At 64.0% G+C, this 108280-nt stretch carries 126 protein-coding genes and 1 riboswitch (1 of these 127 cut by a window edge); of the genes, 63 read left to right on the top strand and 63 right to left on the bottom strand.

Going from position 1 to position 108280, the window contains the following annotated elements; all coding sequences use genetic code 11:
• A protein-coding gene (locus tag AC1RRT_RS10185) for a GlxA family transcriptional regulator (RefSeq protein ID WP_493013682.1) crosses the window boundary here: on the top strand, positions 1-26 show its final stretch. Its footprint begins 937 nt before the window's first position; only the last 26 of its 963 coding nucleotides appear in the window; the start codon falls outside the window, past its left edge; its stop codon occupies positions 24-26.
• Here the strand turns inward: AC1RRT_RS10185 and AC1RRT_RS10180 are convergent.
• Positions 12-1202 carry an acyltransferase family protein gene (locus tag AC1RRT_RS10180; protein WP_493013681.1) on the bottom strand — a complete coding sequence of 397 codons (1191 nt, stop codon included), beginning with the start codon at positions 1200-1202 and terminating at the stop codon, positions 12-14. The genes AC1RRT_RS10185 and AC1RRT_RS10180 overlap by 15 nt on opposite strands.
• A 151-nt stretch (positions 1203-1353) precedes the next feature.
• Between AC1RRT_RS10180 and AC1RRT_RS10175 the strand changes: the two genes are divergently transcribed.
• Positions 1354-2388 carry a methionine synthase gene (locus AC1RRT_RS10175; protein WP_493013680.1) on the top strand — a complete coding sequence of 345 codons (1035 nt, stop codon included), beginning with the start codon at positions 1354-1356 and terminating at the stop codon, positions 2386-2388.
• 61 nt (positions 2389-2449) lie between these two features.
• Entirely contained in the window at positions 2450-2746 is a 297-nt protein-coding gene (locus AC1RRT_RS10170; RefSeq protein ID WP_493013679.1) for a SemiSWEET family sugar transporter, read from the top strand.
• 123 nt (positions 2747-2869) lie between these two features.
• Here the strand turns inward: AC1RRT_RS10170 and AC1RRT_RS10165 are convergent, their stop codons facing one another.
• On the bottom strand, positions 2870-3868 hold the full coding sequence (locus tag AC1RRT_RS10165; protein ID WP_493013678.1) for a hypothetical protein: 999 nt from the start codon (positions 3866-3868) through the stop codon (positions 2870-2872).
• Positions 3869-4102: 234 nt separating this feature from the next.
• Here AC1RRT_RS10165 and AC1RRT_RS10160 point away from each other — a divergent pair, with 234 nt between their 5' ends.
• Positions 4103-4717 (top strand): glycoside hydrolase family 25 protein, encoded by a 615-nt coding sequence (locus tag AC1RRT_RS10160; RefSeq protein WP_493013677.1) that lies wholly within the window; start codon positions 4103-4105, stop codon positions 4715-4717.
• A gap of 130 nt (positions 4718-4847) precedes the next feature.
• Here AC1RRT_RS10160 and AC1RRT_RS10155 read toward each other — a convergent pair whose 3' ends face one another.
• Complete coding sequence (locus tag AC1RRT_RS10155) at positions 4848-5342, bottom strand: hypothetical protein (protein ID WP_493013676.1); 495 nt, start codon at positions 5340-5342, stop codon at positions 4848-4850.
• Positions 5343-5361: 19 nt separating this feature from the next.
• A complete protein-coding gene (locus AC1RRT_RS10150; protein WP_493013675.1) occupies positions 5362-6186 on the bottom strand; it encodes a MipA/OmpV family protein in 825 nt (274 codons plus the stop codon).
• 171 nt (positions 6187-6357) lie between these two features.
• Here AC1RRT_RS10150 and AC1RRT_RS10145 point away from each other — a divergent pair, with 171 nt between their 5' ends.
• Both AC1RRT_RS10145 and AC1RRT_RS10140 read left to right on the top strand, forming a co-directional pair.
• Positions 6358-7101 carry a response regulator gene (locus AC1RRT_RS10145; protein WP_493013674.1) on the top strand — a complete coding sequence of 248 codons (744 nt, stop codon included), beginning with the start codon at positions 6358-6360 and terminating at the stop codon, positions 7099-7101.
• Complete coding sequence (locus AC1RRT_RS10140; protein WP_493013673.1) at positions 7098-8516, top strand: ATP-binding protein; 1419 nt, start codon at positions 7098-7100, stop codon at positions 8514-8516. Before AC1RRT_RS10145 ends, AC1RRT_RS10140 begins: the two co-directional genes overlap by 4 nt.
• Positions 8517-8591: 75 nt before the next feature.
• Here the strand turns inward: AC1RRT_RS10140 and AC1RRT_RS10135 are convergent, their stop codons facing one another.
• From AC1RRT_RS10135 to groES, 6 genes are all read right to left on the bottom strand, one after another.
• On the bottom strand, positions 8592-9251 hold the full coding sequence (locus tag AC1RRT_RS10135) for a peroxiredoxin (protein ID WP_493013672.1): 660 nt from the start codon (positions 9249-9251) through the stop codon (positions 8592-8594).
• 104 nt (positions 9252-9355) lie between these two features.
• Positions 9356-9766, bottom strand: a complete 411-nt coding sequence (locus AC1RRT_RS10130; RefSeq protein WP_493013671.1) for a DUF2177 family protein — start codon at positions 9764-9766, stop codon at positions 9356-9358.
• A 75-nt stretch (positions 9767-9841) separates the two neighbouring features.
• Positions 9842-10342, bottom strand: coding sequence for a PAS domain-containing protein (locus AC1RRT_RS10125; RefSeq protein ID WP_493013670.1), 501 nt, complete (start codon positions 10340-10342; stop codon positions 9842-9844).
• A 102-nt stretch (positions 10343-10444) separates the two neighbouring features.
• The gene (locus AC1RRT_RS10120; RefSeq protein ID WP_493013669.1) at positions 10445-10978 is read right to left on the bottom strand and encodes a PAS domain-containing protein; all 534 of its coding nucleotides are present in this window, start codon (positions 10976-10978) and stop codon (positions 10445-10447) included.
• A gap of 190 nt (positions 10979-11168) precedes the next feature.
• A complete protein-coding gene (groL, locus tag AC1RRT_RS10115; RefSeq protein ID WP_493013668.1) occupies positions 11169-12827 on the bottom strand; it encodes a chaperonin GroEL in 1659 nt (552 codons plus the stop codon).
• 42 nt (positions 12828-12869) lie between these two features.
• Entirely contained in the window at positions 12870-13187 is a 318-nt protein-coding gene (groES, locus tag AC1RRT_RS10110; RefSeq protein ID WP_493013667.1) for a co-chaperone GroES, read from the bottom strand.
• A 270-nt stretch (positions 13188-13457) separates the two neighbouring features.
• On the opposite strand from groES, the gene AC1RRT_RS10105 reads away from it, so the two are divergent.
• The 6 genes from AC1RRT_RS10105 to AC1RRT_RS10080 all read left to right on the top strand — a co-directional run bounded on the left by AC1RRT_RS10105 (position 13458) and on the right by AC1RRT_RS10080 (position 19333).
• Positions 13458-14306, top strand: a complete 849-nt coding sequence (locus tag AC1RRT_RS10105; protein WP_493013666.1) for a MerR family transcriptional regulator — start codon at positions 13458-13460, stop codon at positions 14304-14306.
• Positions 14307-14418: 112 nt separating this feature from the next.
• On the top strand, positions 14419-15102 hold the full coding sequence (locus tag AC1RRT_RS10100) for a glutathione S-transferase family protein (RefSeq protein ID WP_493013665.1): 684 nt from the start codon (positions 14419-14421) through the stop codon (positions 15100-15102).
• Between the two features lie 133 nt (positions 15103-15235).
• Positions 15236-15919, top strand: coding sequence for a glutathione S-transferase family protein (locus AC1RRT_RS10095; protein ID WP_493013664.1), 684 nt, complete (start codon positions 15236-15238; stop codon positions 15917-15919).
• 17 nt (positions 15920-15936) lie between these two features.
• A complete protein-coding gene (locus tag AC1RRT_RS10090) occupies positions 15937-16329 on the top strand; it encodes a PaaI family thioesterase (RefSeq protein ID WP_493013663.1) in 393 nt (130 codons plus the stop codon).
• 12 nt (positions 16330-16341) lie between these two features.
• A complete protein-coding gene (locus AC1RRT_RS10085; protein ID WP_493013662.1) occupies positions 16342-17475 on the top strand; it encodes an alanine racemase in 1134 nt (377 codons plus the stop codon).
• Positions 17476-17539: 64 nt separating this feature from the next.
• On the top strand, positions 17540-19333 hold the full coding sequence (locus AC1RRT_RS10080; RefSeq protein WP_493013661.1) for a sensor histidine kinase: 1794 nt from the start codon (positions 17540-17542) through the stop codon (positions 19331-19333).
• A 12-nt stretch (positions 19334-19345) separates the two neighbouring features.
• Here AC1RRT_RS10080 and AC1RRT_RS10075 read toward each other — a convergent pair whose 3' ends face one another.
• The 7 genes from AC1RRT_RS10075 to rsmI all read right to left on the bottom strand — a co-directional run bounded on the left by AC1RRT_RS10075 (position 19346) and on the right by rsmI (position 24698).
• On the bottom strand, positions 19346-20461 hold the full coding sequence (locus AC1RRT_RS10075; RefSeq protein WP_493013660.1) for a DUF2336 domain-containing protein: 1116 nt from the start codon (positions 20459-20461) through the stop codon (positions 19346-19348).
• Between the two features lie 239 nt (positions 20462-20700).
• The gene (locus tag AC1RRT_RS10070; protein ID WP_493013659.1) at positions 20701-20898 is read right to left on the bottom strand and encodes a hypothetical protein; all 198 of its coding nucleotides are present in this window, start codon (positions 20896-20898) and stop codon (positions 20701-20703) included.
• A gap of 70 nt (positions 20899-20968) precedes the next feature.
• Positions 20969-21925: a glutathione synthase gene (gshB, locus tag AC1RRT_RS10065; protein WP_493013658.1), complete on the bottom strand. Its 957-nt coding sequence runs from the start codon at positions 21923-21925 to the stop codon at positions 20969-20971.
• A 25-nt stretch (positions 21926-21950) separates the two neighbouring features.
• The gene (locus tag AC1RRT_RS10060; RefSeq protein WP_493013657.1) at positions 21951-22775 is read right to left on the bottom strand and encodes a SirB1 family protein; all 825 of its coding nucleotides are present in this window, start codon (positions 22773-22775) and stop codon (positions 21951-21953) included.
• Positions 22776-22783: 8 nt separating this feature from the next.
• Positions 22784-23401 (bottom strand): BON domain-containing protein, encoded by a 618-nt coding sequence (locus AC1RRT_RS10055; protein WP_493013656.1) that lies wholly within the window; start codon positions 23399-23401, stop codon positions 22784-22786.
• Between the two features lie 42 nt (positions 23402-23443).
• On the bottom strand, positions 23444-23800 hold the full coding sequence (locus tag AC1RRT_RS10050; RefSeq protein ID WP_493013655.1) for a YraN family protein: 357 nt from the start codon (positions 23798-23800) through the stop codon (positions 23444-23446).
• Entirely contained in the window at positions 23784-24698 is a 915-nt protein-coding gene (rsmI, locus tag AC1RRT_RS10045; RefSeq protein ID WP_493013654.1) for a 16S rRNA (cytidine(1402)-2'-O)-methyltransferase, read from the bottom strand. Before rsmI ends, AC1RRT_RS10050 begins: the two co-directional genes overlap by 17 nt.
• A 67-nt stretch (positions 24699-24765) precedes the next feature.
• Here rsmI and AC1RRT_RS10040 point away from each other — a divergent pair, with 67 nt between their 5' ends.
• The 3 genes from AC1RRT_RS10040 to AC1RRT_RS10030 all read left to right on the top strand — a co-directional run bounded on the left by AC1RRT_RS10040 (position 24766) and on the right by AC1RRT_RS10030 (position 27377).
• Positions 24766-26121: a penicillin-binding protein activator gene (locus AC1RRT_RS10040; RefSeq protein ID WP_493013653.1), complete on the top strand. Its 1356-nt coding sequence runs from the start codon at positions 24766-24768 to the stop codon at positions 26119-26121.
• 211 nt (positions 26122-26332) lie between these two features.
• Positions 26333-26866 (top strand): response regulator, encoded by a 534-nt coding sequence (locus AC1RRT_RS10035; protein WP_493013652.1) that lies wholly within the window; start codon positions 26333-26335, stop codon positions 26864-26866.
• A gap of 22 nt (positions 26867-26888) precedes the next feature.
• Positions 26889-27377, top strand: a complete 489-nt coding sequence (locus tag AC1RRT_RS10030) for a hypothetical protein (RefSeq protein ID WP_493013651.1) — start codon at positions 26889-26891, stop codon at positions 27375-27377.
• 3 nt (positions 27378-27380) lie between these two features.
• Here AC1RRT_RS10030 and AC1RRT_RS10025 read toward each other — a convergent pair whose 3' ends face one another.
• Together AC1RRT_RS10025 and AC1RRT_RS10020 are read right to left on the bottom strand one after the other, a co-directional pair.
• Positions 27381-28148, bottom strand: coding sequence for a sulfite exporter TauE/SafE family protein (locus tag AC1RRT_RS10025; RefSeq protein WP_493013650.1), 768 nt, complete (start codon positions 28146-28148; stop codon positions 27381-27383).
• Positions 28141-28767, bottom strand: a complete 627-nt coding sequence (locus AC1RRT_RS10020; RefSeq protein WP_493013649.1) for a HupE/UreJ family protein — start codon at positions 28765-28767, stop codon at positions 28141-28143. Before AC1RRT_RS10020 ends, AC1RRT_RS10025 begins: the two co-directional genes overlap by 8 nt.
• 119 nt (positions 28768-28886) lie before the next feature.
• Positions 28887-29129, top strand: a riboswitch (cobalamin riboswitch).
• A gap of 112 nt (positions 29130-29241) precedes the next feature.
• Here AC1RRT_RS10020 and cobW point away from each other — a divergent pair.
• The 10 genes from cobW to cobM are packed head-to-tail and all read left to right on the top strand — an operon-like array spanning position 29242 to position 41292.
• The gene (gene cobW, locus AC1RRT_RS10015) at positions 29242-30294 is read left to right on the top strand and encodes a cobalamin biosynthesis protein CobW (RefSeq protein ID WP_493013648.1); all 1053 of its coding nucleotides are present in this window, start codon (positions 29242-29244) and stop codon (positions 30292-30294) included.
• 17 nt (positions 30295-30311) lie between these two features.
• The gene (cobN, locus tag AC1RRT_RS10010; protein ID WP_493013647.1) at positions 30312-34109 is read left to right on the top strand and encodes a cobaltochelatase subunit CobN; all 3798 of its coding nucleotides are present in this window, start codon (positions 30312-30314) and stop codon (positions 34107-34109) included.
• Positions 34106-34735: a cob(I)yrinic acid a,c-diamide adenosyltransferase gene (gene cobO, locus AC1RRT_RS10005; RefSeq protein ID WP_493013646.1), complete on the top strand. Its 630-nt coding sequence runs from the start codon at positions 34106-34108 to the stop codon at positions 34733-34735. Before cobN ends, cobO begins: the two co-directional genes overlap by 4 nt.
• A gap of 1 nt (position 34736) precedes the next feature.
• Complete coding sequence (locus tag AC1RRT_RS10000; protein ID WP_493013645.1) at positions 34737-35120, top strand: RidA family protein; 384 nt, start codon at positions 34737-34739, stop codon at positions 35118-35120.
• Between the two features lie 22 nt (positions 35121-35142).
• Positions 35143-36159: a sirohydrochlorin chelatase gene (locus tag AC1RRT_RS09995; protein ID WP_493013644.1), complete on the top strand. Its 1017-nt coding sequence runs from the start codon at positions 35143-35145 to the stop codon at positions 36157-36159.
• A complete protein-coding gene (locus tag AC1RRT_RS09990) occupies positions 36156-36791 on the top strand; it encodes a precorrin-8X methylmutase (RefSeq protein ID WP_493013643.1) in 636 nt (211 codons plus the stop codon). The genes AC1RRT_RS09995 and AC1RRT_RS09990 overlap by 4 nt, the downstream gene beginning before the upstream one ends.
• A 4-nt stretch (positions 36792-36795) precedes the next feature.
• On the top strand, positions 36796-37998 hold the full coding sequence (gene cbiE, locus AC1RRT_RS09985; RefSeq protein WP_493013642.1) for a precorrin-6y C5,15-methyltransferase (decarboxylating) subunit CbiE: 1203 nt from the start codon (positions 36796-36798) through the stop codon (positions 37996-37998).
• Positions 37995-38717 carry a precorrin-2 C(20)-methyltransferase gene (cobI, locus tag AC1RRT_RS09980; protein WP_493013641.1) on the top strand — a complete coding sequence of 241 codons (723 nt, stop codon included), beginning with the start codon at positions 37995-37997 and terminating at the stop codon, positions 38715-38717. The genes cbiE and cobI overlap by 4 nt, the downstream gene beginning before the upstream one ends.
• Entirely contained in the window at positions 38714-40516 is a 1803-nt protein-coding gene (gene cobJ, locus AC1RRT_RS09975) for a precorrin-3B C(17)-methyltransferase (RefSeq protein ID WP_493013640.1), read from the top strand. Before cobI ends, cobJ begins: the two co-directional genes overlap by 4 nt.
• Complete coding sequence (gene cobM, locus AC1RRT_RS09970) at positions 40513-41292, top strand: precorrin-4 C(11)-methyltransferase (RefSeq protein ID WP_493013639.1); 780 nt, start codon at positions 40513-40515, stop codon at positions 41290-41292. The genes cobJ and cobM overlap by 4 nt, the downstream gene beginning before the upstream one ends.
• Here cobM and AC1RRT_RS09965 read toward each other — a convergent pair.
• Positions 41289-42044, bottom strand: coding sequence for a cobalt-precorrin-6A reductase (locus AC1RRT_RS09965; protein WP_493013638.1), 756 nt, complete (start codon positions 42042-42044; stop codon positions 41289-41291). The two genes, cobM and AC1RRT_RS09965, sit on opposite strands and share 4 nt — an antisense overlap.
• 107 nt (positions 42045-42151) lie before the next feature.
• Between AC1RRT_RS09965 and cobA the strand changes: the two genes are divergently transcribed.
• The 6 genes from cobA to AC1RRT_RS09935 all read left to right on the top strand — a co-directional run bounded on the left by cobA (position 42152) and on the right by AC1RRT_RS09935 (position 46848).
• On the top strand, positions 42152-42952 hold the full coding sequence (gene cobA, locus AC1RRT_RS09960) for a uroporphyrinogen-III C-methyltransferase (RefSeq protein WP_493013637.1): 801 nt from the start codon (positions 42152-42154) through the stop codon (positions 42950-42952).
• A complete protein-coding gene (locus tag AC1RRT_RS09955) occupies positions 42934-44244 on the top strand; it encodes a cobyrinic acid a,c-diamide synthase CobB (RefSeq protein WP_493013636.1) in 1311 nt (436 codons plus the stop codon). Before cobA ends, AC1RRT_RS09955 begins: the two co-directional genes overlap by 19 nt.
• Positions 44241-44792, top strand: a complete 552-nt coding sequence (locus AC1RRT_RS09950) for a hypothetical protein (protein ID WP_493013635.1) — start codon at positions 44241-44243, stop codon at positions 44790-44792. The genes AC1RRT_RS09955 and AC1RRT_RS09950 overlap by 4 nt, the downstream gene beginning before the upstream one ends.
• Positions 44789-45589 carry a GAF domain-containing protein gene (locus AC1RRT_RS09945; protein WP_493013634.1) on the top strand — a complete coding sequence of 267 codons (801 nt, stop codon included), beginning with the start codon at positions 44789-44791 and terminating at the stop codon, positions 45587-45589. Before AC1RRT_RS09950 ends, AC1RRT_RS09945 begins: the two co-directional genes overlap by 4 nt.
• A 128-nt stretch (positions 45590-45717) precedes the next feature.
• Complete coding sequence (locus AC1RRT_RS09940) at positions 45718-46269, top strand: SH3 domain-containing protein (protein ID WP_493013633.1); 552 nt, start codon at positions 45718-45720, stop codon at positions 46267-46269.
• Positions 46270-46323: 54 nt separating this feature from the next.
• A complete protein-coding gene (locus AC1RRT_RS09935) occupies positions 46324-46848 on the top strand; it encodes a group III truncated hemoglobin (protein WP_493013632.1) in 525 nt (174 codons plus the stop codon).
• A gap of 1 nt (position 46849) precedes the next feature.
• On the opposite strand, the gene AC1RRT_RS09930 is transcribed toward AC1RRT_RS09935, so the two are convergent.
• The 7 genes from AC1RRT_RS09930 to irrA all read right to left on the bottom strand — a co-directional run bounded on the left by AC1RRT_RS09930 (position 46850) and on the right by irrA (position 51834).
• On the bottom strand, positions 46850-47503 hold the full coding sequence (locus AC1RRT_RS09930; RefSeq protein WP_493013631.1) for a glutathione S-transferase family protein: 654 nt from the start codon (positions 47501-47503) through the stop codon (positions 46850-46852).
• A gap of 11 nt (positions 47504-47514) precedes the next feature.
• Positions 47515-48123 (bottom strand): pyridoxamine 5'-phosphate oxidase family protein, encoded by a 609-nt coding sequence (locus AC1RRT_RS09925; RefSeq protein WP_493013630.1) that lies wholly within the window; start codon positions 48121-48123, stop codon positions 47515-47517.
• 62 nt (positions 48124-48185) lie between these two features.
• The gene (locus AC1RRT_RS09920; RefSeq protein ID WP_493013629.1) at positions 48186-48620 is read right to left on the bottom strand and encodes a VOC family protein; all 435 of its coding nucleotides are present in this window, start codon (positions 48618-48620) and stop codon (positions 48186-48188) included.
• A 74-nt stretch (positions 48621-48694) separates the two neighbouring features.
• Positions 48695-49285, bottom strand: a complete 591-nt coding sequence (locus tag AC1RRT_RS09915) for a DUF3501 family protein (protein ID WP_493013628.1) — start codon at positions 49283-49285, stop codon at positions 48695-48697.
• A gap of 14 nt (positions 49286-49299) precedes the next feature.
• Positions 49300-50664: a (Fe-S)-binding protein gene (locus AC1RRT_RS09910; protein ID WP_493013627.1), complete on the bottom strand. Its 1365-nt coding sequence runs from the start codon at positions 50662-50664 to the stop codon at positions 49300-49302.
• A 105-nt stretch (positions 50665-50769) separates the two neighbouring features.
• Positions 50770-51189 (bottom strand): rubrerythrin family protein, encoded by a 420-nt coding sequence (locus tag AC1RRT_RS09905; protein WP_492973622.1) that lies wholly within the window; start codon positions 51187-51189, stop codon positions 50770-50772.
• A gap of 228 nt (positions 51190-51417) precedes the next feature.
• Positions 51418-51834: an iron response transcriptional regulator IrrA gene (gene irrA / locus AC1RRT_RS09900; RefSeq protein WP_493013626.1), complete on the bottom strand. Its 417-nt coding sequence runs from the start codon at positions 51832-51834 to the stop codon at positions 51418-51420.
• Positions 51835-52103: 269 nt separating this feature from the next.
• Here irrA and fabA point away from each other — a divergent pair, with 269 nt between their 5' ends.
• From fabA to AC1RRT_RS09865, 7 genes are all read left to right on the top strand, one after another.
• Positions 52104-52673 carry a bifunctional 3-hydroxydecanoyl-ACP dehydratase/trans-2-decenoyl-ACP isomerase gene (gene fabA, locus AC1RRT_RS09895; protein WP_493013625.1) on the top strand — a complete coding sequence of 190 codons (570 nt, stop codon included), beginning with the start codon at positions 52104-52106 and terminating at the stop codon, positions 52671-52673.
• 123 nt (positions 52674-52796) lie between these two features.
• On the top strand, positions 52797-54035 hold the full coding sequence (gene fabB, locus AC1RRT_RS09890) for a beta-ketoacyl-ACP synthase I (protein WP_493013624.1): 1239 nt from the start codon (positions 52797-52799) through the stop codon (positions 54033-54035).
• 46 nt (positions 54036-54081) lie between these two features.
• Positions 54082-54900, top strand: coding sequence for an enoyl-ACP reductase FabI (locus tag AC1RRT_RS09885; protein ID WP_493013623.1), 819 nt, complete (start codon positions 54082-54084; stop codon positions 54898-54900).
• A 269-nt stretch (positions 54901-55169) separates the two neighbouring features.
• Positions 55170-56060 carry an MBL fold metallo-hydrolase gene (locus AC1RRT_RS09880; protein ID WP_493013622.1) on the top strand — a complete coding sequence of 297 codons (891 nt, stop codon included), beginning with the start codon at positions 55170-55172 and terminating at the stop codon, positions 56058-56060.
• Positions 56061-56164: 104 nt separating this feature from the next.
• Entirely contained in the window at positions 56165-56680 is a 516-nt protein-coding gene (locus AC1RRT_RS09875) for a PAS domain-containing protein (protein ID WP_493013621.1), read from the top strand.
• 27 nt (positions 56681-56707) lie between these two features.
• Complete coding sequence (locus tag AC1RRT_RS09870) at positions 56708-57343, top strand: glutathione S-transferase family protein (RefSeq protein WP_493013620.1); 636 nt, start codon at positions 56708-56710, stop codon at positions 57341-57343.
• A 71-nt stretch (positions 57344-57414) separates the two neighbouring features.
• A complete protein-coding gene (locus AC1RRT_RS09865; RefSeq protein WP_493013619.1) occupies positions 57415-57990 on the top strand; it encodes a PAS domain-containing protein in 576 nt (191 codons plus the stop codon).
• Positions 57991-57992: 2 nt separating this feature from the next.
• On the opposite strand, the gene AC1RRT_RS09860 is transcribed toward AC1RRT_RS09865, so the two are convergent.
• Positions 57993-59141, bottom strand: coding sequence for an aminotransferase class V-fold PLP-dependent enzyme (locus tag AC1RRT_RS09860; RefSeq protein ID WP_493013618.1), 1149 nt, complete (start codon positions 59139-59141; stop codon positions 57993-57995).
• 220 nt (positions 59142-59361) lie between these two features.
• On the opposite strand from AC1RRT_RS09860, the gene AC1RRT_RS09855 reads away from it, so the two are divergent.
• On the top strand, positions 59362-60246 hold the full coding sequence (locus tag AC1RRT_RS09855) for an EamA family transporter (protein ID WP_493013617.1): 885 nt from the start codon (positions 59362-59364) through the stop codon (positions 60244-60246).
• A gap of 10 nt (positions 60247-60256) precedes the next feature.
• Here the strand turns inward: AC1RRT_RS09855 and AC1RRT_RS09850 are convergent, their stop codons facing one another.
• From AC1RRT_RS09850 to AC1RRT_RS09835, 4 genes are all read right to left on the bottom strand, one after another.
• Positions 60257-60409: a hypothetical protein gene (locus AC1RRT_RS09850; RefSeq protein WP_492979605.1), complete on the bottom strand. Its 153-nt coding sequence runs from the start codon at positions 60407-60409 to the stop codon at positions 60257-60259.
• 112 nt (positions 60410-60521) lie between these two features.
• On the bottom strand, positions 60522-61118 hold the full coding sequence (locus AC1RRT_RS09845) for a hypothetical protein (protein WP_493013616.1): 597 nt from the start codon (positions 61116-61118) through the stop codon (positions 60522-60524).
• A 159-nt stretch (positions 61119-61277) separates the two neighbouring features.
• Entirely contained in the window at positions 61278-61607 is a 330-nt protein-coding gene (locus AC1RRT_RS09840; protein ID WP_493013615.1) for a hypothetical protein, read from the bottom strand.
• A 112-nt stretch (positions 61608-61719) separates the two neighbouring features.
• The gene (locus AC1RRT_RS09835) at positions 61720-62010 is read right to left on the bottom strand and encodes a hypothetical protein (protein WP_493013614.1); all 291 of its coding nucleotides are present in this window, start codon (positions 62008-62010) and stop codon (positions 61720-61722) included.
• Positions 62011-62232: 222 nt separating this feature from the next.
• Here AC1RRT_RS09835 and AC1RRT_RS09830 point away from each other — a divergent pair, with 222 nt between their 5' ends.
• On the top strand, positions 62233-62469 hold the full coding sequence (locus AC1RRT_RS09830; protein WP_493013613.1) for a hypothetical protein: 237 nt from the start codon (positions 62233-62235) through the stop codon (positions 62467-62469).
• Positions 62470-62491: 22 nt separating this feature from the next.
• Here AC1RRT_RS09830 and pssA read toward each other — a convergent pair whose 3' ends face one another.
• On the bottom strand, positions 62492-63340 hold the full coding sequence (gene pssA / locus AC1RRT_RS09825) for a CDP-diacylglycerol--serine O-phosphatidyltransferase (RefSeq protein WP_493013612.1): 849 nt from the start codon (positions 63338-63340) through the stop codon (positions 62492-62494).
• Between the two features lie 48 nt (positions 63341-63388).
• A complete protein-coding gene (locus AC1RRT_RS09820) occupies positions 63389-64081 on the bottom strand; it encodes a phosphatidylserine decarboxylase (RefSeq protein WP_493013611.1) in 693 nt (230 codons plus the stop codon).
• A 194-nt stretch (positions 64082-64275) separates the two neighbouring features.
• On the opposite strand from AC1RRT_RS09820, the gene AC1RRT_RS09815 reads away from it, so the two are divergent.
• The gene (locus tag AC1RRT_RS09815; protein WP_493013610.1) at positions 64276-65253 is read left to right on the top strand and encodes a Bug family tripartite tricarboxylate transporter substrate binding protein; all 978 of its coding nucleotides are present in this window, start codon (positions 64276-64278) and stop codon (positions 65251-65253) included.
• A gap of 68 nt (positions 65254-65321) precedes the next feature.
• Here the strand turns inward: AC1RRT_RS09815 and AC1RRT_RS09810 are convergent, their stop codons facing one another.
• A complete protein-coding gene (locus AC1RRT_RS09810) occupies positions 65322-67151 on the bottom strand; it encodes an ABCB family ABC transporter ATP-binding protein/permease (protein ID WP_493013609.1) in 1830 nt (609 codons plus the stop codon).
• A 152-nt stretch (positions 67152-67303) separates the two neighbouring features.
• Between AC1RRT_RS09810 and AC1RRT_RS09805 the strand changes: the two genes are divergently transcribed.
• On the top strand, positions 67304-68152 hold the full coding sequence (locus AC1RRT_RS09805) for a fumarylacetoacetate hydrolase family protein (protein WP_493013608.1): 849 nt from the start codon (positions 67304-67306) through the stop codon (positions 68150-68152).
• Positions 68153-68246: 94 nt separating this feature from the next.
• Here the strand turns inward: AC1RRT_RS09805 and AC1RRT_RS09800 are convergent, their stop codons facing one another.
• From AC1RRT_RS09800 to AC1RRT_RS09765, 8 genes are read right to left on the bottom strand one after another with little or no spacing between them, the layout of a single operon-like run.
• Positions 68247-69290 carry a quinone-dependent dihydroorotate dehydrogenase gene (locus AC1RRT_RS09800; RefSeq protein WP_493013607.1) on the bottom strand — a complete coding sequence of 348 codons (1044 nt, stop codon included), beginning with the start codon at positions 69288-69290 and terminating at the stop codon, positions 68247-68249.
• Positions 69287-69913 carry a hypothetical protein gene (locus tag AC1RRT_RS09795; RefSeq protein WP_493013606.1) on the bottom strand — a complete coding sequence of 209 codons (627 nt, stop codon included), beginning with the start codon at positions 69911-69913 and terminating at the stop codon, positions 69287-69289. The genes AC1RRT_RS09800 and AC1RRT_RS09795 overlap by 4 nt, the downstream gene beginning before the upstream one ends.
• Positions 69910-70254: a DUF952 domain-containing protein gene (locus AC1RRT_RS09790; RefSeq protein ID WP_493013605.1), complete on the bottom strand. Its 345-nt coding sequence runs from the start codon at positions 70252-70254 to the stop codon at positions 69910-69912. Before AC1RRT_RS09790 ends, AC1RRT_RS09795 begins: the two co-directional genes overlap by 4 nt.
• A 1-nt stretch (position 70255) precedes the next feature.
• A complete protein-coding gene (locus tag AC1RRT_RS09785; protein ID WP_493013604.1) occupies positions 70256-70651 on the bottom strand; it encodes a 3TM-type holin in 396 nt (131 codons plus the stop codon).
• Positions 70652-70660: 9 nt separating this feature from the next.
• Positions 70661-70849 carry a cell wall hydrolase gene (locus AC1RRT_RS09780; RefSeq protein ID WP_493013603.1) on the bottom strand — a complete coding sequence of 63 codons (189 nt, stop codon included), beginning with the start codon at positions 70847-70849 and terminating at the stop codon, positions 70661-70663.
• The gene (locus tag AC1RRT_RS09775; RefSeq protein WP_493013602.1) at positions 70846-71286 is read right to left on the bottom strand and encodes a portal protein; all 441 of its coding nucleotides are present in this window, start codon (positions 71284-71286) and stop codon (positions 70846-70848) included. Before AC1RRT_RS09775 ends, AC1RRT_RS09780 begins: the two co-directional genes overlap by 4 nt.
• A 5-nt stretch (positions 71287-71291) precedes the next feature.
• Positions 71292-71513, bottom strand: coding sequence for a hypothetical protein (locus tag AC1RRT_RS09770; protein ID WP_493013601.1), 222 nt, complete (start codon positions 71511-71513; stop codon positions 71292-71294).
• 37 nt (positions 71514-71550) lie between these two features.
• Positions 71551-72039 carry a hypothetical protein gene (locus AC1RRT_RS09765; protein WP_493013600.1) on the bottom strand — a complete coding sequence of 163 codons (489 nt, stop codon included), beginning with the start codon at positions 72037-72039 and terminating at the stop codon, positions 71551-71553.
• A 140-nt stretch (positions 72040-72179) separates the two neighbouring features.
• Here AC1RRT_RS09765 and AC1RRT_RS09760 point away from each other — a divergent pair, with 140 nt between their 5' ends.
• The 4 genes from AC1RRT_RS09760 (at position 72180) to AC1RRT_RS09745 (ending at position 76878) form a co-directional block, all read left to right on the top strand.
• The gene (locus AC1RRT_RS09760) at positions 72180-72815 is read left to right on the top strand and encodes a S24 family peptidase (protein ID WP_493013599.1); all 636 of its coding nucleotides are present in this window, start codon (positions 72180-72182) and stop codon (positions 72813-72815) included.
• 11 nt (positions 72816-72826) lie between these two features.
• On the top strand, positions 72827-73618 hold the full coding sequence (locus tag AC1RRT_RS09755) for a cupin domain-containing protein (protein ID WP_493013598.1): 792 nt from the start codon (positions 72827-72829) through the stop codon (positions 73616-73618).
• Entirely contained in the window at positions 73615-76389 is a 2775-nt protein-coding gene (locus tag AC1RRT_RS09750) for an ATP-dependent DNA helicase (protein ID WP_493013597.1), read from the top strand. The genes AC1RRT_RS09755 and AC1RRT_RS09750 overlap by 4 nt, the downstream gene beginning before the upstream one ends.
• 66 nt (positions 76390-76455) lie before the next feature.
• On the top strand, positions 76456-76878 hold the full coding sequence (locus AC1RRT_RS09745) for a tellurite resistance TerB family protein (RefSeq protein ID WP_493013596.1): 423 nt from the start codon (positions 76456-76458) through the stop codon (positions 76876-76878).
• 9 nt (positions 76879-76887) lie between these two features.
• Here the strand turns inward: AC1RRT_RS09745 and AC1RRT_RS09740 are convergent, their stop codons facing one another.
• Entirely contained in the window at positions 76888-77250 is a 363-nt protein-coding gene (locus AC1RRT_RS09740) for an antibiotic biosynthesis monooxygenase family protein (protein WP_493013595.1), read from the bottom strand.
• 24 nt (positions 77251-77274) lie between these two features.
• Positions 77275-78216, bottom strand: a complete 942-nt coding sequence (locus AC1RRT_RS09735; protein ID WP_493013594.1) for a diacylglycerol/lipid kinase family protein — start codon at positions 78214-78216, stop codon at positions 77275-77277.
• A 135-nt stretch (positions 78217-78351) separates the two neighbouring features.
• Between AC1RRT_RS09735 and AC1RRT_RS09730 the strand changes: the two genes are divergently transcribed.
• The 8 genes from AC1RRT_RS09730 to AC1RRT_RS09695 all read left to right on the top strand — a co-directional run bounded on the left by AC1RRT_RS09730 (position 78352) and on the right by AC1RRT_RS09695 (position 83952).
• Entirely contained in the window at positions 78352-78828 is a 477-nt protein-coding gene (locus tag AC1RRT_RS09730) for a thermonuclease family protein (RefSeq protein WP_493013593.1), read from the top strand.
• A gap of 87 nt (positions 78829-78915) precedes the next feature.
• Complete coding sequence (gene rplU, locus AC1RRT_RS09725; protein WP_493013592.1) at positions 78916-79224, top strand: 50S ribosomal protein L21; 309 nt, start codon at positions 78916-78918, stop codon at positions 79222-79224.
• Positions 79225-79256: 32 nt separating this feature from the next.
• Entirely contained in the window at positions 79257-79517 is a 261-nt protein-coding gene (gene rpmA, locus AC1RRT_RS09720; RefSeq protein WP_493013591.1) for a 50S ribosomal protein L27, read from the top strand.
• 119 nt (positions 79518-79636) lie between these two features.
• Positions 79637-80686 carry a GTPase ObgE gene (gene obgE / locus AC1RRT_RS09715; RefSeq protein ID WP_493013590.1) on the top strand — a complete coding sequence of 350 codons (1050 nt, stop codon included), beginning with the start codon at positions 79637-79639 and terminating at the stop codon, positions 80684-80686.
• Complete coding sequence (proB, locus tag AC1RRT_RS09710) at positions 80679-81794, top strand: glutamate 5-kinase (protein WP_493013589.1); 1116 nt, start codon at positions 80679-80681, stop codon at positions 81792-81794. The genes obgE and proB overlap by 8 nt, the downstream gene beginning before the upstream one ends.
• 14 nt (positions 81795-81808) lie before the next feature.
• Positions 81809-83089, top strand: a complete 1281-nt coding sequence (locus AC1RRT_RS09705; RefSeq protein ID WP_493013588.1) for a glutamate-5-semialdehyde dehydrogenase — start codon at positions 81809-81811, stop codon at positions 83087-83089.
• 24 nt (positions 83090-83113) lie between these two features.
• Positions 83114-83737 carry a nicotinate-nucleotide adenylyltransferase gene (locus AC1RRT_RS09700; RefSeq protein ID WP_493013587.1) on the top strand — a complete coding sequence of 208 codons (624 nt, stop codon included), beginning with the start codon at positions 83114-83116 and terminating at the stop codon, positions 83735-83737.
• Positions 83734-83952: a hypothetical protein gene (locus AC1RRT_RS09695; RefSeq protein WP_493013586.1), complete on the top strand. Its 219-nt coding sequence runs from the start codon at positions 83734-83736 to the stop codon at positions 83950-83952. The genes AC1RRT_RS09700 and AC1RRT_RS09695 overlap by 4 nt, the downstream gene beginning before the upstream one ends.
• On the opposite strand, the gene AC1RRT_RS09690 is transcribed toward AC1RRT_RS09695, so the two are convergent.
• The 4 genes from AC1RRT_RS09690 to thrS form a co-directional block, all read right to left on the bottom strand.
• Positions 83949-85163, bottom strand: a complete 1215-nt coding sequence (locus tag AC1RRT_RS09690; RefSeq protein WP_493013585.1) for a class I SAM-dependent methyltransferase — start codon at positions 85161-85163, stop codon at positions 83949-83951. The genes AC1RRT_RS09695 and AC1RRT_RS09690 overlap by 4 nt on opposite strands.
• Complete coding sequence (locus AC1RRT_RS09685) at positions 85160-86155, bottom strand: NADPH:quinone oxidoreductase family protein (protein WP_493013584.1); 996 nt, start codon at positions 86153-86155, stop codon at positions 85160-85162. The genes AC1RRT_RS09690 and AC1RRT_RS09685 overlap by 4 nt, the downstream gene beginning before the upstream one ends.
• A gap of 85 nt (positions 86156-86240) precedes the next feature.
• Entirely contained in the window at positions 86241-86783 is a 543-nt protein-coding gene (gene infC, locus AC1RRT_RS09680; protein WP_493015164.1) for a translation initiation factor IF-3, read from the bottom strand.
• A gap of 69 nt (positions 86784-86852) precedes the next feature.
• A complete protein-coding gene (thrS, locus tag AC1RRT_RS09675; RefSeq protein ID WP_493013583.1) occupies positions 86853-88841 on the bottom strand; it encodes a threonine--tRNA ligase in 1989 nt (662 codons plus the stop codon).
• 242 nt (positions 88842-89083) lie between these two features.
• Between thrS and AC1RRT_RS09670 the strand changes: the two genes are divergently transcribed.
• Positions 89084-90112, top strand: a complete 1029-nt coding sequence (locus AC1RRT_RS09670) for an amino acid ABC transporter substrate-binding protein (RefSeq protein ID WP_493013582.1) — start codon at positions 89084-89086, stop codon at positions 90110-90112.
• A gap of 58 nt (positions 90113-90170) precedes the next feature.
• On the opposite strand, the gene AC1RRT_RS09665 is transcribed toward AC1RRT_RS09670, so the two are convergent.
• Complete coding sequence (locus AC1RRT_RS09665) at positions 90171-91301, bottom strand: glycosyltransferase family 4 protein (protein ID WP_493013581.1); 1131 nt, start codon at positions 91299-91301, stop codon at positions 90171-90173.
• Between the two features lie 128 nt (positions 91302-91429).
• On the opposite strand from AC1RRT_RS09665, the gene AC1RRT_RS09660 reads away from it, so the two are divergent.
• Entirely contained in the window at positions 91430-92686 is a 1257-nt protein-coding gene (locus tag AC1RRT_RS09660) for a DUF2927 domain-containing protein (protein ID WP_493013580.1), read from the top strand.
• 6 nt (positions 92687-92692) lie between these two features.
• Positions 92693-93463 (top strand): alpha/beta hydrolase, encoded by a 771-nt coding sequence (locus tag AC1RRT_RS09655; protein ID WP_493013579.1) that lies wholly within the window; start codon positions 92693-92695, stop codon positions 93461-93463.
• 78 nt (positions 93464-93541) lie between these two features.
• Here AC1RRT_RS09655 and AC1RRT_RS09650 read toward each other — a convergent pair whose 3' ends face one another.
• The 3 genes from AC1RRT_RS09650 to AC1RRT_RS09640 all read right to left on the bottom strand — a co-directional run bounded on the left by AC1RRT_RS09650 (position 93542) and on the right by AC1RRT_RS09640 (position 96921).
• On the bottom strand, positions 93542-95425 hold the full coding sequence (locus AC1RRT_RS09650) for a methyl-accepting chemotaxis protein (RefSeq protein ID WP_493013578.1): 1884 nt from the start codon (positions 95423-95425) through the stop codon (positions 93542-93544).
• Between the two features lie 207 nt (positions 95426-95632).
• Positions 95633-96499: an SDR family oxidoreductase gene (locus AC1RRT_RS09645; protein WP_493013577.1), complete on the bottom strand. Its 867-nt coding sequence runs from the start codon at positions 96497-96499 to the stop codon at positions 95633-95635.
• Positions 96496-96921 carry a RidA family protein gene (locus AC1RRT_RS09640; protein WP_493013576.1) on the bottom strand — a complete coding sequence of 142 codons (426 nt, stop codon included), beginning with the start codon at positions 96919-96921 and terminating at the stop codon, positions 96496-96498. Before AC1RRT_RS09640 ends, AC1RRT_RS09645 begins: the two co-directional genes overlap by 4 nt.
• 63 nt (positions 96922-96984) lie before the next feature.
• Between AC1RRT_RS09640 and AC1RRT_RS09635 the strand changes: the two genes are divergently transcribed.
• The gene (locus AC1RRT_RS09635; RefSeq protein ID WP_493013575.1) at positions 96985-97773 is read left to right on the top strand and encodes a tetratricopeptide repeat protein; all 789 of its coding nucleotides are present in this window, start codon (positions 96985-96987) and stop codon (positions 97771-97773) included.
• Here AC1RRT_RS09635 and queG read toward each other — a convergent pair.
• The 3 genes from queG to AC1RRT_RS09620 all read right to left on the bottom strand — a co-directional run bounded on the left by queG (position 97760) and on the right by AC1RRT_RS09620 (position 99925).
• Complete coding sequence (queG, locus tag AC1RRT_RS09630) at positions 97760-98818, bottom strand: tRNA epoxyqueuosine(34) reductase QueG (protein WP_493013574.1); 1059 nt, start codon at positions 98816-98818, stop codon at positions 97760-97762. The genes AC1RRT_RS09635 and queG overlap by 14 nt on opposite strands.
• On the bottom strand, positions 98799-99152 hold the full coding sequence (locus tag AC1RRT_RS09625) for a RidA family protein (protein ID WP_493013573.1): 354 nt from the start codon (positions 99150-99152) through the stop codon (positions 98799-98801). Before AC1RRT_RS09625 ends, queG begins: the two co-directional genes overlap by 20 nt.
• 104 nt (positions 99153-99256) lie before the next feature.
• Positions 99257-99925 (bottom strand): glutathione S-transferase family protein, encoded by a 669-nt coding sequence (locus AC1RRT_RS09620; protein WP_493013572.1) that lies wholly within the window; start codon positions 99923-99925, stop codon positions 99257-99259.
• Between the two features lie 71 nt (positions 99926-99996).
• Between AC1RRT_RS09620 and AC1RRT_RS09615 the strand changes: the two genes are divergently transcribed.
• Both AC1RRT_RS09615 and AC1RRT_RS09610 read left to right on the top strand, forming a co-directional pair.
• Positions 99997-100653, top strand: coding sequence for a glutathione S-transferase family protein (locus AC1RRT_RS09615; RefSeq protein WP_493013571.1), 657 nt, complete (start codon positions 99997-99999; stop codon positions 100651-100653).
• Between the two features lie 491 nt (positions 100654-101144).
• Positions 101145-101621, top strand: coding sequence for a YchJ family protein (locus AC1RRT_RS09610; RefSeq protein WP_493013570.1), 477 nt, complete (start codon positions 101145-101147; stop codon positions 101619-101621).
• A 52-nt stretch (positions 101622-101673) separates the two neighbouring features.
• On the opposite strand, the gene AC1RRT_RS09605 is transcribed toward AC1RRT_RS09610, so the two are convergent.
• Positions 101674-102465: an SDR family NAD(P)-dependent oxidoreductase gene (locus AC1RRT_RS09605; protein ID WP_493013569.1), complete on the bottom strand. Its 792-nt coding sequence runs from the start codon at positions 102463-102465 to the stop codon at positions 101674-101676.
• A 239-nt stretch (positions 102466-102704) separates the two neighbouring features.
• Between AC1RRT_RS09605 and AC1RRT_RS09600 the strand changes: the two genes are divergently transcribed.
• Complete coding sequence (locus AC1RRT_RS09600) at positions 102705-103058, top strand: DUF6481 family protein (RefSeq protein ID WP_493013568.1); 354 nt, start codon at positions 102705-102707, stop codon at positions 103056-103058.
• Positions 103059-103120: 62 nt separating this feature from the next.
• Here AC1RRT_RS09600 and AC1RRT_RS09595 read toward each other — a convergent pair whose 3' ends face one another.
• From AC1RRT_RS09595 to AC1RRT_RS09580, 4 genes are read right to left on the bottom strand one after another with little or no spacing between them, the layout of a single operon-like run.
• The gene (locus tag AC1RRT_RS09595) at positions 103121-103435 is read right to left on the bottom strand and encodes a putative quinol monooxygenase (protein WP_493013567.1); all 315 of its coding nucleotides are present in this window, start codon (positions 103433-103435) and stop codon (positions 103121-103123) included.
• A gap of 13 nt (positions 103436-103448) precedes the next feature.
• Complete coding sequence (locus tag AC1RRT_RS09590; RefSeq protein WP_493013566.1) at positions 103449-104138, bottom strand: glutathione S-transferase family protein; 690 nt, start codon at positions 104136-104138, stop codon at positions 103449-103451.
• Positions 104138-104707, bottom strand: coding sequence for a hypothetical protein (locus AC1RRT_RS09585; protein WP_493013565.1), 570 nt, complete (start codon positions 104705-104707; stop codon positions 104138-104140). Before AC1RRT_RS09585 ends, AC1RRT_RS09590 begins: the two co-directional genes overlap by 1 nt.
• An 11-nt stretch (positions 104708-104718) precedes the next feature.
• Positions 104719-105231, bottom strand: a complete 513-nt coding sequence (locus AC1RRT_RS09580; protein ID WP_493013564.1) for a nuclear transport factor 2 family protein — start codon at positions 105229-105231, stop codon at positions 104719-104721.
• Positions 105232-105279: 48 nt separating this feature from the next.
• Here AC1RRT_RS09580 and AC1RRT_RS09575 point away from each other — a divergent pair, with 48 nt between their 5' ends.
• Complete coding sequence (locus AC1RRT_RS09575; protein ID WP_493013563.1) at positions 105280-106335, top strand: helix-turn-helix transcriptional regulator; 1056 nt, start codon at positions 105280-105282, stop codon at positions 106333-106335.
• A gap of 107 nt (positions 106336-106442) precedes the next feature.
• Here AC1RRT_RS09575 and AC1RRT_RS09570 read toward each other — a convergent pair whose 3' ends face one another.
• A complete protein-coding gene (locus AC1RRT_RS09570; protein WP_493013562.1) occupies positions 106443-106706 on the bottom strand; it encodes a hypothetical protein in 264 nt (87 codons plus the stop codon).
• Between the two features lie 89 nt (positions 106707-106795).
• Positions 106796-107674 (bottom strand): phenylalanine 4-monooxygenase, encoded by an 879-nt coding sequence (gene phhA / locus AC1RRT_RS09565; protein ID WP_493013561.1) that lies wholly within the window; start codon positions 107672-107674, stop codon positions 106796-106798.
• A gap of 130 nt (positions 107675-107804) precedes the next feature.
• On the opposite strand from phhA, the gene AC1RRT_RS09560 reads away from it, so the two are divergent.
• The gene (locus AC1RRT_RS09560) at positions 107805-108269 is read left to right on the top strand and encodes an Lrp/AsnC family transcriptional regulator (protein ID WP_493013560.1); all 465 of its coding nucleotides are present in this window, start codon (positions 107805-107807) and stop codon (positions 108267-108269) included.
• Positions 108270-108280: the final 11 nt, after the last annotated feature.

Below are 108280 nucleotides of genomic sequence, written 5' to 3'. Positions count from 1 at the left end.
ATATAAAAAGCCTAGGCAGTCCGTAGTCGTCGCGGCGGCGGCGTCACCCATGCCGCGACGCGCGCCGAGATCGTCATCGCCGGCTGCTCCACCACATGATGCAGCAGCCAGGCGGCCGCGATCGCCAGCGCGCCAACTGCCAGGGATGCGATGATCGAAGCTGGTACATGGCCCAGATGTGGCGCTAGCGGCAGATAGGCCATGCCGCCGAACGACCAGATCAGCGGCGCGTGCAGCAGATACAGGCCGAACGAGATTCGCCCCAGGAATGCCGATAGGCGGTTGGCGAGGAAATGCTGCAGTACGGGCGCCAGCATCACACCGAAGACGATCAGGGCGGCGCGCATCTGACTGGTGCCGAGGATCGCCTGCCCGGCCGGATCGGGCGGCGTGGAGGCCGGATCGTAGACGCTGATGCCGAACAGCGGGAACAGGCACAGGCCGAGGATCACCAGCGTGACACCGGCCGGGCCACGCCAGGCGCCCGCATCGGTGTTGCGCTTCGCATCCAGCGCCGCCAATTCGTAGAACACGACGCCCAGCGCAAACAGCGAACAGTAATTGGCGATCCAGCCCGCTGGCCAGGCTTGCGGCAGCAGCGCCAGGCCGCTGCCGACCAGCAGGGCCGCGACCAGACGCGGCAGGCCGCCCGGCACATAGAGCGCCAGCAGGAAAACCAGGATCGACCCCGGGAATTCGATGCGGATGGTCCACAGCACCGGATCATGCACCGGCGTATCGGGACCGACGAAAGCCGTAACGAAGGCCTCGCGCAAGATGTCCCACCCTGAAGGATCATAGGCCGGGGGGAAGAACTTGCGCATCCAGCTCGACTCAGATGCCCAGCCGATGGCGATGCTGCGGTCGGCATTCATCTGCAGAAGCGCCAGCACGACCAGTCCGGCCGCGAAGATCGGCAGGCCCAGCCGCAACCAGCGCTTGAGCGTCAATGCCGGCAGACCGAGCGCCACACCCTTTTCGCGCGCAATGCTGACCGCAGCCGCCAGCACGATCCCGGACAGGATGAAAAAGATCGACACCGCCAGCGGGCCGTCAGTGAGGAAACTGAGCGGCGCCGCCGCCGGCGAGGCCTTGATTTCGGCCTCATGGCCGTCGGGAGCAAAGGCCAGCAACAGATGATGGAACAGCACGAACAGCGCGGCCCAGCCGCGCAAGCCGTCGAGATACAGAATCCGGCGCATAGCTCATCCCGCCCCTAACCGTCAGACGGCGGATTCAACGCTGCAGCGCAGCAGATTTCACTAGACCGTGAGGCTATGTCTCATCTTGGTCACAGGTGATATCGTGCGGGCCGATTCACGCCAGCCATGATTCATGGAGAAATCACGCACCATGTCCGCCAAGCACCTGTTCCCCACTGCCGTCGCCGGCAGCCTGCCCAAGCCCGCCTGGCTGGCAGAAACCCACAAGCTGTGGCCGCAGTGGAAAGCGGAAGGCAAGGACCTTGAGGACGCCAAGCGCGACGCAACCCTGCTATGGATCAAGTCGCAGGAAGATGCCGGCCTGACCACGGTGGGCGATGGCGAGATGTCGCGCCAGCATTTCGTGCATGGCTTCGTTGAGCATATCGCCGGTATCGACCGCCAGAACAAGGTGGAGATGGGCATCCGCGACAACCGCTACAAGGCAATGGTGCCGCGCGTGGTGGGCAAGCTGGAACAGAAACAGCGCGCCCATCCCTGGGAAGGCGCCTTCTGCCGCGCCCATACCAAGCACACCCTGAAATTCACCCTGCCCGGCCCGATGACCATCATCGACACGATTGCCGATGAGTATTACGGCGACCGCGTCAAGATGGCGATGGCCTTCGCCGATCTGCTGAATGCCGAGGCCAAGGCGCTGGAGGCCGATGGTGTCGACATCATCCAGTTCGATGAACCTGCCTTCAACGCCTATACCAAGCAGGCCGGCGAATGGGGCATCGAGGCGCTGCACCGCGCCGCCGATGGCCTGAAATGCAAGACCGCCGTGCATATCTGCTACGGCTACGGCATCAAAGCCAATATCGACTGGAAGAATTCGCTCGGCCAGGAGTGGCGCCAGTATGAGGATTTCTTCCCGGGCCTGGCCAAGAGCAAGATCGACCAGGTGTCGCTGGAATGTTTCCATTCCAAGGTGCCGCCGCACCTGATGTCCATGCTGGAAGGCAAGGAAGTCATGGTCGGTGTGATCGACGTGGCATCCGACACCATCGAGACGCCGCAGGAGATCGCCGAGACAATCAAGATCGCCATGCAGTATGTGCCCAAGGACAAGATCATTCCTTGCACAAACTGCGGCCTCGCGCCGCTGGATACCGCGGTGGCCCAGGCCAAGCTGAAGGCGCTGGGCGATGGCGCGGCGCTTGCGCGGGAGCAGTTCGCCTAAGGAACGGTTCGCCTTGTAGAACCGTTGGGGTCCCGGTCGTCACAAACCGGGACCCTTTTTCATGGATATTGCCACAATACTAGGGACGGGCGCCGCCATCGCCTCGACGGTCAGCTTCACGCCGCAGGCCTGGAAAGTGATCCGATCGCGTCACACGCATGACATCTCGGCGGTGATGTATAGCATCACCGTGGTGGGCTTCGCGCTCTGGCTGTCTTACGGGATTGTCCTGATGCAGTGGCCAATCATCCTGTGCAATGGCATCTGCCTGCTGCTCTCGGGCTTCATCCTCTTCATGAAGCTGGCGCCCCAGCCAGTGAAGGAGGTGGTGGCGGATACAATCGATCCCACCACCTGACTCAGGCAATCTTCCTACGGCCGTCAGCGCTGCGCTATCATGTCGATCTGGCGCAGCGCGGCACGCACATGAGGCTGGAGACTGAGGGATGGTAACCCGGAACAGACCACCACCCCGCGGCCTTCATTCAGGTAATGTGATAGTCACGTTCTTCTGCATGAGTTCGGCAGTCAGAATATGCTGCGCCGACCGGCGTACTGAAACCTCTATCAGCGTTTTGGCCAGTTGCATCAGGGTTTGATTACTACCGATCGCAAAGTTAGGCAGGACCACAAAACCCACATCGATAGACTGCAGACTCTGCAGCAACAGGGCTGACCGCTTGGTCACCTGATCAGCCGCCTTGTTCGACAGAACGCGAATTAGCTTGGCTTCGTTCTGCGTTATGCCGCATCCATTATCTGCAACGACCGCAGTCTCCAATCCCACGAGGCCAGGAATGTTTTTCTCTCCGGCGGCGATAACCGTCGGAACCTCCTTGGTGCCCGGATACACTTTTTTCCCGCCATCGGCGATGTAGATGGCCGGAGTCTGCAGGTACAGGTCAGCCGCAAGCTCCAGCAACACCAGAAAGGCATGATTGAGTGCCGTATCATCAATGCCCGAATCGAATTTCGGCTTGCCCAGTTTGTCTCCAAATCGAGTGGCAAACTTTCCTTCATAATAAGCAGATTCATAAAACAGGATTCTTGTCACCGCATCGGACTTCACCAGCTTGTCGTGCAGGTCCTTGATTTTTCGATATGTCAGCTTCTTCTTTTCACCGCTGACGGTGGCGCCGAATGTCGCCACGTTCAACGATGCAGTCTGGGAGAATAATTCTTCCACGATCTGCATGGCTTCGGTCTTCATGACCGGATCCAACCCCATGCTTGTAAACGCCGCCGACTGAACTGCCCGCATTGCCGCCGCATTGGTGCAGGTGGCCACAGACAGCGGACTGAGAGCTTGGATATTATTTGCTTTGATGGCGGCCAGACTGTCTTGTGTAAACGCATAAAGATCGACGGTGGATATTTTATCCGCTTCAACATAACTGTCTTCCGATACGCTCCAGGACGTGCAGCCGGACAGCGCGCCGGCTACGACAATGGCAACGACAATGCGCGTTATATTTTTCATCTTTACCCCCCGTGAAGGCCTCACCCACCCGCGCCGACGATATGCCCGCTACCTTCGCTGTCAATTGAACACTGCCGTGCGGTTACTCGTGCATGCAGAGAAAATGAATACCGACACCATACGACGTACCAAGATGGATATATGCGTATGCACCACGTGGCTAAATAGCACCTCCCCGATATCCGACACATCGCGCTAACGTTCACGCGGGAATCACGAAACCAGGAGGGTGGCATGCCGATAGAAGGCATTGACGTTTATGAAGAGAATGGAGAGATAGACTGGGCAGCGATAAAGGCGGCAGGGAAAAGTTTTGTTTTCGTCCGCGCGGCATTTGGCGACAGGCCGGACACCCGCATGGTCCGCTATCTGTCGGATGCCAAGACTGCCGGCCTGACCTGCGGCATCTATCACTTCCTGCTGCCCGCCAACGACTACAAGCAGCAATGCGATCTCATGCTCAGCCTGATCGATCAGGTCCTGCAACCCGGCGACCTTGTTCCTGTCCTCGACGTGGAGAATTACAAAACCTGGAAACCGAAGAACACCGCGGGCTACATTGCCGGCCTGAAAGATTGGGTGACGCGTGTGGAGGCACAGATCGGGCGGCGGCCGATGATCTATACCCGCGCCAGCTTCTGGCATGAAATCGGCAATCCACCCGGCTTCACCGACTGCCCGTTATGGGTTGCGCATTACGGAGCGGCAAAGCCGAGGCTTCCGACCGGCTGGGATCGCTACGATTTCTGGCAGTACACCGAAACAGGCCGCGTCGCCGGGCAAGCCGGCGACGCAGATTTAAATGCTGCGCATCCCGATCTGCAGGATCTGAACAGCCTATGCCTGTAGAAAAAGGGCGTACCACACAATACCACCGGCCCTAGCTCGACTGCGGCACGGTCCGCAGGATCTCATCGAAGTTGCGGCCCCTGATTATTGGGTAATGCAGCTGCGCCTTGATGGTCCTCCCAGGTGCGAACTACTCCACCTTTAGAAACCGTTCCTCCCGCAGGCTGTAGCGATGCGCTACGCGGCCGATATGGCGCAGCTCGGCATGCACATAGGGCCATAGCACGACCAGGAAGGCGATAGTCACCACATCCATCATCAGGATGGCCAGATCTTGCGCCGTCAGCGGTGCCGACACCGTCACCAGCGCCTGGAACAACGCCATGCTGGTACTGCCGGCAACGAACAGCAGCACGCCGACCAGATGCAGGCGATAGGTGGACAGCAGCAGGATCACGACGGCCATCGCCAGCTGCAATCCGGCCGCCACCACATCCTGCTCCAGCCGGATGCTGCTGAGCAGCGTCGCTGTGCAGGCGCCGAGGTACAGCACCACGGCGAGCAGGTTTATCATGCACCAGAAGCCCGAGAGCCGCCGGCCCAAAACGGTGACCAGTACGCCAGCCATCAGGCTGGTCAGCACCACGCCCCAAGCCACCCAATGCCATGGCCCCATCATCAACATGGCTCCATCATCAGCATGATCAGAACTTGTAGCTCAAGAACAGGCCGGTGGTGAGCTGGTCGGCCGAGCCACGATCCTGCACCAGCGGGCTGTCGGCGACGTCTCCCAACAGGCGCTTGTAACCGAGACGGCCGGTGATGCCCCAGTGTTCGGTCAGGCTGTAGTCGAGATCGAGCGTCAGACCCGCATCCTTGAAGCCGCCCTCGGGCTGATAGCGGCGCATGCCGCTGCGTGCTACCTGTGCCGCCGTCACACCGAAATAGGTCTCGGTGTAATTCTCATCGGCCCAGGTGGCGTAGAGCTCACTGCGCAGGCGCAGCTTCGGAGAGAAGCTGTAGCGATAGCCACCCGACAGTTTCGCTGTCAGGCCGTCATGGGCGCCGCTGACATCCTGGAAGACGGTGGCGCCCAGTGACCAGGCGCCGATGCCATAAGTGATGAAGCCGCCGACTTCCATGCCGCCGTCGATATCGCCCATGCCGCGCAGATCGTCGCTGTCGTCTTCATCGCGGCCGAACTGGTAGCGCACCAGCGGCCCGACCTGCAGCTTATCGCTGTCGCGCGGGCCCTGCCAGGTGAAGGCATTGGCGCCCAGCGTGGTTCCGCGCAGGAAGATCAGATCCTTGTATTTCACCATCAGCAGCGGCGCGGGCGAAACCTCGTAATCGTCGCTGCCCTCGTAATCGGGCTGGAACAGCGCACCGGCGCCGAGCCGGATGTCCCAGTCCTTCTTGGGTGAGGCCGCCTGTTGCTGCGCGGGCTGCTGCTGGGCTGCGGCGGCTAGCGGCAGTGCCAGGATGACAGCGGCCATGAGAACGCGGGTAGCGGCAGTCGTGCAGGTCATCGGGGGAATGCTCGTTTTCGTGGAGAATCAGGGGGGAGGAAGCCGGGACACCCTAGCCCGGCTGGTCCGCCGGCCCGTGTCAGCCCTGTATCGATATGTTTCAGAATGTTGCTGGGCGGCGGCAATGCCGCGCCGGCCTGTTATATTGGCGGCCAACGGAGACCCAAGACTGTGACGACCCCCGCCGCCTTCCACGTCCTGATCGTCGACGACGACCATCGCATCCGCGCCATGCTGGCCCGCTTCCTGACCGACCACGGCATGAAGGTGAGCCAGGCCGGCGATGGCAAGCAGATGTTCGCCATTTGCGACAGCGCCCGCATCGACGTGATCGTACTGGACATCATGATGCCGGGCGAAGATGGCCTGTCGTTGTGCCGCCGCATGCGGGCGCAGAGCGCGGTGCCGATCATCCTGTTGACCGCCATGACCGGCGATACAGACCGCATCATCGGCCTGGAGATCGGCGCCGACGACTATGTGGTCAAGCCGTTCAATCCACGCGAGCTGCTGGCTCGGATTCGCGCCGTCACACGCCGGTTGGGCGCCACCAGCATCAACGCCGAGCGGCCGGCGACGGGGACCGCCTATGAATTCGGCGGCTGGCAGCTCAACGCCAGCCGGCGCACGCTGACCTCGCCGGCCGGCGCGTTGACCGATCTGACCAGCGGCGAATTCGACCTGCTGCTGGCCTTCCTGGAGCATCCGCAGCGCGTGCTGACTCGCGACCAGCTGCTCGACCTGGCGCATGGCCGTATAAGCCAGGCCTATGACCGCAGCATCGACGTACAGATCAGCCGCCTGCGCCGCAAGATCGAGACTGATCCGCAGGATCCGGCTTTCATCAAGACGATCCGCAACGAGGGTTATTTCTTCACTGCCGCCGTGGCCATTGTGCAGGATGCGGCGGCGTGAGGATTCCGCTCTGGTCAAAGCTGCGCCTGGCGCCGCGCATCGCGCTGGTCATCATCGGTGGCCTGCTGGCCGTGAAGGCGGTCGACGAACTCATGCCGCTGGTGATCCGCCCGCCTGAGATCATGTTCTTCGACCGCGACTGGCTGCTCGCCAACCTGCAGGACATGCGCGACCGCAGCAGTGCCGTGCCAGCGGCCGATCGGCCGGTCCTGCTGCAGTCGCTGCCGGCGGCGCACTGGCTGGATATGGCGCCGCTGTCCGCGAAACCGGAGTTCCGCCACACCGCGCGCAGCGGCGCCTTTGCCGACCTGCGCCTGCAGATTGCCGCCACGCTGGGCCTGGCACAGCAGGACGTGCTGTTGATGGCAGACGATCTGGACGATCCGGAATATTCGCCGCGCCCGTTGGTGATCATCCTGCCGCCGCTGCCCACCGTGATGCGGGACGTGCTCGACGAGCGCCGCGAAAACATGCTGAGCAGCGACCTGCGTATCGCCTTCCGCATCGGCCCCGAGGAGTGGCTGCTGGTAATGCCGAAAAGCGACGGCCAGGAAACTGTGCGCATGATCCGCAATGTTGCCCTGCCGCTGTTCGCCGTGGTGATAATCGCCCTGCTTTCGGTCTGGGTGGCACGCGGTGTGGTCAAGCCGCTGGACGACCTGGCGGCGGCGGCCGAGAAGCTCGGCCGCGACCGCGAACTCAGCCTGGTGGGGGATTTCAACGCGCCGGAGCTGCAGGCGATCGGCAATTCCTTCAATGCCATGCAGCAGCGCCTGAAACGCTTTGTCGACGACAGACTGCAGATGGTCGCCGCAATCAGCCATGATCTGCGCACGCCCCTCACCCGGTTGAGACTGTTTGCCGAATACGTGCCCGACCAGGACCAGCGCCGCCAGGTTCTGTCCGACATCAACGACATGGAAGCGATGGTGAGCACGACGCTGACCTTCGCCAGCAACCGGCTCAAGGACGAGCCCCATGGCGCCGTCGACCTTGCCTCGCTGCTGATCAGCCTCTGCGATACCGCCGCTGATGCCGGCAGCGCCGTGCGTTATGACGGCCCGGACCATGCCGACCTGACCTGCCGTCCCATCGCGATCCGCCGCGCCTTCGCCAATCTGGTCGACAACGGCTGTAAATTCGGCACCAGTGTGCAGGTGAATCTGCGCGATGCCGGCGATGCCATCCTCGTCACCGTGGCCGATGACGGGCCGGGTATTCCGACTGACCAGCACGAAGCGGCCTTTCGGCCCTTCACGCGACTGGAAAGTTCGCGCAACCGCGAAACTGGCGGCACCGGACTGGGACTGACGATCGCGCAGGATGTAATCCAGGCCCATCACGGCACGATCAGTCTGGACCAGTCCGCAGCCGGCGGACTACTGGTGACGGTGATGCTGCCGAAGACGACATAAGCAAGAAGGCGCCGTTTCCGGCGCCCTCTGCAATGTCGCGACGAGTGTCGCTATTATTTCGGCTGCGGCCCAGCCCTACTTAGGTTGAGGGACTATGCGCAAGTAAGGCTTCGGCGCCTTCCAGCCGCCCGGGTATTTCTGCTTGGCTTCATCGTCGCTCACCGAGCCGGCAATGATGACGTCCTCGCCCGGCTGCCAGTCGGCCGGCGTAGCCACCTTGTGCTTGGCCGTCAGTTGCAGACTGTCGACGATGCGCAGGATCTCGTCGAAGTTGCGGCCCGTGGTCATCGGGTAATGCAGCTGCGCCTTGATGGTCTTGTCCGGCCCGACGATATAGACCGTGCGCACGGTGGCGTTGTCGGCGGCCGTGCGGCCCTTCGATGAGTCGCCAGCTTCCTCGGGCAGCATGTTGTAAAGCTTGGCCACCTTCAGATCGTGGTCGCCAATGAGCGGGTAGTCCGGCAGGAAGCCGGTGACGTCCTTGATGTCGCCGACCCAGCGCTTGTGATCCTCGACCGGATCGATGCTGAGGCCCGCCACCTTCACGTTGCGTTTGTCGAATTCGGATTTCAGTTTCGCTACCGCGCCGAGCTCGGTGGTGCAGACCGGTGTGAAATCCTTGGGATGGCTGAACAGGATGCCCCAGCCATCGCCGATGAAGTCATGGAATTTCAGCCTGCCGACCGTGCTGTCGGCCTCGAAATCGGGCGCCTTGGCGCCAATGCGCAAACTCATGATGTCCTCCCTCCAAGTCTATGGAAAAGACATAAGCTAGGGCGGCGCATAGGGTTCCGGAAACGAAGATTTTTTGTCGGATCGGCGCAGGATTTTGTGTGGAATCAGGCGCCGAACTTGCGCGCCGCCCAGACGCCCATGGTCGAGGCCAAGCCAGTGACGATGGCGCCCCAGGCCATGTCGACAATGGTGACGCTCAAAGGCCAGTTCGGAATGGTGGCATGGTTGGTCAGGTCATAGGCGCCATAAGCGACCAGGCCGAAGAAGGCGCCGCAGAGCAGAACCGTGGGCAGACTGTCCCCATCACTGAGCGCCGGCCGCAACACGAAGAAGGCTACCCCCAGGCCATGCAGCACATAGAACAGGATGGCCGGGACCCAGACGATTTCTTCGCTCAGCAGCGCACCGAGTTTGGGCCGGTAGAACAGTTTGGTCGCGGTCCCGAGCCAGAAAAAGTCCAGCGTGGCCAGGGTGGCCCACATGGCGGCGGCGGCGATGGCAAGGGTTTTGGTCATGAACAACGCTCCTCTGCTGCCCATCATGTAGATCGAATCGCAGCTTGAAAAGGGTGCACTTCCGGCCAAAAACCCTCAACTGTGGAAGAGTCCACCCAGCAGCATGTCGATCCTCCGGCCATCACTGGCCAGCGGCAGCAGGAGACGCACGAATTTCCAGACCCTGTAATCCCGCCCGAGAATATGGACGGGGCCGCAGCGGGGCGTACGGTCTGCAAGCACCTCTCGGATCTGGCCTTCGAAGGTGGATACCATCTCCGGGTCATCAATAGCGGACGGCGATTTCCCATTCATGCTCTGCCGGTAAATCTCGTCGACTTTGGTGCCGGCAAGGCGGAACTGGAAGTATGGCGACGCGGGAAGAATATCGATCAGGAAAATATGCGGCAGCAGACCGCGCATCTCGATCGGATCAATGTCCCGGCGAGCGGGGAACTCTCGTAGCCCGCATTTTTCCAGCCAGTACTCATACATCCATTGCACCTGGGCCTTGGTGTCGCAGGCCCTGCTTTTGGAAGGACAGGATGTGCAAGGGCTAACCGCAGGCAAGGGGGGAACAGGTATCATGGCGGTCATATCCCAAACATCCGATCGTTGACGGGACTGCTCGATGCTCGGACGAGCCCAGGCTGCCTCAATCTGCTGGCATGCCTTGCCGTGACACCGCGCATCCATGATTCAGTTGCTTCTCGCGGCCAGGCCAAGGACGAATTCGTCGTAGCCCTGCCCCCGTTCTTGGAGAATGCTTTCCAGGAGCGCGAGCGAGGCCTGCACGCCATGGGCGCGATCGGAATGCCTGGATTCTTCCGCCAGGAGGCGGGCATAGAGCGGCTCGATCTGGGCGATCGCATCACGATCCGATGCACGGCGGTTGCAATGATAACCATCGACGCGGCCGTTCAGATCCTCATTCGGCGTAACATGAGCGAGAACCCAGTAGTAGTCGCCGTTCTTGGCCAGGTTCTTCACATAAGCAAAGATTTCATGGCCGCGTTGGATGCGTTCCCACAGCAGGCGAAAAACAGCACACGGCATATCTGGATGGCGCAGGATGCTTTGCGGCTGACCCAGAACATCTTTTTCATGATACAGCCCAACCTTGCAAAACACGTCATTGACGTAGGTGATACGCCCTTTCGTGTCGGTCTTGCTGACGATGATTTCGCTTTCGGGGAAGCTGCGTTCGGTTTTGGTCGGTGACGGTCTTTGCATGGGGTTACCCGCTGTGGATCAATGCGGGATATTTCGCTCCGAACCGGTGAATCAGCCAGTCACCAGTCACTGACTGAAGGGCGGGTCACCATCCGGTGACCCATCGGCGCTGCCAAAATGGACAGCAATGAAAAAGGCCCGGTCTTGCGACCGGGCCTTTCCGTAAGCTCTGAACGAAAGAGCGTTGGACTTAGAAGTCCATGCCACCCATGCCGCCCATACCGCCCATGCCGCCGCCGCCCGGCATGCCGCCGCCGGCCGACTTCGGCTCCGGCTTGTCGGCAACCATGGCCTCGGTGGTGATCAGCAGGCCGGCCACCGAAGCAGCGCCCTGCAGCGCGACGCGCACGACCTTCGCGGGGTCGATGACGCCGGCCTTCACCAGGTCGGTGTATTCTTCGGTCTGGGCGTTGAAGCCCCAGCTGGTGTCCTTGGACTCCAGCAGCTTGCCGGCAACCACGGCACCGTCAACGCCGGCATTCTCGGCGATCTGACGAACCGGGGCCTGCAGAGCGCGGCGGATGATTTCCACGCCGTGCTTCTGGTCGGCATTGTCGACCTTGACCTTGTCGATGGCGCGGATGGAATAGAGCAGAGCGGTACCACCGCCCGGCACGATGCCTTCCTCAACCGCGGCGCGGGTCGCATGCAGCGCGTCATCAACGCGATCCTTGCGCTCCTTCACCTCGATCTCGCTGGCGCCGCCAACCTTGATCACGGCAACGCCACCGGCCAGCTTGGCCAGACGCTCCTGCAGCTTCTCACGGTCGTAGTCCGAGGTGGTTTCCTCGATCTGCGCCTTGATCTGGGCCACGCGAGCCTGGATATCCTTGTTCTTGCCGGCGCCGGCGACGAGGGTGGTGTTCTCCTTGTCGATCGACACCTTCTTGGCGGTGCCCAGCATCTGCAGGGTGACGCTTTCCAGCTTGATGCCGATGTCTTCCGAGATCAGCTGACCACCGGTCAGGATCGCGATGTCTTCCAGCATGGCCTTGCGGCGATCGCCGAAGCCCGGCGCCTTGACGGCGGCAACCTTCAGACCACCGCGCAGCTTGTTCACCACCAGGGTCGCCAGGGCTTCGCCCTCGACGTCTTCGGCGATGATCAGCAGCGGACGGCCGGTCTGCACGACGGCTTCCAGCACCGGCAGCATGGCCTGCAGACCCGACAGCTTCTTCTCATGAAGAAGGATGTAGGGGTTCTCCATCTCGCAGAGCATCTTCTCGGCATTGGTGATGAAGTACGGCGACAGGTAACCGCGGTCGAACTGCATGCCCTCGACGACATCCAGCTCGGTCTCCAGGCTCTTCGCCTCTTCAACCGTGATGACGCCCTCGTTGCCGACCTTTTCCATGGCCTTGGCAATCATGTTGCCGATTTCGGAATCGCCATTGGCCGAGATGGTGCCGACCTGGGCGATTTCCTTGGTGCCGGAAATCTTCTTGGCGCGGGCCTTCACGTCCTCGACGATCTTTTCCACAGCGAGGTCGATGCCGCGCTTCAGATCCATCGGGTTCATGCCGGCGGCAACGGCCTTGGCGCCTTCGCGCACGATGGCCTGGGCCAGCACGGTGGCGGTGGTGGTGCCGTCACCGGCCTGGTCATTCGCCTTCGAGGCCACTTCGCGCACCATCTGGGCGCCCATGTTCTCGAACTTGTCAGCCAGCTCGATTTCCTTCGCAACCGTCACACCGTCCTTGGTGATGCGCGGCGCGCCGAAGGACTTGTCGAGAACGACGTTACGGCCCTTCGGGCCCAGCGTCACCTTGACGGCATCGGCGAGGATGTCGACGCCGCGCAGCATCTTGCCACGCGCGTCAGCGCCGAAACGAACGTCTTTAGCAGCCATGTGAATGTCTCCTTAGAATTTATGCAGGTTGTACGGCGCTGATTAAGCGGCCTTGGACTTCTTGGCAGCGGTGCCTTCGATGATGCCCATGATGTCGGATTCCTTCATGATCAGGAGATCCGTGCCATCGAGCTTCACTTCGGTGCCCGACCACTTGCCGAACAGCACGCGGTCGCCGACCTTGACGTCGAGCGGCTGCACCTTGCCGTTTTCATCGCGAGCGCCAGCGCCGACGGCGATGATCTCGCCCTGCATCGGCTTTTCCTTGGCGCTGTCCGGGATGATGATGCCACCAGCCGTACGCTCTTCCTCGGCCACGCGCTTAACGACCACCCGGTCATGCAGCGGACGAAACTTCATGCGATCCTCCATTATCTGTCGCATCGATAAATTCTGAAATCATCAGAAATCGCAGTTTTCCGCGAAAATCTTCAGATTGTTAGCACTCTCCCTAGGAGAGCGCCAGACACTTAAGCAGGCCCCGCCTCACCGTCAAGGGAGCCTGCCCGGATTCCGCCATATTTTTTGGACTAGGCCCCTATTCCATCTAAATCTTCAAAAAACCGCCTTGACCTTGACGCAGCGTCAAAGCGGAGGCTGCGGTTATCGGCACCATCACGGAGACGGCTTTTGTACAGGATCGGGGAATTCGCCCAGCTCGCCCAGGTATCGGGTCGCCTGCTGCGCTACTACGACAGCATCGGCCTGCTGAGCCCGCAGCGGATCGATCCCGCCACCGGCTATCGCTACTACACGGCGCAGCAGCTGGTGGCACTGAACCGCATCCTGGCACTGAAGGAGCTTGGCCTCACGCTGGACCAGGTGGCGCGCCTGCTGCAGGACGGAGTCTCGGCCGAAGAGATCCGCGGTATGCTGGCTCTGCGCAAGGCGGAGTTGGAACAATCGCTGAGCGAGGAGGCGATCCGCCTGCGCCAGGTGGAATCGCGGCTGCGCCAGATCGACGAGCAAGGCGGCATCGCAGATTACGACGTGGTGGTGAAATCGGCACGCGCCCAGCCCTGGCTATCGCTGCGCCGCGACTTCGCCAGCATGGACGAAGCCGTGACTGCCCTGCGCGATATTGTGCAGGCGGCGCGCGCCCGCATCCCCGACACTGCGCGCGACGCCCTGGTGGTGGTGGCGCATTCCGCCTTCGAACATGAACATCTGGACCTGGAGATCGGCTTTGCCCTGCATCGCGAGATCAGCAAGCCGGTCCCGGTGCCGGGTGGCATGAATTTGCAGCCGGCGGAACTGCCGGCCCTGCCCGCACTGGCGACGCTGGTGCGGCGCGGCCCGAATTATCAGAGCCATCTCGCCTTCGGCGCACTCGGCCTGTGGATGGAAGCCAACGGCTATGCCATCGCCGGCCCGAGCCGCGAGGTGTTTCTCGAACTGCCCTTCATCCGGCCGGATGAAGACGAGTCGGTGGTGGAAATCCAGTTCCCGGTGAGCAGCGCGGTGACCGCACCGGCATAACCGACAGCAAACAGAAAAAATCTTGAACCGGCGATCCCGCATCGCCGGGCAGGAAGCCTTGTGCTTTTTTCAACGGCGATCGCCGATCGCCATCACCCAGAGGAGACGTGTAATGCTGAAGATTTATGGCGTGCCGATTTCGGTTCATACCCGCAAGGCCATCCTGGCGGCGCTGGAAAAAGGCATCGCCTATCAGAACGAAGTGGTGATCCCCTTCACCCCGCCCCCAGGCTGGGATCGCCTGAGCCCAACCGGCAAGATTCCAGTGATGACCGCCGGTGACCTGCACCTGCATGATTCATCCGTGATCTGCGCCTATCTGGAGCGGACCCATCCCAACCCGCCGCTCTATCCGCAGGATACCAACAGCTATGTGCAAGCGCTGTGGTTCGAGGAATTCGCCGATGGCACGATTTTCCGCGACGTGATCCATGGCCTGTTCTTCCAGAAGGTGATCCGGCCTGGCATCCTGAAGCAGGAGACCGACCAGAGCGTGATCGATACGATCCTGCAGGCCGCCATGCCGAAACATTTCGGCTATCTGGAAAGCGTGCTGGATGGCCCGTATCTGGCCGGTGGGCAATTCGGGATCGCCGACATCGCCACGGTATCGAATCTGATCAACTACCACTATCTCGGCTATCGCATCGATGCCGCCCGTTTCCCCAAGCTGGCGCAGTATCTGGCGACGCATCTGCGACGGCCGTCAATCCGCACGGCTCTGGCAGCCGAGCAGATGGCGGCACAAGGCATGGGACTGGACCGCAGCTTCGCGGCCGACCTGCAACTGGCATAAGCAAACGGCCGGCCCCTCTTTGTTATCCAGGGGCCGGCCGCATTCCCGCAGACGGGTGCTATCCGGCTCTGTGCGCCGATGGTAGATTGACGGCCCTCTATCGACAGTCAGGCCAACAATCAGGACCGCCGCCATGATCACCGTCCATCACCTGAACAACTCCCGCTCGCAGCGTGTGCTCTGGCTGCTGGAAGAACTGGGTGTGCCCTATCAGGTGGTGCATTACCAGCGCGGCCCTGACATGCGCGCGCCGGCCGAGCTGCGAAAGATCCATCCGCTCGGCAAGTCGCCGGTGATCGCCGATCCCGCGATCACCAGCGGCGACCAGACCATCGCCGAGACCGGCGCCATCGTCGAATACCTGCTCGAAACCTATGGCAACGGCCGCCTGGCGCCGGCGGCCGGCACGGCAGAGAAGCGCCGATTCACCTACTGGCTGCATTACGCCGAAGGCTCGGCCATGCCGCTGCTGCTGCTCAAGCTGATCTTCCTGCGACTGCCCAGGAATGTGCCCGGCCTGCTGCGGCCGATCATCAACATCGTGGCCGGCAAGGCGCAGGCAACGCTGATTGACCCGCAGCTGTCCCAGCATGCCCAGTACTGGAGCAGCGAACTGGCCAAGAATGGCGGCTGGTTCGCCGGCAGCGACTTCACCGCCGCCGACATCATGATGAGCTTCCCGCTCGAAGCTGCGGTCTCGCGCGCCAATCTGGGCGACGGCCACAAACCGATCCACGATTTCCTCGCCCGCATCCATGCGCGGCCGGCCTACCAGCGCGCGCTCAAGTCCGGCGGGCCCTACGAACTGATGAAGTGAATCCGGAGTCGCAGGGCATGTCCGACCTGACCAACCTGCCGTTTTCCGACCTGATGGGCCTGCGCATCGTCAGCGTGGCGCCCGAGAAGGTGATCGCCGAACTGCCGGTGCGGCCCGATCTGTGCACACGACCGGCCGTGCTTCATGGCGGCGCGGTGATGGCCTTTGCCGATACGCTGGGCGCCGTGGCCACCGTCGCCAATCTGGGCGAGGGCTTCAGCACCACGACGATCGAAAGCAAGACCAACTTCTTCGCCGCCATTCCCGCTGGCGACACGGCGAAAGCAGAATGCACGCCACTGCATCGCGGCAAGACCACCATGGTCTGGCAGACCCGCATCACCCGCAACGACGGCAAGCTGGCCGCCGTGGTGACCCAGACCCAGCTCATTCTCGCACCCCGCTCATAAGCAGTCATGCCCATGACCCTCGACGACTTGCCCACGCCCGTCCTGCTGCTGGATCGCCAGCGCCTGCTGCGTAATATCGCCCGCATGCGGACGCGCGCCGAGGTGCTGAAGGTGACGCTGCGGCCACATCTGAAGACCGCGAAATCCGTGAAGGTAGCCGAGCTGTGCCATGGCGGCGCAAAGGGGCCGCTCACCGTCTCTACGTTGGCCGAGGCCGCCTATTTCGCCAAGGCCGGCTTCCGCGACATCACCTATGCCGTGCCCATCGCGCCGCAAAAGCTGGTGCAGGTGGCTGCCATCATGAAGGATGGCGTCGACCTCAAGATCATCACCGACAATCTCGCGATCGCCGGGGCGGTCGCCGCCAAGGGTCGCGAGTTGGGCATCGTCTTTCGCACCCTGATCAAGATCGACTGCGGCCTGGGCCGCGCCGGCATCCTGCCGAATGCGCCGGAGCTGCTGCCGCTGGCAACCGCATTGTCCCAGCCGGGCACGCAGCTTGCCGGCGTGCTGACCCATGCCGGCCATTCCTATGGTGCGAAAAGCATTCCTGAGATCGAGCGCATCGCCGAAGAAGAGCGCACCGCCGCCGTGCTGGCCGCGACGCGGCTGCGCGAGGCGGGATTCACTTGTGGGATCGTCTCGGTGGGCTCGACGCCGACAGCGCTGTTCGCCAGGCATCTGGATGGCATCACCGAGATGCGCCCGGGCAATTTTGTATTCTTCGATCTGTTCCAGGCTGGCTTGGGCAGCTGCAAGATGGATGACATCGCTGTATCGGTGCTGGCCTCGGTGGTCAGCCATCATCCGCAGCGCAATCATGTGCTGATCGATGCTGGCGGCCTGGCCCTGTCAAAGGATACCGGTGCCAACCAGCACAGCCCCGGCACCGGCTACGGCCGCGTCTGTCGTCCCGCAGAAGGAATGCCTCTGCCGGGCCTCAGCATCCATGACGTGCATCAGGAACATGGCCTTGTCGGCGGACCGCAGGTTGCGCCGCTTGATTTCTCAGCCTTTCCGCCTGGCAGCCGCCTACGTGTGCTGACCAACCACATCTGCATGACCGGTGCGATGTATGATCGCTATTATGTCACCGATGGCGGCACCACCGTCGTCGACGAATGGGATCGCGTGAACGGCTGGTAAGTCAAACCGGTTGCGCTCTCACTATATTTCCGGTTGAGTAACGGCGAGGGGAAAACTCGCCGGCATGTCCGAGACTGTCAAACCCGATACAACCATGGCCGTTCCGCCGCCTGCGCGGGACGAGCAGTGGTCGCGGGAACAGGACAGCGCCCAACAGAGCCGCAGCCGCGCCAACGCTCCGATCAGTTTCCGCCAGGTGGTGCCGATCAACGCGGGCGTCACCCTCATCAATGTCACCGCCATCGCGTTGCTGCTGCATGGCGAGATCGAACTGCGCTGGCTGATCGCCTGGTGGCTGCTGCATGCCATCACTTTTGCCGCGATGATGTATCGCTGGCTTGGCGAAAGCGGCAAGCCGCGCAATCCCGAACGCTCCCAGCGCCTGCGCCGGTTCGACATCGTCAGCGCAGCCTTTTCCGGCGCCTCGTGGGGCGCTTCGGCGCTGTTCCTGCCCTATCTCGCGCAGGAATATCAGTTGCTCGTGGTGATGGTGGCCGCTGGCATGATTGCTGGTTCTGCCGCGACGCTAGCCGTGGTGCCGCGCGCCGCGCTGGTCTTCATGCTGACCATTGCCGGGCCTTTCATCACGCATTTCCTGCTGCAGGGAACGCCGGTGACGGTTGCCATGGCAGTGGCTTCGACGCTGTTCACGGCCGCGATGATCATGACCAACCGCATCGTCAACGGCGTGATCCGGCGCAATCGCCGCCTGCATGAAGAAAATACCGCGCTCTACGAACGCATCCGCAGCGCTCAAGCCGAGCTGCTCGACATCGCCGAAAGCACCGAGGCCTTCGCCTTCCTCGACCCGCAGGGCCGGCTGCAGTTGTGGAACAGCCGCCTGCCGCGCATCCTGGGCCTGGACGAAGCGCAGCTGCAGCGCGGCGTCAGCCTCGATGCACTGCTGCGCAACGCCGGCCTGCCCGATGCGCTGCTGACCAGCCAGATTGCCGGCGGCACGCTCCAGCTGCCGAACGGGCGCTGGGTGCAGATCAGCCGTCGCATCACGCCACATAACGATCAAGCACTGATCGTCATCGACACCACCGAACAGCAACAGGCCTCCGCCCAGCTGCAGCAGCAGAATACCCGGCTGGAGGATCTGTTCCGTCAGGTGTCGGATGCGCGCGACGCGGCCCAGCGCGCCAGCCAGGCCAAATCGACTTTCCTGGCCAATATGAGCCACGAGCTGCGCACGCCGCTGAACGCCATCATCGGCTTTTCCGACATCGTGCAGAAAAAGCTGTTCGGCAATGCACCGGAGAAATACGACGAGTATCTGGTCGACATCAACGGCAGCGCCCGGCATCTGCTGGGCGTGATCGACGACATCCTGGATCTGGCGCGCATCGAGGCCAACCAGATCGTTCTGAATGAACAGCCGGTGATGCTGGATGAAGAACTGCAGATCTCAGCACGGCTGGCCACCTCGCATTACGGCCGCGATGTGCATGCCACCCGCCTCGACGTGCCCGACGACCTGCCACCGCTGCATGCCGACCCGCGGCTGGTGCGACAGATCATGATTAACCTGATCGGCAACGCACTGAAATTCTCGCCGTCAGGCGTGCCGGTGCAGGTCTCGGCCTGCTACGACGCCGACAGCCGCGAACTGTCGCTGGCGGTGCGCGACCGTGGCATCGGCATTGCGCCTGGAGACCACAAGCGCATCTTCGATGCCTTCGAACAGGCCGACAGCCAGCTCAGCCGCAATTACGGCGGCGTTGGTCTGGGGCTGTCACTGGTGCGGGCCTTCGTGCTGGCCCATCAGGGCCGCATTGCCATCGACAGCGCGCCTGGTCGCGGCACGCTGATCACCGTCACCTTCCCGTCCAGCCGGACCGGGGCCTCATTCTAGAAAACGATTTCTTTAAGCGGCGGCAGCGGCCATGCGCTGGGCCGCCTGCGCGCGGCTGCGCCTGCGCGTGAGCCAGCGCTGCTCCTGCGGGTCCCACAGGATGGCGTAATCGGCCAGCATCATACCGATCACCACATCGGCGAATTCGGCGCGCTCGACCGTGCCGCGCAGGAAGTCGAAGCCGCGCGCCAGATCGATGATCGCTTCGGTCATGCGGAAATAGTCGCTGGGCAGGCCGATGCGCTGATACAGCGCGGTCAGGCCGCGGCGGCCCGGATCATAGATCAGTAGGCGCACATTTTGCAGCGAGATGCCGGCGCTTTGCGCCATCGCCTGTTCGAAGAAGGCAAGATCGCCACCGGCCAGAGCGCGCAGGATCAGGGTGGCCGTGAGCTGGCCGCGCTTCTGCAGATCGGCGACCAGGTCGGCCAGGGCCAGCGGTTCGGCGCCATCACCGGTCAGGCCCAGCAGGCTGCGCTCGCGCAACTGCATCATCAGGTCGGCGGCCATGGCGGGTGGAATCTGGTACCGCGTCACCAGGGCATCGCGCAGCGCAACCGACACCTGCGCGATCAGGCGGGCGGCGAATTTCGGCGGCAACTGCGGATGCCGGGCCAGCGCATCGCCCACGCCGCGGCTGTCGGGGAAGCGATCAAGCGCGCGCTCCATCATCATCGCGCTGACCTGGGCGCCGCGATTGGACAGCAGGATCGCCACGGCGGGTTCGGCGCCATGGCAGACCAGCGCATCGGACAGCGCCGGCGAGATGGTGCGGCGGCCGGCGATGGCGCCCTGGTGCAGCGGCGACACGGCCTGCACCAGCTCGATCAGGTCGGCATCGGTGAAGACGGGGGAGAATTGCAGCAGCGGGGTGGCGACTGCCGCCACGTCACGCGCCAGCTTCAGCGCGATGCCGCGGGGCAGGGCCGCATGGTCTTTCAGATGCTCGGAAAGAGTCTGCCGCACCGTGGCTTCGGCATCCCGCGCCAGGGCCGTGACGATGGCTTCGGCGAGCTGGCGTTCGGTCGGCGTCAGGGCCGGCTGCGACCAAGCAAGCGCCACTTTCGCAGCCGTGTCGCGGCGTGCCGCCGGCGATGGATCCGCCAGCAGACGCTCAACGTCCTGCAATGAAAGGAACGCCCCTGACGCCACCGGTCTTTGTCCCCCAACCCGCTTGGCCTTGTCCGGCCGAGCCGGTATTGGCGGCGGACAATAGCAAAGCATCGGGGAATGTCACGGCCAAAATCCTCACCACATCTGCCCGCCCAATCTGATGGTGAGGACCGGTGTCGCCGCCGCCCGTTTTAAGGGCAGCGGCGTTGGTTTCTATGCAGTCCCGACGCCTATGTATTCAGACGCCAGACCGTTTAGCAGGTGGTGTAACCCGGCGGGCAGGTGCGGACCGTGCTGCCCGGCGGCACGACCACGGCCTGACCCGGCTGCACGATGGCTCGCTGCGGCGGCGGATCGACGATCACTGTCTGGGGCTGCGGGGCCGGGCTGGCACAGGCGGCCAGCATGAGGGGAGCCGCGATGACGACAGCGGCAGTCAGGAATTTGCGCATGGTGCTTCCTCCTTTGCGTAGAAGGAAAACCCCAACCGCCCAACCTGGGTTCCTGTGACTTTAACGTGGCTTACGCCATCACCCGACGGCTAAGCGCATCCTCAATGGCGTCCCAGATCTCTGCTTCCAGCTTCACACCATCGAAACGGTTGATCTGCTGCAGGCCGGTGGGGGATGTCACGTTGATTTCCGTGAGATAATCGCCAATCACATCGATGCCGACAAAGATCAGGCCCTCGCGCTTCAGATGCGGACCGATGATGTCGCAGATCTCGCGCTCGCGCGCCGTCAGGCCGATCTTTTCCGGACGCCCGCCGACATGCATGTTGGAGCGCGCCTCGCCCGCCGCCGGCACACGGTTGACCGCGCCGACCGGACGGCCGTCGATCAGGATGATGCGCTTGTCACCCTGGCGCACCTCAGGCAGGTATTTCTGCACGATCACGGGCTCGCGGCTGAGCTTGGTGAACATCTCGAGCAGCGAACCGAGATTCTCGTCATCGGGCTTGAGATGAAACACGCCGGCGCCGCCATTGCCAAATAGCGGCTTGAGGATGATGTCCTTGTGCTCGTCGCGGAAGGCCTTGATGGTTTCCATGTCCGACGAGATCAGGGTCGGCGGCATCACGCCATCGAAATGCGTGACATACAGCTTCTCGGGCGCGTTGCGCACGGCGACCGGATTGTTCACCACGAGCGTCTTGGGGTGAATATGCTGCAGGATATGCGTCGCCGTGATGTAGGACATGTCAAACGGCGGATCCTGACGCATCAGCACCACGTCCATATCGGCCAGGTCGATCAGCGCCGGTTCCCCCAAGGTGAAATGGTTGCCGCGCTCGTGCCGCAGCTTCATCGGGCGCGCGCGCGCCAGCACCTTGCCGTCACGAAAGCTCAGGTCCTTGGCCAGGTAATGCACCAGAGTATAGCCGCGCGCCTCGGCCTCGAGGCCCAGCACGAAAGTGCTGTCGCCATCGAAATCGATACTTTCGATGGGGTCCATCTGGATCGCCACCTTGAGGGCCATGGCACAGTCCTTTTTTGTAAAAACCTTAATTCAGCTGCAGCCGAATGTGGCGCAGGAAGGCCTCGGCCTCAAGGCTCGCCGCCTCATCCCCGGCCAGCATGAGAAAACGCTCGGTGGCGGCAATGGACTGGCGGATGCGGCCGAGCTTGCCCTCGACCACGCCCAGCTCGCGCCAGGCCGGCGCGAAATTCGGCGCCACCAGCAGCATGCGCTGCAGTATTTCCGCCGTGCGCTCGACATCGCCCGCGCGCCAGGCCCTGCCCTTGATATTGTTCTGCAGGCGCAGAAGTACCTCGCGCCCCGTCATGACACGGACATGTTCGGGCCGCACTTCCTCGCCGCCGCCCACGCGGCGCAGCAGATCGGTCATTTCCGGTGGTGCCGCGATGCGCCCGCCATGGAAAGGATCGAGCACCAGCATGCCGTCCTCGCCCTCCAGCCGGATGAGGAAATGGCCAGGAAAATCAATACCGGCTACCGGCCAGGACTGCGCGCGCGCCGCGAAGATGTAGAGAACGCCTAGACTGACCGGCAGGCCCATGCGGCGGTCGATCACACGGATCAGATCGGCATTCTGTGGATCGTCATAGGACTCGGTGTCGCCGCGGTAACCGAATTCCAGACTCAGCACGCCGGCCAGCGCCATGGCGCGCGGCGCCGCTTCCGTATCGGCATCCATGCGGCTGAGCGCGGCAGCGATATCGGCGAGATGACGACGATAGGGTGTCAGGTCGAGACCCGGACGATCCAGCGCCGCCAGCAGCAGCGCCGCCTCGGCAATGTCGATGCCGTCGTCAGGCGCGGCCCCGAGCGCCTTCAAAGCCATCTCGATTGCCGCGCGATCAGTCATCTTCTCTCCTAGACCGGACGACGACGGGTATCGGTTTTCAGCCAGACATGGCTGACGACGCGCTTCACGCCCTTCAGCGTGCGCGCATGATCGGTGACGCGCGTGATCTCCTCGTCGGACTGGCCGATGCCGATCAGATAGACCGTGCCGTTCACCGTCTCGATCGAATAGTTGATATCAACGATCTGCTTGTCAGTGGCGATCTTGGTGCGCAGCTGCGTGGTGATCCAGGCGTCGCTGGCAAAATCGAAGAAATCGCCGGACGGATTGACCTGCAGCTCGTTGATCACCTCGTTGACGCGATCGGTGGCGGCCCAGGCCAGACGGGTCGCCTCGTCGCGCGAATATTCGGTGCCGACCACGCCGGTCAGCAGCACGCGGCCTTCGTAGACGGTGATCGAGAGCTTGCGCCAGAGATACTGGTTTTCTTTGAGCAGCCGGTCGTTGATCGCGATCTGGATGCCCTTGTCATTGCCGGCATTCTTGATGCCGCGCTCTTCGGCGGCAGCCACGCCGGTGGCCGCGCCCGCGCCGATGGCGGCGCCGATGCATCCCGAGAGCATAGGAGCGGTAAGGGCCAGCAGGGCGGCGTAAAGAACGAAACGGCTAGCAGTCTTCAAACGCACGGGTATCTCCCAGTCTAAGTCGGTCGTCACTCGCTCAAACCATCATGGCCGCCACGCATCGCGGATATGATGGGGCCAGCGCCGTGGCACCAGCAGCATGGCGTCGAACCGCAGCGACAGAATCGCCGCATCCGCCTGCTGCGCCAAGAATACCGCAGCCGCATTGGCAATGCGATGGCGCTGCTGCAGGCGTACCGCCTCGGCCGCCTGCATGAAAGTGTCACGGGCCTTCACTTCCACGGCAACCAGCAGCCGGCCGCGCCGGGCCAGGATGTCGATTTCACCCAGCGGATGCCGCCAGTTGCGCGCCAGGATGCGATAGCCCTGCAGGCGCAGCCACCAGACCGCCCAGGCCTCGCCCCGCCGCCCACGCCGGTGCCTGCTATCCGTCGTCGCCATCCCGCAATTCCCCGCCCTTCAATTCGAGGGCGCGCGCATAAACTGGCTTACGTGCGAGGTTGAGCACCGTGGCGACCTCATCGACGGCCTGACGAAGCGGCAGACGTGCCATCGCGGCACGCAGCGCGCTGTCCATATCGTCGGCGGTGGCCTCCGCGCCATCCTCCGGCGGCGGACCGATCACCAGGGTGATCTCGCCCTTGGGCGGCCCATGCTCGGCATAATGCGCGGCCAGTTCGGCCAGCGGGCCGCGCCGCACTTCCTCGAATTTCTTGGTCAACTCGCGCGCCACGGCGGCCTCGCGCTGGGGCCCGAAAACACTGGCCATGCTGGCCAGGCTGTCGGCCAGGCGCTGGGGACCCTCGAGCAGCACCAGGGTGGCACGGACGGATTTCAGTTCGGCCAGCCATTTGAGGCGGGCGGCCTCCTTGGGCGGCGGGAAGCCGGCAAACAAAAAACGGTCGCTGGGCAGACCGGACAGACTGAGGCCGGTCAGCACGGCCGAGGCGCCCGGCAGGGCGGTGACGGCCACACCGGCCGCGATGCAGTCGCGCACCAGCTTGTAGCCCGGATCGTTGATCAGCGGCGTGCCGGCATCGGAAATCAGCGCCACCACGGCGCCGGCCTGCAGTTTCCCCAGCAGCTGGGGTCGCACTTTCGCCGCATTATGCTCATGATATGGGAAGAGCGGGGTGCCAATGCCGTATCGTTTCAGCAGCGGCCCGCTGACACGGCTGTCTTCGCAGGCCACCAGATCGGCGTGGCGGAGCAGAGCCAAGGCGCGCAACGTGATGTCGGCGGCGTTGCCGATGGGGGTAGCCACCAGATATAAGCCGGGAGTGAATTGCGCCGCATCGACCCCAAGATTGTCGGGCAGCGGCTGGATCGGGTCTGTCATGAGCGTTGCAATGAGCTGCGTGCGTTACCTTAGGGCGGGGCTTTCGCCCCTGTCTATCATGCCGGCGGTGGCGATCCTGCTGCTTCTGACCGCCTGTCAGAGCGGCAGCGGCAGCCAGGGCGGCCTGCCCGGCCTGATCGAGCGCGTGGTACCTGGGTCTGGCACGCCGCAACGCGTGGCGCCCTCGCCCGGCGCGCCCGTGCAGACCCAAGCGAATACCGTTCCTGCCGGTTCGGCGCAACCAGCCCCCTTGCCCGCCGCCATCCCGTCGGTGGCAATCGAGACCCTGCCACTACCCTCCGCCCCGGCCCTGCGTCCGCCCAGCGTCGACGCCATCCGGATCGGCTTCCTGGTGCCGCTTAGCGGACCGAATGCCGCCCTGGGCCGCGCCCTGTTCGATGCCGCCCAGCTGGCGCTGTTCGACCTCGCCGACGACCGCCTGCTGCTGGTGCCGCGCGATACCGAAGGCCAGCCCGAGAAGGCGGCGATCGCCGCCAATCAGGTGATCGCCGAAGGCGCACAGGTCATCGTCGGCCCGCTCTTCGGCAATGAAACTGCGGCTGTGGCGAATGTCGCCCGCCTGCGCAATGTGAAGGTTCTCAGCTTCTCCACCGACCGCAGCGTGGCCGGCGGCGGCGTCTTCCTGCTCGGCTTCACGCCGGACCAGCAGATCGAGCGCGTGGTCGCCTATGCGCGTGGCAAGGGCATGACGCGGCTGGCGCTGCTGGCTCCGGATTCCGCCTATGGCACCGCCGTGGCGCAGGCCGCCGAAAGCGCCGCCAGCCAGAGCGGCGCGCAATTGCTGAAGCAGGAGCGCTATCCCGGCGACACCCCGGACCTCACTCCCATCGTGCGGCGTTTCGCCACTTCGCTGCGCGCCCTGCCGGCGCGCAGCCTGGAAGACCCGCCGGTAGAGGGTGTCGACCCCAACCTGCCGCGCCCGGTGGACGCCCTGCTGCTGCCCGAGGGCGGTGCGCGCCTGCGGGCACTGGCGCCGCTGCTGCCTTTCTTCGACATCGATCCCCGCGCCACGCGCTTCCTCGGCACCGGCCTGTGGGACGACCCGGCGCTGGGCAGCGAACCCGCCCTGGTGGGCGGCTGGTATGCAGGCCCGGCCCCCGAAGGGTTCGCCGAATTCGGCCGCCGCTTCGAGCAGGGCTTCGGCCGCCGGCCCCCGCGCCTGGCTAGCCTGTCCTATGACGCGACCGCCCTGGTCGGCATCCTGGCCCGCGGCCCGACCGGCACCGATATGTTCAGCGATGCCGCGATGACCAACCCCGACGGCTTTGCCGGTTATGACGGGATTTTCCGTTTCCGCAGCGACGGGCTGGTGCAGCGCGGCCTGGCCGTGCTGGAAATCCAGCGCCGCGGCAGCCGCGTGATCGACAAGGCTCCCGCCAGCTTCCAGCCGCCCGCAAATTAACCGGTTAATCATCGGCAGGCCGCCTGAAGGTTGAACTTCGCGTTACTTGGCCAGAGATCGGTTGGCGATTCTCCGATTACCAATAAATAATCCCGCGCCTGCCAAGGCCCCGTGCTACGACCCCCTAATACTCTAATACTACTGTAACGCGCTTTTGCTCGGGGTTTGTTTCTAGTACTGTTTTTGCGCGGCCCTAGGCAGGGGGATCCAAATGGTGAGCGACGACAGCATGGTTGACCATGAGCGTATCGATTTTTCGAAGATCAGTTTCCTGGTCGTCGAGCCGAACCGTTTAATGGGTCAGATGGTGCGCGATGTGCTGATGATGCTGGATGCCCAGTATATTGACCGCGCCCGCGACTTCGACACCGCCACCAATATCCTGCGGCTCGGCCGCACCGATATGATGATCACCGAATGGGCGCTCGGCCAGGAAAAGCTCGGCCGCACCGGCATGGACATCGTGCAGTGGGTGCGCAATGACGCCGGCTCGCCCAACCGCATGATGCCGATCGTGATGATGACGGCCAATTCGGAAGAAGAGTACGTCTGCCGCGCGCGCGACTGCGGCGTCTCGGAATTCGTCGCCAAGCCCTACACTGTGAACGGCTTCTACACACGCTTGGTCGCCGCCATCGCGCGGCCGCGCCAGTTCGTGCGCGTGGGCGAGTATTACGGCCCCGATCGTCGCCGTCGCAAGATCGCCGAATATGGCGGTCCCGAACGCCGCATCGACATGAACTGATCCGGACGCGGCCTTCCGAACAATGGCAAAGAAGCCGGTCTTCACGCCGCCGCAGCAGGATCTGCGTCGCAAGGCGGTCAACTTCAAGAAAGGCTTCCGCCTGAAGCTGGAGCCTGCCGAACTGCGCCGGCTGGAAGAGGTGGTGGAAAAAGCCACCGACAGCTTCAGCGTCGAGGTTGCCGACAAGCTGCGCCTACTGCGCGCCGCCCTCGAAGACGTGGCGATGAACCACGCTGTTGATCAGGCGATGCAGGCGATCCGCTCGTTATCCCTGGATATCAAGGGCATGGGCGGCATGTTCAAGTATCCGCTGCTGACGGCCTTCGCCAAGTCGTTGAACGACTTCACCAGGGATATGGGCGCGCCCAGCCCGATCCAGCTCGACATCATCGCGGCGCAGATCGATGCGCTATATGTGGTGCTGGGCCAGCAGATTCAGGGCTATGGCAGCAAGGTCGAGGCCGACCTGCTGCAGGCCCTGCGTCAGGCGATGGAAGCCCACAAGAACTGAAGATTACGCCGCGAATAGCATGCGCCACAGCGGCAGGCCGCTGAGCGCGGCAAAGGCGCAGAGCAGCAGCGCGATCATGCGGAACTGCCGTTCGCTGGAGCGCGCGAACAGTCGGCTGCCCAGTTGCAGCGGCAACAGATAGGCCGGGATCAGCGGCAGCGACATCAGCAGGCTTTCCATGGTGAACAGGCCGTTCCACCAGTAGGCCAGGCCTGAGGCCACCGCCGTGAAACCGAAGAAAACCACCAGATTGGCGCGCACCGTTGCTGCCTCGCTCTGGCCACCGAGCCAGAGCAGCACCACCGGCGGACCGGGCAAAGCCGCCGCGCCGCCACTTAATCCTGCCAGCGCGCCGGTGGCCACAGTGGCCGGCAGGCTGAGATGGCCGCGATAGCGCCAGCCGGCTGCCATCATGCCCACCGCCAGAAGAATCAGGATACAGATCGTCCAGCGCATCACATCCGCATCGGCGATCACCAGCAGCGCCACGCCAAATGGCACGGCGACTACGGCGCTCAGCCCCAGTGGCAGCACCTCGCGCCACAGACAACGGCGCAACGCATCAGGCAGCAGGGCGAGTGCGGCCAGATCATCGGCGATAAAGAGCAGGATGGCGGCGAGCTTGGGCTCATAGAGCAGCCCGGCGATCGGCATGAACATCATGGCGCCGCCAAAGCCGGAAAACCCGCGTACCAGGCCCGCCAACGCCGCCGCGCCGGCGACGGCCCAGTAGCGTGGCTCGGTCAGGAAACCAAAAAGAGGATCAGCCAATCAGGATGACGATGCCGGCCAGCGCCACGGCGGCACCGGCGGCGCGGGTCAGCGATGGCAGATTGAGCTGCTGGGCCAGGCGCGCGGCCACCAAGCCGAAGCCATGCAGCAGCGCAGTGGCCAGCAGCATACCGCCGGCATAGACCAGCGCCTGCGAGGGATCGCCCATCTCGGTGCCATGGGCATGGCCGTGGAACAGCGCGAAGAGCGCAGTGACGGCCATGGCGGCAACCAGCGGCGGACGCGCGGCAAAGGCGACGATCAGGCCGAGCAGCAGCACCGACAGCGCGATGCCAGCCTCGACGCCGGGCAGCGCCACGCCGGCAAGGCCCAGACCGAAACCGGCGGCCATCGCGGTGACAAAACTGGCCGGCAGCAGCCAGAGCGCGCGTGGCTGCTTCGCGGATTGCTGCCAGGAATACTGCACGGCCCACAGACCGACGGCCAGCATGGCCATGAGATGATCAAAGCCGCCAAAGGGATGCGCGAAGCCAGCCGCGAAACCGCTCGCCTCCGGCTCGCCGCCGGGATGGCCCGGATGGGCCAAGGCAGGAACGGCGATGCTCGCCAGAAGAAGGACCGGCAGAGCGACCTGACCGAGCTTGGACTTGAACGACATGGCGACCTCTTTATATATGCGCGCCCTCAAGATGCGCGTGCGAACCACCCATTCCTTTGTGCCCCAAGCCGGCGGCGTTTGACAAGCATGGACCCGGTTTGACAAGACAAGACACTGGGCTTACGGTCCGCCGCGATGGTTCGCCAAGCCGCCTGTGACGGGCGGTATGGCGATGAAAAGGGAACGCGGTGCCGGATTCCTGTGCAGGCTTCTGTACAACTCCGAAAACCGCGGCAGCCCCCGCTACGGTAGGCGGCGAGCGGCGCGCAACAAGCCACTGGACCATACGATAACGGTCCGGGAAGGAGCGCTGACCGCGATAACCCGCGAGCCCGGAGACCTGCCATCAGCTTCAGTCGAAGCGGACGTGTCGGACGGGGTGTGCCGACAGCCGGCCTGTGCCATTCTGTCCTCCGCGACGGGATCGGCGGAAGCTTGGTCCGCGTCGGCGTCACAGGATCAGGACGCTAGCACATGCAGACGATTTCCAAGGGCAGTACCGCCAAAATTCCCGCCACCGTAGTCACCGGCTTTCTCGGCGCCGGCAAGACCACGCTGATCCGTCATCTCATCACCAATGCCAGGGGCCGGCGCATCGCGCTGATCGTCAATGAATTCGGCGAGGTTGGGATCGACGGCGACCTGCTGAAAAGCTGCGGCGCGCCCGATTGCACCGAAGACGACATCGTCGAACTGGCCAATGGCTGCCTGTGCTGCACGGTCGCGGACGATTTTCTGCCCACGCTGCAGAAACTGCTCGACCGCCCGAATCCACCGACCCATATCGTGATCGAGACTTCCGGCCTCGCCTTGCCGAAACCCCTCGTTCAGGCCTTTGCCTGGCCCGGCATCAAGAACCGCACCACCGTCGACGGCGTGGTGACGGTGGTGGACGCCGCCGCCGTGGCCGAGGGGCGTTTTGCCGATGACGAGGAGGCGCTGGCGCAGCAGCGCGCCGCCGACCCCAACCTGGATCACGACAATCCGCTGGAAGAACTGTTCGAGGACCAGCTCGGCTGCGCCGACCTGGTGCTGCTGAACAAGACCGATCTTCTGGATGAGGGTGCACTGGAGAATGTCCGGGCCGAAATTGGCGCGCATCTGCGTAGCGGCGTGAAGACGCTCGCGATCTCCAAGGGCGAGATCGCGGCCGACATCCTGCTTGGTCTGCATGCCGCCGCCGAGGACGACATTACTACGCGCAAGTCGCATCACGACAATGAAGACGACCACGACCATGAGGATTTCTTCAGCTTCGCGCTCACCCTGCCCGAACAGGACGCCCCCGATATGCTGCTGGACCGTCTGCTGCCCGTGATCATCGAGCACGACATCCTGCGCGTGAAGGGCTTTGTCGGCATCGCCGGCAAGCCCATGCGGCTTGTGCTGCAGGGTGTCGGCACGCGGCTGTCGCATTATTACGACCGCGACTGGGTTGGCAATGAAAGCCGCGCCACGCGTCTGGTCGTCATTGGTCGTGCCGGCCTGGATGAAGCGGCCATCCGCACCGCGCTCCTCGCCGCCTGACCGGATAAAGGCACCCCTTGCATCTGCTCAATGCCATACCCGGCGGCACGACGACAGCGGATGGCGCTGTCGACCTGCGGCAGTCCCCGGGCGAGATCGTGGTGCTGAGCGCTGCCGATTCCGAACTGGCGGCGCTCAGTGCCGCCTGCGCCGGACTGAACGACGACTTCCCTGCCTTGCGTCTGGCCAACCTGCTGCAGCTGAGCCATCCCTACGCTGTCGACCTCTATGTCGAGAACGTGATCGCACAGGCCAAGCTGGTGATCGTGCGGCTGCTGGGTGGTCAGAGCTACTGGGCCTATGGCGTCGAGCGCCTGAGCGATGTCTGCCGTGCGCGCGGCATCGCGCTGGCCTTCCTGCCCGGTGATCGTCAGGCCGATCCGGGCCTCGACGGGTTCTCCACCGTCACCGACGAAACCCGCGCCGAGCTGTTCAGCTATTTCCGCGAAGGCGGCGTCGAGAATCTGGGCAACGCACTGCGCTATGCCGCCTCCATTATCGGCCGCGCTGAGGATCCGCCGCCGGCGCGGCCACTATCCGCTGCCGGTCTCTACTGGCCCGGCCTGCACAACCCCGACCTGGATTCGCTGCGCCATGTCTGGGCCGAGACGCATCGCGGCATACCCCATCCGATCTGCGCCATCGTCTTCTATCGCGCGCTGATGCAAGCCGGTGACATCGCCGCCATCAACGCACTGATCGACAGCTTAAGCCGCGAAGGCCTGCATCCGCTGCCCATCTATGTCACCAGCCTGAAGGATGGCCTGTCGGCCGACCTGGTCGGTGCGCTGCTGGATCAGGCCCTGCCCGACGTCATCCTCAACACCACCAGCTTCGCCATCGGCAATCCGAATGGCAGCAGTCCGAACGGCGGGCCGCAGAATGAAGATCCACTCGGGCAGTGCGACTGCCCGGTGCTACAGGTGGTGTTTGCTTCCGGCCCGCGCGAGGACTGGGAAGGCGGCACGCGCGGCCTGAATGCACGCGATCTTGCCATTGCCGTGGCGCTGCCCGAGATCGACGGCCGCATCATGACGCGTGCGGTTGCCTTCAAGGCTGAAGCCATTTTCGATACCCGTACCGAATGCAGCATTGTGCGCATGCAGCCGGTGCCTGAGCGCTGCCTCTATGTGGCAAAGCTGGCCTGCGCCTGGTCGCGGCTGGCACGGCTGGCCCCGGCCGAGCGCAAGGTGGCGCTGGTGCTGGCCAACTATCCAAACCGTGACGGCCGCATCGGCAATGGCGTCGGCCTCGACACGCCGCAGAGCGCAGTGGAAATATTGCGCGCCATGAAAGACGCCGGCTACGAGCTGAACGCTCTGCCGGTCAGTGGCAACCGCCTGATCGAGGCGCTGCAGGAAGGTGTCACCAACGATTTCGCCCGTGCCGCCGGGCGCCGCATCCGCGCCACCTATCCGCTGGCGCTGTATCGCCGCTTCTTCGAAACCCTGCCGGCATCCGTGCAACAGGCCGTGCTGGCACGCTGGGGCGATGCCGAGGCCGATCCTTTGCTGCATGACAGCCCTGATGGCAGCGGCTTTACCCTGCCCGTGCTGCCGCTGGGCAATGTCGCGGTGATGATCCAGCCGGCGCGCGGCTACAACATCGATCCCTCGCGCAGCTATCACGATCCCGATCTGGTGCCGCCGCACAACTACCTCGCCGCCTATGCCTGGCTGCGCGAAAGTTTCGGCGCCGATGCCGTGATCCATTGCGGCAAGCACGGCAATCTGGAATGGCTGCCCGGCAAGGCACTGGCCCTGAGCGATGGCTGCTTCCCCGAAGTGGTATTCGGGCCTTTGCCGCAGCTCTATCCTTTCATCGTCAATGACCCGGGTGAAGGGACACAGGCCAAGCGCCGCACCTCTGCGGTGATCCTGTCGCATCTGACGCCACCTCTGACGCGCGCGGAAATCTATGGCGACCTCTCGGCGCTGGAGCAGCTGATCGACGAATATTACGAGGCCGCCGGACTTGATCGTCGCCGCCTACCGCTGCTGGCCGAGCGCATCATCGACGAGGCGCGCCGGCTCGGCCTCGATGCCGACTGCGACATCCAGCCGGGCGAACCGACCGATCAGGCGCTGTTGAAACTCGACAACCATCTCTGCGACCTGAAGGAACTGCAGATTCGCGACGGCCTCCATGTCTATGGCGTGAAGCCCCAGGGCGACCAGTTGATCGACCTGCTGGTGGCGCTGGTACGGCTACCGCGCGGCAACGGTAAGGACGGCCAGGCCTCTATCCTGCGCGCCTTGAGCGCCGATCTCGGCCTCGATTTCGATCCGCTCGCCACCGATTACGTCTCCGAATGGACAGGGCCGCGCCCCGCCGTGCTGGAGGAGATCGTTTCTGACGGCTATTGGCGCAGCCATGGCGACACAATCGAACGGCTGGAGATGCTGGCTAAGCAACTGGTCGGCGACCGCCGCCTGCCGGAAGACAGCTGGACCGCGACCCAGGCCGTACTGAACGAGATCGACTATCGCCTGCGGCCAGCCGTTCTCGCCTGCGGGCGCGCCGAGATCGAGAACCTGCTGCTCGGCCTGGATGGCCGCTTCGTACCGCCGGGCCCGAGCGGCGCGCCGACGCGCGGCCGGCCTGAAGTGCTGCCCACAGGCCGCAACTTCTTCTCTCTCGATGCGCGCAGCCTGCCGACACCGACCGCCTGGACGCTGGGCTGGCAGTCGGCGGATGCGTTGCTGCAGCGTCACCGCCAGGATCACGGCGAATGGCCACGCGCCATCCTGCTCAACGCCTGGGGCACCGCCAACATGCGCACCGGCGGCGATGACATCGCGCAGGCGCTCGCCCTTATTGGAGCGCGCCCGACATGGGAAACCGCATCAGGCCGCGTCACCGGTTTCGAGATCGTGCCGCTCGACCTGCTGGATCGCCCGCGCATCGACGTGACGCTCAAGGTCAGCGGCTTTTTCCGCGATGCCTTCCCGGCGCAACTCACGCTGTTCGACGCCGCCATCCGCGCCGTGCAGATGCTGGATGAACCGCCCGAACTCAATCCGCTGGCCGCCCGCTTCCGCGACGAGGTGGAAGCCCTGATGGCGCACGGCCTGGCCGAAGATCAGGCCAAACGCCGCGCCGGCTATCGCATCTTCGGCGCCAAGCCGGGCGCCTATGGCGCCGGCCTGCAGGCCCTGATCGACCAGGGCGGCTGGAACGAGGCAGCCGATCTGGCCAAGGCCTATATCGCCTGGGGCGCCTATGCCTATGGCGGCGACGCCCAAGGGAATGAAAGCTGGGGCGTAGAGGCCAAGGACGGCTTCACCCAGCGGCTTGGCGTCATCGACACCGTGGTGCAGAACCAGGACAACCGCGAGCACGACCTGCTGGATTCCGACGACTATTACCAGTTCGAGGGCGGCGCGGTGGCCGCCGTGCAGTTCGTCTCAGGCTCTGCACCGACTGCCTATCACAACGACCACTCCCGCCCCGAGGCGCCGCGAATTCGCCGGCTGGAGGAAGAGATCGCGCGCGTGGTGCGCGGCCGCGCTGCCAACCCGAAATGGATCGACGGCGTGAAGCGCCATGGCTACAAGGGCGCCTTCGAGATTGCCGCCACCGTGGACTACCTCTTCGCCTTCGCCGCCACCACCGGGCTGGTGCGCAACCATCAATTCGATGCGCTGTACGATGCCTATCTGGCCGATCCCGACACGCGGCATTTTATCGAGATCAACAACCCGGCTGCCGCGCGCGAGATCGCCGATCGTTTTGCCGAGGCGATCCGCCGCGGGCTGTGGCGGCCACAGGCCAATTCCGCCACCGATCTGCTGGAAAGGATGCGGGCTGCATGAGCACCGATGACACCGCCATCAATGAACGCGCCAACGAGAAGGCGAAGAAACGCCAGGAGGTCAAGACGCGCGTGCTAGCCGAGAAGACCATCGAGAAGGGTCTTCTCATGGTCCATACCGGCAAGGGCAAGGGTAAGTCCACTGCCGCCTTCGGTCTGGCGATGCGCGCCATCGGCAACGGCTTCCGTGTCGGTATCGTGCAGTTCGTCAAGGGCAAGTGGCAGACCGGCGAACGCCCGGTGCTGGAAAAGTTTCCCGACCAGGTCGAGATCAAGGCGATGGGCGAGGGCTTCACCTGGGATACCCAGGACCGCGCCCGCGACATCCGCGCCGCTGAAGCCGCCTGGGCCGAGGCCAGACGCATGATCGAGGCCGCGCGCAAGACACCGCCCGACTTCGACCTGCTGGTGTTCGACGAGCTGAATATCGTGCTGCGCTACGACTATCTGGATGCGGCCGATGTCGTGCAGGTCTTGCGTGACCGACCGCCCAACCTGCATATCGTGGTGACGGGACGCAACGCCAAGCCCGAGCTGATCGAGGCCGCTGATCTTGTGACGGAAATGACCGAGATCAAGCATCCCTTCCAGGCCGGCGTGAAAGCACAAAAGGGAATCGAGTTCTAGGATGGAAAAGACGCTGATCAATCCCGCCACCATTGCGCCACCCGTGGGTAACTACGCCCATGGCGTTCTGGTCACTGGCGGCCAGCGCATTTTGTTCATCAGCGGGCAGATTCCGGCCGATGCCGACGGCACCATCCCAAAGGATTTCGAGAGCCAGGCGCGCAACTGCTGGTGCAATATCGAGAATATCCTGAAGGAGGGCGGCATGACTTTTGACAACCTGGTCAAGACCACCATCTTCCTCAGTGACCACAAGTACCTGCAGGCCAACCGTCAGGTCCGCAATGAAATGATCGGCGATCGCAAATTCGCCTCCAGCGCCATCGTGGCCTCGACGCTCCTGCCGGAATGGCTATTGGAGATCGAAGCCATCGCCATGGCCTGACCAACAGAGAAACCAGCGCCCCATGTTTTCACTTGAGAAATCCGCCTTCGAGAAAACCGCCGTTATGCTCTGCGGCCATGGCAGCCGCGACGAGCGCGCAGTAGCCGAGTTCAAGGCGCTGGCCGAGCATTTGAAGCGGCGCCTGCCGCAATACGACGTCGATTACGGCTTCCTGGAATTCGCCACACCGATCATCCGCGACGGCCTCGATGCCTTGCGCGCCAAGGGCAACACGCGGATTCTGGCGCTGCCCGGCATGCTGTTCGCGGCCGGCCACGCCAAGAACGACATTCCGAGCGTACTCAACAGGTATCAAGCTGAACATCCCGATATCACTATTAGCTATGGCCGTGACCTCGGCATCGACCTGAAGATGCTGCGCGCCGCCGGCGATCGGGTTCAGCAGGCGCTGGATGCGGCCGGCAACGATGTGGCGCGGCACGAAACCTGCCTGGTGGTGGTGGGCCGCGGCACGTCCGATCCCGACGCCAATTCCAATGTGGCCAAGGTCATGCGGCTCCTGTGGGAAGGCTTCGGTTTCGGTTGGGGCGAGACCGCCTATTCGGGCGTGACTTTCCCGCTGGTGCAGCCTTCGCTCGAGCATGTAGCCAAACTCGGCTACAAGCGCGTCATCGTCTTTCCCTATTTCCTGTTCACCGGCATCCTGGTCGAGCGCATCTACAGCGCCGTCGACGAGGCCGCCGCCCGGCATCCCGGCATCGCATTCGTCAAGGCCGGCTACCTGAACGACCATCCTTTGGTGCTTGAGGTCTTCGAGGATCGCCTTCAGGAAATCCTTGGCGGCACCAACAACATGAACTGCCAGATGTGCAAATACCGCGCCCAGGTGCTCGGCTTCGAGGATGAAGTCGGCCTGGCGCAGGAAAGCCATCACCATCATGTCGAGGGCATCGGCACGGGTCACGATCACGACCACCATCATCACGATCACAACCATGACCACGCCCACCATGATCATGGCCATCACCCCTATCCCCATGCCGACCATCCGCATGGTCCGAAGACGCTGGTAAAATGACCTACGATTATCTGCGAGATCCCGATGCGATCTACCGCCTCAGCTTCGACCTGATCCGCAAAGAGGTCGATCTGAGCCATCTGCCGGCCGGCATCGACGAGCTGGCGCTGCGGCTGATCCATGCCTCCGCCATGCCGGAGATCCTGCCCGACCTGGTCTGGACAGATGGTTTGCCGCTGGCCGTCCATGGCGCGTTGCGGTCCGGCAAACCGATCCTGAGCGATGTCGACATGGTGGCTTATGGCGTGATCCGTTCACGCCTGCCGGCCGAAAACCCTGTGCTGAGTTTCCTCAACACGCCCGAGGCGCGCGCGATCGGCCAGCAGAAGCAGATCACCCGCTCGGCCGCCGCGGTCGAACTCTGGGTGCCTCATCTGGACGGCGCCGTGGTGGTGATCGGCAACGCGCCGACCGCGCTGTTCCGCCTGCTGGAACTGCTGCAGGACCCGGCGGTGCCGCGTCCGGCCGCCATCCTGGGCTTCCCGGTCGGCTTTGTCGGCGCGGCGGAATCCAAGCAGGCCCTGATCGAAGCGTCGCCCAGGGGCGTGGCTTATGCGACACTGAAGGGACGGCGCGGCGGCAGCGCCATGGCGGCAGCCGCCATCAATGCCCTGGCCGCATGGGAGCCCTGAGAGAATGATGCAGCCGTGGCTATCGGTGGTAGGGATCGGCGAGGATGGCCTGACGGGCCTGACCCCGGCGGCCCGCACGCTGGTGGAGACGGCCGATCTGCTGATCGGCGGCGAGCGTCATCTGGCCATGGTGCCATCCCGAGACGGCCAGCAGCGCATCGCCTGGGCCTCGCCGCTGCTGGATCAGGCCGACCGCATCATGGAGCATAAAGGTCGCCGCACCTGCGTGCTAGCCAGCGGTGATCCGATGTGGTTCGGCATCGGCGCCACGCTTGCCAAACGCATCCCGGCCGGTGAGATGATCGCGATCAGTCATCCCGGCGCGTTTTCGCTGGCAGCGGCGAAGCTGCTCTGGCCGCTCGATGCAGTCCATTGCATCACGTTGCATGGCCGCCCGCTCGACCTGCTGGCCGTGCATCTGCATCCGCAGGCCCGGCTGCTGATCCTGAGTGAGAATGGCGCGATGCCGGCCAAGCTTGCTGCCTGGCTCGACAAGCGCGGCTTCGGGTCCGCCGAGATCACCGTGCTCGAACATCTCGGCGGCGAGAAGGAAAACCTGCTCACCGGCCGCGCCAAGGGCTGGCCGCATGGCGCCTGCGCCGATCTCAATACCATCGCGCTGCAGCTCCATGACGGCCCAGGCTTAAGCCGCCTCGCTGGATTGGAAGACGATCTTTACTTACATGACGGCAACATCACCAAGCGCGAGATCCGCGCCATGACACTGGCCCGCCTGTCGCCCTTCCCCGGCGACCTGCTCTGGGATGTCGGTGCCGGCTCTGGCTCGATCTCGATCGAATGGATGCGGGCCGACAGTCGCAACCGCGCCATCGCCATCGAGGACAAGGGGTCTCGCCGCAGCATGATCGCGCAGAATGCCATACAGCTCGGCGTGCCGACTCTCGACATCCGCGAAGGCCGCGCACCGGGCGTGTTCGACGGCCTGTCCGCACCCGATGCCGTCTTCATCGGCGGCGGCGTTACTGCCGAAGGTGTGATCGCGCGCTGCTGGGAGGCGCTCAAGCCCGGCGGGCGCATCGTCGCCAATGTCGTGACGCTGGAAGGCGAAGGCATTCTGGTCCAGGCGCGACAGACCTACGGTGGTGACCTCGCCCGCTTTTCCGTACAGCGCGCCGAACCCGTCGGTCGCTTCCATGGCTGGCACGCGATGATGCCGGTCACCCAGTGGAGCGCCCAGAAAGAATGAGTAACGGCACTGTCTATGGTCTCGGCATCGGCCCGGGTGACCCCGAGCTGATCACGCTGAAGGCACTGCGGCTGCTTCAGTCGGCGGATATTGTTGCCTATCCAGCACCGGAAACCGGCGACAGCCTGGCCCGCCGCATCATCGCGCCGCACCTGAAAGGCGGCCAGACCGAGCTGGCGATCCGTATGCCGCTGACCGTAGCGCGTTTCCCCGCTCAAAACGTCTACGATCAGGCCGCCAGTGATCTGGCCACGCATCTAGAGCAGGGCCGGAACATTGCCGTGCTCTGCGAAGGCGATCCCTTTCTCTATGGCTCCTTCATGTATCTATTCGGCCGACTGGCCGAACGCTTCCCCGTGGAGGTCGTGCCCGGCGTGTCGTCGCTGACCGCCTGCGCCGCAGCGCTGAAGCATCCACTGGTATCGCGCAACGACGTTCTGACGATCATTCCTGCGCCGCTAGACGATGAAGTGATTGCGCAGAAGCTGCTGCATACCGATGCCGCCGCCATTCTCAAGCTCGGCCGGCATGGCCCGCGCGTCGTGGCGCTGCTGCGGCAGCTTGGCCTGATCGATCGGGCGCACTATATCGAACGCGCCACCATGACCGAGCAACGTATCCTGCCGCTGAAAAACGTCGATCCGCAGAGCATTCCGTATTTCGCCATGATCCTGATTCACAAGAAGGGCGACCAACACTTTATGGAATTCCAGTCTTGAGCGGTAAACCCGCCATGGTGCTGCTGACGCCCAATGCCCGCGGCGTGGCGCAGGCCCTGATGACGGCCTTTCCGGCCTGGGATGTCTATGCGCCCGATGATGCGGCGCTGGTGCATGCTCTGCCTATTGGAAAACCGACCGATACCATCGCGCAGCTCTTCACGGCCGGTCGACCGGTGATCGGCATCTGCGCCGCCGGCATCCTGATTCGCGCCGTGGCCAAAACGATCGGTGACAAGCAGACCGAGCCACCGCTGATCGCGGTGGCCGCTGACGGCTCTTCCGTCGTGCCGCTGCTGGGCGGCCATCACGGCGCCAATCTTCTCTCGCGCCGCATCGCATCCGTCCTGCAGGGCATCGCCGCCATCACCACGGCTGGCGACCTCGCCTTTGGCCTCGGGCTCGATGAGCCGCCCGAAGGCTACACCCTAGCCAATCCCGATGACGCGAAAGGCCTGATGGCCAACCTGCTGCGCGGCAACGGCATCCGCATCCTCGGCGATGCGCCCTGGCTGGAAAGCAGCAGCCTGCCGATCCGCGACGATGGCAGCCTGGTGATCGAGGTCACGCACAAGGCCATTGAAGGCGGTCCCAATCACCTGATCTATCATCCGCGTACCGTGGCTATCGGTGTTGGCTGCGAACGCAATGCCAAGCCGGTCGAATTGATCCGTCTGGTGCAGTCGACACTGGATCGCGAAGGGATCGCCCGCGACAGCATCGCCGGCATCTATTCGCTGGACCTGAAAGCCGATGAACCGGCCATGCATGAACTGGCCAAATGGTTTGGCGTACCCTTCCGTGTCTTCGATGCCACCACGCTGGAGGCTGAGGCGCCGCGTCTGGCCAATCCATCCGAGACCGTCTTCGCCGAGGTCGGCGCCCATGGCGTCTCCGAAGGCGCGGCCTTGGCCGCCGCCGGGCCGGATGCAACCCTGATCGTGCCGAAGCAGAAATCCGAACGCGCCACCTGTGCCTTTGCCCTTGCCCCTGCGCCTTTCGATGGCGCCTCACGTGGTGCAATGCGCGGTGAACTGCACGTCGTGGGCACCGGGCCAGGCGATGCGCAATGGCTGACGCCGGAAGCGCGCATCGCCCTCACTGAGGCCACCGACTGGATCGGTTACGGCCTCTATCTCGATCTCTACCCGGAGCTCAGCATCGGCAAGGTGCTGCACCGCTACGAGCTGGGCGAGGAAGAGCTGCGCGTGCGTGCCGCCTTTGATCTGGCCGCGCAAGGCAAGCGTGTGGCGCTGGTCTGCTCGGGCGACCCCGGCATCTATGCCATGGCGACGCTAGTCTTTGCGTTGCTGGAAAAGGAACCCGGGCGCAAGGACTGGCAGCGGCTGGCGGTGCAGGTCGCGCCTGGCATCTCGGCACTGCAAGCTGCGGCGGCAAAATCAGGCGCGCTGCTCGGCCATGATTTCTGCACGATTTCGCTGTCCGACCTGCTGACGCCGCTGGAAGCCATCCTCCAGCGCATCAAGAGCGCGGCCGAGGCCGATTTCGTCATTGCCTTCTACAATCCGGTATCGCAACGCCGCCGCACCCAGTTGGCCATGGCGAAGGACATCCTGCTGCAGCATCGTCTGCAGGACACACCGGTGGTGCTGGCGCGCAACCTGGGGCGCGAAGGCGAGCGCATCACCTTGACGACTCTGGCTGCGCTTGATATCGAAACGGTCGACATGCTGACCGTGGTGCTGGTCGGCAGCACGGCAAGCCGCGCGATCGCGCTGCCGGACGGCCGTCGCTTCGCCTATACGCCGCGCGGCTATGAGAAGAAGTTCGAAGAATGACTGTGCACTTCATCGGCGCCGGGCCTGGCGCACCCGACCTGATCACCCTGCGTGGCGCAGCCCTGATCAAGGCCTGCAAGGTCTGCCTGTATGCCGGCTCGCTGGTGCCGCCGGAGATCGTGGCGCTGGCGCCCAAGAAGGCCCGCGTGATCGACACCGCGCCATTGAACCTGGACGAGATCATGGCCGAGATCGTCGCCGCGCATGACAAAGGCCTGGACGTGGCACGCGTGCATTCGGGTGACCCGTCCTTGTATGGCGCCATCGCGGAGCAGATCCGCCGCCTTAAACGCCTGGATATTCCCTATACCATCACGCCGGGCGTGCCGGCCTTTGCCGCCGCGGCCGCCATCCTGCAGACCGAGCTGACCCTGCCAGACGTGGCGCAGAGTGTGATCCTGACCCGCACGGCGATGAAATCCTCCGACATGCCGGCGGGCGAGACACTGGCCAATTTCGGCAGGACGAAAGCCACGCTGGCAATCCATCTGTCCATTCGCAACATGAAGCATGTGATCGAGGAACTGACCCCACATTACGGCGCCGACTGCCCCGTCGCCGTGGTGGTGCGCGCCACATGGCCGGATCAGGAGATCATCCGCGGCAGCTTGAAAGACATTGCGGCGAAGGTGCGCGCGGCCAAGATCACCCGCACGGCGCTGATTCTGGTTGGTCGCGTGTTGGATGAGCAGGCCGAGTTCAGCGACAGCGCGCTGTATGATCCCAAGCACGCACATGTGCTGCGGCCGGGCAAGAAGGCGAAGAAAAAAGCTTAAACCGCATTGATGTTGATCCAGGCCAGCGCGGCACCGACCGAGTCCAGATTCTCGCCCGGCGGCAGCGGCGGGCGCTCGATCATCAGCACCGGAATATGCAGCTCGGCGGCGGCGGCGATCTTGCCGGCCGCACCGCCGGCATTCTTGGTCACCAGCAGATCGATGCCGTGTGTCTGCAGCAGCGCTTTTTCGTCATCGGGCGTGAACGGTCCGCGCCCCAGCACCACCTGACCGGCCGGTAGCGCGACATCGGCCGGCGGCGGATCGACCATGCGCATCAGGAACCACTGATGCGTCTCGGTGAGCGGCACAAAAGGCGCCAGATCCTGGCGGCCCAGCGTGAGGAAGATGCGGCGCGCCGGATGGACGCGCAGATGCGCCACCGCCGCCGCGATATCAGGGACCATGGTCCAGCGGTCGCCGGGCGATGCTGCCCAGGGTGGTCGCACCAGCTTGGCGCGTGGCACACGCAGCACGGCGCAGGCCTCGTGAGCATGGCGCGCCATCTGGCCGGCGAAGGGATGGGTGGCATCCAGCACCAGGTCGATCTTCTCGTTCGCCAGATAATCGATCAGGCCCTGCACGCCGCCGAAGCCGCCGATACGGCAGTCGCCCGGTGGCAGTTCGGGATTCTCGGTCCGGCCGGCCAAGGAAGAGATGCAGCGGATTTTTGCATGCCCCTCCAGCTCGCGCGCCAGCCGCCGCCCTTCGGTGGTACCGCCGAGCAGCAGCAGGTTACGCCGGCGCGCCATTGGATCGTCCTGACCGGTTGTCGTATGAAATCATCGTCATTCGGCGCCAAGTATACACCGGCTGCCGCGCGGTGTACCCTGTGGCCATGCATTTGCCCGCGTTCGACATGCCCGTTTTTCCGCCCGGCCAAGTCTGGCTCGCCGGGGCCGGACCCGGCGATCCCGGGCTGCTGACGCTGCATGCGGTGAACGCGCTGAACCAGGCCGACGTGGTGGTTTATGACGCGCTGGTCGGAGAGGCCATCCTGCGTTGCGCCCGCCCCAACACCATTCTTGAATACGCGGGAAAACGTGGCGGCAAACCCTCGCTGAAACAGCGCGACATTTCCGAACGACTGGTCGAACTGGCGCATCAAGGCAAGCGCGTGCTGCGGCTGAAGGGCGGCGATCCCTTTGTTTTCGGCCGCGGCGCGGAAGAGGCGCTGTCCCTGCGCGACGCCGGCATTCCCTTCCGCATCATCCCGGGCGTTTCGGCCGGCATCGGCGGGCTCGCCTATGCCGGCATTCCGCTCACCCATCGCGACACCAACTCCTGCGTCACCTTCCTCACCGGCCATAACGCCAGCGGCGAAGTGCCGGACAGCGTCGACTGGGCCGCCATGGTGCGGGCCTCGCCGGTGCTGGTGATCTACATGGCGATGAAGCATCTGGATATCCTGGTGGCCAAGCTGCGCCATGCCGGCCTGCCCGAGGATCGCCCGGCTGCGCTGGTCAGTCACGCCACCCTGCCGCAGATGCGCATCCTCACCACCACACTTGGCCGTGTGGTGCAGGATGCAGCCGATGCGCAGTTCGAACCGCCGGCGCTGTTCGTAGTGGGCGAGGTCGTCAGCCTGCACACACTGTTCGGCCGCAGCGACCTGCAGGCCATGCTCCCCGCGGCAGACTCATGCCAGGCGGCGTCGTAATCGCCGCGCCCGCATCGGGCAGCGGCAAGACGACCGTCACGCTGGCGCTGCTGCGCCTGTTGAACCGCGAAGGCCGCGCCGTCACGGCTTTCAAGACCGGGCCGGACTATATCGACGGCGCCTTCCATCGCGCCGCCGGCGCCGGCCGCCCCTGCTACAACCTCGATCCCTACGCGATGCGGCGCGACAGCATAGCCGGCGTGATCCGAGCCGGCGCCGAAGCCACCGAGTTGGCCGTGATCGAAGGCGTGATGGGTTTGTTCGACGGCGCCGCCAATAGCGAGGGCTCGACCGCCGACCTGGCCGCGCAACTGAAGCTGCCGGTGATCCTGGTGGTGGATACGGCGCGCCAGAGCCAATCGGCCGCAGCGCTGGTGCATGGCTTCCGCAGTTTCCGCAGCGACGTCACTGTCGCCGGTGTCATTCTCAATCGCGTTGCATCGGTTCGCCACGAAACCTTGCTGCGCAACGCGCTGGCCAAGATTGGCGTGCCGGTGCTGGCCGCACTGCCGACGCAGGACAACCTCGCGCTGCCCAGCCGCCATCTCGGCCTGGTGCAGGCGGGCGAGCACAGAGACCTCGACCTGTTCCTCGACCGCGCCGCCGACTGGCTGCATCGCGATCTGGACCGCGCCGCTTTCGAGGCTGTGCTACAGCCACTGACCATCGATACCAGCGCCACGTTGCGGCCGCTGCCGCCGCTGGGCCAGCATATCGCGATTGCCCGCGACGAGGCTTTTGCCTTTGCCTATCCGCATCTGCTCCAGGGCTGGCGCGAACAGGGCGCGACGTTGAGCTTCTTCGCACCGCTGCATGATGGCGCGCCGGTGGCCGCGGCGGACGCGATCTTTCTGCCCGGCGGTTATCCTGAGCTGCATGCCGCAAAACTGGCGGCGAATGCCGGCCTGATGCAGGGCCTGCGCGCAGCGGCCGGGCGCAAGGCCGCCATCTATGGCGAATGCGGTGGCTTCATGCTGCTGGGCCAGGGTCTGACAGATGCCGCCGGCGGCAACCATGCCATGGCCGGCCTGCTGCCGGTGACCACCAGCTTCAAGATCCGCAAGCGCCAGCTCGGCTATCGCCGCATCGCCACGCTGGCCGATACCGTGCTGGGGCCGAAGGGCAGCTGCTTCCGTGGCCATGAATTCCATTATTCCGTCCAGATGGGGCCGACTGCGCCGGCCAGTGCCCTGTTCCAGGCGCAGGATGCCACCGGCGCTGATCTCGGCCCCACAGGCTGCCGTGCCGGCAGCGTATTTGGCAGTTATCTGCATCTGATCGACCGGGAGTGACCGGCAGGCTGATCGTCTTGCCCGAGCGGGCGAATGCGATAGTATTCCAGTCAGTCTCATTCTCGCCCGACCCCATGATCAACTGGATCGACATCCTTTCCCCAAAGCTACGACAGCTGCATCAGGACTGGATTCACTATCGCGGCAATTTCCTGATGCCGAGCGTGGCGCATTACAACAGCTTCGCCGCCGCCCCCACCGTGGAAGAAGCCGACCGCTTCACCGTCGCGGTGATCCTGCCGGCCGAGGGCGCGCCGGTGTTCAAGCATATCGGCCAAGCCCTGGTGAACCTGCTGCCCGACTGCCATGCCGGCATGAAGTTCACCGATCTGAAGTCGCCGGTCGTACGTGCCGCCGTGACTCAACCCTTTCATCGCATCGCCAGCAGCCGGCAACCCGAGGCACGGCGCGGTCGCCAAGACACCACCAGAGTCGGCCGCGATCATGAAATGCTGCTGCTGCCGTTCAGTGACGCCAAGCTGCGGGTCTGCATCATCCATGCGGTCTATGATATGGCCGGCATCGACTGGAAGAAGGCATTCGCATGATCGAAGCTCCAATCCCCGAGAACGACATCTATCGTCTGGCCGCACTGCATGCCCTGCCGCTGCTGGACACGCCGGCCGAACCCGACTTCGACGCCATCGTGCATCTGGGCCATTCGCTGTTCCGCACCGAAAGCTGCGTCATTACCCTGGTCGACGCCAACCGGCAGTGGTTCAAAGCCTGCATCGGCATTGATGGCGAGGAAGGCCCGCGCGCCACGTCATTCTGCGGCCATGCCATCCTGCAAAATGATGTCTTCGTCATTCCCGATGCGCGCGAGGATCCGCGCTTCCACGACAATCCAGCCGTGACCGGCGCCCCCTATGTGCGCTTTTATGCCGGCGCGCCGATCATGCTGCCCAGCGGTTACACCATTGGCACGGTCTGCATCTTCGATCCGCGCGCCCGCTACGAGTTCGGCATCGTCGAATGCGCCCGGCTGGCCAACCTGGCCAAACTGGCACTGGCCGCCATCAGCCTGCGCGCCCTGCGCGGCGAGGCCGACACAGCGCGCCGGTCGGTTGAACGCCACCAGACCGCGCTGCTGGCTACGCCGGGCCCGGTCGCACTGCTGGATCATGAGGGACGGCTGGCCTTCCACAACGATGCCTTCGCCGCACTGTGCAAAAGCTGGCCGGCCGAAGGCGACGATGCGGCCAGTGCCCTGGGGATCGCCTGGTCGCCGGCCATCATGCCGGCCGGCAGCGAGCAGATGACGCTTGTGCATCCGGCCCTGCCCGGCAGCGGCCTGGCGGTTTATCGCGATCCCGACGGCTTCATCGTCACGGCGGCGGCCTGAACGGCTGCAGCCGGCCCGCTACAAACGCTGTTGCGCCGGACTCGGCCGCTGCTACGATCCGGCGTCATGGTGCCGATTCGGTCCGTTTTAACTCTTCCTTTGCCGGTTCTGCGTTAGTCACGCCTGTCATGCTGTTGCGATTCGCCCTGGTCTTCAGTCTGCTTCTGCTTGGCCCCGCCTCTCACGCGCTGGCCGCCGAGGCCGCGACGCTGACCGCGCCCGCTGCCGCCAATGCCAATCCGGTGCCCGATAAGGGTATCGATTCCGGCCTGCCGATCCCGCGCTTCGTCAGCCTGTCGTCGGACAAGGTGAATGCCCGCACCGGCCCCGGCTCGCGTTACCCCATCGCCTGGCAGTACCAGCGCCGCGGCCTGCCGGTCGAGGTGGTGGCGGAGTACGAATACTGGCGCCGCATCCGCGATCATGACGGTACCGAAACCTGGGTGCACAAGAACCTGACGTCGGGCAAGCGCTTCGCCGTCGTCGACGGCACCGTGCGCTCGCTCTACAAGAAGGCCGACATCGCCACCGACGTGCTGCTGACCGCCGAACCCGGCGTGCAGGCGCGCGTGCGAAAATGCCCAGACCTGGCCTGGTGCCAAGTGGAAATCGCCGGTACGCGTGGCTGGATTCCCCGCCAGCATCTCTGGGGCCTCTACGCCAACGAGACTTTTGACTGATCTGCGACACCGCGTCGCGCCCGGATGGCAGTCAGCCGCCCTATCTTACCGTCCATGATCGAGGAACCCGACAGCACCCCGGATAGCACTCTGGAGCAGCGCCAGGCGCGCCGCGCGGCGATCTCGCCCGGCGCCCATGCCGGTGTGGACGAGGCGATGGTGCATGCCGTGGTGCATGGCTTCTATGACCGCATCCGCAAGGATCAGCTGCTTGGACCGATCTTCAACACTGCCATCCAGGATCGCTGGGACCATCACCTGAGCAAGATGGTCGATTTCTGGTCCTCGGTGCTGCTGATGACTGGCCGCTATGAGGGCCGGCCGATGGCGGCGCATCTCAACCTGGACCACAAACGCGGCGAAGCCGGCATGCCGCGCCTGGACGAGCCGCATTTCCAGCATTGGCTGTCGCTGTTCCGCGAAACAGTCGCCGCGCTCTGTCCACCCGAAGCCGCCGCGCTGTTTGTGGCGCGCGCGGAAAAGATTGCGCAGTCCTTCGTGATGGGCATCCGCTTCCATCGCGGCCAGGAGCCCGACTGGCTCGGCCCGGCACGCAGCGAACCGGTGAAACCGGCTTGATCTAATTATCCTTGGCGTAATGCGTCAGGCGCTTGCCGGGCAGCAGGTCGTAAGCCGGCTTCCAGCCGGGCAGCGCCGCAATGCGCTGCAGCCATGCTTGAATCGCCGGATGGCTGACGGCGAAATCGTAGCCGGTCTCATCGCTCGGATAATGCAGATAGGCCATCATCGAGAAATCGGCCACCGTCGGCTGCGCGCCGGCGGCGAAGGCCGAGCCCTGCAGATGCTGATCCAGAATGCCGAGGAAGTCGTCGAGACGCCGGCGGAAGTATTTCAGCACCTGCGGATCGGGATTGGGCGTGAAGGTCCGGTGAAAGCGATAAGTCGCCATGTAGCCAGTGAGCTTGTGGTTGTCCCAGAACAGCCAGCGCAGCACCTCGAATTTTTCCGCGTCGCTCTCACCGCCAAACCGTCCGTACCGTTCTGTCAGCTTGAGCAGGATCGGCGCGGTCTGGGTCAGCTTCACGCCGTCTTCCTCCAGCACCGGAATCTCACCCATGCCGTTGACGTTGTCGCGCCATTCCTTGGTGCGAGTAACCCCGCCGCCGAAATCGGTCCAGACCGGCTCGAAATGCTGGCCACAGAGCGTGAGCATCAGGGCGAGCTTGTAGCTGTTTCCCGATTCGGGAAAGTAATGCAGGCGATAGGCAGGCATTCGTCACACTCTCAGTACAGACGGTTCTTGTAACCTTCTTCGATAATTGCCTCGACCGCTGCGACCTCCAGGCCGGCAACCTGATCGGCGATCACCTTGCCTAAACTGGGGAAGCTGCTGCGTGGCACATGCTTGTCGGGGTTCCACAAATCCGAGCGCATCATCGCCTTGGCGCAGTGGAAAAACACCTCGCGCACGGTGATCTCCAGCGCCGAACTCGGCGCCTTGCCCTGCGCCGTCATCGGTTCCAGCCGGGCCGGATCGGTGATCACCTTGGCGCTGCCGTTGACCCGCAGCGTCTCGTTGATGCCCGGCACCAGGAACAGCAGCCCGACCTGCGGGTGCTGCACGATGTTGCGCAAGGAGTCAATCAGATTGTTGCCGCGCCGGTCGGGCAGCAGCAGTGTGCTGTCGTTTTCCACATGCACGAAGCCCGGCGCATCGCCGCGCGGCGAGCAGTCGGCGCCATCCGGCCCGCTGGTCGACAGCGCCAGGAAAGGCGACAGCGCAATGAAGGCTTTGGCATGCTTGTCCAGCCGCGGGATGATCTTGCGCCGCACGGTGTCGTTCGGCTCGGCATAGCAGTCGCGCAGGGCGGCTTCGGTGGTCAGGGCGGTCATGGCAGTCTCCGATGCGAGACTGCCAGTCTGGCCATTTGCGATGGAAAGGCCAACCTCTTTCCTTAAGGCGGCGGCATATCCGCCTCCATCACCACGCTGGGCGCGGACCGTTTGGACGGGCCATGGAACACCGCCTCGATATTGTTGCCGTCGGGATCGAGCGCGAAGGCGGCGTAATAGCCCGGATGGTATTTGTCGCGCGGGCCCGGCGCGCCGTTGTCGCGGCCGCCGGCCGCCAGCACCATCTGGTGGAACCGCTGCACGGCTGCTTGGTCAGCGGCCTGGAAGGCGATGTGCGCGCGACCGGTGATGTGGAAATCCTTGTGGGCCTCGGCCGTGCTGACAAACAGCTCGTCCATATAGAAGAAGCCCGGCCCTTCGCCCTCGATCTTCAGGCCGAGCGCACCGAAGGCTGCTTCATAGAAGCGGCGTGATGCTGCCAAGTCTTTCACCACAAGCTGGACATGGTCGATCAGCCGGCCGCGATGGAACTGCATGGATGTCTCCTTCCGCAATCACCCTCGCGCCGTTAACTCCCGGCGGGACAATTTGATCCGGAAAGAGCAGGATTTTAGGCGAAATCCCCAGCGAGACTTTCGCGCACCGGCTCGGGGATCACGGCGATATGGCCGTAATTGGCATGCTCGACTGCCAGCAGCACGCGGGCGCCGGGCGCCTTGAAAGCCGCCACCTGTTCGGCCGTGAAGGGGAAGCGCAGGAAATGCACCGACGAGGTCTTGCCGTCCTCGCGGTTGCGTTCGGCGTCGTCCTCGGGGATTCCACGCACCTTGTGCGGCCCGAATTCCAGCAGCACCTGCTGGTCTATATTGGTGAGCTGGTTCAGCACCACCGGGCGGCGCACCGGATCGTCGACCTCGATCATGAAGGTGCAGACCAGCTCGCTGCCCTTGGGGACCAGCGGCTCATAAGCCGACAGCTCGTCCTTCAGCTGCTCGTCACCGCCTTTTTCGATGAACAACATCTCCTGGATCTGCCACCACATGGTGGCGTAGTTCTCGAAATAGAAGGTGGCGAACGGGCCGACGCCGACGCGACGGTTCTTCTTGATCGCAACGATCTCGGCGCGCCTCTCCTTGCGGACCTTTTCGAAGTCGGCCATGGAAAGAATGTCGGCGGGCGTGATCGTGGTTTTGAGACTCATCGCATCAATCCCGATTAAAGCAATCCATAGGCTTTGGCGAATAGCTCCACCGGATGCTCGGCCTTGGCCGGCAGGCTGAAGCCTTCCTTATCCTTGCCTTCGCGCTCCATGCCCTGGCGGATATGAATACCGGCCAGTGGGCATTCCGAGGCGATATGCGCCTTGTTCTCCTTCACGGCCGTGCGCATGACCGGCTTGCCCACCTTCATGCCGACCTCGAAGAACTCCTTGCGCACGCCCCAGCTGCCGCCATGGCCGGCGCAGCGTTCGATGACGGCCAAATCCTGGCCCGGCTTCATCTCGGGAATCAGCTTCAGCATTTCGACCGCCTTGTTGCCCATGTTCTGCGCGCGGGCATGGCAGGCCAGATGCAGCGTGACGCCGCCCTCGATGGGCTTGAGCCCCGGCGCGAGGCCATCTTTCTTGGCGATATCGACGATGTATTCCGAGATGTCGAAAGTCGCCCGGGCCAGCTTCTTCACCAGCGGATCGTCCGGCAGAATCAACGGCCATTCGAATTTCAGCATCAGCGCGCAACTCGGCACCAGCGCCACGATGTCGTAGCCCTGATCGATCAGCGGCGAGAAGGCCTCGGCCACCACGCGCGCCTTGCTTGCCACATCGGCAATGTCGCCCTGCTCCAGCCGTGGCATGCCGCAGCAGCCGGGATACTCCACCCGCAACTCGACGCCGTTATGGGCGAGAATCTTCTGCGCGGCGACGCCGATATCGGGATTGTTGTAGTTGCCGAAGCAGGTGGCGTAGATCGCCGCCTTGCGTTTCCCGAAGCCGGGCGCTTCGCGGTTGATCGCCGCCGGATCGCTCTTGGCGCGTGCCACCAGCGTCTTGGCATGGAATTTCGGTAGCTCGGCATCCTTGTGGATGTCGGCGACGGCTTCCATCAGGCCGCGCGTGAGCCCGTTGCCGCGTTCCGACGCCCAGTTGGCGATGGGTGCGGCCAGGCCGGCCAGCTTGCCGTTGCGGTCGGTCTGCGACAGCTGGTCGCCGATCATGTCCTTGTGGCCGTGATGCCGCTCGGCTGCACGGTAGCGCAGCATCAGATGCGGGAAATCGAGATTGAACTCGTGCGGTGGCACATAGGGGCACTTGGTCATGTAGCACAGGTCGCAGAGCGTGCAGGCATCCACGATGGGCTTGAAATCTTTTGAATCGACCTCGTCCAGCTCGCCGGTCGGCGAGGCATCAACCAGATCGAACAGGCGCGGGAAGCTGTCGCAGAGATTGAAGCAGCGGCGACAGCCGTGGCAGATGTCGAGCACACGACGCATCTCGGCGTCGAGCTTCTCCAGGTCGTAGAAGTCCGGATTGTTCCAGTCTATCGGGTGCCGGGTCGGCGCCTCGAGGCTGCCTTCGCGCATGATCATGCTCCCAGGGCAAACAGGTGCGTCTGACGTGCTGATCACCCGCAGGGCAGCAGCGTGAGCTGCGCCCTGCGGATCGTCACGTCACCAGTGCGGTGGGAATCAGCCCAGCGTGTCGAGCGCCTTCTGGAAACGACCGGCATGGCTCTTCTCGGCCTTGGCCAGCGTCTCGAACCATTCGGCGATCTCGTCGAAGCCTTCCTCGCGGGCGGTCTTCGCCATGCCGGGATACATGTCGGTGTATTCGTGGGTCTCGCCGGCGACGGCGGCCTTCAGGTTGTTCGAGGTCTCGCCGATCGGCAGATCGGTGGCCGGATCGCCAACTTCGGCCATGAATTCCAGATGGCCATGGGCATGGCCGGTCTCGCCTTCCGCAGTCGAGCGGAACACGGCGGCGACGTCGTTGTAACCCTCAACGTCGGCCTTCTGGGCGAAATAGAGATAGCGGCGGTTGGCCTGGCTTTCGCCGGCGAACGCATCCTTCAGATTGCCGTGGGTCTTGCTGCCTTTGAGTGCGGGCATGGCTGGCTCCTTTTTTATTCCTTCCCTGCGCTGCCGGTCTCGGGCCCAGATGAGATGGCGGGGTCCGCCGGCAGGCATTCCGCCTCCACATCGCGGCTGCCATGGGGCGACAGCGGACGGATTCGGAACGTCGCGATTATGAACCGCAACCGGAAGCCGTCAAGCTACTTTGGAATAGTTCTAAAAGTTGAGAACCGCTCGCAGTGCGAGGGCTTTAGCGCTGGAAGATCAGCCCAGGCGGACGATGACGTCGACGCGGGCGATCTTGGCGCCTTCGGGCGCCTCGGGCAGACGGGCGACCGCGATTTCCGCTTCCGGAATGTCGCGCAGCTCGCCGGTGCGCTCGTAATAGAAGTGATGATGCGGCGCCAGGTTGGTATCGAAATAGGCCCGGCCGCTGTCGACCGTCACCATGCGCAGCAGGCCGGCGGCGGTGAACTGGTGCAGGCAATTATAGACCGTGGCCAGCGACAGGCGCGCGCCACGACCCGCCGCTTCGGTGAACAGGCTTTCCGCCGTCACATGGCAGTGGCCGCGTTCGAACAGGATTTCGGCCAGCACCAGCCGCTGCCGCGTGGTGCGCAGGCCAGCAGCCTGCAGCCGCGCGGCGGCTGGCTTGAAGCGGCTATCGATCACCTTGGTCATACGCCTGCATATATAACAGGAGTTGGTCGCAGGCCACCGATTTGTCGGTATTGGTGTAATTTCTCCCAAATAATTGATTTCAATAACCAATTAGTCCGACCGCGAACTTTTCCGGCTCCCAGGGGCCAGGTGATCGCGCCATTGTAACAAGATGCAACGAAACTGTTGCGGCTGGCCGGGGGATCACTACATTGTGCCCGGAAGGCGATGGCGGGCCCGCGACTTAAGCGGAATCCGCCACATAAAATGCGCCGGAGACCGGTCCGATCATGGACCTGCGGAAAGGCGCCAGACGGGTTGAGGATTTCACGATCGTGGAACAGAAGAACAGTTACAGCTACGAGGATCTGCTGGCTTGCGCACATGGCAAGCTGTTCGGCGAGGGCAATGCCCGCCTGCCGCTACCCCCGATGCTGATGATCGACCGCATTGTGAAAATTGTCAGCGATGGCGGCAAGTACGGCAAGGGCGAGATCGAAGCCGAACTCGACATCAAGCCCAACCTCTGGTTCTTCCCCTGCCATTTCGAAAACGACCCGATCATGCCGGGCTGCTTAGGGCTGGATGGCATGTGGCAGCTCATCGGTTTCTTCCTCGGCTGGACCAAAGCGCCGGGCCGTGGCCGCGCGATCAGCGTCGGTGAAGTGAAGTTCTCCGAGATGGTGACGCCGGCGGCCAAGAAGATCACCTACAAGATCGACATCAAGAAGCTGCTGCTGCGCAAGTTCGGCATCGCGATCGCCGATGGCACGATGTTCATCGATGGCAAGCCGGCCTATGAATGCAAGGACATGCGTGTCGGCGTGTTCCCTGACGGCCTGGCCCCCGCCGCTGCCTGATCGGCCGCATATAACCGCTTGCCGCATTCCGACAGGATGATTCGGACGGCCGGGAATTTATTGAAAGCAATGTCATTGCGGTCCGCCCTGCGCGGAACGGCCGCATAACAGGAGCCCTACGCCATGCGTCGCGTCGTCGTTACCGGTCTCGGCATCACCTCCTCCATCGGCAACAATGCCGAGGAAGTGGCCGACAGCCTGAAGGCTGGTCGTTCCGGCATCGTGTTTGCCGAGGAATACGCCAAGCTGAATTTCCGCAGCCAGGTGCATGGCACGGTGAAGATCGATCTGGAGGCCGCCATCGACCGCCGCCAGAAGCGTTTCATGGGCGATGGCGCGGCCTATGCCTATCTGGCAATGGAACAGGCGATCGCAGATAGCGGCCTTGAGGCCGGAGACATCATCAACGAGCGCACAGGGCTGATCGTCGGCTCGGGCGGCGCGTCGACGCGTAACCTGGTCGCCTCGGCCGACATCACCCGTGAAAAGGGCGGCCCGAAGAAGATCGGCCCCTTCATGGTGCCGCGCGCGATGTCGAGCACCTGCTCGGCCGTGCTCTCCACCGCCTTCAAGATCAAGGGCGTGAACTACTCGATCAGCTCCGCCTGCTCGACTTCGGCGCATTGCATCGGTAACGCCGCCGAGCTGATCCAGCTCGGCAAACAGGACATCGTTTTCGCCGGCGGCGGCGAGGAGCTGGACTGGACCTTGAGCTGCCTGTTCGACGCCATGCCGGCGATGTCATCCTCCTTCAACGCCACGCCCGACAAGGCCTCGCGCGCCTATGACAAGGATCGCGACGGCTTTGTGATCGCCGGCGGCGGCGGCATCCTGGTAGTCGAGGAACTGGAACACGCCAAGGCGCGCGGCGCCAAGATCTATGCCGAACTGGTCGGCTATGGCGCGACCTCCGATGGCGCCGACATGGTGGCCCCCTCGGGCGAAGGCGCGGTGCGCTGCATGAAGCTGGCGCTGGCGGAAGCCGGCCGCGGTGCCGGCCACAACGCGCCGATCGACTATATCAACACGCACGGCACCTCGACGCCGGCCGGCGACATCACTGAGCTGAACGCCATCAAGGAAGTGTTCGGCGATGCCGTGCCGCCGATCAGCTCGACAAAATCGCTGACCGGTCACTCGCTCGGCGCCGCCGGCGTGCAGGAATCGATCTACTCGATCCTGATGATGCGCGACAATTTCATCGCGGCTTCGGCCAATATCGAAAACCTTGATCCTGGCGCCGAGGGCTTTCCCATCGTGCGTGCGCGTAAGGACAACGTGACGCTGAACCGCGTGATGTCGAACTCCTTCGGCTTCGGCGGCACCAATGCCTCGCTGATCTTCCAGCGCTACGACGCCTGACCTCACCCGCCTCAAATTTAACGATACAAAAAAGAACAGACCAGACATGACCGATACGCGTGCATTGATGAGCGGCAAGCGCGGCCTCATCATGGGGGTTGCCAACGACCATTCCATCGCCTGGGGCATCGCCGAGATGCTGCACAAGCATGGCGCGGAACTGGCTTTCACGTACCAAGGCGACGCCTTCGAGCGCCGCGTGCGGCCGCTGGCCGAGAGCATCGGTGCGAAAACCGTCGTCCCTTGCGATGTCGAAGACGAAGCTTCGATGCGCCAGACCTTCGAGACGGTGGCCAAGGCGTTTGGCGGCCAGATCGATTTCGTGGTGCATGCCATCGCCTATTCCGACAAGGAAGAGCTGAAAGGCCGCTATCTCAACACCACGCGCGGTAATTTCGGCCGCTCGATGCTGATCTCATGCTACTCCTTTACCGAAGTGGCGCGCCTCGCCCAGCCCTATATGACCAAGGGCGGCTCGCTGATCACGCTGACCTATGAAGGCAGCACGCGCGTGATGCCGAACTACAACGTGATGGGCGTGGCCAAGGCGGCGCTGGAAGCCAGCGTGCGGTACCTCGCCGTCGATCTCGGCCCGCAGAATATCCGCGTCAATGCCGTGTCGCCCGGCCCGATGCGCACGCTTGCCGGTTCGGCCATCGGCTCGGCCCGCGCCACTTTCAAGTTCACTGCCCAGCACAGCCCGCTGCGTCGCAATGCCTCGCTCGAGGAAGTCGGCGGCACGGCGCTGTTCCTGCTCAGCGATCTGGGCGCCGGCGTCACCGGCGAAGTGATCCATGTCGACAGCGGCTTCCATGCACTCGGCATGCCCAATCCGGCCGATCTCAACGGCAACGCCACAGAATAAAGCAGGCATGACCGCAGGCGGGTGCAACCTGCCTGCGGCGTTACCTTTTCTTTAAGTAGACGGCGGCCGACCGCAGGAAGGCTGGGACAGCTCCGTTTGCTCGCGCAGTCCTCCGCAGCCGGAGCGTGATGCAGCGCAAACCCTCACTCATTCTGGCTGATCACCGAAAGTTGGCCTGCATCGCGGCCCGGTCCGCTCTACCCTGTCGTCTCCGGCACAACAACGGTCACAAACGCAGGCCGGTTCATAGACAGGGAACGGGGACAACCATGAAACGGATTCTGACCATCGCCGCCGGCTTGGTGCTTGCGGCAACTGCCGTGATGCCGGCGCGTGCGCAGCAGCCGGCGCGCCCACCGATCGCCACCACCAAGGTGGAAGGCACCGACAACGTCTACATCTTCCGCAATGGCAATCACCAGGCGATGTTCGTGGTGACATCGGCAGGCGTGATCGCCACCGATCCGGTCGCCTATGGCAAGCCGACCGGCGGACAGGATTACCTGAACGAGATCCGCAAGGTGACCGACAAGCCGGTCAAATACGTGATCTACAGCCATCATCATTTCGACCACATCGCCGGCGGCAAGGCCTTCAAGGATGCCGGCGCCGTTTTCATCGCGCATCGCCGCGCCAAGCAGCGCCTGGTGCCGCTGAAGGATCCGCATACCGTGATCCCCGATGAGATCGTCGACGACAAGGGCCGCACCATCACACTGGGCGGCACCAAGATCGAGCTCAGCTATCATGGCCTCAATCATTCGGACTCGACGCTGGTGATGCGCCTGCCCAAGGAAAAGATCATCTTCGTGGTCGACACCATTCCGGTCGGCGCAGTGCCCGGGCGCGGCATGATCGATTTCCATCCGGTGGAAACCGAGGCCTTCATGAAAAAGATGCTGGCCATGGACTGGACCCGCATGATCCCTGGTCATCCCGGCCCGAACGATCGTCTGGGCACCAAGGACGACGTGCGCGCCCAGCTGGAATTCCTGCAGGATGCCTCGGCCGAGATGAAAAAGCTGGCCCAGGATGGCAAATGCTGGGACACCGCCGAGAAGGAATTCAAGTTGCCGAAATATGAAAGCTGGCCCGGCTATGCCAACAACCTGCCCTTCGTCGCCCGGCGCTATTGCGGCTATTGGGGTCGCGGTACCTGATTTCAGGCCTGTAACCTGCGCTGATTTGCGCGGGCGCTGACAATTGAACCGATGGCCCGGGCGGCTATGCTGCCCGGGCTTTTTTTAATGTCAGCCTCGCCAGTATGGACCGCTCGCTCGACACTCTTCTTGCCGATATCGACCTGCCCGGCCACCGCGCCGTGGCTGAGCATTGGCTGTCGCTGTTCAGCCGCGACCGCCAGATTCCCACGCTGGCCGAGATCGATCCACTGAACTTCCCACGCGCGCTGTCCGATGCCTGGATCGTCGACGCCACCGATGACGGCCGGTTCCGCTTCCGCCTGATGGGCGAAACCCTGGTGGCCTGGTATGGTCGCAGCACCAAGGGCCTCTATTACGAAGACCTGTTCCCGCCGGCCGTCGTATCGGTGCTGATGGAACAGTCGCGGCAGGTTCTGGAACGGCCCTGCGCCGGTTTTCAGCGCGTGCACACCAATGTGCCCGACATCCACATGCCGCGCTCCTTCGAGCGCCTGACCCTGCCGCTGCGCGACAAGACCAGCGGCCGCGTGCGGCATATTCTGGGCAATTCGATTTTCAACCGTGATCCGGAAGGCCACCTGGCGCCGGAAATAAACTACTGGTATCCGATCGTCTGACACCCGGGAACGCGAGAGGCCTGCTGCATGCTGAATCTCTATTACGCCCCCAATACCTGCGCCCTCGCCTCGCATATCGCCCTGGAAGATGCTGGCGCGACCTACACTACCACTCGCATCAGCTTTGCGACCGCCGACCAGAAGAAGCCCGCATTCCTGGCGCTCAACCCTAAGGGCCGCGTGCCGGCGCTGGTGACGGAGCGCGGCGTGCTGACCGAGACGCCCGCTATGCTGGCCTTCATCGCGCAAAGCTATCCTGCCGCAAGGCTTGCGCCGCTCGACGATGCTTTCGCCTTCGCCCAGGTGCAGGCCTTCAACAGCTATCTCTGCTCCACCGTCCATATCTCGCATGCCCATCGCATGCGCGGTTATCGCTGGGTCGATGCCGAAGACGCCGTCTCGATTGCCGCCATGCAGCGCAAGGTGCCGCAGAGCGTCTATGAAGGGTTTGCGCTGATCGAGGACGGCATGCTGGCCGGTCCCTGGGTGATGGGCGAGACCTATACGATCTGCGACGCATACCTCTTCACGCTGGCGCAATGGCTGGAGGCCGATGGCGTCGACATCACACGCCTGCCGCGCGTGATCGATCACCGCAACCGCATGGCCGCGCGACCCTCCGTCCAACGCGCACTTGCGGCAGAATCGCAGGAAGCCGCCTAGCGCAGACCATAATTCCGATTGCCAGCCCCGCCATTGCGCCGCAGTATTGCAATGAGAGGATTGGGACGGGCATGGCGAACGACTTCAATTCCCTGCTGAGCGCAATGACGTTGCCGGCGCATCAGGCGCTCGTCCGTCACTGGCTCGACCTTTATGCCGCGACCGGCAATCGCATTCCCCCGATCACCGCCATCGATCCGATCAGCCTCGGCCGACATCTGCCGGAAATCTGCATTCTCAATCACGAAGGCGGCAACAAGTTCCGCTTCCGGCTGGCCGGTGGCAGCGTCAACGATTTCTATGGCCAGGATGTGCGGCAGAAATATCTCGGCGACCTGATCGAATCGCCCACCCGCGAGCGCCTGTTCGACATGGCCCATGCGGTGCTGCAGCCGCCGTGCGCCATTCTGCACGGCCTGAGCAGCATGCTGCCGCAATGGAATTATTCACTGGCGCTGCAGCGCATCAGCCTGCCGCTGGCTGACGGCACCGGCGCGGTGAAACATATCATCAGCGCCACGGTGTTCTTCCGCTACAGCCGCGACGATACCCATGCCATGGTCAATGCCGATTATCAGCACCGTTATCGCATTCCGCTGGCCGATGATATCGACGGCAGCGATAGCGTCAGCGGCATGGCCGGCTAGCTCTAGAGCGATGCCTTCAACACGCTGAACAACCGGTCGATATCCGCATCGGTGTTGTAGAGATGCGGGGTCACCCGCATCGACTTGCCGCGCACGCTGACAAAGACATTCTCAGCCGCCAGCTTCGCCGGCAGGTCGGCCGGCACGCCGGCGGGGAAACGCAGCCCCAGATAATGCCCGGCGCGTCGGTTGGCCGCCACGCTGTCCAGCCCCAGTTCGGCGCGGGCGCGCTCGGCCGTGCGATCGTTGCGGCCTTTCAGCGTCGCATAGATGCGCGCGGTGCCCCAGTCGAGCAGCAGCTCCAGCGAGGCTTTCGCCGCCGGCGTCAGCGCGAAGTTGCTGCGCTCGCCCACATCGAAGCGGCGCGCGCCCGGCTGGAAGTCCGACTTGTAGTCGACCAGGCCGGCAAAGTCCTCGGAGTCCTTGCGCGCGATCCAGTTATGCTCGACGGGCGCGCCAGACTGCCAGCGCGGCGCCACATAGAGATAGCCGAAGGAATACGGCCCCAGCATCCACTTGTAGCCGCCCGCGACCAGGAAATCGGGCTGGATCGCCTTCACGTCGAACGGCATCACGCCCATCGACTGCGTCGCGTCGATGCACAGCGCCGCGCCCACCTTGCGGCAGGCCGCACCGATGGCGACGAGATCGAGCAACCCGCCATCGGTCCAATGGCAATGCGGCAGGGCGACAATTCCGGTGCGGCTGTCGATCCGCGCCAGCACCAGCGACGTCCAGTCGTCGTCACCGGGGCGCGGGATGTTGATGAACTCGGCCGACGCCTGCTTGGCCAGCTCGATCCAGGGATAGATGTTGGAGGGAAACTGTTCGGCCAGCGTGATGATGGTCTGGCCTTTTCTCAACGGCAGGATATTGGCCGCCACCGCCATGCCGTAGGACACCGACGGCACGATGGCGATGTCGTCCGCCGTGGCATTCACCAGCGTTGCGAACAGCCCGCGCACGGCTTCGGACTCGGTGAAGAAATCGACTGGACGGATCGTCCATGGCCTCTGCTTAGCGCGCATGCCGGCCTCGCCGGCGGCCACCGCGACCTTGGGCATCGGCCCCATATAGGCGCTGTTCAGGTAGGCGATATCGGCCGGGATATCGAACAGATGGCGTTGGCTGGGCAGAAGCTGGTCGGTCATGGCGAGAAGGTCCCGGTTCTGAAATCGCGAAACTGCCTAACGGTGCCTGCGGCATGCTGTCGAGGGCGGAATTGCAGCCGGACAATGACGCCTCACGCTAAGCTGTTGGTAATCCTATCCGCGCTGAAATGCATCCCGACAATTTTCTGCTGGCCTGCGCGCAGGCGCGGCGGCACTCTGCGCCAAATCATAAAGGTTTTGCCTTCCCCCAAGGAATCTCATGTCTGTTCCGCATGTTGCGCTTGCCGTCCTGATCGCCGCGATCTGGGGCTTCAATTTCGTCGTCATCCGGCTCGGCCTCGACGCCTTCCCGCCGCTGCTGTTCAACGGCCTGCGCTTTGCCGTGGCCAGCCTGCCCTTCCTGCTGATCTTCCGCAGCCCGGGCGTGTCCTGGCGCTGGGTGATCAGCACCGGCCTGGTGCTGGGCGTGATGAAGTTCAGCCTGCTGTTCATCGCCATGGCACATGGCATGCCGGCCGGCATGGCTTCTGTCGTGATGCAGGCGCAGGCACTGTTCAGCGTGGTCTTCGCAGCCTTACTGCTGCAGGAGCGACCCGGCGCGATGCAGTGGAGCGGCATGGCGATCGCCGCCGGCGGCCTGGCCGTGATCGGCCTCGACATGGGTGTGGGCGCATCGCTCGTCGCCTTCGGCCTGGTGATCCTGGCGGCGGCCTGCTGGGGCTTTGCCAATATCCTGACCCGCAAGACGGCCGCGCCGCGGCCGCTGGCCTTCATGGTCTGGGTCAGCGCGGTGCCGCCATTGCCGATGTTCGGCCTGTCCTGGATTTTCGAGGGCGAAGCCGCGATCACCACGGCGCTGCAGTCGCTGGATGCGCGCGGCATCATGGCGGTGCTCTATATCGGGCTGCTATCCACCACGGCCTGCTTCGCCGCCTGGAGCTTCCTGCTGCGGCAGTACAAGGCGAGCATCGTTGCGCCGTTCACCCTGCTGGTGCCGGTGTTCGGCCTGATCAGCGCCGGACTCGTGCTGGACGAGACGCCATCCGCCGTGAAGCTGGGCGGCGCGGCGCTGATCCTGCTTGGTCTGATGGTGAATGCCGGCCTGCTGAAGCGGCTGCTGCCGACAGCGAAAATCGCGACCTAGAGCTTACGCCTTACAGCTTGATGGCCAGATCGCGGATCGCCGTGCGGCAGGCATCGGCTGTACGTTCGAGATAAGCACGGGCGTCGGGACGAAGATCATCCTGCTGCAGCTGCTCGTTGATGGACGCAAGTATGGTGCGCAGGTGCCGAATGCGGGCCGGCATGTCTTTATCCCCCTCAGGCGAATCATGTGTCGAATCACGTGTCACGCGGGGGAGAGTGGATGGGTTAGGTTAACAAAAACTGACCCCCATCAGACCGACAGGCCCGAGCGCGTCATGTCGGTCGTAATGCAGCGCGCCGACGCACGGTGCGACGCAGGCCTGGCGTGAACGCGGGCAGGCCCGCAGCGAATCCCACGGCCGGTACGCCGGGAGAGGCCAGCCGGTCGAGCGACACAACATCGGGTATGACCACATCTTCGGCCGCAACGGTCAGCACGGCCTCGTCATCAGGACGCGGCGCCTCGGGGACAGGCACCGACATGATGGTGACGGTCTGCGGCGCAGCCGATGCCGACGGGGGCTCGATTGCCGTTTCGGGCTCGCGAATCGGCGCCGATTCGGCCGCCGGTTCCTCGGCCGTCACGGACTCCATCTGCATCTGCGTCGCCTGTACGACCATGCGATCGAGCATGGTCTTCAGATTCGGCGGCACCGGATCGTAGCCTTTGAGAATCAGCACCAGCGCCGGCCGCATCATGCCGAGTTTTTCCGCCAGCAGCTCGAAGCTGATGCCGAAGCGCCGGCAGGCATCCAGCACCTGCGGCTGCACATCGCGCAGGTAATAGACGCGGCCATCCCGGCGCAGGCAGGGCAGGCCGTCATCGACCAGAAAATCGTCGTCTTGCTGAACGTCATAGAGCAGGGTCATCGGGCGTCTCCGGTCGCAGAAGCGAGGTTGGGCGCGGGGTGGCCGTATCCCGGAGACAACAGACAAACGGCCGGAGAAGTTTCCGCCGGCCGTGGATGGTTCGGTGATCAGCACGGGACAAATGCGTGACGCAGGCCCCAGATGGCGAAAAGCCCTGGTTTACAGGCGATCCGCGGCGGTGGCGGCGACCGATTGCCAAGCGGTCAGGCCGGTGCTGAGGCTCAGGCCCTTGAGCACGAAATCCTCGATCACGCGCTTGGTCTGGCGCGGCACGGCGTCATGGCCCTTCAGCATCAGCACAAGCTGCCCGCGCGGCATGGAGAAGCGCGTGGCGAAAAGATCGAAGCCGATGCCATGGGCGCGGCAGGCTTGCATCACCAGCGGCTGCACATCCTCGGCGAAATAGAGCTTGGCGCCACGTTCGATGGTGGTGAGGCCGCTGCTGGTGAAAGCGGGACGCGCGAAACGCGGATACTGCATCGGATTCACGACGGCGCTCCTCTGTCTGACAGGCATGGATGTCAGGGCAAACGCCGCAGTCGCCGCAGGGTTTCCTGCCGCGTCTACGAATCTTCAGATGACACAGAAAGATGTGAAGCGATCAGACGCTGAGATCGGCCCGGCGACCCATGCCGCGCGGACGCGGGCTGTTGGTCTTGGCTTCAGTGGCGGCAGCGTTGTTGTCGGATTTCGAGCCTTTTTCCCGCTTGCCGTTGGCCGAGTTGCTGGTATTGCCTGATGCGACCGCCGCCTGGCGGGTCTGGTTGCCGACCGGCATGCCCGACACGGCGGCAGCCTGCTGGGCCGCCGTCGCGACCTGCTGAGGGGTCGCCGGAGCCTGGGCCGGCTGGGCTTGCGGCATGGGCGCGCCAGGTGGGATGATCATGCTCATAAGACAGATGTATGATGGTCCTGTAAGCTTTACAAGAACTTAAAGTTTCACTGCCGGTGCCCGGCACAATTATTAATAACTGCAACGGGAAGAGGTCTGCTCCTGTCCAAGCCCAAGGCGAGTAAACCCGGCCTGCTGAGCCGCCTGTTCGGCGCCGCGCCCGCCACCCCCAAGCCGCCGCAGAAGTATACCGGCCCGGCCAAGGACGAGGCCCAGAAAGAGGTGGAGAGCCGCAAGCTGCGGGCCCAGCTGGCCGAGCAGATCCGCACCTTGCGCGCGCGCCTGAACCCCCAGCTGCTGAAGCTGGCCGAGAAGATCGCCAAGAAAGGCCCGCCGGTGACCGACCAGGAACGCGCCACTCTGGCGATCGAGCTGTTCCTGGCGCAGAAGAAGGATGGCGGCACCTTCGCCAGTCGGCTGAAGGAAAAGATCGAGGAACGCCGCCGCAAGAGCCACTGAAATCAGTGGCCGTCGCTTTGCGTCAGTGCAGGATGCTGCGCGGCGGCTCTACCGGCTTGTCATCCGCAGGGGCCGCCGTCGTCACGGTCTCACCGACCACCGTGGCAGCCGTGCCGTGATCGCCGCGCTTCAGCCGCTCATGGGCTTTGAGCGAAAACGGGATCGAGGCGATATAAGCGATCTCGATGGCGGCCAGCGTGTACCACGGCTGGTTCAGCAGGCCGGCGACCAGGATGCCGACGCCCAGCAGCACCAGGCCGATATATTCGCGCGGCACGCGCACGCGCTTGAAAGAATAGGTCGGCACGCGGCTGACCATCATGCCGCCGATGACCAGCATCCAGATCGCATTCAGGCCGGCCGAGCGGAAGAAATCGCTTTCCAGTTCAAGGCTGATGATCAGGAACAGCAGGCTGAGGCCGGCGCCGGCGGGTGCTGGAATGCCGGTGAAGAAGCTGCCGGTCCAGACCGGCTTCTCGGCATCGTCGAGTGCGGTGTTGAAGCGGGCCAGACGAAGCGCGGCGCAGACCGCGAAGGCCAGCACCACAACCCAGCCGGTGTTGCCACCGCCGAGCGTATTCAGCGTCCAGAAATACAGCACGATGGCCGGCGCGACGCCGAAGCTGAGGAAGTCGGAAAGTGAATCAAGTTCGGCGCCGAATTTCGAGGCGCCTTTCAGCAGGCGCGCGACACGGCCATCCAGCATGTCGAACAGCGCCGCAGTGGCGATGGCGAAAACCGCGAACTTGAACTGACCCATGATCGCGAAGCGGATGGCCGTCAGGCCGGAGCACAGCGCGATGATGGTCAGGATATTCGGCGCCAGCGTGTTGAGCGGCAGGTTGCGCAGCTTGATCGGCTTCATCGGCATCGTGGTCTCCTGTGACCGCCAGACTAGTCTGGCGGTCTTACAGTGATATTAACGTACCGTACCCGTCCGGGGCTGCTCGGTGGCGCCGTCCTCGGCGATCACCGTCTCGCCGGCGATGCAGCGCTGGCCGGTGATGGCCAGCGGCACCATGCCGTCGTCAAGATAGACGTCGACGCGGCTGCCAAAGCGGATCAGACCGAAACGCTCGCCGGCCTTGTAGGTTTCACCCTCGCGGGCCTCGCAGAGGATGCGGCGGGCGACCAGGCCGGCGATCTGGACAACCGCGATCTCCTTGCCCGAGGTCAGCTTGAGCCGCATCGACTGGCGTTCGTTGTCGATGCTGGCCTTATCGAGCGCGGCATTGAGGAACTTGCCCGGGCGGTAGGCGAGCGCGGTGACGACCCCCTCGGCCGGGGCGCGGTTCACATGCACGTCGAAGACATTCATGAAGACGGAAATGCGGGTGCGGGCATCCGTGCCCATGCCCAGCTCTTCCGGGGGCACGGCGCGCTCGATCATCTGCACCACGCCATCGGCCGGCGAGATCAGCAGGCCTTCGCGGTCGGGGGTGACGCGGGCCGGGTCGCGGAAGAAATAGGCGCACCAGCAGGTCAGGATGACACCCAGCCAGCCCAGCGGCTTGGCGACCCAGAACAGGATCAGGGTGACGATCGCGAAGATGGCGATGAACTTCCAGCCTTCACGATGGATCGGCACCAGAACGGAACGGATCGTGTCCATGGACGCGGTCATCCTCTACGGAAAAGTGATGTGTGCAGCATGCGGCCTGCAATGTAGCGATTGCCGCCCTCGGCTTAAAGACCTACCGGGCCAGAGCCTTGCGCAAAAATATGGCAGCCATCGGACGATTTTCCGGCCCGCTTGGCCATGCTAGGACTCTGTCTACTGAACTTTCGGATCTATGGAGGACTACCATGACGCCCATGCAGCGTCTTCGCAGCTTCACCCTCACCGCGGCCGCCGCCCTTCTCGTGGCTGGCTCGGCCTTCGCGCAGGCCTATCCGTCCAAGCCCGTCACCATGGTTGTGCCCTTCCCGGCCGGCGGCACCACCGACATCGTCGCACGCCTGACCGCCCAGAAGCTGTCGGAAGCCTGGGGCCAGCCGGTGATCGTCGACAACCGCGCCGGCGCCGGCGGCAACATCGGCTCGGCCATGGTTTCCAAGGCCGCCCCCGATGGCTACACCATCCTGATGGGCACGGTCGGCACCCATGCGATCAATGCCAGCCTCTACGAGAAGATGCCCTATGACGTGGTGAAGGACTTTGCGCCGATCACCAATGTCGCTGCCGTTCCGAACATGCTGGTGATCAATCCCGCCCTCCCCGTGAACTCGGTGAAGGAGCTGATCGAATACGGCAAGAAGAATCCGGGCAAGCTGAACATGGCCTCTAGCGGCAACGGCACCTCGATCCATCTCTCGGGCGAGCTGTTCAAGGTGATGACCGGCGTGGCGATGGAGCATATCCCCTACAAGGGCTCGGCGCCGGCGCTGACCGACATGATGGGCGGTTCGGTGCAGGTGATGTTCGACAACATGCCCTCGGCCCTGCCGCATGTGAAGGCCGGCAAGCTGAAGGCGCTGGCCGTGACCACGGCCACGCGCTCGCCCGCCATCGACCTGCCGACCATTGCCGAAGCCGGCGTGCCTGGCTTCGAGGCGGCCTCGTGGTTCGGCCTGCTGGCCCCGGCCGGCACGCCGAAGGAGATCGTCGCCAAGATCCAGGCCGATGTCGTCAAGGCAATGAAGACCACTGACCTGACCGAGAAGATGGCACAGCAGGGCGCGGTCGCCGTCGGCAACACGCCCGACGAGTTCGCCGCCTATATCAAGGTCGAACTGGCGAAGTGGGAAAAGGTGGTGAAGGCTTCGGGCGCGAAAGCCGACTAAGCCTTCGCTTCACGCGATACGAAAGGGCCGGCCCAGAAAGATATTCCTGGGCCGGCCTTTTTTGTTGCTCAATCGCCCGCCGCCGAGAGCACGGCGACGGTGGCGCCGCCGGCCTTGGCCTCGGCCTCGCGCGCCTGCTGCTGCTTGTGCCACAGCGCGGCATACAAGCCGTTGTGATCGAGCAACGCCTCATGACGGCCGCGCTCGGCGATACGGCCCTGATCCAGCACAATGATTTCGTCGGCATCCACCACGGTGGAGAGCCGATGCGCGATCACCAGCGTGGTGCAGCCTTCGGCGGCGCGGCTCAAGGCCGCCTGGATTTCACGTTCGGTATGGGTATCGAGCGCCGAGGTCGCCTCGTCGAACACCATGATCCTCGGGTTCTTCAGCAGCGCGCGCGCAATCGCCACGCGCTGCTTCTCGCCACCCGAGAGCTTGAGGCCGCGCTCACCCACCATGGTCTGCATGCCATCGGGCAGTCGCGCGATCAGGTGATCGAGTTGCGCCATTTTCGCGGCCTGCATCACCTCTTCATCAGATGCGCCGACGCGGCCATAGCGGATGTTGTAAAGAATGGTGTCGTTGAACAGCACCGTATCCTGCGGCACGATGCCGATTGCCTGCCGCAGCGAAAGCTGCGTCACATCGCGGATATCCTGGCCGTCGACGCGGATGCTGCCGCCCTGGATGTCGTAGAAGCGATAGAGCAGACGCGACAGCGTCGACTTGCCCGCGCCCGACGACCCGACGACGGCGACCTTGGCGCCGGGTGCGATGCGGAAACTGACACCGGACAGAATCTCGCGGCGCGGATCATAGGAGAAATGCACGTCGGTGAATTCGACCAGGCCACGGCTGATCTGCAGGTCCGGCGCGCCGGGCTTGTCCTGCACTTCCTCCGGCACCACCAGCAGCTTGAACATGCCTTCCATGTCGATCAGGCCCTGCTTGATCTCGCGATAAGCGAAGCCAAGGAAGTTGAGCGGCATGTAGAGCTGGATCAGATAGGCATTCACCATCACCAGGTCGCCCAACGTCATGGTCCCGTCGCGCACACCCATGACGGCCAGCGTCATCAGCGTGATCAGGCCGACCGAGATGATGGCGCCCTGCCCCAGGTTAAGCACGGACAGGGAAACCTGGGTCTTTACGGCGGCGCGTTCATATTTCTGCAGCGCATCGTCGAAGCGGTGCGCCTCATGCGCCTCGGCGGTGAAATATTTCACCGTCTCGTAATTGAGCAGGCTGTCAATGGCGCGGGTGTTGGCGCGCTGGTCCTCGTCGTTCATCACCCGGCGGTACTGGGTGCGCCATTCGGTGATCGCCAGCGTGTACCAGATATAGCCGCCGATGGTGGCCACCGTGATCAGGGCGAAGGTCCAGCCATAGAGCCACCACAGCACGCCACCGACCAGGCCGATCTCGACAATGGTCGGCACGATGTTGAAGGTCATGAACTGCAGCACGAACTGGATGCCCTTGGTGCCGCGTTCGATCACACGGGAAAGGCCGCCGGTCTGACGCTCCAGATGGAACCGCAGGGACAGTGCGTGCAGGTGATTGAAGGTTTCCAGCGCCAGGTTGCGGATGGCGGCCTGGGCCACCTTGGCGAATACGGCGTCGCGCAACTCGCCGAAACCCTGTGCACCCATGCGGGCCAGACCATAGGCCAGCACCAGGCCGACCACACTCATCAGCGCCACCTGGCCCGCGGAAACCCCGTGGTCCATATGGTCCACCACCTGCTTGAACAGATATGGCACTGCAACATTGACCAGTTTCGCCGCGACCAGGAAGCCGAAGGCGATCACCACTCGGCGGCGCAGATCGGGCCGGGCACGCGGCCAGAGTCGCGAAATCAGCAAGGCGGGTAGTGATTTTTTCAAGTCGGTCATGATGGGCAGGGCTGGAGCGATTGATTAGGTTGGGCGACGTCAGGCTCGCCGATTTCGCGTTGGGGGGCTTGATCCGTGTGGCGGGCGAAGCCTATCGTTTGCCCCCGATTAATCCACGTTATTTTCCTGTTAGGCTTTGAGGGAGCAGTGCGATGAAAGTGGTGAGCTTCGTCCGAAATGGCAAGAGCTCGTATGGCGTCGTCAGTGGTGACGGCATCGTCGACGTGGGTGCCAAGCTGGGCTCCAAATATCCCGATCTGGTCGCGGTGCTGAAGGCCGGCGCACTGGCCGAGGTGGAAGCCGCCGCCAAGGGCGCCGCGGCGGACGCCAAGCTGGAGGGCACGACCCTGCTGCCGGTCATTCCCAATCCGGGCAAGATCGTCTGCGTCGGCGTCAACTATGACGAACACCGCCGCGAGATGGGCCGCGAGCCGCCGGGCCATCCCACCATCTTCGTGCGCTTCCCTGAAAGCCAGGTCGCCCATAACCAGCCCCTGCTGAAGCCTGCCGAGTCCGACAAGCTGGATTACGAAGCCGAACTGGCCGTGATCATCGGCAAGCGCGGCTACAAGGTTTCGGAAGCCGACGCCTTCAGCATCGTGGCCGGCTATTCCTGCTACAACGATGGCTCGGTGCGCGACTGGCAGACCCATACCGGTCAATTCACCCCGGGCAAGAACTTCGTCGCCACCGGCGGCTTCGGCCCGTGGATGGTGACGGCGGATGAAATCCCCGATGCCCAGGCGCTGGAAATCCAGAGCCGCCTGAACGGCCAGGTGATGCAGAAGTCCAACACCGAGCTGATGACATTCAACATCCGCAAGATCATCAAGTATGTGACGACCTTCACGCCGCTGGAACCCGGCGATGTGATCGCCACCGGCACCCCGGGCGGCGTCGGCACCAAGCGCAACCCGCCGGTCTACATGAAGGACGGCGACATGATCGAGATCGAGATCGAGAAGGTCGGCCTGCTGCGCAATCCGGTGAAGAACGCGTAAGCACTCGTATTCATTCAGTGAAAGCGGCGCCCTGGTGGCGCCGTTTTTATTTTTGATACCCCGTGAATAGCCGGCCTTGGCCCGCCATCACGACTTACGTCTTGCCCACCGCCTCAGCCACGCTCTTGAATCCATCGCGCTTCAGCAGGGCCGCCAGCTCGGCCTTGATACGCGCCACCAGGGCCGGGCCTTCATAGACCAGCGCCGAATAGAGCTGCACGGCCGAGGCGCCGGCGCGGATTTTCGCATAGGCCTGTTCGCCGGACCCGATGCCGCCGACGCCGATCAACGTGGTGCGGCTGGCGACCTGTTCATGCAGGCGCTTCAGCACGGCGGTGGATTTCTCGAATAGCGGCTGGCCGGACAGGCCGCCGGTCTCAGCCTTATTGCCGCTCTTCAGCGTGTCCGGACGCGCGATCGTGGTGTTGCTGGCAACGATGCCGTCCAGCCCATAGCGCAGCGCCAGTTCGGCCACGGCATCGATATCCTCGTCGGCGAGATCCGGTGCGATCTTCACCAGCAGCGGCGCGCGGTACTGGGCATGCAGCGGTTGCAAACGTTTCAGCAAGGCGTCCAGCTCTTCGCGGCCCTGCAGATTCCGCAAGCCCGGCGTGTTGGGTGAAGAGACATTGACCACGGCGAAGCCACAGAGCGGCGCCAGCCGCGCGTAGGAGATCGCGTAGTCGCCAGGGCGATCGGCCGAATCCTTGTTGGCGCCAAGATTGACGCCGACCAGACCCGTCTTCCCCCGGCGCGCCTCCAGCCGCGCGGCGGCGACGTCAAGGCCATCGTTGTTGAAGCCCATGCGGTTGATCACCGCGCGATCTTCCTCCAGGCGGAAGACGCGCGGGCGCGGATTGCCACCCTGAGGCTTCGGCGTGATGCCACCGACCTCGACGAAGCCGAAGCCGAGCTTCAGCATCGCATCGGGCACTTCGGCATTCTTGTCGAAACCCGCGGCCAGACCGACCGGACTTGCAAGGCGCTGGTTGAACAGCGTGGTTGTCAGCACTGGATCATCGGTACCGCCGATGCACGGCACCAGACCGGTTTTCAGGGCCTTCAGGGTCAGGCGATGGGCAGTCTCGGCATCGAGGTTGCGCACCAGCGGCCAGACAAGATTGCGATAAAGAGTCATGCCACGGTCTCCGGCGCGGACAGCGCCTGGGTTGAAAGCGGTTCATAGGCCAGGGAAGGATACTGCGTCTCGCGCATCAGCATCACCTCCCGCACGGGAAAATCCAGAGCGACCGGATGGGCCGCGATGCGCCCGGCGAAATCAGCCGGCAGGGCCTGTGGCTGTGCGTAGCGAGCCAGCGTCAGGTGGATCAGGTCATAGCGCGGCGCACCGCCGGGCGGCGGCGGCAGGGCGGCGGCCATTTCGCGGCGCAGGTTCCAGATCGCATCATCGGATTCGGCTATGGCGATGACAGCCGTGGGCGTGGCCTTGATATGGCGAAAGCGCAGGGTCGGCATTGCATGTCGCCGGCACCAGTCCTGCACCGTGGATACAGCAATTCCCTGCACGCCAGCCCAGTAGGCGTCCTTGTCGAACGCCTGGCGCACCGGCGCGATGCTGTAGAGCGAAAGATGCAGAACCGACAACGGCGCCACATGCAGGATGGCATGTCCGCCGGCCAGACCGGCCACCGTGTCAAGCAGCGCTGCTCCCGCCGCCTGCACGGCCCGGTCGGCCATGGCGACGACATTGTAGGAACGGACCGGCTGCTGCCACAGCGGATCGCCAACGAATCCGGTCACGGCTCCAGCTCCGGAAACACATGGCGGCCGTCGAAGCCTAGTCGCAGCTCTTCGACGCGATGCACGGCCGCAACCGGGAGATTGCCATACAGATGCGGGAAGAGATCGTCGTTGCGCGACCTCTCCCATTTCAGCGGGGCGGTCAGCGCCGTATCGCGCACATACAGCAGCCGCAGGTCGGTCAGGCCGGCATAATGCTTGGCTGCGGTTTCGGCTGCCTGCTTCGCGGTGGAGAAATGAATGAAGCCGTCGCGGATGTCATGGGCGGTGCCGGAAAATACCCCGGCGGCCTGCGCGGCCGCCCAGTCGGTGGCCGAAATGATGCGGTAAATCGTGGTCATCTTATTTTCTTGTACCTGTCTTCAGGTCATAGGCCCGAATGCCGGCCAGCCCCAGCATGCCGGTCAGCATGGTGTACTGCAACTCGACGGGGATGTCAGGCAGCGCGGGAACGTCCCTTGAGAAAAGCATCAGGACCCAGGCCATCAGCGGCCGCCCGAGCCAGGCATAGCCAAGCGAATAGACGCAGAGCCAGCCCGCACCCCAGCGCCAGCCACCTGCGCCCGAGCCGGCCTCGGCCTTGTTGACCTCGATCTGGGCAAGGTTGCTCTGCATGAAGGCATCCAGCACGCGACGGGTCGCCTCGTCCTCGGCCTGGGCGCGGGCGGCGGGATCGGGGATGCGGTCGACCAGCGATTTGATGATCGGCGCCAGCGCCGGAATCAGGAGCTGCAGCATGTGATGCCCCTAATGGATGTCGTTGTAGAAGGCATGATGGCCGATCACCACGCAGGGCGTGCGGCCCTTGACCCAGGCCGGCGTGATGTCGATGGCGTGATAATGCGTGGCCCCGAAGCTGTAATCAGTGAGCCGGCCTGCCAATGCTGCCCGGGCGATGCGCAGCGCCAGCGCGAAGCTGACATCGGCTTCGCTCACCTGGAGCAGCTTGATGCGGTTGGGGTCGCTTTCCAGCCGACGCTCAAGTTACTGCGATCGAACTGCGCCTGCAAAAGCTCGGCCGCCTTGTCGAGTTCGGCCGCCATCGCGCCATGCTGTTCCTGCGGCACATCGCGACCGGGCTGGAAGGCAAACCAGCGCGACCAGGGCGGCGTGAGCTGCGACAGTAGCGACGCGGCCAGCTGCTCGGCGCCATCGGCAGCGGTCGCATCGAATAGGCGCTCGCTCACGCGATGGCTTGCACCGGCAGCCTGACCAGATAATTGACCGGGACGACGTGCTGGCAACGCATAGTCGTAGCAATCCTGCCAGAGCGCATCCCAACTGCCGCGCTGGCTGCGCACGCGACCATAGCGGCGGCGCAAGGCATCGGGCTGCAGCGGATCATCGACAGAAGAAAAAGTCGTTGCTTGCATGGCCGTCACTCGCCCAGCAGCCGCTTGGGCGTGGGACCGGCAGCGGCGCCGGCCGGGGCGTCATCGACGCCGCGCCAGGAGGTGGCGATGGTTTCGCCCTGGGCGCGACGGCGCCGTTCGCGCGCCGCCTTTTCGGCGATCTCGGCCTCGCTCTCGGCCGGCGGCGGGGGAGCTGGGGGCGGCGGAGGGGGCGGCGGAGGCGGCGAGGACCCGAAGATTCCACCCATGATGTGGCCTTTCTGCAGGAAGAGAGCGTTAAGTTGCTTAAATGTTCTTTTCGCGATCAATGTAGAACGAAACAAATCCATAATCAAGGGATATTTTCCGCAACTCAAGAAATAGTTCCCACGGTGTTCTCACTGTCCAACGATGCAAGCCGATTAAGCGCTTGACCGTTTCGACACAGGAAAACGGCAGCGGCGGCGCCAGCCGGCGCGGCGGATCGAGCACGGGAACGGTGAGCGCACATTGCCCCAAGTTGCGCAGATGGGCCGCCAGGTCGGACTCGGGCGACCAGCGTGGAAATCCATGGATTTCAAGGCGATGGGAGAGTGGATCAACTCCCACCCAGCCGTCCTCCATGGCCAGGTAGGCCAGGCAGTGGCGGAAGCCGGGCTTGAGCCGGCGCAGCTTGGGAAGACGGGTTTCCTCGGCGAAAACCACCACGGCCCGGCGTTGGCAGCCAGTCCCTGATACAGGGTATGCGGGAGACGCAAATCCCGGTTTAGTCGGTTTTTCAGTGGTTTGTTTCATATCCAGCCCCACTGCAGGCGGAACAGATTGGAAATACACGCCCTTGTTGACCCTTATATTCCTATAATGTTCTCTTGTCAAACGCATACAGTGATAATATTCCTGTAGCCAAAATCCTGAATTTACAAGACTATCGTCCCATGCTGACACATCGGGCTATCTGGGCCGCCATCGACGGGCTGGCCGAACGCTATGGACTGACCGCCTCGGGACTGGCCCGCAAAGCGGGGCTGGATCCGACCACCTTCAACCGCTCCAAGCGCGTCTCGCGCGATGGCAAGCAACGCTGGCCGTCGACAGAGTCGATCTCCAAGGTGATCGAGGCGACCGGCGCCAGCGTGCCGGAATTCATGGATCTGCTGTCCGATATCGGCGGCGTGGCACGCAGCACGCATCGCGTGCCACTGATCGGCCTGGCCCAGGCCGGCAAGGATGGCTTCTTCGACGATGGCGGTTTCCCCACCGGTGAAGGCTGGGAAAAGGTGCCCTTCCCCGAGATCGGCGATCCCAATGCCTATGCGCTCGAGATCACCGGCGACAGCATGCTGCCGGTGTATCGCGATGGCGACGTGGTGATCGTCTCGCCCGCCGCCAATGTGCGCCGCGGCGATCGCGTGATCGCCAAGACCATGCAGGGCGAAGTGATGTGCAAGTTGCTGGCGCGCCGCACGCTGACCCGCATCGAGTTGGCGTCTTTCAATCCTGCCTACCCCGAGCGCGTCTTCGACGTGCAGGACATCGCCTGGATCGCCCGCATCGTCTGGGCGGCACAGTAGAACGGCGCGCCATGGACGCGGATCCGACACGGCGCCACGTCACCCAGAGTCTTTTGCAGACCGCTGCGACACTAGGCGTCTTGAGGCTTGCTTTCGCTGGCAATGCCTTTGCTGCGACGATAAAACCCGCGACTGAAATCTGGGCCGGCAATGTCGTCGCTCTGGCCCGGGATTTCCGGCAGCGCAGTCTGTCCCAGCAACAATGGCAACAGGCAATCGCGGCACTGAATGCGACCGTGCCAATCCATGAACTACTGTCCTATATCGATTTCGACCGGCTTAAATCGGTTCTTGTCGCCAAGGGTGCCGGCGAACACTACGAACGGATACGACTGCCCGCACTGGATAACGGCGGCCAGCGCATCTGGAGCGCCGTTTTCATCCTGCCTGAAGGCGACGCCATTCCGCCACATGCGCATAACAACCTGGCCACGGCGCATCTGGTCCTGCAGGGCCGCTTCCGCGCACGCACCTTTGATCGCATGACGGATGCACCAGGGCACATGTTGCTCAAACCGAAGATGGACGCCGCGTTCAGTGTTGGTGAAACCGTCAGCATGTCGGATGACTGCGACAATGCACATTGGTTTATCGCGGAAAAAGGACCCGTTTTTACTTTTGATATCAGCATACGCTCACCCGATCTTCGTCAGTATCAGAATCCCACGGATCGCGATGGCCGCATCTTCGTCGCGCCCGCAGATAGACGCGGCAGCGATGGGCTGATAGAGGCTGCCGTGATCAATCATGACGACAGCCTGAGCCGGTTTGGCAAAGCTGACAGTTTTCTGATGTACCGATGACACAGAGTCTTTCCGCCGCACTGGGACGACTGCCGGCGCTGGTTGCCGGCGGCGGGTTCGCCTGGTGGTTTGAGAACGGCCGGCTGGAAAAGATTTCCTCCGATACGGCGGCCCGCCGCGCCCGCGCCACACCGCCTTTGCTGGTGCATGGCAAGGCGACGGCAACGCGGCTCGGCGTCGAACCCTTCCCGTCTTACGATCTGCTCGATCTTTTTGCCTTCGTGCGGCCGGCGAAATTCTGCCTGCCGACGCCGCACGGCCTGCTGTCGCGCGTCAATCTCGATGCCGCCGATGACGAAGAGGCCGTGCAGTATCTGCATCATGCGGCGCAGGCGCTGCTGGAAGATTTGCCGCGCCAACAGCCGCGTGCGCTGAAGCGCAGCGCGCGCCTCGCACAGACGTTGCAAAAAGCCGGCTGGCCCTGGGCGATCTATCTGCTCACCGCGCTGGGGCCGGATGCGGCCAGTGTGCCCGCCGGCGGTTTCGGCGGGCTTGATATCTGGCAGGAGCTGCCCGAATGGGTGGATTACGCGCCGCCGCCGCCGCCCGATACACAGTCGGTCTCGCCGATGGAGGCGCGCGAACGGCTGGCGCGCCTGCTCGGCACAGTGTCGGAGCTGCGCGAGACACAAGCCGATTACGCCGCCACCACCGCCCAGGCCTTTGCGCCGCGCGAGATGATCGGCATGCCCGAGATCGTGCTGGCTGAAGCCGGCACCGGCATCGGCAAGACGTTGGGCTATATCGCGCCAGCCAGTGTCTGGGCCGAGAAGAATGGCGGCACGGTATGGCTGTCCACCTATACCAAGAACCTGCAGCGCCAGATCGACGGCGAGCTGGACCGACTCTTCGCCGACCCCTCCGAGAAGGCGGCCAAGGTGGTGGTGCGCAAGGGCCGTGAGAATTATCTCTGCCTGCTGAATCTGGAAGACGCGAGCCAGGGCGGCGTGGCGCGGCCACAGGATATCGTGCCGCTCAGCCTGATCGCACGCTGGGCCGGCGCGACGCGTGACGGCGACCTGGCTGGCGGCGATTTCCCCGCCTGGGCGGTCGATCTGCATGGCCGCAACCGCACGCTAGGTCTCACCGACCAGCGCGGCGAATGCATTCATGCCGGTTGCCCGCATTACCGCAAATGTTTCATCGAACGCAGCGTGCGCAAGTCGCGCAAGGCCGAGATGGTGATCGCCAATCATGCACTGGTGATGATCCAGGCCGCCATGGGCGAGGATGAGTCGCAGAAGCCGCTGCGCTACGTCTTCGATGAGGGCCATCATCTTTTCGAGGCCGCCGACGGCGCCTTCGCCGCGCATCTCACCGGCATGGAAGGCGTCGACCTGCGGCGCTGGCTGCGTGGACCGGAAGGTGGTCGCCGCAGCCGAGCACGTGGGCTTGGCAATCGCATCGGCGATCTGGTGGCGCAGGATGAGCGCGGCAAAGCAACGCTGGACGCCATCGTGGAAGCCGCACGCTGCCTGCCCGGCGAAGGCTGGCTGGCACGCATCGGCGAAAACAACCCGCAGGGCAGCGGCGAAAAATTCCTGGCCAAGGCACGGCAGCAGATTCTGGCGCGCAGCGCCCAGCCCGACTCACCCTATGGCCTGGAATGCCCGACGCGCGAGCCGGTCGATGGCCTGATCGAGGCCGCGATGGATTTCGCGCGTGGCATCGACCGCCTGCTGGAGCCGCTGAACGGCCTGACCAAAAGCTTAAGCGACATGCTGGCCGACGAAACCGCTGAGCTGGACACGGCGACGCGCAGCCGCATGGAAGGCGCGGTGCGCGGCCTGTTGCGGCGCAAACTGACATTGGACGCCTGGCGCAGCATGCTGCTCGACCTGCAGACCGAGACACCGCCGGCCTTTGTCGACTGGTTCGGTCTGGAGCGCATCGACAGCCGCGACCTCGATCTCGGCCTTTATCGCCATTACCTCGATCCGATGCTGCCTTTTGCGGCCGCCGTGCTGAAGCCAGCCCATGGCGTGGCCATCACCTCTGCCACTTTGCGCGACAACGCGCCGGCCAAGGCCGATGCGGCGCCGGAGCAGGCCTGGGAAAGCGCCGAGATCCGCAGCGGTGCGCGCCACCTGCCACAGCCAGCTCGCCGCGCGGCTTTCCCCTCGCCGTTCGATTACGCCAACCGCACCCGCGTGCTGGTCGTCACCGACGTGCGTCGCGATGCGATGGACCAGGTGGCGGCGGCCTATCGCGAACTTTTTCTGGCGGCCGGCGGCGGTGGGCTGGGATTGTTCACCGCGATCTTCCGCCTGCGCGCGGTGCAGAAGCGCATCCTGCGGCCGCTGGCCGAAGCCGGCTTGCCGTTATATGCGCAGCATGTCGATCCGCTCGACAACGCCACACTGGTCGACATCTTCCGCGCCGAGGAACATGCCTGCCTGCTGGGAACGGACGCGATGCGCGACGGCGTCGATGTACCGGGCGCATCCTTGCGCCTCGTCGTCTTCGACCGCGTGCCCTGGCCGCGACCGGACCTGCTGCACAAGGCGCGCAAGGCCGCCTTCGGCGGTCAGGCCTATGACGATCTGCTCACCCGGCTGAAGCTGAAGCAGGCCTATGGCCGCCTGCTGCGGCGCGCCGATGATTACGGGGTCTTCGTCGTGCTGGATGCGCAGTTGCCGTCTCGATTGCTGTCTGCATTCCCGGCCAGCGTCGATGTGCGGCGCGTCGGGATCCGGGATGCGGTGGCGGAAACCGCCAGCTTCCTCAAATCGCTGCAGGCTGGCACTGGCGAAGCGCAGAATCTGGCGTAAGCTTTAGGCCATCCTTTTGCCGCATTCGGCGGCTAGTTCGACGCTTCCCTCCTGAAGGTTTCCCGCATGTCGACCATCACGCCCCAGAACGCCCTGATCTATGCCATGGTGATTGCCGCCGTGGCCGACGGGAAGCTGAAAGATACGGAAGTCGCCGCCATCGATATGGCCGTGCGGCATCTGCCTATCTTCCGTGGCTTTGGCGTCGATGCCATGCAGGTCGCGATCGGCGACTGTGTCGCACTGCTGGATCAGGAAGACGGCGTCGATGCGGTGCTGGGCCTGGTGACGGAGGCGCTGCCCCGCGACTGGACCGAGACCGCCTATGCGCTGGCCTGCGACATTGTCGCCGTCGATGGTCATGGCCGTCAGGAAGAGCTGCGCTGGCTGGAAATGCTGCGCCATGAACTGCAGGTCGAGCGCCTGCACGCCGCCGCCATCGAGCGTGGCGCCGGTGTGCGCTACAAGCGGCTGCCCAACCACGCCTGAGCGATCAGGTCAGGGGAGTTCCGAAGTCTGCATATTGTAGGCGCGTTCCACCTTGGCAACGCGGATTTCGTAATGCTCGTACCAGGCCTTGCGGCCCTGGCGCTGCACCGCCAGATGCTCGGCATTATTCTTCCAGTTTCGGATATTCTCTTCGGTGTCGAAATAGGCGACCGTGATTTCATAGCCACCGACTTCGGTGGCATATTCCACGCCGAGAAATCCGGGCTGCCTGCCCACTAGGTCTCCCATGCGTTCTGCCGCAGTGTGATAGGCGCTGTCGTCGCCACTGGCATCATGGGGCGTATGCTGCGCCGAAAAGATCACGGCATAATATGGCGGCTTGGGTGTCTTGGCGAAACGTGCGGTCGACATGGGGCGGGGTCCTCTGCTGGGAGGTTATTCGGCCGCCTTTTCTAGCATGATCTGCACCAGCGGACTGCCCTTGGGCAGAATCAATGGAATCGCTTTTGCGCCGATGCGCGTCGCTGCCGGCAGAAAAGCCGCGATATCGCCATCGGCCTGTACCGGTTCGCCGGCAGGTCCTTCGATCACGATCTCGCGACCGCGCACCAGCTCGATCTCGGGCAGCTTTTGCAGCAGGCCCAGTGTCATCGCCGCGGTGGCGCGCAGCGCGCCGATGCGGCCGCCCATGCGGAAGAGGCAAACTTCAAACGCCGGATCGTCCAGCCGCGCGTTCGGCGAGCAGACGAACTTGCCGCCGTAGAAATGCCCCTTGGCGATGACAGCCGAGGCGCAGTCATAAGGCTTACCGTCGATGATCAGGCGATAACCCGGTACCTCGTATTGTACGAGCTGGCGCAAGCTCTCGATCACATAGGCACCCTTGCCGAGCCAGCGCTTCAGCTGCGGCGGCAGCTTGGCCACCACATGCGCATCGAAGCCGACGCCGGCCATGATGGTGAACAGGCGATCGTTCACGAAGCCGGGCCAGATCATGGTCGACGGCCCATGCAGCACCGCTTGCATCACTGAGGGTGGATCGAGCGGCAGGCCGATTTCCATCGCCAGCACATTGGCGGTGCCCAGCGGAAAGATGCCGAGCGGCGCGCTGGTGTCGGGCAAGCCGTTCGCCACTTCGCCGATGGTGCCGTCGCCGCCGGCCGCGACCACGGCATCGTATTTCTCGGCATGGCCGTCATGGGCGAAGCGTTCGGCATCGCCGCGCTGGGTGGTGGGGCGGAACTCCACCGCGCAGCCGGAATCTTCGAGCAGGTCGAGATAAGCCTCCAGGCGATGGCGTTTCCGACGCCCGGCCGTCGGGTTGTAGATCACCAGCAGACGGCGGCGATAGGACACAGGCAGGGCGGCGGCAGACATCCTGGCCCGGATAACAGATTTCGCAGGGCGGCGTCAGCCATGGTTTTGTGACAGTCGCCCCCTTGGCATACAAAGTTATGCTAAGCCGGACGCATGACATGGTATGCGATTCGGCTCCTGCCCCTGCTCTTTCTTATGCTGGCCTCGCCGGCCATGGCCGCCGAACCGGCGCTGCTCCCCAGCGTGCTGGACGGCGACACCATCAAGATGGCGGGGGTGAACTATCGCCTGCATGGCATCGACGCCCCGGAAAAAACTCAAATATGCCAAAGGGATGGTCACGACTGGCTGTGCGGCCAGGAGGCGGCGGCCTACCTGCGTGGCCTGATCCGCGGCCGGCCGGTGACCTGCCAGGAAAAGGATCGCGACCGCTACGGTCGGGTGGTGGCCATCTGCTATGCCGGCCAGGACGATCTGAACCGCGCCATGGTGCGGGCCGGCCTGGCCTGGGCCTACCGCTCCTATGCCCGGGATTACGAGGATGCCGAGCTGGAGGCCCAGATCATGGGCAACGGCATCTGGGGTCCGTCTGCCCGGGCCCAGCCGGCCTGGGACTGGCGCCGTGAAAGACGCGCCAAACCCGCCAAGAACCCCGCTGGAATCCGGGGTTGACAGCCCCTTTGCCCCGGCTATAGTGCGCCCCTCGAATTCAGGCGGTGCCGGACGGCTGGCACTGCCGCTTTCTCATGGAATATCAATATGTTCGCAGTGATCAAGACCGGCGGTAAGCAGTACAAGGTGGCCAAGGGCGACGTGCTCGAGGTCGAACTGGTGGCTGGTGAAGCCGGCGCCAAGGTCGAATTCAACCAGGTGCTCGCAGTCGGCAACGGCGGCGACGTCAAGGTTGGCAAGACCCTGAGCAGCGCCAAGGTGATCGCCGAAGTCGTCGGCCTGACCCGCGGCCCGAAGCTGGTCATCTTCAAGAAGCGTCGCCGTCAGAATTCGCGTCGCAAGAACGGTCATCGCCAGCGCTACACCGCGGTGAAGATCCTCGAGATCGCCGCCTAAGCGCGCGCTGAAAAGTTTAAGGAGACAGTTCCATGGCACATAAGAAAGCTGGCGGCTCTTCCCGCAACGGTCGCGACTCAGAGTCCAAGCGCCTCGGCGTCAAGAAGTACGGCAGCGAGTCCGTCGTTGCCGGCAACATCATTGTCCGTCAGCGCGGCACCAAGGTGCACCCGGGCAAGAACGTCGGCATCGGCAAGGATCACACCCTGTTCGCCACCGCCGATGGCAAGGTGAAATTCCATGACGGCAAGGGCAGCCGGTCCTACGTTTCGGTGCTGCCGCCGGAGGCGTGATCACACGCGCCTTTCCCGCAAGCATCACAATCGATCAAGGGGAATGGCGCAGGCCATTCCCCTTTTTCTTTGGTCCAGCCCAATCTTCCCTTTTGTCAGACTGACACCCCGATACACACATGAAGTTCCTCGACCAGGCCAAGGTCTTTATCGAAAGCGGACAGGGCGGCCCCGGCTCCGTCAGCTTCCGTCGTGAGAAGTTCATCGAATACGGTGGACCTGACGGCGGCAATGGCGGCAAGGGCGGCGACGTCTGGGTCGAATGCGTCGACGGCCTCAACACGCTGATCGACTATCGCTACCAGCAGCATTTCCGCGCGGCGCGCGGCGGTCATGGCTCCGGCCGCCAGCGCTCGGGCGCCAATTCCGACGACGTGATCCTGAAGGTGCCGAAGGGCACGCAGGTACTAGCCGAAGATAACGAAACCCTGATCGCCGACCTGACCGAGATCGGCCAGCGCGTGCTGCTGGCCAAGGGCGGCGATGGCGGCTTCGGCAACGAGCATTTCAAGTCGGCAACCAACCGCGCGCCGCGCCGCGCCGATCCCGGCTGGCCCGGTGAAGAGAAGTGGGTCTGGCTGCGGTTGAAGCTGATCGCCGATGCCGGCCTGGTCGGCCTGCCCAATGCCGGCAAGTCGACATTCTTAAGTCGTGTCAGCCGCGCCAAGCCCAAGGTCGCCGACTATCCCTTCACGACGCTGAAGCCGCAGCTGGGCGTGGTGAAATCGAATGACCGCGAATTCGTGCTGGCCGATCTGCCTGGCCTGATCGAAGGCGCCGCCGACGGCGCCGGTCTCGGCCATCGCTTCCTCGGCCATGTCGAGCGCTGCGCCGTGATCCTGCACATGCTGGATGGCACGGCCGAAGATCCGGTCAAGGACTGGAAGCTGATCCGCAAGGAGCTGAAGGTCTATGGCGCCGGACTGGACAAGAAGCTTGAGATCATCGGCCTGAACAAGATCGACGCGATTCCGGCCGACGAACTGAAAGACAAGATCGCGAAACTGAAGCGTGCAGCCAAGCGCCCGGTCTTCGCGCTCTCGGGCGTCACCGGCGAAGGCGTGCAGGCGGTGAGCGATGCACTCTATGCCATCATCGCCGAGGCGCGTGCAGCCGAAAAGGCGGCTGCAGGAATTGAAGTTGGCGAAGTCGAGACGGACGATGAGTAACGGCCTCGCATCGGCAAAGCGCATTGTCATCAAGGTCGGTTCATCACTACTGGTCGATGCCGAGAAGAACACGCTGCGCGATGCCTGGCTGACCGCACTGGTCGAAGACATCTCGAAACTGCGCAGCGATGGCAAGGAAGTGCTGGTCGTCTCCTCGGGCGCCATCGCGCTCGGCCGCCGCATCCTGGGCCTGGACGCGAAAGCCATGCGGCTGGAGGAAAGCCAGGCTGCCGCCGCAGCCGGCCAGATCCGGCTGTCGTCGGCCTGGCAGGACGCGCTGGCAAAACACGATCTCAAGACCGCACAGCTGCTGCTGACGCTGGGCGACACGGAATCGCGCCGGCATTACCTGAATGCGCGCGAGACCGTGAACACGCTGCTGAAGCTTGGCGTCGTTCCGGTGGTCAACGAGAATGATACCGTGGCCACCGCCGAAATCCGCTTCGGCGACAATGATCGCCTGGCCGCCCGCGTGGCGCAGATGATCTCGGCCGACTGCCTGGTGCTGCTGTCGGATATCGACGGTCTCTACACCGCCGATCCCGGCCTCGATACCAATGCGAAATTCCTCTCCGAGATCGAGGCGATCACGCCCGAAATCGAGGCCATGGCCGGCGTGTCGCGCTCGGGCCTTGGCCGTGGCGGCATGATCACCAAGATCGTGGCAGCCAAGATCGCCGTCGGCGCGGGCTGCGCCATGGTGATTGCCAATGGCAAGCAGATGCATCCGGTGCGGAGCGTGCGCGACGGCGGCCGCTGCACCTGGTTCCATGCCCATTCGACGCCAGCGGCGGCGCGCAAGCAGTGGATTGCCGGCCATCTCAATCCGCAAGGGACGCTGACGCTGGATGACGGCGCGGTGAAGGCGCTGCGCTCGGGCCGTTCGCTTCTGCCCGCCGGCGTGACCAAGGTCGAAGGCCGCTTTCAGCGCGGCGATCTGGTGCGTGTCTGCGCGACGGACGGCGCCGAGATTGCGGTCGGGCTGTCGGCCTATGCCGATGAGGATGCCCGCCGCATCAAAGGCCATAAATCCGGCGACATTGAAGATATTCTCGGCTACCGTGGCCGCGACGAAATGATCCATCGTGATGAGTTGGTGCTGCGATGACCTTGCATGCGAAAATGGCTGTCTCCAGTTCGATCACGGACGTGAACGCCCTGATGGCTGGCATCGGCCGCGCGGCGAAGGATGCCGCCGCGCTGCTCAGCACCGCCAACACCATGCAGAAGAACAGCGCGCTGCTTCAGGCCGCCAAGGCGATCCGCGCCAACGAGGCCGCCATCCTGAAGGCCAATGCCGAGGATGTCGCGGCGGCCAAAGCCAAGAACCTGACGCCGGCGCTGCTCGACCGCCTGCTGCTGGATTCCAAGCGCATCGCGGCGATGGCTCAAGGGTTGGAAGAGATCGCCGCCCTGGCCGATCCTGTGGGCGACGTGATTGCCTGCTGGACGCGACCCAACGGCCTGAAGATCGAGCGCGTGCGCACGCCGCTGGGCGTGATCGGTGTGATTTACGAAAGCCGCCCCAATGTCACCGCCGATGCCGGCGGGCTCTGCCTGAAGGCCGGCAATGCCTGCGTGCTGCGTGGCGGCAGCGAAAGCTACAATTCCAACAAGGCGATCCATGCCTGCCTGGCCGAAGGCCTGCGTCAGGCCGGCCTGCCGGAAGCCGCGATCCAGCTGGCGCCCACCACCGACCGCGCCTTCGTCGGTGCCATGCTGACGGCGGCGGAGTATTTCGACGTGATCGTGCCGCGCGGCGGCAAGTCGCTGGTGGCCCGCGTACAGGCGGAAAGCCGTGTGCCGGTCTTTGCCCATCTGGATGGCAACGTGCATGTCTATGTCGAGGCCAGCATCGATCTGGCCATGGCGGAATCCATCGTGCTGAACGCCAAGCTGCGCCGCACCGGCGTCTGCGGCGCGGCCGAGACCCTGCTGGTCGACAGGGCCGCCGCTGCCACGCATCTGGCGCCGCTGGTCAAGATGCTGCTGGATGCCAACTGCGAAGTGCGTGGCGATGCCGAGACGCAGGCGGTCGATGCCCGCGTCAAGCCGGCCACCGAGGAAGACTGGGCGACCGAGTATCTCGATGCCATCATCGCCGTGAAGGTAGTGAACGGCCTGGACGATGCCATCGCGCATATCAGCACCTATGGCTCGCATCATACCGACGCCATCCTGACCCAGGATGCGCAGCATGCCGCGCAGTTCATGAACCGGCTCGACAGCGCCATCCTGCTGCACAATGCCTCGACGCAGTTCGCTGATGGCGGCGAATTCGGCATGGGCGCCGAGATCGGCATCGCCACGGGCAAGATGCATGCACGCGGGCCGGTCGGCGTCGAGCAGCTCACCACCTTCAAGTATCTGGTGCATGGCACCGGCCAGATTCGGCCGGTCTGACCAGAACAGGATGCAGCACGGCGCATGATCCCTCCCCTCGGTTCGCGCCAGCGCCTGCGCATTGGTCTGCTCGGCGGGTCGTTCAATCCCGCTCATGCCGCCCATCGCGAGATCAGCCTCACCGCGCTGCATCGCCTGGAGCTGGATCAGGTCTGGTGGCTGGTCAGCCCGCAGAATCCCCTGAAAAGCCGCACCGGCATGGCGCCCCTGACCCGGCGCCTGGCCCAGGCGCAGGCAGTCGGCGATCATCCCTGCATCCATGCCACCGCCATCGAACAGCAGCTCGGCACGCGCTATACGGTCGATACGCTGGCCCGCCTGCAGCTTCACTACCCCAATATGCAGTTCGTCTGGCTGATGGGGGCCGACAATCTGGCGCAATTCCACCGCTGGCATGCCTGGCAGGATATTGCGACCACAATGCCGATTGCTGTTCTCGACCGGCCGGGCTTTAATCTGAGGGCGGCCCGGACACCGGCGGGGCAATGGCTGTCCCGCTACCGGATCGCACAGCATCAGGCCGGCGCACTGGCAGACCAGGAGGCCCCGGCCTTCCTGCTGCTCAAGTCCAAGCTCAATCCGTTGAGCGCGACTGCTCTCCGAGAGAGCGCGATCAGGCAGAAAAGCAAGAGGAGGACGACGGCGTGAACAGTTATCTCGTGTCTTACGATCTCGACGGCGCAGGCCTCTGGGCCATCATCAATGCGCCGGACAGGGACGCCATCCTGGCAACCTTCCCGCGGCTTTCCGTGCTGGACGAGAAGCCCGACGCGATGACCATCGCCGATTACGCCCGCCTGCAGGCGCAGGAGACCTATGACCTCGCCGGGCCGCTGCCGAAATGGCTGGCCGAAATGCGCTAAGGCAGCCGCAGGAACAATTTGTTCACGCCGGTGAGCAGCCGGTGCAGCGGCGCATAGATTGCCGCGAAGTCATCCCAGCTTAAGGCCAGCGTTTCCGCGATCACGCCCAGCGTGCGTTTGCCATCCATCAGGGCGACCATCTCAGACGACCGCGGCGGCGCGGTAAAGACGAACCGCTCCGTCTCAAACGTGATGGCGAGTTCGCCGCGCTTGGCCAGCGTCTCGGCCAGCGCCTTCGGCGGCAGGCCATGCAGCCAGGGCGCCAGATCCGGCGCCGGCTGCGCCACCGCATAGGCCGCGCGCGCCGTGGCCACCGCATAGACCACATGGGTCTTCAGCGAGCCGCAGAGCCGCTCGGCCAGTGCCGCCTGCTCCAGCGCCGACAGCGCAGCCGCATGCATACGCAGGTCCTCGTCCTTCAGATAGGTCAGTGGATCGTAGCGGCAGGGTTCGATCCAGGCTGCCGGCGCCAGCTCGGCGCCCTCGAGCAGGGCGGCGAATTGCGGCACCGTATAGGCGCGATCCTGGCTGTGCAGCAGCAGATCATAGAGCCCGGCATCATTCTGGCGGTGATCGCCGACGAAGGGATTGCGCTTGAAAGCATTGCTATCGGGCAGCTCGGCCAGCAGGCGTTTGGCGGTCGCCACCTGATCCTGCGGTGTCATCCCCGAGGTCAACTGACGCAGGGCTGCCTGCATCGGATAGACGCCGGCGCGGCCGTATTCGCCATAGACCATCAGGCCCATGCCGCCATCGGTCGCGAGCTGCGCCTTCAGCACGGCAAGTCCGGCAGCGGGGTCAGGCAGGTGATGCAGCACGCCGCAGCAGTCGATGTAGTCGAATGCACCTGGTGCAAGCTGTGGCAAGTCAAACAGCGAACCGGTGAGGAAGCGGATATTGGTGAGATTGCGCACTTTCGCGCGCGCCTCGGCGATGGCGCGCGAGGCGGTCGAGAGATCGAGATAGACGATTTCATGCTGGCCACCGCTGGCGGCGAGATACTGCGCCAGATGGATCAGCCCGTCGCCGGTGCCGCCGCCGGCCACCAGTGCGCGCAACGGCTGCTTGAAATCACGCCGGCCACCGAAGACATAATGATTGAGCTCAGGCAGGAAACTCGGGCTGCCGCTGATCAGGCGGCGCGCCTCGTCGGCCGGATCGCGCGCCGGATAGGGATAGGCCTCGTATTGCTGTTTGACGCTGTCTGTCACGCGACCTTGATCACCACCTTGCCGGTGGTCTTGCGCGACAGCAGCGCCTGCATGGCCTGCGGCACCTGATCGAGCGTGAATGTGCCGGACACATGCGGTTTGAGCTTGCCGTGTTCATACAGCGCCAGCAAAGCCGCGAAATTGGCGCGGTTCTTTTCGGGATCGCGGGCGGCAAAGGCGCCCCAAAAGACGCCGACGATGCTGCAGCCCTTGATCAGCGCCAGGTTTGCCGGCGCTTCCGGAATGCGGCCCGAGGCGAAGCCGACCACCAGCAGGCGGCCGTCCCAGTTGATGCAACGCAAAGACTGGTCGAAGGCATCGCCGCCAACGGCATCATAGATCACATCGGCGCCATTGCCGCCGGTCAGTTCCTTGACGCGATCCTTGATGCTTTCCTTGGAATAATTGATCACATGGGTGGCACCATACTCTTTCACAATGGCGATCTTTTCGTCGGAGCCGACCGTGCCGATCACGGTGGCGCCGAGCTCGCGGCCGAGTTCAACCGCGTTAAGCCCTACGCCACCAGCCGCGCCATGCACCAGCAGCACTTCGCCCTTCTTGATGCGGCCGCGATCGACCAGCGCATGATAGGTGGTGCCATAGGTGATCGGGAAACCGGCCGCCGCCTCATAGGGCATGGAGGCGGGAATCTTGAACACGTTGTTGACCGGGCACTGCACCTGCTCGGCGAAGCTGCCATGGCCGGTGGTGGCCATCACGCGGTCGCCGACCTTCACATCGGTGACCTTCTCGCCGATGGCGGTGACCTCGCCGGCGCATTCCATGCCGGGTGCGAAGGGGAAGGCCGGCTTCATCTGGTACTTGCCGGTGATCATCAGCGTGTCGGGAAAGTTCAACCCGGCGACATGCACCTTGATGCGGACTTCCTTAGGCCCGAGCGCCGCCAGCAGCAGGTCGTCCAGCACCAGGCTTTCCGGACCGCCCCAGGCCTTGCACACCATGGCCTTCACGTTCATCGCTGCCGACATCACTCAACTCCCTTGTTTCGTTTTTTATGCTGCAGATACAGAAATGGCGCCGACGGATGCCGGCGCCATTGCTTCTAGGCCGATATTACTTCGGCGACATGACCATGGTCATCTGCCGGCCTTCCATCTTGGGCGTCTGCTCCATCTTGGCCTTGTCGCCAAGATCTTCGCGCACCCGGTCGAGCAGCTTCATGCCGAGTTCCTGGTGGGCCATTTCACGGCCGCGGAAGCGCAGGGTGACCTTCACCTTGTCGCCTTCTTCAAGGAACCGCACCATCGCCCGCATCTTCACGTCATAGTCATGCGTGTCGATCATCGGGCGGAGCTTGATCTCCTTGATCTCGATGACCTTCTGCTTCTTGCGGGCTTCGGCCGCCTTCTTCTGCTCCTCGTACTTGTACTTGCCAAAATCGAGGATCTTGGCGACGGGAGGTTCGGCGGTGGGAGAAATTTCGCAGAGATCGAGGCCCGCTTCTTCAGCCAGACGCAGGGCTTCGCGGATCGGGACAACGCCGCGGTTCTCGCCGGCGGCATCGATCAGACGGACCTGGGGGACGTCGATCTCGAAATTGACCCGCGGACCATCGGTTTTGGGTGTCGGCGGGGCATTGAACGGGGGACGGGCTATGACGCGCTCCTAAAGTAGTTGCAACAGAATCAGTGAGTTAGGGCAGATGCGGCCAGGGTCAACCCAAGGTCATCCCTGGGGCATCCGGGCTTCGGCCGACAATCTAGCAATCGCGTCGGCCAACGCAATGGTTTCCTGCTGTTCCGAGCCGAGGCGACGCAGGGTCACGGTGCCCTGCTCCGCTTCCTTTTTGCCGACCACCAGAATGACCGGCACCTTGGCCAGGCTGAGCTCGCGGATCTTGTAGTTGATCTTCTCGTTGCGCAGATCGGTGTCGACGCGCATGCCGGCGGCGGCGAGCTGGTCGGCGACCTGCTGGGCGTAGGCATCGCAATCCGACACGATCGGCGCGACGGCGACCTGCAGCGGCGCCATCCACAGCGGCAGGCGGCCGGCGTAATGCTCAAGCAGGATGCCGATGAAGCGTTCGAAGCTGCCCAGGATCGCGCGATGCAGCATCACCGGACGATGGCGGCCGCCATCGGCGCCGACGTAATCCGCATCCAGGCGTTCGGGCAGCACGAAGTCGACCTGCAGCGTGCCGCACTGCCAGTCGCGGCCGATGGTGTCGCGCAGCACGAATTCCAGCTTCGGGCCATAGAAGGCGCCTTCGCCGGGGTTCAGCGTGTAGTCGAGGCCGGATGCGACACAGGCATCCTTCAGCGCATTCTCGGCCTTGTCCCAGGTCTCGTCCGAGCCGGCGCGCTTGGCCGGACGGTCGGAAAACTTCACCTTGATCTCGGTGAAGCCCATGTCCTTGTAGATCGACTGCAGCAGATCGCAGAAGATCTTGCTCTCCGAGATGATCTGGTCCTCGGTGCAGAAGATATGCGCGTCGTCCTGGGTGAAGTTGCGTACGCGCATGATGCCGTGCAGCGCGCCGCCCGGCTCGAAGCGGTGGCAGGAGCCGAACTCGGCCATGCGCAGCGGCAGGTCGCGGTAGCTCTTGAGGCCCTGGTTGAAGATCTGCACATGGCAGGGGCAGTTCATCGGCTTCAGCGCGAAGATACGCTCGTCCGCATTGGCCGCGAAATCGCGAATGCCTTCTTCATTCTCCGCGATATACATGCTCTCGCGGAACTTCTCCCAGTGGCCCGAGGCCTCCCACAGCTTGCGGTCGACCAGCTGTGGCGTCTTCACTTCCAGATACTTGGCCTTTTCCAAACGCTGGCGCATGTAGGCTTCCAGCGTGCGGTACAGCGTCCAGCCCTTGGGGTGCCAGAACACCATGCCGGCAGCTTCTTCCTGCTGGTGGAAGAGACCCATCTCCTTGCCCAGGCGGCGATGGTCGCGCTTCTCGGCCTCTTCCAGGCGCTTCAGATACGCGTCCAGTTCCTTCTGGTCGCGCCAGGCGGTGGCATAGACGCGCTGCAGCTGGCGGTTCTTGGCATCGCCGCGCCAGTAGGCGCCCGACACCTTCATCACCTTGAACACCGGCGGCAGCTTGCCGGTGGACGGCAGATGCGGACCCATGCAGAGGTCGAGCCAGCTGTCGCCCTGGCGATAGATCGAGATCGCTTCGCCGCGCTTGGCGATTTCGGCAACCCATTCGGCCTTGTAGGTCTCGCCGATCGACTTGAAATAGTCGACGGCCTTGTCGGCCGGCCATTCCTCGCGCTCGATCGGCAGGTCACGCTTCACGATCTCGGCCATGCGCTGTTCGATCTTGCCGAAGTCTTCCGGCGTGAAGGGCTCGTCGCGCACGAAGTCGTAGTAGAAGCCGTCGTCAGTCGAGGGTCCGAAGGTGATCTGCGTGCCGGGGAACAGCTCCTGCACCGCCTGCGCCATCACATGGGCGCCGTCATGGCGGATCAGGTCGAGCAGCTCGGCCTCGTTCTTGTCCTTCAGCGTCACGATCTCGAGCTTCACGTCGCGCGTGATCGGGGTCTTCAGGTCCTTCAGCGTGCCGTCCAGGCGGATGGCCAGCGCCGCCTTGGCCAGGCCGGCGCCGATCGAGGTCGCCACATCCGCGCCGGTGCTGCCGGCCGGGTAAGTTCGCACGCTGCCATCGGGCAGGGTGACGCGGACTTCGGCAGGAGAAACAGCGGATTGGGACATGGGTTAACGGACCTCCAAGGGGGCGCAGCCTAGCCGCCCAAGCCCCCAAGTCAAGCCGGCCGGCCGGGTGGCAAAAGCCGGATTCCGGGCAGCCGAAACCCGGTCCTGCCGCTTTCCGGGGCAGCCCCAAGGCGATAGCTGGCCGAGGGGTGCTTTTGTGCTGGGAGCCGGGCCCGGAACGTGATGGCATGGGCTTCGCATAACAACGACGGGCAAACCGTCCTAACAGGGGGCTATCAACCATGCGTATCCGTTCCATCCTTGCCGCCACACTGGCTTTCGCCGGTCTGGCTGCTGTCGCCGCGCCCGCCCAGGCCGGCGCCACCTTCGATGCCGTCAAGGCCAAGGGTTTCGTGCAATGCGGCGTCAATGGCAGCGTCGCGGGCTTCTCGGCGCCTGACGGCCAGGGCGTCTGGAAGGGCATCGACGTCGACCTGTGCCGCGCGGTTGCCGCCGCCATGTTCGGCGACGCCAGCAAGATCAAGTATACCGCACTGACTGCCCAGCAGCGCTTTGTCGCCCTGCAGTCGGGCGAGATCGACGTGCTGACCCGCAACGTCACCCAGACGCTGCTACGCGACGCCTCCCTGGGCCTGCGCGAGGCCGGCGTCAATTTCTATGACGGCCAGGGCTTCATCGTGCACAAGAAGATGGGTGTGAAGAGCGCCAAGGAGATCAACGGCGCCACCGTCTGCGTGCAACCGGGCACCACCACCGAGCTCAACCTGTCGGATTACTTCCGCAAGACCGGCATGACCTTCAAGCCGGTGGTGATCGAGAAGGTGGACGAGAATATCGCCGCCTTCGCATCGGGCCGCTGCGACGTCTACACCACCGACGCCTCGCAGCTCGCCGCGATCCGCGTGACCGCGCTCAGCCCGCCCGACGACTATATCATCCTGCCCGAGCGCATCTCCAAGGAGCCGTTGGGCCCGCTGGTGCGTCAGGGCGATGACCAGTGGTACCAGCTGGTGAAATGGGTGCTGCTGGCGATGAAGGAAGCCGAAGAGCTGGGCATCAGCCAGACCAATATCGACGAGATGGCGAAGAGCGAGGATCCGGTGATCAAGCGCTTCGTCGGCGCCACGCCGGGCTACGGCAAGGCGCTCGGCGTCGACGAGAAATGGGCCTACTACGTCATCAAGCAGATTGGTAATTACGGCGAGAGCTTCGAGCGCAACCTGGGCAAGGACAGCCCGGTGAAGCTGGAGCGCGGCCTGAATGACGTCTGGACCAAGGGTGGCCTGATGTACGCCATTCCGTTGCGCTAAGCTCAACCGCTTCGCCACGACGCCCGGTCTGGAAACAGGCCGGGCGTTTTTTTATGGCCTACTGATGCTCGGGAAACAGCAGCCGCGTATAGACGCGGATATAGGCCTCGCACATCGCATCGATGGTGAAGCGCTCGGAGACATGGCGGCGCGCGCGTTCGGTGATCTGCACGCGGCGTTCCGGCGTCAGCTTCAGCGCCTCATCCAGCGCATCGGCCAGCGCATCGGCATCGTTGGGCGGCACCAGCCAGCCGGTCTCGCCCGGCAGCACGGTCTCGCGCGAGCCGCCATGGTCGGTGGCGACCACCGGCTTGCCCATCGCCTGCGCTTCCACGGCGACGCGCCCGAAACCTTCGGGGAAGGTCGAGGCCGAGACCACCACATCAGCCAGCATATAGGCCGCCGGCATGTCCTTGCCATCGCCCGGCATGCGCACGCAGCGATCGAGCCCAAGCTGGACGATCATGCCTTCGAGATCGGCGCGATAGCCCTCGCGGCCCTGCGTATCGCCCAGCAGCACGGCGATGAAGTCCTGTTTGCCATGGCGCTCGCTCAGCTTGGCCAGCGCGCGCAGCAGAACGGTATGGCCCTTCCAGCGCGTCAGGCGCCCGGGCAGCAGGATGACTGGCAGGCCATCAACCAGGCGCCACTGCTGTTGCAGGTTGGACAGGCGCTCGGGGTAGATGCGTGTTGGATCGAACTTGGCCAGATCGATGCCACGCGGGATTGTCACCAGGCGCGCGCGCGGCACGCCGAAAGCCTTGTTGGCGTAATCGGCGACGAAATCGGAAATCGCCACCACCATGTCGCCCTTCGACATCGGGCCGGCCCAGAATTTACGGAACCAGTTATGCGACTTGTAGGCATTGTGGAAGGTGGTCACCAGCGGCACGCCGCAGCGCTGTGCTGCCAGGCGCGCCGACCAGGCTGGCGCGCGCGAGCGCACATGCACCACATCGACCGGCAGGCTGCGGATCAGCTCTTCCAGCTTGGCGGCGTTGCGGCGGATGACAAACGGATTCTTGCTGGCGACCGGCAGCGTGATGTGCTTGGCCCCGGCGCGCTCCAGTTCGCGCACCATCGGGCCGCCGGCCGAGACCACATAGGAGACCCAGCCGGCCTTCACCAGGGCCTTGGCCGTATCCACCGTGCCGCGCTCAACCCCGCCGGTCACCAGGGCGGGCAGCACCTGTAATACCGAAGGGGGTCTTCCGGGACTCTGGGGATTCAGGGTAGAAATTGGGGTGTCTGTCATTGCGTAGGTAAAACCAGAAAAGCCCGGCCGACGGGGTGCCCGTCAACGGCAGCGGGGGGAGAATGCGTCAGATAGGTGCGTTAATCCAGAGGGATGGCCGCAGGCTGGCGCTGACCGGGCTGGTCCTGTTTGGCCTTGCCGCACCGGCCCTGGCCCAGACCACCGGCAAAAATCCCTCGCATGCGGATATCCTGCGCGGCTTCGATGCCGCCGTCTTCTGGGCCAGCCGCGAGGACGTCGATTACGGCGGCACCTACAATCCGGTCGGCCTGGTGATGCGCTGGCAGACCGATATCGTCTATCGGGTGGACGGCCTGCGCTTCAAGCCCGACATCATCGACCTCGCTATCACCGCATTGCGGCAACAAGCCGCCATCGCCGGCGTGCCTGTCCGCGAAGCGAGGGACGGCGAAGAGGGCAATTTCACTCTGATGTTTCGCGACGTGGCGAATTTCTCGCTGCAGGGCCGCAAGGCATCCTGCTACATGAACATCAACTATGACCGCCTGGGTGGGCGCATCAACAAGGCCACCCTGCAGATGAATCTGTCTGCCGCGGGCCTGGAGCGCTGCATCCGGCACGAGACCCTGCATGGCTTCGGCCTGCTCAATCATCCGCACAAACTGCATTCGGTGCTCAGCTACTACACCAGCAGCTTCGTCTATGACATGACCGAAGCCGACACCGTGATGCTGCAGACACTATACGACCCGCGCCTGAAAGCCGGCACATCGCGGCTGCCCGGCCTCATGCTGGCGGACCAGATCCTGGAGGAGAAACGGCGGACGCTGAATCCTGCCGCGCCGCCAAAGACGGATTCCACCGCCATCTTCCAGGCGACTGTTGCCGATCTGGAAAAAGCCGCAGCCGCCGGCAACATGCGCGCGACGCTTTATCTGATCGAAGCCTACCAGCAGGGCATCGTGGTGCCGCAGGATGTAGCCAAGGCTCGGGCGATGATAGATCAGGCCGCGCAACAGACCGATATCGGCAAGCGGTTCGATCTTGCCTATGCCCTGGCCGAGGGTTTGCAGGTTTCAAGAGACGAAACCCTTGCCGTAACGCTCTATCGTAGCAATGCAGAAGCCGGCCACCGCGCCTCACAGAACAATCTGGCCGTGCTGCTGCGCGATGGCCGGGGTGTGGGCAGAAACAAGATGGAAGCCCTGATGTGGTTCACCATCGCCGCCAACGGCACCGATTACGCGCTGGCTGAACGAAATCGCCAGAACCTGCTGCCGCAGGTCGAGGCCGCCATGCAGGACGAAGCGAAACAGCGGGCCGCCGCATGGAAACCGGTGGCAGGAACCGCTAAATAAGGCGGTATGAGCGAAACCCAGTTCCTGCCCCGCCCCGATGGCACCCGCCTTGCCTACTGCGCCACGCCGGCCGCAATGGCGCGGTCCGGCAGGCCCGGCATCCTGTTCTGTGGCGGCTTCAAGTCGGACATGACCGGCAGCAAGGCGATGGCGCTGGAAGCGGCAGCGATTGCCCGCGGCACCGGCTTCGTGCGCTTCGACTATTTCGGCCATGGCCAGTCGGACGGGCTGTTCCTCGACGGCACCATCGGACGCTGGAAGGAAGACACGCTGGCGATCCTGCGCGAGGTCTGCCCAAAGGCGAGCGACGGTCCGCTGATCATCGTCGGCTCCAGCATGGGGGGCTGGCTGGCAACGCTGGCGGCACTGGCGCTGCCCGACATGGCCGCCGGCCTGGTGCTGATCGCGCCGGCGCTGGATTTCACCGAAGACCTGATGTGGGCGCAGATGGACGAGGCGCAGCGCCGCATCCTGCTGCGTGACGGCGTTCTGCGCGAACCCTCGCAATATTCCGACCAGCCCTACGAATATACGCTGAAGCTGATCACCGAGGGCCGCGACCACATGCTGCTCAAGCCCGGCATCAGCTTCGACCGGCCGGTGCGCATCCTGCAGGGCATGAACGATCCCGATGTGCCGTACAGTCATGCCGTGAAGACCATCGAGGCCTTCCAGGGCGGTGATACGCGGCTGACGCTGATCCGCGACGGCGACCATCGCCTGTCACGGCCGCAGGATCTCGACCTGCTGATCGAGACGGTGTGGAGCCTGATGTGACCGGCAGCGTCAAGATGGCGCGGCTGCGCCAGCGCGAAAGCCTGACGACCTGCTACGCCCTGACTATGGTGACTTTCCTCAAGTCCTGAAGAAACCGGCGATCTGCGACAGCTGCTGGGCCTGCTGGGTCAACGACTGTGCCGCCGCCGTGGTCTCCTCCACCAGCGCCGCGTTGCGCTGGGTCATTTCGTCCATGCTGCCGACGGCGGTGTTGATCTGGTCGAGGCCGGTGGCCTGTTCCTTCGACGCGGCTGCGATCTCTGCCACGATATCCGACACCTTCTTGATCGCGCCGACAATGTCGCCAAGCGAGCTGCCGGTCTGGTTCACCAGCGCAGCGCCGGTCTTGACCTGGGCATTGGACTCGCTGATCAGCGCCTTGATGTCCTTGCTGGCATTGGCAGAGCGTTGAGCGAGTGCGCGCACTTCCTGCGCCACCACCGCAAAGCCCTTGCCGGCTTCACCCGCACGGGCAGCTTCCACTGAAGCATTCAAGGCGAGAAGATTGGTCTGAAAGGCGATCTCGTCGATCAGGCCGACGATGTCGGCAATCTTCTGCGCGCTGCCCTCGATCTGACTGACCGCCGTCACGGCTTGGGCCACCACGCTGCCGCCCTTTTCGGCGGTATCGCGCGCCGCCATCGCCAGTTGGCTGGCCGCCTGGGCGTTATCGGCATTCTGGCGCACGGTGGTGGTGATTTCATGCATTGAAGCGGCGGTCTCCTCGATTGAGGCCGCCTGGCTTTCCGTGCGCTGGGCGAGATCCTGGCTGCCGGTGGATATCTCGCTGGCCGCGCCATGGACCGCCGTGGTGGCCTGGATCAGCTGGCTAGCAATATCGCGCAGGCGGCTGGCGGTGCCGTTGCTGCTGGTCTTCAGGTCACCGAAGACGCCGCTGTAGTCCCCTCGGACCGACTTGGTAAGGTCGCCCACGGCCATTGCAGCCATCACGTCGGCCATCTCGCCGGTCATGGTCTGCAGGGTGGCGGCCAGGCGATTGAGCTGCTGGCTGGTGGAAAGGAAAAAGCCCTCCTTGCCAGTTTCCTCGATGCGGCCCGAGAGATCGCCACCCGCCACCTTGTTGACCAGGGCGGCGATCTCGGCGCCAGCGGCCTGTTCGCGCGCCTCGCGTTCGGCGCGGCGGCTTTCCGATTCCGCACGCTGCCGGGCGATATCAACCTCAGCCTGCTCACGGGCGATCATGTTATCCTTGAACACCTGCAGTGCCCGCACCATGGCGACCACTTCATCGCGGCCGCGTGCCGCCGGCACCGGCGCGGTCAGGTCGCCCTGCGACAGCCGGGTCATCGCGCCGGTCAAATGTCCCAATGGCCGTGACACCTTCCTCACGATTACCCAGAGAGTGGTGCCAACCACGCCGACGGCAATCGCCAGCAGGGCTTCCATCGCCAGCATGAACTGGGCATAGGAGGATTCCGCCGCGGCATACTCGGCCTGGGCAGCCGTCAGCTGCACGGCGATCAGCTCGCCGATGGCTTCCGTGACGGCATCGATGACCGGATACATCTCCTGCTCAACAAAGGTGACCAGCGCAGCCTTGTCGTTGACGGTGATAATGCCCTGCAGCTTGTCGACGGCGCGGTCGGCCGGCGTGAACAGCGCCTTGGTCTTTTCGACCAGGCGTGCCTCTTCTGGCGTTAGAATCGTGGCGAGATAGCCCTGCCACTTCGCCTTGATCAGCGCGCGCGCCTTGGCGATCTCGAGCAGACCAGCCTGCGGCTGGACGCTGCCGGCACGCACCTTGTGCGACAGATCAACGATCTGCACGGCATAGGCATCCGAGATATCCTTCAGGTCGCTGAGTGGCACCACACGGTCGGCATAGATGCTGGCGAGTGCCGCCTGGTTGCGCTGGAGTGCGATATAGCCGGATGCGGCGAAGACAATGATGACGGCCAGCAGAGCAAAAACGCTCAGCATGAGACGCAGACGGATGGTCATTATTTTCTTTCCCCCGGGACCCACATCGCCCTTATGTCTGGGCTTTTGCAGAATCCTTATGCAGATCCACTCTCTTTAGCCTGTGGAGCGTGCAGGGGAATCACCTCTCGGTATTAGTAGAGCCAAGAGTTATCGAAAATACGCGCCGCGCTGCACTGGAGGCTGCACATGGCGTAATACGCGCACGCCAAAGGTGGTGCGGTACAGTCAGGTGACCGTCGACAACAGCGCCGCCAGACCTTCGCGATAGGTCGGGTATTTCAGCGTCACGCCGAGCTCGCGCTTGATGCGATCGTTGCGCACGCGACGGCTGTCGGCATAGAAGCTTGCCGCCATCGGCGAAAGGTTGGCCTCGGCAAACGGCACTTCCGGGGGCGGCGTCACGCCGAGTAATTCTGCGGCGTATTGCACCACATCCTGCGGCGGCGCAGGCTCGTCATCGGCGAGGTTGTAGATCGCGCCCGGATCGGGCTTGCGCATCGAGGCGCGCAATACCTGGGCGATATCCTCGACATGGATGCGGCAGAAAACCTGGCCCGGCTTGTTGATACGATGCGCGGTACCGCGCTTCACGCCTTCGAGCTGGTTGCGGCGTGGGCCGTAGATGCCGGCCAGCCGGAACACCTGCACCGGCACGCCATGATCGGCCCGCAGTTTCAGCCAGCCGGCCTCGGCCTCGGCGCGGCGCTTGCTGCGGCCTTGCGTGGGATTGATCGGCGTCGTCTCGTCGACCCATTCACCTTTTCGATCGCCGTAGACGCCCGTGGTGGAGAGATAGCCGAGCCATTTGAGCCCGGACAGATTTGCGATATCGGCCGCATGCCAGCGCAGCACGGCGTCGGCCTCTTCCTCGGCCGGTACCGAAATCAGCATATGCGTGGCGCGCGTCAGGATAGACGGATCGGCCAGCGGCGCGGTGCCGTCGAAGACATGCGCTTCATAGCCCAGCGCGCCGAGTCCGGCGGCCTTCTCGGGCGTGCGGCTGGTGCCGATGATATGCCAGCCCTCGCTTTTGAGCTGTGCAGCCAGCACATGGGCACTGAATCCGAGGCCGAAGCAGAAGAGTGTGTTCATGGGGTCCTCGTGTCAGACGTGATAGCGGCGAGGACATCAATCTCGATGGCAAATTCAGGCCGCGCCAGTCCTGCCACGATCAACGTGGTCACTGCCGGCGGCTGCGCCGAGGCCCAGCGCTGCTGGCGCAATGCGGTCAGGATCGGCAGGTCGGCCGCGCGCGTCAGGTAATAGGTGATCTTCACCACATGCTGCAGTCCGGCATTGGCCGCAGCCAGCAGGGCTTCGACATTGGCCATGGCTTGCATGCACTGGCTGCGGAAATCCGGCGGCACCGCGCCACCCGGCGCCACGCCCACCTGGCCTGACAGTGTGATCAGGCGCGCACCCGGCGGAATCTCGACGGCATGGCTATAGATCGACTGGAAGTCGGCGGAGGCCCGCCACACCGTTGGCGGATCGTGCCGTTTGGTCTGGGTCATGTGCTCTGTTGTCCCGGTCCGATGCCTTGATTTTGCCATCCGGCAGCGCCACTGTGCCGCGCCATGACATCGCTTCGCAAGATAGGGTTCCCGCTGGTTTTTGCCAGCCTTCTGGCTGTGCCGGCCGTGATCGTATCCGCTTGGGCACAACAGCCGTCGCCCTCGCGCGTGCTGGAAGACCAGAGCTACCAGGACTGTCTCAGCCTGATGCGGCGCAATCCCGAGGAAGGCTTCGCCCAGGCGCAGACCTGGCAGGCGACCGGCGGCGGGCTTCCCGCGGCGCATTGCGCGGCGCTGGCGCTGATCGAAATGAAGCATTACGGCGATGCTGCCGACCGGCTGGAGCAGCTCTTGCCGATGGCCGAGAAGCAGGCACCGCATCTGTCCGTGGCGCTGCTCGATCAGGCCGCCAATGCCTGGCTGCTGGCCGATCAGCCCGACCGCGCGAAGAAGCTGCTGGATATCGCGCTGAAAGTGGTGCCCGACACGCCTGATCTGCTGATCGACCGCGCGATGGCCTTTGCCGCGTTGGAAGACTACGCATCAGCGCGCAAGGATCTCGACCGTGCGCTGGGCCTTGCCCCGCTGCGCGAGGATGCCATGGCACTGCGCGCTGCCGCCCGCCGCCAGACCGGCGATGTGGACGGCGCGCTAACCGATGCCGAAGCGGCGCTGGCCATCGAGCCGCGCCTGCCGGAGGCGTTACTGGAGCGCGGCATCCTGCGCAGCCTGAAGGGCGACAAGCGCGGGGCGCGCGCCGACCTTATTCAGGTCCGGCTGCTCGCGCCGGACACCGCGGCCGCCGTCACCGCCGGCCAGTATATCGAGAAGCTCGACCTCAGGGTCGAGTAAGCCGCGCCAGCGCCTGGCTCGCCTGGGCGCGCACGACGTCTGACGCATCCGCCGACAACCCCTGCAGCACCGGCACCATGGCCGGATCGTTGCTGTTGCCCAGCGCCACGCAGACATTGCGGACGAACCTGTCGCGGCCGACGCGCTTGATCGCCGTGGTGCTGAAGCGCGCGCGGAAGCCCTCGTCATCCAGCGCCGCCAGTTCGCGCAGCATGGGCGCGTTCAATTCAGGGCGGCTTTGCAATGTCATTTCACGCGTTGCAGAGGCAAACTTGTTCCACGGGCAGACGGCGAGGCAGTCGTCGCAGCCATAGATGCGGTTGCCCATCACATCGGCGAATTCCGGCGCGATCACGCCGTCATACTCGATGGTGAGATAGGAAATGCAGCGCCGCGCATCGAGCTGGTAGGGCGCGGGGAAAGCCTTGGTCGGGCAGATGTCGAGGCAGTTGCTGCATGTGCCGCAGTGATCCACCTCGGGTGCGTCGGCGTCGATCTCCAGCGTGGTGAGGATCAACCCCAGGAACAGCCAGGAGCCGAACGCGCGCGATACTAAATTCGTGTGCTTGCCCTGCCAGCCGATTCCGGCCTGAGCGGCGAGCGGCTTTTCCATCAGCGGCGCGGTGTCGACGAATACCTTCACATCGCGGTCCACTTCGCGATGCAGCCAGCCGGCCAGGCTTTTCAGCTTTTTCTTGACCACGAGATGGTAGTCGCGGCCCTGCGCATAGACCGAGATGGCGGCGCGATCGGTCTGCGCCAGCACGTCGAGCGGATTCTGGTCGGGGCCGTAATTCAGGCCCAGCGCGATGATGCCGCGCGCCTCGGGCCATAAGGCATTGGGGTGGCGGCGGCGTTCGGCCTTGTCTTCGAGCCAGGCCATCGCGCCGTGGCGCTTGAGCGCCATGAATTCGTCGAGCCGCTGGGCAAGCTCGGGCCCGATGCGGTCGGCCGATGTGAAGCCGACCGCATCGAATCCCTCTTCAAGCGCGCGGGAACGGATGCGCGCCTTGATATCCGTCGTCTCAGTCCGGGAGCGCGGCAATGATCGCGATCTCGACACGGTAGTCCGGGCCGGCCAGCTTGGCCTCGGTGGTGGCGCGCGCCGGCGTGTTGCCCGGCGACACCCAGGCATCCCAGGCGCCGTTCATCTCCGCGAACGTCCCCATGTTGCTGAGCCAGATGGTGGCCGAGAGGATGCGGGTCTTGTCGGTGCCGGCTTCCTTCAGCAGGCGGTCGATCTGCGACAGGATCTGCTGGGTCTGGCCCTTGGTGTCGGCCTTGGTGTCGGAGGCCACCTGACCGGCGAGATAGACGGTCTTGCCATGCACCACGGCCTGGCTCATGCGGGGGCCGACATCAATGCGGCGAATGGTCATAGGTCTTTCTCCTCTGTCATTTTATTTGTCATTCCCGCGAAAGCGGGAATCCCATTTTTAAATGGGACCCCGGGTCAAGCCCGGGGTGACGGTGAACAAACCAATCAGAAATCGAGATCGGCGTAATGCTTCGGCGGCGGCAGGCCGGGAATGTGGTCGGCGAGCAGCGGGCGGAACGAGGGCCGCGACTTCACGCGGGCATACCAGTCATGCGCGCCGGGATAATCCGACCAGGGCACGTCGCCCAGGTAATCGACGCAGCTTAAGTGCGCGGCCGCCGCGATATCGGCGAGGCTGAAGTCCTCGCCCGCCAGCCAGTTGCGGCGCTCGGTCAGCCAGCCGATGTAATCCAGATGGATCTTCATGTTGGCATGGGCGATGCGGATCACCGCCGACTCCGGATGCCCCATGCCGAGAAAGCGCTTCATCACCTTCTCGAAGACCAGCGGCGTGCTCACCTCGGGTCCGAACTTGTGATCCCACCAGTTCACCAGGCGCCGGGTCTCGGCGCGGCTCGGCGGATCGAAGCCCAGCAGCATCTTGTTGGGATGCACCTCGTCCAGGTATTCACAGATCGCCTGGCTGTCGGCCAGGCACTGCCCGTCATGCTCGACCAGCACCGGGCCTTCGCCGCTCGGGTCCATGGCGAGGAATTCGGGGCGGCGCTCCCAGACCTTTTCGACCTCGAGATCGAATTCGAGGCCCTTTTCCTTGAGGAGCACGCGCACTTTACGCGACTGGGGCGACAGCCAGAGATGGTACAGCTTGCGCATGGGCGCGGAGTTTAGTGGTATTCGCTGGCCTGAAAAAGATTCGGGCCGTAAAGAATTGGGAAAAAACACCGATGTCGCATGCCAGCCCATATAACAACACGGTGACGATCTGGGGCCGCGGCAGCTCGGTCAACGTGCAGAAAGTGCTCTGGGCCGCCGACGAACTGGCCTTGAGCTATGACCATATCGTGGTCGGCGGCAAGTTCGGCGGCAACGACACGCCCGAGTATCGCGCCATGAATCCCAACGGCCTGGTGCCGGTGCTGCGCGATTCGGACGGCAGCCTGCACTGGGAAAGCAACAGCATCCTGCGCTATCTCGCCGCCAAATACGGCACCGAGGCCGCCACGCTCTGGCCGGCCGATCCGGTGGCGCGCAGCCTGTCCGACCGTTGGATGGACTGGGCGCTGACCCTGATCGGCGAGCCGATGCGCGTGCTGTTCTGGGGCCTGGTGCGCGACCCTGTGAACGCCGACCTCAACGCCATGAGCAAGGCCGAGGAGCAGGCAGCGCTCTACTGGGGCCGGCTGGACGCGCATCTGGCCGGGAGCGGGCCGTTCATCGCCGGCGCGACGCTGACCATGGGCGACATCCCGCTTGGCTGCTACCTGCACCGCTGGAAGGCCTTCCCCCTCACCCGGCCGACGTTGCCAAACCTGGACCGCTGGTACAGCCGGCTGCAAGAGCGGCCGGGCTACCGCAAACATGTGATGATCCCGCTTGGGTAAAACAGGCCGAATAAGGGCTTAGCCGATCCAGTATCGGCCAATCCGAGCCAATCCCGGCCCAAGCGAGTGCCAATTCGCGCCAATCCGGACCAACGGGAGCCAACGGCGGCCAATAAAAGCCAACTGGAGCCAACGCGAGCCAGCATTTGGCCCCCGAAATCCCCCATCCGAAGCCTGTTCAGGCCGTTTCAACGCCCCGGAAGGTTGATTTCAGCCGTTTGAGGCCTGAATCGGCCTGTTTTCAGGCCTGATTCCGCCCCGGAACCCCGCTTTTTGTAGGAGTTCCCTGTTTTTGGGGCCTTTTTCTGCATCAAAAGCCGGTTTTTACCAAGATGGACGCAATAGCGTAAACGACCCCTTCACCCTCTTGGCCGGGGTAAGGCGATGCGATTCACGATGGGCAAGATCAGAACAAAAAGTGTACACGAAATAAAGGCCTCCGGCAAGTCCGGCGGGTGTGGCGCTGCCCGGCCTGCACTAGGCTGCGGCCCATGATCGCCCCCTGCCCCTGCCAGTCCGGCCTTGAGTTTTCCGCCTGCTGCGGCCCGTTGCTCGCCGGCGCGCCGGCGCCGACCGCGCTGGCGCTGATGCGTTCGCGCTACACGGCGTTTGTGCGCGGTGATGTCGCGCATCTGCAGCGCACCCTGGCGCCCGAGCATCGCACCGGGTTCGATCCGGCCGAGACGGCGGCCAGCGCCGCCGAGACGCAATGGCTCGGCCTGGAGATCATCGACACGAAAGCGGGTGGGCCTGAGGATTACGACGGCATCGTGGAATTCGCCGCGCGCTTCAGCCTGCAGGGGCAGGTCCGCGTGTTGCGCGAACGCTCGCGCTTCCGCCGCGATCATGGCGCCTGGGTCTATGTCGATGGCGAGGTGGATGCGCAACCGATCAAGAAACCCGGCCGCAACGATCCCTGCCTGTGCGGCTCGGGCAAAAAGTTCAAGCAGTGCTGCGGTAAGGCGTGAAAGGCAAATGGGACCCCGGATCAAGTCCGGGGTGACGGCGTCTTATTCTCTCTCACGCATTCTTGCGTTCGCCGCGCAGGGTCGGCAGGCCGATGCCCGTTGAATCAAACCCGCCATCCACCGCAATCACCTGGCCGGTGATATAGCCGGCTTGGTCGCCGCAGAGGAAGCAGATCGCATTGGCGAGTTCGCTTTCCAGGCCGTAGCGGTTGAGCGGAATGTGATCGTGATAGTCGGCGCGGATCTCCGGCGTGTGCACGGCCTTGGCCATCGCCGTATCGACCGGGCCCGGCGCCACCGCGTTGACGCGGATACCATACTGCCCCAGTTCGGCCGCCTGCTGCTTGGTCAGATGCGCCAGCCCCGCCTTGCTGGTGCCATAGGCGACGCGCAGGGTGGAGGCGCGCAGCCCCGAGATGGAGGTGATGTTGACCACCGCGCCGCCGCCCTGGTCGCGCATGATCGGCGCCACCGCCTGCGTCATCAGGAACGGCCCGGTGAGATTGACGGCCAGCACGCGCGACCAGTCTTCCAGCGAGACTTCCAGAATCGGTTTGAACACGGCGATGCCGGCATTGTTGACCAGCGCATCGATGCGGCCGTCCCAGTGTTGCTGCACCTGGCGCACCGCCGCCTGCACGGCTTTTGGATCGGAGACATCGGCGGTGAGCGCCAGCGTGGCATCGGGTGCGTTCAATGCGGCCATGGCGGCCTGCAGCGTATCGCCCAGCACATCCAGCAGGGCGACGCGCCAGCCGTCCTGCAAGAATTTCGTCGCCGTGGCGAGGCCGAGCCCGCGCGCCGCGCCAGTGACCAGAGCGACCTTTTGCTGTTGAGCGGCCATGCCGCGCCTCCCCGTTTTCATGGAACCGTTTATGTGGAAAGCCTAGCGAAAGGCACGGAAACCGCAAGAATCCGCGCCGCCGGCCGGTTTTGCCGCCATTTGCCGCAGAAAGGCCGTCATTCATCCCTGTACTTCGCGCGCATTCTCTGCTCTGACAGCAGCGTCTGTTCCCGCTGGTCCGGCTGTCGCCGCATCGAGCCCTTTCAGGCGCCTTTGCAACAACCCGAGACCCCGACTGCATGTCCTATAAAGACGACACCCTGCTCGATCGCCGCGACGCCGCAGCGAAAGCCCGCCAGGCCCTCCTGGAAAAAGCCCGCGCCAACGACCCGACCCGCGATCCCGATTTCGCCGCCCGCCAGGCCGCCCGCGCCGCCGCCAATGCCGAGCGTGAAAAGGCCGCCGCCGAACGCCGCGCCGCCAAGGAAGCCGCCCTCGCCGAAGAGCGCCGCCTTGCCACTGAGGCCAAGGCCGCTGCCGCGGCCGCCGCTGCGCTGGAAGCCGAAAAGAAAAAGCCTGTGCCGAAGACCGAAGCCGAGCTGAAGGCGGCGCGCGATGCGCGCTATGCCGCCCGCAAGTCGCGTCAGCGCTAACCGGCGTCCTTCACGCATCTATATCGCCCCGGCTGGCCCGCGCCCGCCGGGGCGATTGCGTTTCAGGACTTCACAAAGGGATGGAACGGGATGCGCTCGCGCTTGCTGACGCGCTGGACCAGTTCCGGGATCGCCCGTTTGAAATGTTCGCTGTCCTGATGCGCGGTCCAGCCATCGCGGTCGCGATACAGTTCGAAGATGAAGAAAGACGCCGGATCATCCGGCGACCGATATGGCAGGAACAGCTTCACACCGGGTTCCGCCATCGTGGGCGCAACCAGCCCTGTCAGAATGCCGGCGACCGCTTCTTCTTCACCAGGCTTTGCCGTGATCGCGATGGCGACCACGAAGCCTTCGTTATAGTCCGCGAAATTCATCTCCATCGCCTCCTCAGGCAGCTTGCGTCATCGGGATCATGAAATCGGGCAGCCGGCGGCCGATGCCGAGCAGCCAGCGCCCCATCGCACCCGCGACCAGGCGCACGGCGGGGCGTGCCACCATATCACCGCGCCAGCGCGCCAGATGCGGCGAGAAGGCATCATCCATCGGCGCGTTCATGCGGCTGCCGAAGATCAGCGCCATGAAGAAGGCGATATCGGCGTAGGAATAGTCCACGCCGTTCAGCCATGGCCGGCCATCGGACAGCAGGCCTTCCATCTTTGCGTAATACGCGCAGCAGGCCGCGCGCGCGGTGACGGCGGCCGGATCGTCCAGACTGTGTTGCAGGCCCATGAGGCGAATGACAGGCGGGAAATAGACCTCGTCCGACTCATGCTCCAGCCGTCGGGCGCGCGCCCGATCGGCGATGGCGCGCGGCCACAGCGGTGCGTCGGGTTTGAGGTCTTCCAGATATTCGAAGATCTGCGTGCTGTCGTAGATTTCGAGGCCATCATGAACCAGAACCGGGACCTGGCGCTTGGGGTTGATGCGCAGCACCTCCGGATGCTTGGGCTCATACAGCGCCGTCATCTCGAAAGGCACCATCACCAGATCGAAGGGGATCGCCTTTTCATGCAGCGCGATCTGCACCTTGGCGCCGAACATGCTGAGCGGCCCGGAGTAGAGCGTGATCTGCCCCATCACCGGACCCGCGCAAAGTCCATGCGCCAGTTGGTTTCCCAGCTGATGCCGTTGTCGCGCGAGAAATCCTGCTCCCAGCGCGGCGCGATCTCGTCCACCGTCCAGCGGTAGCGCACCTTCACGGCACAGCCCTGGTCGATGTCGTCGCCGAGGAACAGCCCGCGCCGGATGCCGTCGGCACCGGTCTCGAAACGGCCGGCCACCGGCGGCTGCAGCAGGCCGTCGGCGCTGTTGACCCACCAGATGCGCCAGGCGGCAGCGTTGATGTCATAGGCCCGCATGGTCATGCCGGTGAAGCCCTTGGTGGGGAAGCGCAGCTCCTCGACATTGGCGATGCCATCAAGCTTGCTGTCGCAATGACCGTAACCGGGAAACACATCCCAGTTGTCCGGATCGGCCTGGTCGAGACCGGCAAAGCGCTGCTTCAGTCGGCGATTGGTCAGGCTCCAGCGGCCATAGAGGAAATCGAAATCGTGGCGGCCATCCTGGGTTTTGGCATGGCTGGCTTCGTCATCATTCGCGGTCGTCATCGTGGCGGTCATTGCGGCAATCCGCTTCAGCATGGACATGGGATATCTCCTCAGCTGGCCGGTACAGGCGCGGGACGCTTGGCATAGCCCATCGCTTCCACGATGAGGCCGTCGCGCACCCGCATCAGGTTGAGGCCGCGCAGCGCATCAGCGCCGTTGGGGCCGAAAACATAGCGCCAGCGGATCATCGCGCGCTCGCCCGCCACCAGCACCTCTTCCTGCTCGAAGGCGCTGTGGGTTTCAGACGCCAGCCCCTGCCAGATGGTCAGCGCGGCGGCCTTGCCGACCAGCAATGCGCCATCGGGGGCGGGCGTGATCGCCTCGATCACGATGTCATCGGCCACCAGACCCGGAATGACATCCGGTGTGTGTGCATGGAAGGCCAGGTTGAAGGCATCGATCACCGCCGCCGTCGACCGCGAGACGGGGTCGTCGGAGGCCAGAACGGCGGCGGTGAAGATGCCGGGCACCCGCTGCTTTGCGGCAGGCTGGGGGGCGTTGGCAGGGTGCTCGGCGGGGACAGGCTTGGAGACGGTGGACTGGTCGGTCGCGGGCGTGGACATCGGGGAGGCTCCCTTTTTTTGGTGCGGCGCCACCCTAGCCCCCTAATCATGACATCGAATGTCAGGATTATCCGGTATAGTCAAAAAATGCGTGCGAGCCGACTGATCTCCCTTCTGATGCTGCTGCAGACCCGCGGCCGGATGACGGCCGAGGCGCTGGCCGGCGAGTTCGAGGTGTCGGTGCGCACCATCTATCGCGACATCGATCACCTGAGCGCCGCCGGCGTGCCGGTCTATGCCGATCGCGGACCCAGCGGCGGCTTCGCACTGCTGGACGGCTATCGCACCAAGCTGACCGGCATGACGGCGGCCGAGGCCGAGACGCTGTTCCTCGCCGGCCTGCCGGGCCCCGCCGCCGAACTCGGGCTGGCCGAGATCATGGCGACGGCTCAACTCAAATTACTCGCTGCACTCCCACCGGCGCTGCAGCAGCAGGCCGAGCGCGTGGCCGCGCGCTTCCATCTCGATCCGGTCGGCTGGTTCCGCGACGGCGATGCGGCTGCGACCGCGCATCTGCGCGCGCTGGCCGATGCGGTGTGGAACGCCAAGCCGATGCGGATGATCTACAAGAGCTGGCAGAAGGTCAGCGAGCGCGAACTGATCCCACGCGGCCTGATCCTGAAATCCGGCGTCTGGTACATGGCGGCACAGACGATTGAGCGTACGAAGAAGGCCGCGAGCTGCGGCGAGATGCGCTCCTACCGCGTCGGCAATATCCAGACGCTGACCGTGCTGGACTCCGCAGAGAGCTTCCCGCTGCCGAAGGATTTCGATCTCGCCGGCTGGTGGATGGACTCGAGCAAGCGCTTCGAGGCCGAGATCTTCACCGGCACGGCGACATTGCGAATCAGTCCGCGTGGCCTGCGCTGGCTGCGCGAAATGTCGCCCACCATGCATGCCGGCGCCGAACGCACCATGCAGCCCGCCGATGCCGAAGGCTGGCATCGCGTGACGATTCCGATCGAAGAGGGCAACTATGCCGCCGGCCTGATGCTGCGGCTGGAAGACCAGGCGGAAGTGCTGGAGCCGCCGGCCCTGCGCGAAGCGGTGATGCAGAAGGTGCAGCGCCTGCGCAGCCTATATGAAGCCCCCGGCGCAGCCTGACACGTCAGGCTGGCCTGCCGGGAGCGATACTCGCCAGATGACCTGGATGGGGCGTTATCCCGCGAGCATCGTGGCTTCAGATGACGCAGCTTGGCTATATATCAAGCCTACTTCACGGGGCCCGGATTCTGTGGCAGCGACGAGCCCGAGGACGCCATCAGGGCAAAGGTGAGCAGCGTCGCCATCGGCAGCGGCTTGAGCGGCAACTGGGTGGACTGCGCTTGCGCGCGGCTGTCGGCGGGGGTGGTGACGACCGCATTCTGGGAAACTGGATGCTCAGAAACTGGCGCTGGCTCGGCGGCGCGCGAAATTCCGGGCATTGCCGCCATAATCAGGGCGGTCCCATAGAGCAGGAGCGATCCGGTTCTCATGATAAGTCACCCCGCAGACGGTGCATGACTGGACCATCAACCCGATGCGGGGCCAAAGGTTCCCGCGCAACGCTGCGCAGCGGCGTTTGTCACGCGTCGGCGGTATCGCTCTCCCAGCCGCCGGCCTTGGCATCCAAGGTGCCGCGCGTGATCACGGCATCCTGTGCCATCACATCGGCAGCGCCGTAATCGGCCTGGCCGCGCAGCCGCGCATAGAGCGGCGTGAAATCGGGTCGCGTGGCGTTGAACAGCTCCTCGAAGCTTTTGATGACGAAATAGGTCTTCTGGAAGGTGTCGATGCGGTAGCGCGTGCGCATCACGCGCATCAGATCGAAGCGCACCCGGTTGGGCGCGTCGCTGTCGAGGCAGAAGAGGCTTTCGGTCTTGGATGAGAGAATGCCGCTGCCGTAGATGCGCAAGGACCCGTCCGCCTGTTCGATCAGGCCGAATTCCACCGTGTACCAGTAAAGCCGCGCCAGATGATGCAGCGCATCGAGCCCGGCCGCCTTCAGGCCGCCCCTGCCATAGGCTTCCATGTAATCGGCGAACACCGGATTCATCAGCAGCGGCACATGGCCGTAGATGTCGTGGAAGCAGTCGGGCTCCTGGATGTAATCGAGTTGCGCGCGCTTGCGGATCCACCAGGTGACGGGAAAACGCCGCTGGGCGAGATGGCCGAAGAAGACATCGTCAGGCACCAGGCCCGGCACGCAGACGATGCGCCAGCCCGTCGCCGTCTCCAGCACATCGGAGAGTCGCTCGAAATCGGGAATACCGTCAGCGGCCATCCCTAAACCGGTGAGGCCGTCGAGGAACTGCTGGCAGGCGCGGCCGGGCAATAATGCGGCCTGGCGCTTGAACAGGTCGCGCCAGACGGTGTGATCGTCGGCCGTGTAGCGATGGCGCGGCTGCGGATGGGTGAAGTCGGGGCCGACCTCTATGTCGTGATCGATATCGCGGACAGCCATGGCGGACCTCCGGTGGGCAGAGGACCGAGGTTAGGCGCGCGGGCATGCAAAAACCCCGCGATCGGACGCATATCTTTGTGACTTTTCACAAATTTCATGCATAAATCATTGAAATACGCGAGATTCATGCATGACGCCGGCCGCCCTGGATGTTTTCGACCTGAAACTGCTGACCGAGCTGCAGAAGAACGGTCGCGCGCCCAGCGCCGCCCTGGCCGAGAGCGTGGGGCTGTCGGCCAGTCAGGTGAGCCGGCGTCTGGCGCGACTGGAAGAGGATGGCGTGATCGCCTCCTACGCGGCCTTGCTCAGCCCCGAAGCGGTGGGCCTGACCGTGCTGGCCTTCAGTTCGATCTCGCTGGAGCGCCAGGCCGAGCAGATGGACGCCTTCGAAGCGGCGGTGACGCGCTTTCCCGAAATCCTCGAATGCTGGTCGGTCACCGGCGAGGCCGATTTCGTGCTGCGCATCGTGGCCAAGGACCTGAAGAGCTTCGCCGACTTCCTGTCGCAGCATCTGCTGCGCGTGCCCGGCGTGCGCGCCGTGCGCAGCTCCATCGTTCTGCACCGGATCAAACAGACGACGGCCCTGCCGCTGTAAGCGGCGAAGAC

The sequence above is a fragment of the Ferrovibrio sp. GW821-FHT12B10 genome, assembly GCF_058807515.1.
This window is presented reverse-complemented; position numbering and strand designations above follow the sequence as displayed.

Excerpts from the sequence above, each read along its gene's own strand:
- AC1RRT_RS09700 (WP_493013587.1), top strand. The coding sequence starts at position 83,114 with ATGATCCCTCCCCTCGGTTCGCGCCAGCGCCTGCGCATTGGTCTGCTC.
- AC1RRT_RS09800 (WP_493013607.1), bottom strand. The coding sequence starts at position 69,290 with ATGACTCTTTATCGCAATCTTGTCTGGCCGCTGGTGCGCAACCTCGAT.
- AC1RRT_RS10150 (WP_493013675.1), bottom strand. The coding sequence starts at position 6,186 with ATGACCTGCACGACTGCCGCTACCCGCGTTCTCATGGCCGCTGTCATC.
- AC1RRT_RS09570 (WP_493013562.1), bottom strand. The coding sequence starts at position 106,706 with ATGAGAACCGGATCGCTCCTGCTCTATGGGACCGCCCTGATTATGGCG.
- AC1RRT_RS09860 (WP_493013618.1), bottom strand. The coding sequence starts at position 59,141 with ATGACCGACCAGCTTCTGCCCAGCCAACGCCATCTGTTCGATATCCCG.
- thrS (WP_493013583.1), bottom strand. The coding sequence starts at position 88,841 with ATGTCCCAATCCGCTGTTTCTCCTGCCGAAGTCCGCGTCACCCTGCCC.
- AC1RRT_RS09935 (WP_493013632.1), top strand. The coding sequence starts at position 46,324 with ATGATCGAGGAACCCGACAGCACCCCGGATAGCACTCTGGAGCAGCGC.
- AC1RRT_RS09790 (WP_493013605.1), bottom strand. The coding sequence starts at position 70,254 with ATGACCACGATTTACCGCATCATTTCGGCCACCGACTGGGCGGCCGCG.
- AC1RRT_RS09750 (WP_493013597.1), top strand. The coding sequence starts at position 73,615 with ATGACACAGAGTCTTTCCGCCGCACTGGGACGACTGCCGGCGCTGGTT.
- fabB (WP_493013624.1), top strand. The coding sequence starts at position 52,797 with ATGCGTCGCGTCGTCGTTACCGGTCTCGGCATCACCTCCTCCATCGGC.
- AC1RRT_RS10165 (WP_493013678.1), bottom strand. The coding sequence starts at position 3,868 with ATGAAAAATATAACGCGCATTGTCGTTGCCATTGTCGTAGCCGGCGCG.
- AC1RRT_RS09785 (WP_493013604.1), bottom strand. The coding sequence starts at position 70,651 with ATGCTGCAGCTCCTGATTCCGGCGCTGGCGCCGATCATCAAATCGCTG.
- AC1RRT_RS09940 (WP_493013633.1), top strand. The coding sequence starts at position 45,718 with ATGCTGTTGCGATTCGCCCTGGTCTTCAGTCTGCTTCTGCTTGGCCCC.
- AC1RRT_RS09655 (WP_493013579.1), top strand. The coding sequence starts at position 92,693 with ATGAGCGAAACCCAGTTCCTGCCCCGCCCCGATGGCACCCGCCTTGCC.
- AC1RRT_RS09595 (WP_493013567.1), bottom strand. The coding sequence starts at position 103,435 with ATGAATTTCGCGGACTATAACGAAGGCTTCGTGGTCGCCATCGCGATC.
- AC1RRT_RS09915 (WP_493013628.1), bottom strand. The coding sequence starts at position 49,285 with ATGAGTCTCAAAACCACGATCACGCCCGCCGACATTCTTTCCATGGCC.
- obgE (WP_493013590.1), top strand. The coding sequence starts at position 79,637 with ATGAAGTTCCTCGACCAGGCCAAGGTCTTTATCGAAAGCGGACAGGGC.
- AC1RRT_RS09685 (WP_493013584.1), bottom strand. The coding sequence starts at position 86,155 with ATGTCGGCAGCGATGAACGTGAAGGCCATGGTGTGCAAGGCCTGGGGC.
- AC1RRT_RS10120 (WP_493013669.1), bottom strand. The coding sequence starts at position 10,978 with ATGCAAAGACCGTCACCGACCAAAACCGAACGCAGCTTCCCCGAAAGC.
- AC1RRT_RS09580 (WP_493013564.1), bottom strand. The coding sequence starts at position 105,231 with ATGTCCACGCCCGCGACCGACCAGTCCACCGTCTCCAAGCCTGTCCCC.
- AC1RRT_RS09705 (WP_493013588.1), top strand. The coding sequence starts at position 81,809 with ATGGCTGTCTCCAGTTCGATCACGGACGTGAACGCCCTGATGGCTGGC.
- AC1RRT_RS09850 (WP_492979605.1), bottom strand. The coding sequence starts at position 60,409 with ATGCCGGCCCGCATTCGGCACCTGCGCACCATACTTGCGTCCATCAAC.
- AC1RRT_RS09925 (WP_493013630.1), bottom strand. The coding sequence starts at position 48,123 with ATGACCGCCCTGACCACCGAAGCCGCCCTGCGCGACTGCTATGCCGAG.
- AC1RRT_RS09590 (WP_493013566.1), bottom strand. The coding sequence starts at position 104,138 with ATGGGGCAGATCACGCTCTACTCCGGGCCGCTCAGCATGTTCGGCGCC.
- AC1RRT_RS10030 (WP_493013651.1), top strand. The coding sequence starts at position 26,889 with ATGGCAAAGAAGCCGGTCTTCACGCCGCCGCAGCAGGATCTGCGTCGC.
- cobM (WP_493013639.1), top strand. The coding sequence starts at position 40,513 with ATGACTGTGCACTTCATCGGCGCCGGGCCTGGCGCACCCGACCTGATC.
- AC1RRT_RS10175 (WP_493013680.1), top strand. The coding sequence starts at position 1,354 with ATGTCCGCCAAGCACCTGTTCCCCACTGCCGTCGCCGGCAGCCTGCCC.
- AC1RRT_RS09730 (WP_493013593.1), top strand. The coding sequence starts at position 78,352 with ATGCTGGCCTCGCCGGCCATGGCCGCCGAACCGGCGCTGCTCCCCAGC.
- AC1RRT_RS10170 (WP_493013679.1), top strand. The coding sequence starts at position 2,450 with ATGGATATTGCCACAATACTAGGGACGGGCGCCGCCATCGCCTCGACG.
- AC1RRT_RS09820 (WP_493013611.1), bottom strand. The coding sequence starts at position 64,081 with ATGGACACGATCCGTTCCGTTCTGGTGCCGATCCATCGTGAAGGCTGG.
- AC1RRT_RS09640 (WP_493013576.1), bottom strand. The coding sequence starts at position 96,921 with ATGACCCAGACCAAACGGCACGATCCGCCAACGGTGTGGCGGGCCTCC.
- AC1RRT_RS09745 (WP_493013596.1), top strand. The coding sequence starts at position 76,456 with ATGTCGACCATCACGCCCCAGAACGCCCTGATCTATGCCATGGTGATT.
- groL (WP_493013668.1), bottom strand. The coding sequence starts at position 12,827 with ATGGCTGCTAAAGACGTTCGTTTCGGCGCTGACGCGCGTGGCAAGATG.
- pssA (WP_493013612.1), bottom strand. The coding sequence starts at position 63,340 with ATGCCGATGAAGCCGATCAAGCTGCGCAACCTGCCGCTCAACACGCTG.
- fabA (WP_493013625.1), top strand. The coding sequence starts at position 52,104 with ATGGACCTGCGGAAAGGCGCCAGACGGGTTGAGGATTTCACGATCGTG.
- AC1RRT_RS09880 (WP_493013622.1), top strand. The coding sequence starts at position 55,170 with ATGAAACGGATTCTGACCATCGCCGCCGGCTTGGTGCTTGCGGCAACT.
- AC1RRT_RS10155 (WP_493013676.1), bottom strand. The coding sequence starts at position 5,342 with ATGTTGATGATGGGGCCATGGCATTGGGTGGCTTGGGGCGTGGTGCTG.
- AC1RRT_RS09760 (WP_493013599.1), top strand. The coding sequence starts at position 72,180 with ATGCTGACACATCGGGCTATCTGGGCCGCCATCGACGGGCTGGCCGAA.
- AC1RRT_RS10100 (WP_493013665.1), top strand. The coding sequence starts at position 14,419 with ATGCTGAAGATTTATGGCGTGCCGATTTCGGTTCATACCCGCAAGGCC.
- AC1RRT_RS09990 (WP_493013643.1), top strand. The coding sequence starts at position 36,156 with ATGACCTACGATTATCTGCGAGATCCCGATGCGATCTACCGCCTCAGC.
- AC1RRT_RS09810 (WP_493013609.1), bottom strand. The coding sequence starts at position 67,151 with ATGACCGACTTGAAAAAATCACTACCCGCCTTGCTGATTTCGCGACTC.
- phhA (WP_493013561.1), bottom strand. The coding sequence starts at position 107,674 with ATGGCTGTCCGCGATATCGATCACGACATAGAGGTCGGCCCCGACTTC.
- AC1RRT_RS09765 (WP_493013600.1), bottom strand. The coding sequence starts at position 72,039 with ATGAAACAAACCACTGAAAAACCGACTAAACCGGGATTTGCGTCTCCC.
- proB (WP_493013589.1), top strand. The coding sequence starts at position 80,679 with ATGAGTAACGGCCTCGCATCGGCAAAGCGCATTGTCATCAAGGTCGGT.
- cobW (WP_493013648.1), top strand. The coding sequence starts at position 29,242 with ATGCAGACGATTTCCAAGGGCAGTACCGCCAAAATTCCCGCCACCGTA.
- AC1RRT_RS09650 (WP_493013578.1), bottom strand. The coding sequence starts at position 95,425 with ATGACCATCCGTCTGCGTCTCATGCTGAGCGTTTTTGCTCTGCTGGCC.
- AC1RRT_RS10080 (WP_493013661.1), top strand. The coding sequence starts at position 17,540 with ATGTCCGAGACTGTCAAACCCGATACAACCATGGCCGTTCCGCCGCCT.
- AC1RRT_RS10160 (WP_493013677.1), top strand. The coding sequence starts at position 4,103 with ATGCCGATAGAAGGCATTGACGTTTATGAAGAGAATGGAGAGATAGAC.
- AC1RRT_RS09885 (WP_493013623.1), top strand. The coding sequence starts at position 54,082 with ATGACCGATACGCGTGCATTGATGAGCGGCAAGCGCGGCCTCATCATG.
- AC1RRT_RS10035 (WP_493013652.1), top strand. The coding sequence starts at position 26,333 with ATGGTGAGCGACGACAGCATGGTTGACCATGAGCGTATCGATTTTTCG.
- AC1RRT_RS10090 (WP_493013663.1), top strand. The coding sequence starts at position 15,937 with ATGTCCGACCTGACCAACCTGCCGTTTTCCGACCTGATGGGCCTGCGC.
- AC1RRT_RS09965 (WP_493013638.1), bottom strand. The coding sequence starts at position 42,044 with ATGGCGCGCCGGCGTAACCTGCTGCTGCTCGGCGGTACCACCGAAGGG.
- AC1RRT_RS10125 (WP_493013670.1), bottom strand. The coding sequence starts at position 10,342 with ATGACCGCCATGATACCTGTTCCCCCCTTGCCTGCGGTTAGCCCTTGC.
- AC1RRT_RS10020 (WP_493013649.1), bottom strand. The coding sequence starts at position 28,767 with ATGTCGTTCAAGTCCAAGCTCGGTCAGGTCGCTCTGCCGGTCCTTCTT.
- AC1RRT_RS09670 (WP_493013582.1), top strand. The coding sequence starts at position 89,084 with ATGCGTATCCGTTCCATCCTTGCCGCCACACTGGCTTTCGCCGGTCTG.
- AC1RRT_RS10060 (WP_493013657.1), bottom strand. The coding sequence starts at position 22,775 with ATGACTGATCGCGCGGCAATCGAGATGGCTTTGAAGGCGCTCGGGGCC.
- cobO (WP_493013646.1), top strand. The coding sequence starts at position 34,106 with ATGAGCACCGATGACACCGCCATCAATGAACGCGCCAACGAGAAGGCG.
- groES (WP_493013667.1), bottom strand. The coding sequence starts at position 13,187 with ATGAAGTTTCGTCCGCTGCATGACCGGGTGGTCGTTAAGCGCGTGGCC.
- AC1RRT_RS09735 (WP_493013594.1), bottom strand. The coding sequence starts at position 78,216 with ATGTCTGCCGCCGCCCTGCCTGTGTCCTATCGCCGCCGTCTGCTGGTG.
- AC1RRT_RS09575 (WP_493013563.1), top strand. The coding sequence starts at position 105,280 with ATGACATCGAATGTCAGGATTATCCGGTATAGTCAAAAAATGCGTGCG.
- rpmA (WP_493013591.1), top strand. The coding sequence starts at position 79,257 with ATGGCACATAAGAAAGCTGGCGGCTCTTCCCGCAACGGTCGCGACTCA.
- AC1RRT_RS09635 (WP_493013575.1), top strand. The coding sequence starts at position 96,985 with ATGACATCGCTTCGCAAGATAGGGTTCCCGCTGGTTTTTGCCAGCCTT.
- AC1RRT_RS10135 (WP_493013672.1), bottom strand. The coding sequence starts at position 9,251 with ATGAGTTTGCGCATTGGCGCCAAGGCGCCCGATTTCGAGGCCGACAGC.
- irrA (WP_493013626.1), bottom strand. The coding sequence starts at position 51,834 with ATGACCAAGGTGATCGATAGCCGCTTCAAGCCAGCCGCCGCGCGGCTG.
- AC1RRT_RS09920 (WP_493013629.1), bottom strand. The coding sequence starts at position 48,620 with ATGCAGTTCCATCGCGGCCGGCTGATCGACCATGTCCAGCTTGTGGTG.
- AC1RRT_RS09610 (WP_493013570.1), top strand. The coding sequence starts at position 101,145 with ATGATCGCCCCCTGCCCCTGCCAGTCCGGCCTTGAGTTTTCCGCCTGC.
- AC1RRT_RS09660 (WP_493013580.1), top strand. The coding sequence starts at position 91,430 with ATGCGTCAGATAGGTGCGTTAATCCAGAGGGATGGCCGCAGGCTGGCG.
- AC1RRT_RS10130 (WP_493013671.1), bottom strand. The coding sequence starts at position 9,766 with ATGACCAAAACCCTTGCCATCGCCGCCGCCGCCATGTGGGCCACCCTG.
- AC1RRT_RS09865 (WP_493013619.1), top strand. The coding sequence starts at position 57,415 with ATGGCGAACGACTTCAATTCCCTGCTGAGCGCAATGACGTTGCCGGCG.
- cobA (WP_493013637.1), top strand. The coding sequence starts at position 42,152 with ATGCCCGTTTTTCCGCCCGGCCAAGTCTGGCTCGCCGGGGCCGGACCC.
- rsmI (WP_493013654.1), bottom strand. The coding sequence starts at position 24,698 with ATGACAGACCCGATCCAGCCGCTGCCCGACAATCTTGGGGTCGATGCG.
- AC1RRT_RS09855 (WP_493013617.1), top strand. The coding sequence starts at position 59,362 with ATGTCTGTTCCGCATGTTGCGCTTGCCGTCCTGATCGCCGCGATCTGG.
- AC1RRT_RS09910 (WP_493013627.1), bottom strand. The coding sequence starts at position 50,664 with ATGCGCGAAGGCAGCCTCGAGGCGCCGACCCGGCACCCGATAGACTGG.
- cbiE (WP_493013642.1), top strand. The coding sequence starts at position 36,796 with ATGATGCAGCCGTGGCTATCGGTGGTAGGGATCGGCGAGGATGGCCTG.
- AC1RRT_RS09620 (WP_493013572.1), bottom strand. The coding sequence starts at position 99,925 with ATGCGCAAGCTGTACCATCTCTGGCTGTCGCCCCAGTCGCGTAAAGTG.
- AC1RRT_RS10050 (WP_493013655.1), bottom strand. The coding sequence starts at position 23,800 with ATGGCGACGACGGATAGCAGGCACCGGCGTGGGCGGCGGGGCGAGGCC.
- AC1RRT_RS09600 (WP_493013568.1), top strand. The coding sequence starts at position 102,705 with ATGTCCTATAAAGACGACACCCTGCTCGATCGCCGCGACGCCGCAGCG.
- AC1RRT_RS09625 (WP_493013573.1), bottom strand. The coding sequence starts at position 99,152 with ATGACCATTCGCCGCATTGATGTCGGCCCCCGCATGAGCCAGGCCGTG.
- AC1RRT_RS09995 (WP_493013644.1), top strand. The coding sequence starts at position 35,143 with ATGTTTTCACTTGAGAAATCCGCCTTCGAGAAAACCGCCGTTATGCTC.
- AC1RRT_RS10000 (WP_493013645.1), top strand. The coding sequence starts at position 34,737 with ATGGAAAAGACGCTGATCAATCCCGCCACCATTGCGCCACCCGTGGGT.
- AC1RRT_RS09755 (WP_493013598.1), top strand. The coding sequence starts at position 72,827 with ATGGACGCGGATCCGACACGGCGCCACGTCACCCAGAGTCTTTTGCAG.
- AC1RRT_RS09770 (WP_493013601.1), bottom strand. The coding sequence starts at position 71,513 with ATGGGTGGAATCTTCGGGTCCTCGCCGCCTCCGCCGCCCCCTCCGCCG.
- AC1RRT_RS09740 (WP_493013595.1), bottom strand. The coding sequence starts at position 77,250 with ATGTCGACCGCACGTTTCGCCAAGACACCCAAGCCGCCATATTATGCC.
- AC1RRT_RS09905 (WP_492973622.1), bottom strand. The coding sequence starts at position 51,189 with ATGCCCGCACTCAAAGGCAGCAAGACCCACGGCAATCTGAAGGATGCG.
- AC1RRT_RS09805 (WP_493013608.1), top strand. The coding sequence starts at position 67,304 with ATGAAAGTGGTGAGCTTCGTCCGAAATGGCAAGAGCTCGTATGGCGTC.
- AC1RRT_RS09615 (WP_493013571.1), top strand. The coding sequence starts at position 99,997 with ATGTCGCATGCCAGCCCATATAACAACACGGTGACGATCTGGGGCCGC.
- AC1RRT_RS09560 (WP_493013560.1), top strand. The coding sequence starts at position 107,805 with ATGACGCCGGCCGCCCTGGATGTTTTCGACCTGAAACTGCTGACCGAG.
- AC1RRT_RS09955 (WP_493013636.1), top strand. The coding sequence starts at position 42,934 with ATGCCAGGCGGCGTCGTAATCGCCGCGCCCGCATCGGGCAGCGGCAAG.
- AC1RRT_RS09930 (WP_493013631.1), bottom strand. The coding sequence starts at position 47,503 with ATGCCTGCCTATCGCCTGCATTACTTTCCCGAATCGGGAAACAGCTAC.
- AC1RRT_RS10095 (WP_493013664.1), top strand. The coding sequence starts at position 15,236 with ATGATCACCGTCCATCACCTGAACAACTCCCGCTCGCAGCGTGTGCTC.
- AC1RRT_RS10085 (WP_493013662.1), top strand. The coding sequence starts at position 16,342 with ATGACCCTCGACGACTTGCCCACGCCCGTCCTGCTGCTGGATCGCCAG.
- cobI (WP_493013641.1), top strand. The coding sequence starts at position 37,995 with ATGAGTAACGGCACTGTCTATGGTCTCGGCATCGGCCCGGGTGACCCC.
- AC1RRT_RS09605 (WP_493013569.1), bottom strand. The coding sequence starts at position 102,465 with ATGGCCGCTCAACAGCAAAAGGTCGCTCTGGTCACTGGCGCGGCGCGC.
- AC1RRT_RS09775 (WP_493013602.1), bottom strand. The coding sequence starts at position 71,286 with ATGCAAGCAACGACTTTTTCTTCTGTCGATGATCCGCTGCAGCCCGAT.
- AC1RRT_RS10070 (WP_493013659.1), bottom strand. The coding sequence starts at position 20,898 with ATGCGCAAATTCCTGACTGCCGCTGTCGTCATCGCGGCTCCCCTCATG.
- AC1RRT_RS09870 (WP_493013620.1), top strand. The coding sequence starts at position 56,708 with ATGCTGAATCTCTATTACGCCCCCAATACCTGCGCCCTCGCCTCGCAT.
- AC1RRT_RS09875 (WP_493013621.1), top strand. The coding sequence starts at position 56,165 with ATGGACCGCTCGCTCGACACTCTTCTTGCCGATATCGACCTGCCCGGC.
- AC1RRT_RS10180 (WP_493013681.1), bottom strand. The coding sequence starts at position 1,202 with ATGCGCCGGATTCTGTATCTCGACGGCTTGCGCGGCTGGGCCGCGCTG.
- AC1RRT_RS09585 (WP_493013565.1), bottom strand. The coding sequence starts at position 104,707 with ATGTCCATGCTGAAGCGGATTGCCGCAATGACCGCCACGATGACGACC.
- AC1RRT_RS09835 (WP_493013614.1), bottom strand. The coding sequence starts at position 62,010 with ATGAGCATGATCATCCCACCTGGCGCGCCCATGCCGCAAGCCCAGCCG.
- rplU (WP_493013592.1), top strand. The coding sequence starts at position 78,916 with ATGTTCGCAGTGATCAAGACCGGCGGTAAGCAGTACAAGGTGGCCAAG.
- AC1RRT_RS09815 (WP_493013610.1), top strand. The coding sequence starts at position 64,276 with ATGACGCCCATGCAGCGTCTTCGCAGCTTCACCCTCACCGCGGCCGCC.
- AC1RRT_RS09645 (WP_493013577.1), bottom strand. The coding sequence starts at position 96,499 with ATGAACACACTCTTCTGCTTCGGCCTCGGATTCAGTGCCCATGTGCTG.
- AC1RRT_RS09945 (WP_493013634.1), top strand. The coding sequence starts at position 44,789 with ATGATCGAAGCTCCAATCCCCGAGAACGACATCTATCGTCTGGCCGCA.
- AC1RRT_RS09845 (WP_493013616.1), bottom strand. The coding sequence starts at position 61,118 with ATGACCCTGCTCTATGACGTTCAGCAAGACGACGATTTTCTGGTCGAT.
- gshB (WP_493013658.1), bottom strand. The coding sequence starts at position 21,925 with ATGGCCCTCAAGGTGGCGATCCAGATGGACCCCATCGAAAGTATCGAT.